This window comes from Cedecea sp. NFIX57 (genome assembly GCF_900177785.1).
GTDB lineage: Bacteria > Pseudomonadota > Gammaproteobacteria > Enterobacterales > Enterobacteriaceae > Cedecea > Cedecea neteri_C.
Map to the genome: position 1 here is coordinate 1 of NZ_FXAS01000020.1, position 93,515 is coordinate 93,515.

The window sequence follows — 93,515 nt, forward strand, 5'->3', positions numbered from 1 at the left end:
TCGCCGATTTCGATCATCCGGCAATATATTGAGCAACAGCAAACACCAGGTTAGGTGGAAAACCGTGCCTTATATCCCCGCCCTGAAGGACGGGGCTTTACGGCACACCGGGTAATTTGCCGTTGCCAGAACGTCTGGGTCAGCGTTTTTTCAACCGCTTCAAGGCCCTGTAACAGGGGAACACCAGAATGCTGAGACAGCGTTAGTACGGTAAATATCTGGCTGAGTAGCTGGCCTCGCCTCAAGGGAGCAATCACCGGTATTTTTAACAGCAGTAATTGTTCTTTTTCTCGAACAACGGGTCGTGTACGGCGAAGCCACCAGCCGATAACCGCTAAGAGCATAAAGGTTAAAAACCACCATCCCCCTTGAGACGTTGCCCACTCTGAAAGGCTCATTACTGCTTGGGTGATAGTGGGCAGCGGCGCGTTAAAAGAACGATAAATATTGGCAAACTCAGGCAGAACAAACCCAACCATACCTGCGGTTACCAACAGTGCAACAATCAAAATAAAGAGCGGATACCGCAGGGCTTTCACAACCTTTTTGGTCAGTTGGTATTGTTGTTCTTGTTGCTCGGCCAGTCGCTGGCAGCACTCAGCAAGCCTTCCCGTCAGCTCTCCGGTATGCAGCAAGGCAATAAACAGGGGCGGGAAGATATGGGGCCATTGCTTAAGCGTTTCCGAAAACGGTATCCCCTGCGCTACCTGTCGCTCTATGTGCTGTAATAATGCTGACCATGCAGGTTTTGGGTGCTGGCGGGCTATGAGCAACAGCGCGTCAGTTAAGGCGATACCTGCATGGAGCAGCGCTGCAAGTTGCCGGACAACGTCAATTTTGTGCTGAATATGCCAACAGGATTTTCCTGACAGAGAGGATTTTTTAACGGACAGGAGCTGAAGCTGCTGTTGAGCAAGTTCCTCCTCAAGCGAAGCGCGTTCGTCGGCAAGCGATTCACCGCTCTTGAGCTGGCCTTCGTTGTCTATGGCTTCCCAGCGCCAAAGCAGAGGCTTAGACATTTGGCACACCTAGCACACGGTAAACCTCCTCCAACGTTGTATGGCCTTGTTCTACGGCGACGCAGCCACTTTCGAAAAGCGTACTCATCCCTTGCTCTTTAGCGAGACTTTGAATGTTACTTGCGGGTTTGCTTTCTGTGATGGCTTGCCTTAAGTCGGTGGATAGCGGCAGGATTTCAAATAACGCTGTTCGCCCATAATATCCTCCGTAGCAACGTTCACATCCTGTCGCATGCCAATTGGGCAGTGCGGAAGGCCAAATGTGCGCAGGTAATGTTATGGCTGGCTCGTGGTGTGTTCTGCAGTGAGGGCAAAGTTTTCTGACTAGCCTTTGAGCCACGATGAGATTCACCGCAGACGCGATCATCCAGCGAGGAATGGCCATTTGCTCCAGGCGGACAAGCGTTTCAACGGTGGAGTTGGTGTGCAATGTCGATAAAACCAGGTGCCCGGTCTGGGCAGCTTTGATGGCAATTTCTGCTGTTTCTCCATCCCTGATTTCACCGACCATAATGACGTCTGGATCCTGCCTCAGCAACGCTCGCAGGACGTTCTGGAAGGTGAGGCCGGCCTTAGGGTTTATCTGCGTCTGATTCAGCCCTTCCTGTGGGATTTCTATTGGGTCTTCTACGCTGCAGACGTTGATGCCTGGTTGGTTAAGCGCCGTTAGGGCACTGTAGAGCGTAATGGTTTTTCCGCTGCCCGTTGGACCGGTTACCAGAATCATGCCCTGCGGGGCCTGGAGCGATTGCTCAAGTTGTTTTGTTCCATCTTCTGACATGCCCAGTGAGTGAATATCCATATGCTGTTTGCCCTGCTGAAGAAGCCGTAAAACGACCTTTTCTCCATAACGGCAGGGCAGCGTCGAGACGCGAAATGACGCTTTTACGTCCTCAGTCAGGTAGTCCATTTGCCCATCCTGCGGAAGTCGCTTTTCTGCGATATCCAGGTTAGCAAGAATTTTGAGCCTTGCAGTGACGGGCGTGGCCATTGCCTGAGGCAGTAGCGGCTGGCATTGCAGCACGCCGTCAATGCGAAGCCGGATTCGATAGGCATTCTCGAAAGGCTCAAAATGGATATCGGATGCACGTTGCTGTACGGCGGTGGCAAGGGCTGTATTTAAGAGTGCGACCACTGAAGTGCTGCGATCGTGTTCCGAAGGTTGAGAGGGCTCCCGCGTTTGCCATTTCTCAAGCCGCTCAATGGGCCAGATCTCTACATCAATGTGTTTATCACAAAGAAAACGGAGTGCTTCGTACATTTGCTCGTTTGGGGCTTCTATAGCAGCAATTCGCACTGTGTCGGGTGTTTCTTCTACGAATATGGCGTTGTAGTGCTGGCATAGGGCGTTAAGCTGTTCTTTTGTGCTCATTTGCTACCCCCCCGCTTGCGTTGCGTTAAAGCGAAATACATCTTCACAGGCTTGTTTTAGCGGCGATCCGTTTTCAGCATTACAAACCCTTGCCCAGCCAGTTACGCCGTTCGCATCGCTCCACTGAGGGGTGAACGTTACCGCCAGCCCGTTCAGGGACTCCTGGCCGTTGAGCGTCACAATGCCGCTGGCAACGCTCATTGAACTGATGTAGCGCGTCGTTTGGGTTTCAGCGATGCCGTTACTGCCGGCATTGCAACCGGAGAGTCCCCCACGTTCGATGGCACAAAGCTCGACGGCGGTACGATAGGGGAGGAAGGTTTGCAGCATATCGGTCAATGCTGCTTTACTAAGGTAGTTTTGATAGCCTGGAATACCGATGGCGCTAAGAATGGCGATGATGCCTATCACCACCATGAGCTCAATTAGCGTAAATCCTTTTTGCTTGTTCATCTGTCGCTCCTTTTGGTTAGAGAGCAACACTGTGCTGAACAGGCTAAGCAATAGCGAACAGGGAAGCGGGGATTCGGGAAATGCCTTCCGCGTTAGTTGACGCAGTTGTATGTATCGACAATCAAAATGGAAGTCAGTACGCAAAAAGCGGGCGCAACACAGGTTGGCCCGCTGTGGTGTTGCATTAGCGGAAGCGCATAGACAAGTCGAGGGCGCGTATGTGCTTAGTCAGAGCCCCCACAGAGATGTAGTCCACGCCCGTATCAGCGAAGGTTCTCAGCGTCTCTTTGGTCACATTGCCCGAGACCTCCAGGCGCGCTTTCCCTTGAGTAAGTGCCACAGCCTCACGCATTTTCTCAACGGTAAAGTTGTCCAGCATGATGATGTCAGCCCCGGCTTTTAGTGCCTGGTCCAGTTCATCGAGAGACTCAACTTCCACTTCTACCGGCACGTCCGGATGCATCCAGAATGCTTTCTCCACGGCCTGACGGATAGAGCCGGAAGCGATAATGTGGTTTTCTTTGATCAGGAAAGCATCGGAAAGGCCGAGGCGATGGTTGCTGCCCCCGCCGCATAGCACGGCATATTTCAGTGCGGTGCGCAGGCCAGGAAGCGTTTTACGGGTATCCAGCAACTGCGTTTTAGTGCCCTCAAGCAGCGCCACGTAACTGTGAACTTCGCTGGCTACGCCTGAGAGCGTTTGCACGAAGTTCAAGGCCGTTCTTTCTCCGGTCAGGAGAATGCGGGCTGGGCCATTGAGCTCAAAAAGTGGCTGATTGATGCTGACTTCAGCACCATCTTCAACATGCCAGGTCACCGTCACGTCGCCGCCAAGCTGAATAAAGACTTCTTCTACCCAGCGTTTACCGCAAAAAATGCCATTTTCACGGGTGATAACGACCGCATGAGACGTGCTTTCTGGGGGTAATAGTTGTGCCGTGATGTCGTTATTCGGGTCGACTTCACCCCCCAGATCTTCCCGCAGCGCCTGGGATACGGCGAGAGGGATATCAAGGGTAATTCGTTCGAGCAGCTCGTCACGTCGGCGGTCAGGATTATAACGGCGGGGCGGCATGATAAAACTCCGGAATGAATAAGTTAGTATCGTTTCATGCTACTCTGAAGCGACTTCAAGTACCACTCTAAGGAGAACCTCTCATGCAGCTTAAAGACGGCTGGCTGGTGGGGGTAAAACATCTGCCATCCCCGCATTGTGACGGCCGACCGGAAGAGGAAAATCCCTCGTTGCTGGTGGTGCACAATATCAGTTTACCGCCTGGGGAGTTCGGTGGCCCATGGATTGACGCGTTATTTGCCGGAACGCTAGATCCCGCCGCGCATCCTTACTTTGCCGGTATTTCGCATTTGCGCGTGTCAGCCCATTGTCTGATTCGCCGGGACGGCGAAATTGTTCAGTACGTGCCTTTCGATAAACGAGCCTGGCATGCGGGCGTCTCAAGCTACCGGGGCAGAGAGAAGTGCAACGACTTTTCTATCGGTATTGAGCTGGAAGGTACCGACACACTGGCTTATACCGACGCTCAGTATGAACAACTCACTGCTTTAGCTAACTTACTGATTCAACACTATCCTGATATAGCGAAACACATGACGGGCCACAGCGACATAGCGCCCGGTCGGAAGACCGACCCTGGCCCTTCGTTTGACTGGCCGCGCTTTTTGGGTGCGGTTGAAGAGGCAACTGACAAGGAGAGCACATGACCCTGTTTACCCTGCTGTTAGTCCTGATGGGCGAGCGATTGTTCAAAATGGGCGAGCACTGGCAGTTAGATCACCGTCTTGAAGTGCTGTTCGGGCGGGTTAAGCATTTTTCTTTGTTAAGAACGCTGCTAATGACTGCGGCCTTTATGGCCGTTGTTTTCCTGATCCTCCGTGCTTTGCATGGATTATTGTTCAACGTCCCGCTGCTGGTGTTCTGGATTGCGCTAGGTGTGTTGTGCATCGGGGCCGGTCAGGTCAGGCTGCATTACCATTCGTATCTTAAAGCTGCCAGCCATGATGATGAGCATGCCCGCGATGCGATGGCCGCCGAGCTGACATTGATTCATGGTGTTCCGCCTGAGTGCAGCGAGCGTGAATACCTGCGTGAGCTTCAAAACGCGCTGCTGTGGATTAACTTCCGCTTCTATCTTGCCCCGCTGTTTTGGTTCGTGGTGGGCGGAGTCTGGGGGCCGGTTACGCTCGCGGGATATGCTTTCTTGCGCGCATGGCAAACCTGGCTTGCTCGGCACCACACGGCGCATGAGCGCTTGCTCTCAGGGATTGATGGCATTCTTCACGTACTGGACTGGGTGCCTGTTCGCCTGGTTGGGGTCGCTTATGCCTTACTGGGGCACGGTGAACGAGCGCTTCCGGCCTGGTTTGCATCCCTTGCCGACAGACATACTTCTCAATACCAGGTTTTGACACAGTTAGCCCAGTACTCGCTGGCGAGAGAACCCCATCAGGATAAGATGAAAACGCCGAAAGCTGCGGTATCGCTGGCGAAGAAGATTTCATTGGTGATTGTGGCGGTTGTGGCGTTACTGACGATTTACGGGACTTTGGTCTAGGCAGGAAGGTTTGTAACAAAACGCCCCGCAAATGCGGGGCGTTTTGTTTATCAGGCTTTTACAGCCTTCAGGTTCTTCTGCTTCAGGAAATAACCGATTCCCAGAATCGCAATCCACACTGGGATCAGATAAACCGAGATAGCCATGCCCGGCGTAATCAGCATGATAACCAGCACGCCAACCATAAACAGCAGGCAGACCCAGTTGCCCAGTGGATAGAACAGGGCCGGGAAGCGGGTTTTTACCCCTTGCTGCTGCTTGGCGCGACGGAACTTCATGTGCGCCAGGCTGATCATTGCCCAGTTGATGACCAGGGCGGAGACCACCAGAGCCATCAGCAGGCCGAAAGCGGATTCCGGTGCCAGGTAGTTAATCAGCACGCAAAGGGCGGTAAAGCCTGCGGAAACCAGAATCGTGTTCACCGGCACACCGCGCTTATCGACGCTTTTCAGCATTTTCGGCGCGTTGCCCTGCTGCGCCAGTCCGAACAGCATACGGCTGTTGCAGTAAACGCAGCTGTTGTAAACCGACAGGGCAGCGGTGAGTACCACGATATTCAGGGCGTTAGCCACGAAAGTATCGCCCAGCTCATGGAAGATCAGCACGAATGGACTGGTGTCTGCGGTAACACGCGTCCACGGCAGCAGAGAAAGCAGAATCGCCAGCGATCCCACATAGAAAATCAGAATACGATAGATAACCTGGTTGGTCGCTTTTGGAATGCTCACTTCCGGGTTGTCTGCCTCGGCGGCAGTAATACCGACCAGCTCAAGCCCGCCGAAGGAGAACATAATGATAGCCATCATCATGACCAGCCCGGTAATACCGTGCGGCAGGAAGCCGCCCTGATCCCAGAGGTTGCTGACGGATGCCTGCGGGCCGCCGTTGCCGCTAAACAGCAGCCAGCCGCCGAACAGGATCATGGCGATAACCGCCACCACTTTAATAATGGCGAACCAGAACTCCATCTCACCAAAGACTTTAACGTTAGTTAAGTTGATGGCGTTGATAGCGACGAAGAACACCGCCGCCGTGGCCCAGGTTGGGATCTCCGGCCACCAGAATTGAATGTATTTGCCGACAGCCGTCAGTTCAGCCATGGCGACCAGAACGTAGAGTACCCAGTAGTTCCAGCCAGAAGCGAAGCCCGCGAAACCCCCCCAGTACTTATAAGCAAAATGGCTGAAGGACCCGGCTACCGGCTCCTCAACGACCATTTCACCCAACTGGCGCATAATTAAAAAAGCAATAAATCCGGCGATAGCATAGCCGAGAATAATTGCCGGACCTGCGGACTGGATGACGGATGCGCTGCCCAGAAACAGGCCCGTCCCGATAGCTCCACCCAGCGCGATCAGCTGAATATGGCGGTTTTTTAGACCGCGCTTCAGCGTGTCGCCGTGCTGTTGACCTTCCATCATGTAACCTCGTAGTGGTTAATGTCTGCGCTACATTGACGCGGATGTAATTGTTGTATTCCGTAATGTGTAGTCTTTTTTTTACGGCTATCAATTATGAATTTCGCGGATAGGGCTACCGCATCGCAAAGAATAGTGTTAAGCGCAGGCCTTTGCACCTGCTTTCTGCCACTGCTCTGACGAGTTGGGCAAAAAGAAACCATTTGTAAAAAAGGGGGGAGGGAAATGTGAGGTCGGAATAGTTCTTGAGCAGCCGTTTTACGTCACAAAAATGACATACATTTACTGCGTCTCTCGGTTGTTTTTGAAAAATATATCGTTTCATAAACGTTAACTTACCGCTTTGTGGGTAAACGTGAGTTAGTGCCCAGGTTATGGTTTTGAAAACCCCTTCTTTTGTTATTGTTAAAATGTGCCTGCTTTCATGATTTCAATCAAAACCAATATGGACAGAAGGTGAATACTTTGTTACTTTTAGCCTCACGAACGTGAAATTGGTCTTACCAATTGACTCCGGGCTAATGGCAGAGATAGGGAACGATGGCCTACAGCAAAATCCGCCAACCAAAATTATCCGATGTGATAGAGCAGCAGCTGGAGTTTCTCATCCTTGAGGGCACTCTACGCCCGGGCGAAAAACTTCCACCTGAACGCGAACTGGCGAAACAATTTGATGTTTCCCGACCTTCGCTGCGTGAGGCCATCCAGCGCCTCGAAGCTAAGGGTTTGCTGCTTCGTCGCCAGGGCGGCGGTACTTTTGTCCAGAACAGCCTTTGGCAGAGCCTCAGCGACCCGCTGGTCGAACTGCTCTCAGACCATCCCGAATCCCAGTTTGATCTGCTTGAAACCCGCCATGCGCTTGAAGGCATTGCCGCTTATTACGCGGCGCTGCGCGGAACCGAAGAAGATCTCTCGCGCATTGGTGATTGTCATATTGCCATCCAGCAGGCTCAGGAGTCCGGCGATTTAGACGCCGAAGCCGATGCCGTCATGCAGTATCAAATTGCCGTAACCGAAGCCGCGCATAATGTTGTGCTTCTTCATTTATTACGCTGCATGGAGCCTATGCTCGAACAGAACGTTCGCCAGAATTTTGAATTGCTCTACGCGCGCCGCGAGATGTTGGCGCAAGTGAGCAGCCATCGCGCCAGCATTTTTGCGGCGATTATGGCTCGCCAGCCGGAGCAGGCGCGAGAAGCGTCGCACCGTCACCTGGCGTTTATTGAGGAAATATTGCTGGATCGCAGCCGTGAGCAGAGCCGTCGTGAGCGCTCTCTCCGTCTTCTTCAGCAACGTAAGGATTAAGCGCCAAACTTTAGAGCGCGGCAACTAAACACAGAACCTGTCTTATTGTGTTTTCTCGCGAAAATACAATGGGACAGGTTCCAGATAATCAACGTATTAGACAGATAAGGAATACCCCCCATGTCAGAACGTTTCCCAAATGACGTGGATCCGATTGAAACTCGCGACTGGCTACAGGCGATCGAATCGGTTATCCGTGAAGAAGGTGTTGAGCGTGCACAGTATCTGATTGATCAGTTGCTGTCCGAAGCCAGCAAAGGCGGCGTGAAAGTCGCTGCTTCTGCAGGTGCTCGCAACTATGTGAACACCATTGCCGTTGAAGACGAACCGGAATATCCGGGCAATCTGGATCTGGAACGCCGTATCCGTTCTGCTATCCGCTGGAACGCCATCATGACCGTTCTGCGTGCATCCAAGAAAGATCTGGAACTGGGCGGCCACATGGCATCCTTCCAGTCTTCTGCGACCGTTTACGAAGTGTGCTTCAACCACTTCTTCCGTGCAGCTAACGAGAAAGACGGCGGCGATCTGGTGTACTTCCAGGGCCACATCTCTCCGGGCATCTACGCACGTGCTTTCCTTGAAGGCCGCCTGACCGAAGAGCAGATGAACAATTTCCGTCAGGAAGTTCACGGTAAAGGCCTGTCTTCTTATCCGCACCCTAAACTGATGCCAGAATTCTGGCAGTTCCCGACCGTTTCCATGGGTCTGGGCCCAATCGGTGCGATCTACCAGGCTAAATTCCTGAAATATCTGGAACACCGTGGCCTGAAAGACACCTCCGAGCAAACCGTTTATGCCTTCCTGGGCGACGGTGAAATGGATGAGCCAGAATCTAAAGGCGCGATCACCATCGCGACCCGTGAGAAGCTGGATAACCTGTGCTTCATCATCAACTGTAACCTGCAGCGTCTGGATGGTCCGGTCACCGGTAACGGCAAGATCATCAACGAACTGGAAGGCATCTTCAGCGGTGCTGGCTGGAACGTAATCAAAGTGATGTGGGGCGGTCGTTGGGATGAGCTGCTGCGTAAAGATACCAGCGGTAAACTGATCCAACTGATGAACGAAACCGTTGACGGTGACTATCAGACCTTCAAATCCAAAGACGGCGCTTACGTTCGTGAGCACTTCTTCGGCAAATACCCTGAAACCGCAGCGCTGGTTGCAGACTGGACTGATGAGCAGATCTGGGCCCTGAACCGCGGTGGTCACGATCCGAAGAAAGTCTACGCTGCACTGAAAAAAGCGCAGGAAACCAAAGGTAAAGCGACCGTTATCCTGGCCCACACCATCAAAGGTTACGGCATGGGCGATACCGCAGAAGGTAAAAACATCGCTCACCAGGTGAAGAAAATGAACATGGACGGCGTGCGTTATATCCGCGACCGTTTCAATGTGCCAGTGACCGATGAGCAGGTAGAAAACCTGTCTTACATCACCTTCCCTGAAGGCACCGAAGAGCACAAGTACCTGCACGAACGTCGCCAGGCACTGAAAGGCTACCTGCCTGCTCGTCAGCCTAACTTCTCCGAAAAACTGGAACTGCCTGCGCTGGAAGACTTCTCTCAGCTGCTGGAAGAGCAGAACAAAGAGATCTCCACCACCATCGCCTTCGTTCGTGCCCTGAACGTGATGCTGAAGAACCCGTCTATCAAAGACCGTCTGGTTCCAATTATCGCCGATGAAGCGCGTACCTTTGGTATGGAAGGTCTGTTCCGTCAGATCGGTATCTACAGCCCGAACGGCCAGCAGTACACCCCGCAGGACCGTGAGCAGGTTGCATACTACAAAGAAGACGAGAAAGGCCAGATTCTGCAGGAAGGGATCAACGAACTGGGTGCGGGCGCATCCTGGCTGGCGGCTGCGACCTCTTACAGCACCAACAACCTGCCGATGATTCCGTTCTACATCTACTACTCTATGTTCGGTTTCCAGCGTATCGGTGACCTGTGCTGGCAGGCTGGCGACCAACAGGCTCGCGGCTTCCTGGTCGGCGGGACTTCCGGTCGTACTACGCTGAACGGTGAAGGTCTGCAGCACGAAGATGGTCACAGCCACATTCAGTCTCTGACTATCCCTAACTGTATCTCTTACGACCCGTCTTACGCGTACGAAGTGGCTGTCATCATGCACGATGGTCTGACCCGTATGTACGGTGAAGCGCAAGAGAACATTTACTACTACATCACCACTCTGAACGAAAACTACCACATGCCGGCTATGCCAGCAGGTGCCGAGGAAGGTATCCGTAAAGGTATCTACAAACTCGAAACCGTTGCAGGTAGCAAAGGTAAAGTTCAGCTGCTGGGCTCCGGTTCTATCCTGCGTCACGTACGTGAAGCAGCACAGATCCTGGCGAACGACTACGGCGTGGGCTCTGACGTGTACAGCGTAACCTCCTTCACCGAACTGGCTCGTGATGGCCAGGATTGTGAGCGCTGGAACATGCTGCACCCAATGGAAACTCCGCGCGTACCTTACATCGCTCAGGTGATGAACGACGCTCCAGCGGTTGCTTCTACTGACTATATGAAACTGTTCGCTGAGCAGGTTCGTACTTACGTACCAGCGGATGATTATCGCGTACTGGGTACTGACGGCTTCGGTCGTTCTGACAGCCGCGAAAACCTGCGTCACCACTTCGAAGTTGATGCTTCTTACGTGGTCGTAGCAGCCCTGGGCGAACTGGCTAAACGTGGCGAAATCGATAAGAAAGTGGTTGCAGACGCAATTACCAAATTCAACATCGATGCAGAAAAAGTTAACCCGCGTCTGGCGTAAGAGGTAAAGAGACAATGGCTATCGAAATCAAAGTACCAGACATCGGCGCTGATGAAGTTGAAATCACCGAGATTCTGGTCAAAGTTGGCGACAAAGTTGAAGCTGAACAGTCGCTGATCACTGTAGAAGGCGATAAAGCCTCTATGGAAGTTCCGTCTCCACAGGCTGGCGTCGTGAAAGAGATCAAAGTCTCTGTCGGCGACAAAACCGAGACCGGTAAACTGATCATGATTTTCGATTCCGCCGAAGGTGCAGCAGCCGCTGCACCTGCTAAGGCAGAAGAGAAGAAAGAAGCCGCTCCGGCCGCAGCACCTGCTGCCGCGAGCGCAAAAGACGTTAATGTGCCAGACATCGGCGGTGACGAAGTTGAAGTTACCGAGATCATGGTGAAAGTGGGCGACACCGTTGCCGCTGAACAGTCTCTGATCACCGTAGAAGGCGACAAAGCTTCTATGGAAGTCCCTGCTCCGTTCGCGGGCGTGGTGAAAGAGATCAAAATCAGCACCGGCGACAAAGTGTCTACCGGCTCTCTGATCATGGTCTTCGAAGTGGCGGGTGCCGCACCTGCAGCCGCTCCAGCACAGGCTGCTGCTCCGGCTGCTGCCGCAGCACCTGCGGCTTCCGGCTCTAAAGAAGTTAACGTCCCGGACATCGGCGGTGATGAAGTTGAAGTCACTGAAGTGATGGTCAAAGTGGGCGACAAAGTTGCCGCTGAGCAGTCACTGATCACCGTTGAAGGCGACAAAGCTTCCATGGAAGTGCCTGCGCCATTCGCCGGTACCGTGAAAGAAATCAAAATCAGCACCGGCGACAAAGTGTCTACCGGCTCCCTGATCATGGTCTTCGAAGTAGAAGGCGCTGCGCCTGCTGCGGCTCCGACTGCTGCTGCACCAGCGCCAGCCGCTGCGGCACCAGCCCCGGCAGCCAAAGCCGCTGCACCTGCTGCTAAAGCAGAAGGCAAATCTGAATTTGCTGAAAACGACGCGTACGTTCACGCTACTCCGCTGATCCGTCGTCTGGCTCGCGAATTCGGCGTTAATCTGGCGAAAGTGAAAGGCACCGGCCGTAAAGGTCGTATCCTGCGCGAAGACGTTCAGGCTTACGTGAAAGACGCTGTTAAGCGCGCTGAAGCAGCTCCGGCTGCGACCGGCGGCGGTCTGCCAGGCATGCTGCCATGGCCGAAAGTGGACTTCAGCAAGTTCGGCGAAATCGAAGAAGTGGAAATGGGCCGCATCCAGAAAATCTCTGGTGCTAACCTGAGCCGTAACTGGGTGATGATCCCGCACGTTACCCACTTCGACAAAACCGATATCACCGATCTGGAAGCGTTCCGTAAGCAGCAGAACGACGAAGCCGCTAAGCGTAAGCTGGACGTGAAGTTCACCCCTGTGGTGTTCATCATGAAAGCCGTTGCTGCTGCGCTGGAGCAGATGCCTCGCTTCAACAGTTCCCTGTCCGAAGATGGCCAGAAGCTGACGCTGAAAAAATACATCAACATCGGTGTGGCGGTTGATACCCCGAATGGTCTGGTTGTTCCAGTCTTCAAAGACGTGAACAAGAAGAGCATCACCGAGCTGTCTCGCGAACTGATGGCTATCTCCAAGAAAGCTCGTGACGGCAAGCTGACCGCTGGCGAAATGCAGGGCGGCTGCTTCACCATCTCCAGCCTGGGCGGTATCGGGACAACTCACTTCGCGCCGATTGTTAACGCGCCAGAAGTGGCTATCCTGGGTGTCTCCAAGTCTGCGATGGAGCCGGTCTGGAACGGTAAAGAGTTCACGCCGCGTCTGATGATGCCAATGTCTCTTTCCTTCGATCACCGCGTAATCGACGGCGCTGATGGGGCTCGCTTCATCACCATCATCAACAACATGTTGTCTGATATTCGCCGCCTGGTGATGTAATTGAAAAGCCGGCCAATCGGCCGGCTTTTTTCTGGTAATCTCATGGTGTTTGTGAGGTTATTGGCGAAAGCGATAATTCGTGAGCCGTTTGTTGTTTCAAAATTGTTAACAATTTTGTAAACTGCGGGCGGATAGAACGACCCGGTGGACGACGGGTATAAATTAAGAGGTCATGATGAGCACAGAAATCAAAACTCAGGTCGTAGTACTTGGGGCAGGCCCGGCAGGTTACTCCGCAGCATTCCGCGCCGCGGATTTAGGTCTGGAAACCGTCATCGTAGAGCGTTACAGCACCCTTGGTGGTGTTTGTCTGAACGTCGGCTGTATCCCTTCTAAAGCGCTGCTGCACGTTGCTAAAGTTATCGAAGAAGCAAAAGCACTGGCCGAACACGGCATCGTTTTCGGTGAGCCGAAAACCGATATCGACAAAATTCGTACCTGGAAAGAGAAAGTTATCACTCAGCTGACCGGCGGCCTGGCGGGTATGGCCAAAGGCCGTAAAGTGAAAGTGGTAAACGGTCTGGGTAAATTCACCGGGGCTAACACCCTGGAAGTGGAAGGCGAAAACGGTAAAACCGTGATCAACTTCGACAACGCTATCATCGCGGCGGGTTCCCGTCCGATCGAGCTGCCGTTCATTCCTCATGAAGATCCACGCGTGTGGGATTCCACAGATGCGCTGGAGCTGAAATCCGTACCTAAACGCCTGCTGGTTATGGGCGGCGGTATCATCGGTCTGGAAATGGGCACCGTATACCATGCGCTGGGTTCAGACATTGACGTGGTTGAAATGTTCGACCAGGTTATCCCGGCTGCAGACAAAGACATCGTTAAAGTCTTCACCAAACGCATCAGCAAGAAATTCAACCTGATGCTGGAAACCAAAGTGACTGCCGTTGAAGCGAAAGAAGACGGCATCTACGTTTCCATGGAAGGCAAAAAAGCCCCTGCAGAACCACAGCGTTACGACGCGGTTCTGGTGGCTATCGGCCGCGTGCCGAACGGTAAAAACCTTGATGCAGGCAAAGCCGGTGTTGAAGTGGACGACCGTGGCTTTATCCGTGTTGACAAACAGCTGCGCACCAACGTGCCGCACATCTTTGCTATCGGCGATATCGTCGGTCAGCCAATGCTGGCACACAAAGGTGTTCACGAAGGCCACGTTGCCGCAGAAGTTATCGCCGGGATGAAGCACTACTTCGATCCGAAAGTGATCCCATCTATCGCTTACACTGAGCCAGAAGTTGCATGGGTTGGTCTGACTGAGAAAGAAGCGAAAGAGAAAGGCATCAGCTACGAAACCGCCACCTTCCCGTGGGCTGCTTCTGGCCGTGCTATCGCTTCCGACTGCGCAGACGGTATGACCAAGCTTATCTTCGACAAAGAAACTCACCGCGTTATCGGTGGGGCGATTGTCGGGACCAACGGCGGCGAGCTGTTGGGCGAAATCGGTCTGGCTATCGAGATGGGTTGTGACGCAGAAGACATCGCGCTCACCATCCACGCTCACCCGACGCTGCACGAATCCGTTGGCCTGGCGGCTGAAGTCTTCGAAGGTAGCATCACCGACCTGCCAAACGCCAAAGCGAAGAAAAAGTAACTTTCAGCGTTTGATAAAGCGGCCCTCAGGGGCCGTTTTTTTTGCTTGTAAAAGGCCGCCCTTGCGAGCGGCCAGTAGCTTAATTGCCCAGGTTCAAAACGAACTGAACGGTAATGTCTGAAATGTTCCAGCCACCCTGGCTCAGCGAAAGCAGCGAACCTAACAACAGAAGCAGCGCGTACAGCAAACGCATTTCCATTGCGTGTATACCCTTTTGGGCTACGGCGATTCCTTCTTCACCGGGAAAGGCAGAATCAGGCAAGTGTACAGGACTTACCACGTAGAGCGGTTAAACTGCTCCCGAACCCGATGACTGGCTGCTACACCAGCGAAGCAGGCCATCGTTGAATGTAGGGTAAAATAGTGGGATCGGATATGGAGATTTTAAGCTTGCAGTGGCTTACATCCTCTTTTAGAGCTTCGTTCGCAAAATGAGCAATATGCCTTGCAACCACACACTGATAAGGGCATTATCGTCCTCGTACTGGACTTGCCACAAAACATTTCCTTTCATTGTGTGCTACCACTTTGTCAGGGCAAACTAACCGCCGAAAGGCGGTTTTTTTGTGTCTGATGGTCATATCAAAAAGTAATCTATTCCCCCTTAACGATTCAGCAAAGTTTTAATGTTGCTTTTTTGTAAACAGATTAACACCCCCTGAAAATCCTGCTATGCTGCCCGACGCGGTACCGGGCATTTACCCTACAAACTGCTGTCTCACAGGAGCGTGAAGAGAGAGATCCGGTAGCGCCAAATGACAATGAGAGCGAGGAGAACCGTCGTGCTAGAAGAATACCGTAAGCACGTAGCTGAACGTGCCGCAGAAGGGATTGTTCCAAAACCCTTAGATGCCACCCAAATGGCTGCACTGGTTGAGCTGCTGAAAACCCCACCAGCAGGTGAAGAAGCATTCCTGTTAGATCTGATTACTAACCGTGTACCGCCGGGCGTTGATGAAGCCGCCTACGTGAAAGCCGGTTTCCTTGCTGCCATTGCCAAAGGCGATGCCACATCCCCGCTGATTTCCCCTGAAAAAGCCGTTGAACTGCTGGGCACCATGCAGGGTGGCTACAACATTCATCCGCTGATTGACGCACTGGATAACGAAAAGCTGGCACCGATTGCCGCCAAAGCGCTGTCCCACACGCTGCTGATGTTTGATAACTTCTACGACGTAGAAGAGAAGGCCAAAGCGGGCAACACCTACGCTCAGCAAGTGCTGAAGTCCTGGTCCGAAGCCGAATGGTTCCTGTCTCGCCCTAAACTGGCCGAGAAAATCACCGTTACCGTCTTTAAAGTCACCGGTGAAACTAACACCGATGACCTGTCTCCGGCGCCGGACGCATGGTCCCGCCCGGATATCCCTCTGCACGCCCTGGCGATGCTGAAAAACGCCCGCGAAGGTATTGAGCCCGATCAAGCTGGCGTGATCGGCCCGATCAAGCAGATCGAAGCGCTGCAGAAAAAAGGTTTCCCGCTGGCCTACGTGGGCGATGTTGTGGGCACCGGTTCTTCCCGTAAATCAGCTACCAACTCCGTGCTGTGGTTTATGGGCGATGACATTCCGAACGTGCCAAACAAGCGCGGCGGCGGCGTTGTGCTGGGCGGAAAAATCGCCCCAATCTTCTTCAACACCATGGAAGATGCTGGTGCACTGCCGATCGAAGTTGACGTTAACGATCTGAATATGGGCGATGTGATCGACATTTACCCGTATAAAGGCGAAGTGCGTAATCACGAAACCGACGCGGTGATCGCCAACTTTGAACTGAAAACTGACGTGCTGCTGGACGAAGTGCGCGCTGGCGGCCGTATTCCGCTGATCATCGGCCGTGGCCTGACGACCAAAGCGCGCGAAGCGCTGAGCCTGCCGCATAGCGACGTATTCGTTCAGGCGAAAGACGTTGCCGCCAGCACCCGCGGTTACTCGCTGGCGCAGAAAATGGTTGGCCGCGCCTGTGGCGTGGAAGGTATTCGCCCTGGCGCTTACTGCGAACCAAAAATGACTTCCGTAGGTTCCCAGGACACCACCGGGCCGATGACCCGTGATGAGCTGAAAGACCTTGCCTGCCTTGGTTTCTCTGCGGATCTGGTCATGCAGTCCTTCTGCCACACCGCGGCTTATCCGAAGCCGGTGGACGTGACAACGCACCACACGCTGCCTGACTTCATCATGAACCGTGGCGGCGTCTCTCTGCGTCCGGGCGATGGCGTTATTCACTCATGGCTGAACCGCATGCTGCTGCCGGATACTGTCGGCACCGGCGGTGATTCCCACACTCGTTTCCCAATCGGGATTTCCTTCCCGGCGGGTTCTGGTCTGGTAGCGTTTGCCGCAGCGACCGGCGTTATGCCGCTGGATATGCCTGAGTCCGTGCTGGTTCGCTTTAAAGGCGAAATGCAGCCGGGTATTACCCTGCGTGATTTGGTACATGCGATCCCGCTGTATGCGATCAAACAGGGCCTGCTGACCGTGGAGAAGAAGGGTAAGAAAAACATCTTCTCTGGCCGTATCCTGGAAATCGAAGGCCTGCCGACGCTGAAAGTTGAGCAGGCGTTTGAGCTGACCGATGCTTCCGCAGAGCGTTCGGCCGCAGGTTGCACCATTAAGCTGGATCGCGAACCGATCGAAGAGTACCTGAATTCCAACATCGTGCTGCTGAAGTGGATGATTGCCGAAGGTTACGGCGACCGTCGTACGCTTGAGCGCCGTATTCAGGGCATGGAAAAATGGCTGGCAGATCCGCAACTGATGGAAGCCGACGCGGACGCAGAATATGCGGCAGTGATCGACATCGATCTGAACGATATCAAAGAGCCAATCCTTTGCGCGCCAAACGACCCGGATGATGCTCGTCTGCTGTCCGACGTGGCCGGGGAGAAGATCGACGAAGTGTTTATCGGTTCCTGCATGACCAACATTGGTCATTTCCGTGCGGCAGGTAAACTGCTGGACAGCCACAAAGGCCAGCTGCCAACTCGCCTGTGGGTGGCACCGCCAACCCGTATGGACGCAGCTCAGCTGACGGAAGAAGGCTATTACAGCGTGTTCGGTAAGAGCGGAGCTCGTATCGAAATTCCAGGCTGCTCCCTGTGCATGGGTAACCAGGCTCGTGTGGCTGATGGCGCGACGGTCGTGTCGACTTCAACCCGTAACTTCCCGAACCGTTTGGGAACCGGCGCGAATGTCTTCCTGGCGTCTGCTGAGCTGGCGGCCGTGGCTTCCCTGTTGGGTAAACTGCCAACCCCTGACGAATATCAGACCTTCATGACTCAGGTTGATAAAACGGCTGTAGATACCTACCGCTACCTGAACTTTGACCAGCTGTCTCAGTACACCGAGAAAGCGGACGGCGTCATCTTCCAGACCACCGTTTAAAAGCCAAATACCCTCACTCTGTGTTCTCCCTCTCCCTGTTGGAGAGGGCCGGGGTGAGGGCATCAGATCGCAGGGTCTCGCTCTCACCTTTTTATTTCTTGTCCTTCTACTCGCCACGCTGTTTTCCCCTGACTTTGCTGCGATAATTAAGCCTATAGGCGTGGGTGAGGATTTCCCCCGCGATGTAGAGGAAACAGCGATGGACTATGAATTTCTGCGTGACATCACCGGCGTGGTGAAGGTGCGTATGTCAATGGGGCACGAGGTTGTCGGCCACTGGTTTAATGAGGAAGTAAAGGAGAACCTGGCGCTTCTGGATGAAGTCGAGCAGGCCGTGCTTTCCGTGAAAGGCAGCGAGCGTCAGTGGCAGCGTGCCGGGCATGAATATACCCTGTGGCTGGACGAGGAAGAGGTGATCGTCCGCGCTAACCAGCTGGAAATCTCCGGGGATGAGATGGAAGAGGGGATGAGCTACTACGACGAAGAAAGCCTTTCTTTTTGCGGCGTAGAGGACTTCCTGCAGGTGGTACACGCTTACCGGGAATTTCTGCAGCAGCGTTAACCTACGTGGAGCCGTTAGTGCTCCACGTCGTTTGCAGCCAATGACCGTGGTTGCACGGTCATTCGTTTAGCCTCGGTGGGGAAAGCGTTACTTAACGTAGGCCAGCAGGCTTAAGGAATCGCGCGCCAGAGATTTGCATTTTGTTGCCGTGGGGATGGCAATACCGCTCAAATCTTTGTAGCTGTCTTCACCCAATGCTTTCATGTTCCAGCTATCGTAGTTGCTGAGATCCCATTGATTTTGTTGGGCAAAAAATACCAGAGCGCGTCGGATCTGGCCGTTAGGGAGGTTTTGGTAGCCACAATCATTTTTTAAGAACACAAATACCGCAGTCAGATCGGCCATATCTTCTGCTTCAGACTCACTCAGCGCCAGGCTGCTGGTAGAAAAAGCCAGCAAAATGCCCAGTAATAACGCCCTAACTCCCATCTTCATCACGTCTACCACTTTTTCTCAGATACGAAACGTTAACACAGTTAAATGGGCGTCGACGATATTTATTATGAGCTTAAAACTTGACCTTACCGTTAGGGAAAGGTTTATGCTCGCCGACAAGTATGCCAACTAAAGGAACTGACTATGCATCGCCGTAATTTTTTAAAATATACCGCGGCGCTGGGGGCTTTCAGCGCGCTGCCACTCTGGAGCCGTGCCGCGCTGGCGGCAGATCGTCCGGCGTTGCCTATCCCACCTTTGCTTGCCCCGGATGCTAAAAATAGCATTCGCCTCACCGTAAACGCAGGAAAGAGCGTTTTTGCCGGGAAGTCTGCCACAACCTGGGGCTATAACGGCGCTTTGCTTGGCCCGGCGTTAAAGTTAACGCAAGGGGAAGCGGTCACGGTCGATATTCATAATAGCCTGGCGGAAGAAACCACGTTGCACTGGCATGGGCTTGAGGTCGGCGGGGAAGTTGATGGCGGCCCTCAGGGCGTTATTGCCGCTGGAGCAAAACGCAGCGTCACCTTTACGCCGCAGCAGCGAGCGGCGACCTGTTGGTTCCACCCGCATCAGCATGGCAAAACCGGGCATCAAGTAGCCATGGGGCTTGGTGGTCTGGTACTGATTGAAGACAACGAAAGCGCTCAATTGATGCTGCCGAAGCAGTGGGGCATCGATGATATTCCGCTGATTATTCAAGATAAGCGCTTCGGTAAGAACGGCGAGATTGACTACCAGCTGGACGTCATGAGTGCGGCCGTAGGCTGGTTTGGCGACACGCTGCTGTGTAACGGTGCCGTTTATCCCCAACACACCAATCCGCGCGGCTGGCTGCGCCTGCGTTTGCTTAACGGCTGTAATGCCCGTTCATTGAACATCGCTGCCAGCGACAATCGCCCGCTTTACGTCATCGCCAGCGACGGCGGATTGCTGGCAGAGCCAGTCAAAGTCACAGAGCTGGAAATTCTGATGGGGGAACGGTTTGAGGTGCTGGTTGATACCCGTGACGGCAAGCCATTTGATATCGTCACGCTGCCGGTGAAGCAAATGGGCATGACAGTGGCGCCTTTTGACAAGCCAGCCCCGGTGGTTCGCATCCAGCCGCTGATTATCGCGGCTTCCGGCACGCTGCCGGATAAACTTGTTGACGTACCCGCGCTCCCTTCGCTGGAAGCCGTGACCGAACGCTGGCTGCAACTGATGATGGATCCGATGCTCGACATGATGGGCATGCAGGCACTGATGGACAAATACGGCATGCAGGCCATGGCGGGCATGTCGATGGACGGCCACGGTGATATGGGCGCAATGGGCCATGGCAACATGAAGAACATGGACCACGGCAGCATGGGGAGTATGAATCACGGCGGCATGAGCCACGGATTTGATTTCCACAATGCCAACAAAATTAACGGGAAAGCTTTCGATATGGCGACCCCGGCGTTTGCTGCACAAAAGGGGAAATACGAGAAGTGGACGATATCCGGGGAAGGCGACATGATGCTGCACCCGTTCCATATTCACGGCACCCAGTTCCGTATCCTGTCCGAAAATGGTAAACCGGTGGCGGCGCATCGCCAGGGCTGGAAAGACACGGTGAAGGTAGAAGGTGCGCGCAGCGAAGTGCTGGTGAAGTTCGATCATGCTGCACCAAAGGAAGCGGCCTATATGGCGCACTGCCATCTGCTGGAACATGAAGATACCGGGATGATGCTCGGTTTTACCGTCGCATAAAAGAAAGAGCGGGTGGCCTGAGCCACCCGCAATGTTTTATTTTGCGTCGTCCGGCAGAGCGTACGCCACAATATAATCCCCCATCTTCGTACCGAAGGAACCGTGGCCACCTGCGGAAATCACCACATACTGCTTACCGTTAACTTCATACGTCATCGGCGTAGCCTGTCCACCGGCTGGCAGACGCGCTTCCCACAGCTGTTTCCCGTCACGCATATCAAACGCGCGCAGGTAGTTATCTGCGGTGGCACCAATAAACATTACGTTACCGGCGGTGGAGATTGGGCCACCCAGCATTGGCATCCCCATGCGGAATTTCATTGGAATACCGGTTGGGAACGGCATGCTGTCTTCCACGGTGCCAATACGTTTTTTCCACACGATTTCGTTGGTTTTCAGGTCAACACCAGAGATGTAGCCCCAGGCTGGCTGTTTGCACGGCAGGCCGAACGGCGACAGGAACGGGTTGAGCGTAACGCCATACGGCACGCCGTACTGCGGTTGAACGCCGGATTCTGTGCCTGAACCTTTCGCGTCTTTTGGTGGCTCCATTGGGTTACCAGGCCCGCGTGGAATCAATTTGGACACGAACGGCAGCGCCATCGGGTTGGTCATCGCGACCTGGTTATTCGGGTCAACGGAGATCCCGCCCCACTCGAACATGCCCAGGTTGCCCGGGAACACCAGCGTCCCTTTTTCGGAAGGCGGGGTAAAGATGCCTTCATAGCGCATGCTGTGGAACATCACGCGGCAGACCAACTGATCGAACATGGTCGCGCCCCACATATCCGCCCCGCTCAGATCTTTCTTCGGCCGGAAGGTCAGCTCGGAGAATGGCTGGGTAGGGGAAACATGGTCGCCTTTGGCGGCACCTTGCGGCACAGGCTGCTCCGGGGCTGGTACCACTAATTTACCGTCGCGACGGTCCAGCACAAAGATGTTGCCGGTTTTCGCCGGGGCGTAGACAACCGGTACCTTGTTGCCGTTTTTGTCGGTGATATCCGCCAGCGTTGGCTGGGCAGGCATGTCCATATCCCACAGATCGTGGTGGACGGTCTGATAGGACCAGGCCAGCTTACCGGTGGTGGCATTCAACGCCACGATGCTGCTGGCGTAGCGTTCCTGCTCTGGCGTGCGGTTGCCGCCCCAAATGTCTGGCGTGGTCACGCCCATCGGCAGGTAAACCAGGTCCAGTTTTGCGTCATATGCCGCTGGAGCCCACGAGTTCGGCGAGTTCAGCGTGTAATGATGCTCATCATCCGGGATAGCGTTTGGATCTTTCGCGCCAGGGTCAAACGCCCACAGCAGTTTACCGGTATTAACGTCAAAACCACGGATCACGCCGGAAGGCTCACGGGTAGAGAAGTTGTCGGTCACTGCGCCGGCAATCACAATCACCTTGTCGGTGACGATAGGCGGTGAGGTCGGCTCGTACATACCCGGCGTGGTCACCGGCTGGTTGGTCTGCAGGTTCAGAATACCTTTGTTCGCAAAGCTCTCACACAGCTTGCCGGTATCGGCGTTAAGCGCGAACAGGCGGCCATCGTTCACCGGCAGAATGATGCGGCGAGGGCAGTCGGCCACGACATCCGGAGAGGCGTTATCCGCGGTGGCTTCGTGGTAAGAAACGCCACGGCAGGTCACATGCTGGAATGAAGGGTCGGTATTTAACTGAGGGTCAAACTTCCACTTTTCTTTCCCGGTAGAGGCATCCAGCGCGAACAGCTGCTGGTGCGCGGTGCACAGGTAAAGCATGTCGCGGATTTTGATCGGGGTGACTTCGTTGGTGATTTCACCCGGGTCGGTAGCACGCTTAACGTCCCCAGTCTGGAAGCGCCAGGCTTCCTTCAACTGACCCACGTTTTGCGTGGTGATCTGCTTGAGCGGAGAGAAACGCTGCCCTTCCTGATTGCGGCCATAAGCTGGCCAGTCGGCATCAGGAATGGCAGAGTCAGCGGTAGCTGCGGCATTATCCAGATTCAGCGTACCGTTGATCTCCTGAGGGTCGTTAAAGCCCGCCCAGACCAGCACGACGGCGGTAATCAGCAGGGAAACCACCAGCGATGCCGCCGCGCCGCTTGCCGGTATCGCCAGGCGGCGATACACAAACGGCAACAGAAGCCAGACGCCGAAGAAGACAAGCACGTCGCAGCGTGGCGTCAGCGCCCAGAAGTCGAAGCCGACCTCCCAGACGCCCCAGGCCATCGTACACAGCAGCAGTGCCGCGTAGAGCCAAAGCGCAGAAGCTTTGCTCTTCCACAGCAGCCAGGCGACGCCGAGCATCACCAGGCCGGCGATCGGGTAGTACCACGACCCGCCGATAGCCACTAACCATATCCCGCCAAAGAGTAAATAGAGCCCGCAAATTACAGCGAAGAGGGCTGAGAGGGTCACAAATAGTTGCGATCCGGTTTTATTTATTTTCACAATTATCACACTCATAAAGGTTTGATAGCATTTAATTATAGTTATTAACAAGTGTGATGGTTGTCACATTTATGGCTTTTTTTTGAAGTGGGGATGTGAAGGCGATTTGCTGGTATACTCCACGCCTCAATATTTTGTGTTGGCTGCAGGTGAACCAGCATTAAATGATTTGTTTTTAAATCATATGGTTAGAGATATGAAACATACTGTTGAAGTGATGATCCCGGAAGCGGAGATCAAAGCCCGTGTCGCTGAGTTGGGTCGTCAAATCACCGAACACTATCGCGACAGCGGCAGTGATATGGTGCTGGTGGGTCTGCTGCGTGGTTCATTTATGTTTATGGCGGATCTGTGCCGTGAAGTTCAGGTTTCCCATGAAGTCGATTTTATGACCGCATCAAGCTACGGTAGCGGCATGTCCACCACTCGTGATGTGAAGATCCTGAAAGATCTGGACGAAGACATCCGCGGGAAAGATGTGCTGATCGTGGAAGATATTATCGACTCCGGCAACACCCTGAGCAAAGTGCGTGAGATCCTGAGCCTGCGCGAACCAAAATCTCTGGCCATTTGTACACTGCTGGATAAACCGACCCGCCGCGAAGTGAACGTCAACGTTGAATACGTTGGCTTCTCTATTCCGGACGAATTCGTCGTTGGTTACGGCATCGACTATGCCCAGCGTTATCGCCACCTGCCGTTCGTTGGCAAAGTTGTGATGCTCGACGAGTAATCAATCGTCGCACGCTAACATAAAAGGGCCTTAAAAGGCCCTTTTTGCTATCCACTTTTCACGGAATTACTGCGAAGCTGCGCGATTCCGATGGCTATGGTGGGTATTCTTCAGGTTGGCTATGCCGCTGCGGTAACCCTGCTCGAGTGACTCGCGGCTGGTGGCCGTTACCTCAAGGTCGCGCAGGCGGCCGTCGTGAATACCGTAAACCCAGCCGTGAACCGTGACTTTCTGGCCGCGTTTCCAGGCTGACTGCATGATGGTGGAATGGCCGATGTTGTACACCTGCTCCATGACGTTCAGTTCACAGAGCGTATCCATCCGCTGTTCCGGTGCCAGTTCCCCTAAGAGCGAACTATGCTTGAACCACAGGTCGCGGATATGCAGCAGCCAGTTGTTAATTAAGCCCAGCTCCGGGTTTTCGACCGCAGCCTGAACGCCGCCGCAGCCGTAGTGACCGCAGATAATAATGTGCTCAACTTCAAGGACGTCTACGGCGTACTGCACAACGGAAAGGCAATTCAGATCGGTATGAACAACCAGGTTCGCCACGTTACGGTGAACAAAGAGTTCGCCTGGCTCCAGGCCAGTAAGGCGTTCGGCGGGAACACGGCTGTCGGAGCAGCCAATCCAGAGAAAGCGGGGTTTTTGTGCCTGGGCAAGTCTTTCGAAGAAACCGGGGTCTTCCTCAACCAGCATTTTTGACCAAAGTTCATTATTGCTGATAAGGGAATCAATGTCTTTCATGTGAGGTTAACGCCTGTCACCCGAGAAGTGCGATGGGGTAATATAGGGTAACTCAGCAAATTTATAAACAAGTACCGAATAAGGTAAGCGAATACCCATGACAATTGCATTGGAACTGGAACAGTTAACGAAAACCTATCCCGGCGGCGTTCAGGCGCTGCGCGGGATAGATCTTCGTGTTGAGGCGGGCGACTTCTATGCGCTGCTCGGCCCTAACGGTGCGGGAAAATCCACCACCATCGGTATCATCAGCTCGTTGGTGAATAAAACCTCCGGCCGCGTGCGGGTGTTTGGATACGATCTGCAAAAAGACGTGGTCAACGCCAAACGCCAGCTTGGCTTGGTTCCCCAGGAATTCAACTTCAACCCGTTTGAGACGGTGCAGCAGATCGTCGTGCATCAGGCAGGCTACTACGGCGTTGAGCGTAGTGAAGCGATAGCCCGGAGCGAAAAGTATTTAAAACAGCTCGATCTGTGGGAAAAACGCAACGAACGTGCGCGTATGTTATCCGGGGGGATGAAGCGCCGCCTGATGATTGCCCGTGCGTTGATGCATGAACCTAAGTTGCTGATTCTGGATGAACCAACCGCTGGCGTAGACATTGAACTGCGCCGTTCTATGTGGGGCTTCCTGAAAGATCTCAACGACAAAGGCACTACTATTATTCTGACTACCCACTATCTGGAAGAAGCCGAAATGCTGTGCCGCAACATCGGTATTATCCAGCGCGGTGAATTGGTAGAGAACACGTCGATGAAATCGCTGCTTTCCAAGCTGAAATCAGAAACCTTCATCCTGGATCTGGCACCGAAGAGCCCACTACCTAAGCTGGATGGCTATCAGTATCGGTTGGTGGATACCTCCACGCTAGAAGTTGAAGTTCTGCGTGAGCAGGGGATTAACAGCGTGTTTAGCCAGCTAAGCGCGCAGGGAATTCAGGTGCAGAGTATGCGTAACAAAGCTAACCGTCTCGAAGAGTTGTTCGTGACGTTGGTAAACGGTAAACAAGGGGATCAGGCATGATGCAGCTGTACTGGGTGGCGCTGAAAAGCATCTGGACCAAAGAGGTTCACCGCTTCGCCCGTATCTGGATCCAGACGCTGGTTCCGCCGGTCATCACCATGACCCTGTATTTCATTATCTTCGGTAACCTGATTGGCTCGCGTATCGGCGAAATGCATGGCTTCACCTATATGCAGTTCATCGTGCCGGGCCTGATCATGATGGCGGTGATCACCAACGCCTATGCCAACGTCGCTTCCTCATTCTTCAGCGCGAAGTTCCAGCGTAACATTGAAGAGCTGCTGGTGGCGCCGGTACCTACGCATGTGATCATCGCAGGCTATGTTGGCGGCGGCGTCGCGCGTGGTCTGTGCGTGGGCATTCTGGTCACGGCGGTGTCGCTGTTCTTCGTCCCGTTCCAGGTGCATTCCTGGCTGTTCGTGGCGCTGACGCTGGTGCTGACGGCTATTCTGTTCTCGCTGGCCGGTCTGCTGAACGCCGTCTTTGCCAAAACGTTCGATGATATCAGCCTGATCCCGACCTTTGTGCTGACGCCGCTGACCTATCTCGGCGGGGTGTTTTATTCCCTGACCCTGCTGCCGCCGTTCTGGCAGGCGCTCTCGCACCTGAACCCGATCGTCTACATGATTAGCGGCTTCCGTTTTGGTTTCCTGGGCATTACCGATGTGCCATTGGTAACTACCGTCGGCGTACTAGTAATCTTTATTGCCGTGTTTTACCTGCTGTGCTGGTATCTCATCCAGCGCGGCCGTGGACTCCGAACCTAATCGTTTCTGATTAAATCCCCCCTTTTCAGGGGGATTTTTTTACGCCAAATTGATACGCATCAGGCTACTTATTCAGCGTTCTGGCACACTGTCGCTCCGTAAACAGGAGAGATTTTATGCTTGGCTGGGTCATTGCCGGACACGACGACTACGCACAAAAGATACTGGATGCTCTCGAACAGCGCTTTGGCCCACAGCCTCAGTGCTGCGCGGTGAATTTCTGGCGCGGGTTAAGCACCAATATGCTCAGCCGGATGATGTGTGATGCCCTTCACCACTGTGACTCGGGCGACGGCGTGATCTTTCTGACCGATATCAGCGGGGCGGAACCTTACCGGGCGGCGGCATTGATGAACCATAAGCATGAGCATTGCGAAGTTATCGCCGGGGTAACGCTGCCGCTGCTTTTAGCGATGCGTGAACAGCGGGAAAATATCTCCAGCGAAGCTTTTCGGCTGCTTATTGTGGAGCAGGGCGGGGATGCGGTGACCAGCCTTTGGCATCAGCAGCAAAAGAACCCGCCGTTTGTATTGCTGCACAAATATTAAGGGTATCTATTTGTTCGGGGTTGGTATTCACCCGTCTTTTGCTAAACTAATGACTTCCTTCTGTCTTTCCGACAAAAAACTGATTAATTCGCCATGTTAACTCGCCTTGTTTATTGCGTCATGCTGGTCATCAGCATCGGAACTGCCCAGGCAAGCCTGCTCAGTAGCCATGACACCCCCGCCCAGTATATGCAAACCACCGAAGATGCCGATATTTGGGCGCAGGTTGGTGATAATGTGATTTCCGTAGGCCGTATCGGCCAGGGGCAAATCCTGGCGGTGGTGCCGACGCCCGCAGACTACTACGAGTTTAATTTCGGCTTCGGTACCGGGTTTATCGACAAGGCGCATCTTGGCCCGGTAAAAGGCAAGCAGCGAGTGGAAGACCGGCTGGGCGATCTCAACAATCCGTTGAGTAACCAAAACTTGATCACCTTCCGCGACGTGGCTATTTATAGCGAGCCGGCAACGTCGTCAGCGGTGTTCGGCACGCTGGCAGATAACCTGCGTTACCCGATCATCGGCAAACTCAAAGATCGCCTGAACCAGACCTGGTACCAAATCCGCATCGGTAACCGCCTGGGCTACATCAGCAGTCTGGACGCGCAGCCGGATAACGGCATTCCGGTTCTGACCTATCACCATATTCTGCGTGATGAGGAAAATACGCGTTTCCGCCATACGTCGACGACAACCTCGGTGGTGGCGTTCAGCAACCAGATGACCTGGCTGCGTGATATGGGCTACACCACGCTGACGATGTATCAGCTGGAAGGTTACCTGCGTAACCGTATGAACCTCCCGGCTCGCTCGGTGGTGATCACCTTTGATGACGGGTTGAAATCAGTCTATCGCTACGCGTTCCCGATTCTGAAACAGTACGGCTTTAAAGCGACGGCTTACATTATCTCGTCGCGCATTAAGCGCCATCCACAGCCGTGGAATCCAAAGTCTCTGCAGTTTATGAGTATTTCTGAGCTGGAGGCGATTCAGAGCGTGTTCGATATTCAGTCACACACGCATTTTTTGCATCGCGTGGATAACTACCGCCGCCCGATTCTTCTGAGCCGCAGCTACCACAATATCCTGTTTGATTTTGAGCACTCGCGCCGCGCGCTGTCGCAGTTTAATCCGCACGTGCTTTACCTGTCTTATCCGTTTGGCGGCTATAACGATGTTGCGGTGAAAGCGGCCAACGACGCAGGGTTCCATATGGCGGTAACCACGGTACGTGGGAAGGTGAAACCGGGAGATAATCCGTTCCTGCTGAAGCGGCTTTATATTATGAGGACGGATTCGCTGGAGACGATGTCGAGGACAATTACTAATCAGCCTGAGTCGTAAGCTAACCAATTCCCTCTCCCGAGTGGGGAGAGGGGCGGTTGTTACGCGACCTGAACCGGCACGGCTTTTGCGAGACGTTTCATCTCATTCTCACCGTCAAAGTAGGCCACTTTTGGCTGCCAGCTGCGAGCTTGCTCATCTGGCATAGTGACGTAGCTGGCGATAATCAGGATGTCGCCGACGTCAGCGCAGTGTGCCGCCGCGCCGTTGACGGAGATGATTTTAGAGCCGCGTTCACCGGCGATAGCGTAGGTAGAAAAACGCTTCCCGTTGGTGACGTTGTAAATGTCGATGGCTTCATATTCCAGAATGCCTGCCGCCTCAAGGAAGTCCTGATCGATGGCGCAGGAGCCTTCGTAATGCAAGTCCGCCTGAGTCACTTTGACGCGGTGTAACTTGCCTTGCAGCATGGTGCGAATCATAAACTTGAACCTTTGTTACTGGGCTTAAAAAGCGCGGATATCACCCGCGCCGTGGATATTCGAGGCAGTATTGCCCTTTTTATTTGGGCTGTCTACTGCGCCAGATCGACGGTGACGTTATCAATCAGTCGGGCCTGACCGAGCCAGGCCGCCATCAGGATCACCGCACGTTTGCTTTCCGCTGACAGCTCCAACAATGTGTCGGCATCGCGGATTTGCAGGTCATCAGAACGGAAACCTTTTTCGTTCAGTTCTGTAGCCGCGAGAATCAGCATCTCTTCGGTATCCCGGTCGCCGCCGCGCAGTTTATCAGCCAGGCCGTTCATTACCTTGCTTAATCCCGGGGCGATTTTACGCTGATCTGCGGTCAGGTAACCATTACGCGAGCTGAGCGCCAGGCCGTCTTTAGCGCGCACGGTCGGCACGCCAATAATCTCAATATCGTAACCCATATCGGCGACCATTTTGCGGATCAGCGCTAGCTGCTGATAATCCTTCTGGCCAAAACAGGCGACGTCGGGCTGCACGAGGTTGAACAGTTTGCTGACGATGGTGGATACGCCACGGAAATGCCCTGGGCGGCTGGCGCCTTCCAGCATGGTGGAGATGCCTGGCACATCCACAAAGGTTTGCGTGTCGAGACCCTGAGGGTAAACGTCAACCGGCGCCGGGGCAAAGACCATATCCACCTTGCGGCGATTCAACTTTTCGCAATCTTCCTGCAGAGTGCGCGGGTAGCGGGCTAAGTCGTCCGGCCTGTCAAACTGCATCGGGTTAACGAAAATACTGACCACGACCACATCAGCAACGGCTTTGGCTTCTTCTACCAGCGTCATGTGCCCATCGTGCAGGTTGCCCATGGTCGGCACCAGAGCAATGCGCTTGCCTTCCTGGCGCCAGCGGCGAATCTGCTGACGCAGCAGCGGTAACGTTTCGATAATCAGCACAACCTGTCTCCTGTCAGTAAAAACTGTGTTCGTTGCCCGGGTAACTGCCGGATTCGACTTCACTAATGTACTGGCGCACCGCGGCGCGAATATCGCCGGTCTCAGCAAGGAAATTCTTCGCAAACTTAGGAATGTGGCCGCCGGTTATCCCGAAGGCATCATGCATGACCAGAATTTGCCCGTCCGTGACATTGCCCGCGCCGATGCCAATCACCGGGATAGAAAGCGCTTCGGTTACGCGCTTAGCCAGCTCAACGGGAACACATTCCAGCACCAGCAGTTGGGCACCTGCGGCCTCGAGCGCTAAAGCATCGTCCAGCAGCGTTTGCGCGGCCTGCTCGTCACGACCCTGAACTTTGTAGCCGCCAAAAATATTGACCGACTGCGGCGTTAACCCCAAATGCCCACAAACTGGAACGGCGCGCTCCGTCAGCATTTTCACCGTATCAGCCAGCCAGCGCCCGCCTTCGATTTTCACCATGTTAGCCCCGGCTCGCATCACCTCTGCGGAGTTGGCAAACGCCTGCTCCGGCGTGGCGTAGGCCATAAACGGCAGGTCGGCCAGCAGCAGGCAGTTTGGTGCGCCGCGGCGAACAGCGCGAGTGTGGTAGGCAATGTCTGCCACCGTGACCGGCAGCGTAGAGTCGTGGCCCTGCACCGTCATGCCCAGCGAATCGCCAACCAGCAAAACGCCGACGCCTTCGTCTGCAAACAGCTTAGCGAAGCTAAAGTCATAGGCGGTAAGGGTGGCGAATTTCTTGTTGTCCTGCTTGAGCTTACGCAGGGTGGAGGTGGTAGTGGGTTTCATCATCATCCCCGGAGAAAGGTTAGAACAGGATACGGGCGCGCTGTTTACCAGCGAGTAATGCCCTCCTGGGAGAGGCTAGCCAGTATCGCGGCAACAGACTGCCCGTCGGGAAAGCGGCATTCCGGTGCTATTTCCAGTAGAGGAACCAGCATAAACGCGCGGTTCTTCATGTCGTAATGAGGCACGGTCAGGCGTTCGGTGTGCATCACCTTATCGCCAAACAGCATAAGATCGAGATCTAACGTCCGCGGCCCCCAGCGCTCAGCTTTGCGCACGCGGCCATGCTCCAGTTCAATACGCTGAGTATGATCCAGAAGAGCTTCGGCAGACAGGTCGGTGTCCAGCACCACGGCAGCATTCAGATAATCTGGTTGATCCTGCGGGCCAAGCGGGGGAGTGCGGTAAAACGAAGAAGTGGCCACCATTCGGCTTTGTGGAATGGCGGCCAGGGCGTCAAGGGCAGATGAAACCTGCTCCAGCGGCGACGCCTGGTTACTGCCCAGCGCGATATACGCGAGGGTCATGAATTACCTTCACGGCGTGGCGCGCGTTTGCGCGGGCGACGCGTGCGGCGGCGTGCGGCAGGCTCATCGCCAAGGTCGTTCAGCATATCTTTTTGCATTGGCGGCGCAGCCACCTGGAACTCGCCCCACCATTTGGTCAGACGCAGCAGTTCCTGGTTGTTCTCGACTTCCGCGCGGAGCGCCAGCAGGTCGTAAGACGCCCGGAACTTAGGATGCTCCATCAGCTTCCAGGCGCGTTTACCCTGGCGGCGGGACAGGCGAAGCTGCAGACCCCAGATGTCACGCACCAGCGTAGTAATACGTTTTGGAATCGCCAGCGCGCGGCAGGCTTCATCCAGTACTTCATTCATCGCCAATGCAAAGGCGTCGTAGTAAGCGAGGCCGCTTTCCTGGGCGATTTTTTGCGCCATTTCCAACTGTGGATACCAGAACATTGCCGCAAACAGGAACGCCGGGTTCACGCGCATATCGTTGTGAATGCGGGTATCGGTGTTCTTCAGTACCAGCGCAATAATGCGCTCCATTGGGCTGTCGCCCTGCTCGGTGAAGTAGCGGGTGATGATCGGGAACAGCGGCTGGAAGAGCTGATATTCACGCAGCAGCTGGTAGGTTTCAAACCCGTATCCGGCCTGCAGAAGCTTGAGCGACTCTTCGAATAGACGCGCCGGGGGCACATCGTTAAGCAGCGTGGCGAGGCGGGGAATCGGTTCGCCAGTTTCCGGGCTGATGGTCATATCCAGCTTGGCGGCAAAGCGCACGGCGCGCAGCATTCGCACCGGATCTTCGCGGTAGCGCGTTTCCGGGTCGCCAATCAGACGAATAATGCCTTTGTTCAGATCGTTCAGGCCGCCGACGTAATCCCGCACGGAGAAATCGGCCACGCTGTAATAAAGACTGTTGATAGTGAAGTCACGACGCTGGGCATCTTCTTCGATAGAACCAAAGATGTTATCACGCAGCAGCATGCCGTTCTGGCCACGCTGCGAGGTCTGACGGTCGGCAGACTGCTGCTCTTCATGATGGCCGCGGAAGGTGGCCACTTCGATGATTTCAGGCCCGAACATGACGTGAGCCAGGCGGAAACGGCGGCCAACCAGGCGGCAGTTACGGAACAGTTTGCGAACTTGTTCCGGCGTCGCGCTGGTGGTGACGTCGAAATCTTTCGGTTTTTTGCCCAGCAGCAGGTCGCGGACGCCGCCGCCGACGAGGTAGGCCTCGTAGCCTGCTTTGTTTAAACGGTAGAGCACCTTGAGGGCATTTTCACTGATATCTTTGCGGGAAATAGCGTGCTGGTCACGCGGGATAACAGTAATGTGCGGGAGAGTTTCGGTCTCCTCGACCACGACGTCATCGCGGTTAAGCACCTTGCGGCAAAAATTAGCGACTCGGGTAAAAATAGTCCACCTCGGCAGTGTCAATCATAGGGACAAAAAAAACAGCGGCTAATCATAGCTCAGTGTGGGGCATTTGAGAATGATGTATTCACCGGCACACTATTAAGCGACCAGTTCATGACGGCTTGCTCAAGCAACCTTTCCAGCGTCAGATCCTGCCAGCCGTCCGCTACTTGTTGATTTAAAAAGCGCAATGCGTCCGCCAGCAGCGGGCGAGGATCGCCCTGCGGCAGCGCGGGCGCGTGATTCTGCTTCGAAAGCTTAGAACCCTGCTCGTTGAGCGCCAGCGGCAGATGAATATAGCCGGGGGCGGGCCAGCCAAGCTGCTGGTATAGCGAGATTTGCCGCACCGTCGGCTCAATCAAATCTGCACCCCGCACGATCTCCGTCACGCCCTGGAAATGGTCATCCACGACGACAGCAAGATTATAGGCGAACAGACCGTCACGACGGTGAATGATGAAATCTTCCCGCGCCAAAACTTCATCAGCATGCAATTGCCCGCGCAGGCCGTCCTGGAAACTCAGCACCGGGTTGTTCTGCACCAGACGCATCGCGGCGTTTTGCGGCCCGTTGCCAAGGGTTCTGCAATGCCCATCGTAGAAACCGCCGATCTGCTGAATACGGCTGCGGGTGCAGGTGCAGTAATAGCTCAGTCCCTGCTGCTGCAGCCAGGCCAGCGCGGCACGATAGGCTTCATGGCGGTGAGATTGCCATAGCACGTCGCCATCCCAGTGCAGGCCGTAATGCTCAAGCTGCTTGAGGATAGTGTCGGCGGCGCCGGGGACTTCGCGAGGAGGATCGATATCTTCGATGCGTACCAGCCAGCGGCCCTGTTGAGCGCGAGCCTGAAGGTAGCTGCCGAGAGCGGCAATCAGTGAGCCAAAATGCAGTTCCCCGGAAGGTGAGGGGGCAAAACGGCCAATGTAGAGTTGAGCTGACATTTTTTGGGGTGTAATAAAGTAATATGGCGGGAGAGTCTCCCGCCATAGAGGTTTGGCATTTCCGAGGGCCGTTAGCCGGCCATCTGTTTTTCGCGGATTTCTGCCAACGTTTTGCAGTCGATACACAAATCAGCGGTCGGACGTGCTTCAAGGCGACGAATGCCGATTTCTACACCGCAGGATTCGCAGTAGCCGAAATCTTCGTCTTCCACTTTCTTGAGCGTTTTTTCGATCTTTTTGATCAGTTTGCGTTCACGATCGCGGTTACGCAGTTCGAGGCTGAACTCTTCTTCCTGGGCAGCACGGTCTACCGGATCCGGGAAGTTAGCAGCTTCATCCTGCATGTGCGAAACGGTGCGATCTACCTCGTCCCTGAGCTGATTACGCCATGCTTCAAGAATAAGCTTGAAGTGCGACAGCTGGGCTTCGTTCATGTACTCTTCGCCCGTTTTCTCCTGGTATGGCTCCACCCCAGCGATGGCGAGAATACTCAGGGACGACGTTTTACGCTTTTGCCCTTCTTGCATGTTGCTTCTCCTTAACACGCACTTATCGGTCCCCTGTCGGGGTAAAATCAGGCCGCTATAAATAGCAGATGCTTTTCAGGTTGGCAATTATATAAAACTCCTCTCTTGACAACCGTGTGAAGAAAAGCTTATTTGCGAAACGACCCGACTATAAAAAAGACAATACGTTATCTGCCCTTAACCAGATGCTGATTATAAATAGACAGGCAACGGCGTAGTTAGAGTCATCCTCTCGGCAGAAAGTTCTGCTTTCCAGGCGATAATTTCAACCCCACACTGCTGTGCCTCGGTTAACAGCCGCGCATACTTCTCATCAATGTGGCGGGCTGGCGAGACGCTATTTATAGCAGAATGTAAAACCGCAAACAGTAGCACCGCGCGCTCTCCTTGCTGAACCACATTCATCAACTCTCTCAAATGCTTTTGGCCCCGCAGGCTAACGGCATCGGGAAAATAGCCTTTATCCTGCTCGAGCAACGTGACTGATTTCACTTCAATATAGCAGTTAACCTTGTTACTCGCTTGTAACATAAAGTCAATTCTGCTGCGTTCTTCACCGTATTTTACTTCGGCCTGAAGGCTGTCATAGCCTGACAGTTCTGCCGGCGGCGAAGCTGTCAGCATCTCTCTGACCAGAGTGTTCGCGCGTAACGTATTAACGCAAATTATCTCACCCTTTTGTGTTTGAGTAAGCTCCCAGGTATGGGGGTATTTGCGCGTTGGGCTGGCCGATGTGGAATACCAGACCGTGTCGCCCGGCGTGGCGCAGCCTGTCATTGCTCCGGTATTGGGGCAATGCAGCGTCATGGTTTCGCCCTCGGCGGTCACAACGTCCGCCAGAAAGCGTTTATAGCGTTTAATCAGCGTGGCGGACTGCAGCGCGGGTGAAAACTCCATCTACTCTTCCTTATTAGTCAGTGGCCAGTGTTCCAGTGCCTGATAGCGAGTTCTGCCCTGTTCAAAAACGGACTCGTACAGCGAAAATTCATTCACCTGAAATTGCCAGCTAAAGCCCGGCGCGGGGATTGCCACGGAACGTATGGCATTGCGATAAAGCGTCACGTGGGGGTGAAACGGCTGCGGAGACTGATAGCAGCCGCTGCGTGCGGCCTGGGAACGTAGCATATTGGCCAGTTGCAGCAAGCCGCGCGGAGCATGGCGTGGTCCCAACCAGACGACGCTTGAACGCAGCCATTGTCCGGCATCGTCCAGGCGCAGCGTGAAGCCAGGCTGGCTAATTCTTCCGGCAAGGCGGCACAAGGCCTGGCGTTTTTCGTCGGAGACCTCCCCTAAAAAAGCCAGCGTGAGGTGCAGATTGGCCGCGGCTACCGGCCGGCCAGCATCCGCCGGGAACTGGGCGGCTCGCCAGTGAATGATTTGCTGCTGAACCTCGGACGGTAACGTCAGGGCAAAAAACAGGCGTCGATTTTCGGCCATGGTTGTCTCTCGGTTATGGTTTGGCGGGATGCTACAATGCGCGACTGCCGATGTTAACCCTTTGGAGCCGTTTGTGTCCTCATTACCGGTTGCGGCCGTACTGTCGGAAGTGCTGAAAGCGCTTGAGTACGCCCCGCAAGTTTTGCTCAACGCCCCTACCGGCGCAGGTAAATCTACCTGGCTGCCGCTGCAAATCCTCCAGCAGAGTAAGCTGGAAGGTCGCATTTTGCTGCTTGAACCTCGTCGCCTTGCCGCCCGCAATGTTGCTCAGCGGCTGGCCGAGTTATTGGGTGAGAAACCGGGCGAAACTGTCGGCTACCGGATGCGGGCTGACAGCTGCGTGGGGCCAAACACCCGGCTTGAGGTGGTGACCGAAGGGATTTTAACGCGGCTGATCCAACAGGATCCCGAGCTTAACGGTATTGGGCTTGTGATCCTCGATGAATTTCATGAGCGCAGTATTCAGGCCGATCTCGCCCTGGCGCTGCTGCTGGACTTGCAGGCCGGGCTTCGCGATGACCTTAAAATTCTGATTATGTCAGCGACGCTGGACAACCAGCGCCTGCAGCAATGCTTGCCGGATGCGCCGGTGATTACCTCTGAAGGTCGTGCTTTCCCGGTTGAGCGCCGCTATATGGCTCTGCCAGCGCATCAGCGCTTTGATGAAGCCGTTGGCGCCGCCGTGGCCGGCCTGCTGCGTGAGGAGTCAGGATCGCTGCTGTTGTTTTTACCCGGCGTGGGTGAAATTCAGCGCGTGCAGGAACAACTCAAAGAGCGGGTGGCGAGCGATGTTCAGCTATGCCCGCTGTACGGCGCTTTACCCCTGAGCGAGCAGCGTAAAGCGATTCTGCCCGCCGCAGCGGGAACCCGGAAGGTGGTGCTGGCGACTAATATTGCCGAGACCAGTTTGACCATTGAAGGTATCCGCCTGGTGGTGGATGCAGCGCAGGAGCGCGTCGCTCGCTTTGATGCTCGTACCGGGCTGACCCGGCTGGTCACTCAGCGTGTGAGTCAGGCGTCAATGACCCAGCGGGCCGGGCGAGCCGGGCGTCTGGAACCGGGGATTTGCCTGCATCTGATCGCTGCCGATCAGGCCGAACGTGCGGCGGGCCAGAGCGAACCGGAAATCTTACAAAGCGATTTATCAGGCCTGCTGCTGGAGCTATTGCAATGGGGCTGCCAGGACGTGCGCCAGCTAACCTGGCTTGATGTGCCGCCGGAGGCAAACCTTGCGGCAGCTCAGCGTCTGTTACGCCAATTAGGCGCCGTTGACGAGCAGCAACGGCTGACGGCAGAAGGGCAAAAAATGGCGAAAATGGGTAACGAACCGCGTCTCGCCTCTATGCTGGTTTCGGCCAAAACGCCGGATGAACAGGCCACAGCCGCGTGGCTTGCAGCAATCCTGGAAGAACCGCCGCGTACTCAGGGTGGCGGCGATTTGCGGTCGCTTTTCGACAGCAGAAACGGTAACTGGCGGCAGCGCGCCGCGCAGTTGCTGAAAAGAATAAATGCCCGAAGCGGGGAGCCGGATATCTCTCTAGCTATGCCGCTGCTGGCAAGTGGGTTTGGCGACCGTATCGCCCGGCGGCGCGGGGCCGAGGGCCGCTATCAGTTAGCCAACGGCATGGGCGCGATGCTGGAGCAGGATGACGCCATGACGCGGCATGAATGGCTGATAGTGCCGCTTCTGTTGCAGGGCAGTCAGTCGCCGGATGCCCGTATTCTGCTGGCGCTGCCGCTGGATATTGAAGAGCTTGTCGCCCGCGCACCGCACCTGCTGACGGAAAGTGATTCGGTGGAGTGGGATGAAGAGCGGGGGGCGTTAAAAGCCTGGCGGCGGCGTCAAATCGGCAAATTAGCCGTGAAAACGCAGCTGCTGGCGAAGCCTTCCGAAGAGGAAATGCAGCAGGCGATTTTAAACGGCATTCGCGAACGCGGGCTTGGGCTGCTGGAGTGGTCCGTTCCGGCTCAGCAGCTGCGGTTGCGCCTGAGCTGCGCGGCCCGCTGGCTGCCGGAGCAGAAATGGCCTGCGGTGGATGATGATTCCCTGCTGGCGAAGCTCGAAGACTGGCTGCTGCCGGAAATGCGTGGCGTGCACTCGCTGCGTGCGTTGAAAAATATCGATCTTAGCCGGGCGCTGGGCAACTTGCTTGACTGGCCAATGCGTCAACGGCTGGATAGTGCCCTGCCAACTCATTACACTGTGCCGACCGGAAGCCAGATTGCGATTCGCTATGACAGCGAAAATCCGCCTGTACTGGCTGTGCGTATCCAGGAAATGTTTGGTGAAGCACAGACGCCTTGCATCGCCGAGGGGCGCGTTCCGCTGGTGCTTGAGCTATTATCTCCGGCGCAGCGGCCGTTGCAGATCACCCGTGACTTAACGGCGTTCTGGAACGGGGCCTGGCGCGAAGTGCAGAAAGAGATGAAGGGACGTTATCCGAAGCACGTCTGGCCGGACGATCCGGCGAATACGGCCCCGACGCGCCGGACGAAAAAGTATTCCTGAGAGCACTGTCTGGTGCCCTCACCCCAGCCCTCTCCCACAGGGAGAGGGGGAACACGAGAAGATTTTCTGAGTAAGAATGTCGGGCTGTTTTTTTGAGAGATTTCTTCTTTCGCATTGCGCGGAAGAACGGAGAATCGGGCCTTTGCGCCTGAACTTTTGTGGAGAAGATGCATGGCGGGGAATGACCGCGAGCCGATTGGACGTAAAGGAAAACCAACGCGTCCGGCGAAAGAGAAGGTGAGCCGTCGTCGACTCAAGGAAGAGGAGTATGACGACGAGTACGAAGACGAAGATTACGAGGACGAAGAACCTATGCCGCCGCGTAAAGGAAAAGGTAAGGGGAAAGGCTCGGGCCGCCCGTCGAAAAAACGCCGTTTCTTCTGGCTGTTGGTGAAGCTGGCGATCATCTTCTTTGTGGTGCTGGTTATTTACGGCGTGTACCTCGATCAGCAGATTCGCAGCCGCATTGACGGCAAAGTCTGGCAGCTTCCGGCGGCGGTCTATGGCCGCATGGTGAACCTTGAGCCGGATATGCCTTACAGCAAAGCGGAGATGGTGAAGCTGCTGGAAGCGACGCAGTATCGCCAGGTATCGAGCATGACGCGTCCGGGCGAGTTCACCGTGCAGGGGAACAACATCGAGCTGATTCGCCGTCCGTTTGACTTCCCGGACGGCAAAGAAGGGCAGATTCGTGCGCGACTGGTATTCGACGGTGGCCATCTGGAATCCATCCAGAACATGGATAATAACCGCAGCTTCGGTATCTTCCGCCTCGACCCGCGCCTGATTACCATGCTTTCTTCGCCAAACGGCGAGCAGCGCCTGTTCGTGCCGCGTTCCGGCTTCCCGGATCTGCTGGTGGACACGCTGATTGCGACCGAAGACCGCCATTTCTACGAGCACGATGGGATCAGCATTTACTCCATTGGCCGCGCCGTTGTCGCTAACCTGACGGCTGGTCGTGCGGTGCAGGGCGGCAGTACGCTGACTCAGCAGCTGGTGAAAAACCTCTTCCTGAGCAACCAGCGTACGCTGTGGCGTAAAGCCAACGAAGCCTACATGGCGCTGATCATGGACGCTCGCTACGACAAAGATCGCATTCTTGAGCTGTATCTGAACGAGGTGTACCTCGGCCAGAGCGGCGACGATCAGATTCGTGGCTTCCCGCTGGCCAGCCTTTATTACTTCGGCCGCCCGGTGGAAGAGCTGAGCCTCGACCAGCAGGCATTGCTGGTGGGGATGGTAAAAGGCGCCTCGCTGTATAACCCATGGCGTAATCCGAAGCTGGCGCTTGAACGTCGTAACCTGGTCCTGCGTCTGCTGCAGGAACAGAAAGTTATCGATCAGGAGCTGTACGACATGCTGAGCGCGCGTCCTCTGGGCGTGCAGCCTCGCGGCGGCGTGATTTCTCCGCAGCCTGCCTTTATGCAGATGGTGCGTCAGGAGCTACAGGACAAGCTGGGCGACAAGGTGAAAGACCTGTCCGGCGTGAAGATCTTTACCACCTTTGATTCCGTGTCTCAGGATGCCGCAGAAAAAGCGGTGACCGAAGGCGTGCCGGTGCTGCGTGCTTCCCGTAAGCTGAACGATCTGGAAGCGGCGATGGTCATTGTTGACCGCTTTACCGGTGAAGTTCGTGCGGTTGTCGGCGGCGCGGAACCTCAGTTTGCGGGCTTTAACCGTGCGCTGCAGGCTCGTCGCTCCATCGGTTCGCTGGCAAAACCGGCCACTTATCTGACGGCGCTGAGCCAACCGGACAAGTTCCGCCTGAACACCTGGCTTGCCGATGCCCCGATTGGCATCAAACTGTCGAATGGCCAGGTCTGGTCGCCGCAGAACGATAACCACCAGTACAGCGGGCAAGTGATGCTGGTGGATGCGCTGACGCGCTCGATGAACGTGCCAACCGTAAACCTGGGGATGACGCTGGGCTTGCCGGCCATTACCGATACCTGGACCAAGCTTGGGGTACCAAAAGACCAGCTTAATCCGGTGCCGGCGATGATTCTGGGGGCACTGAACCTGACGCCTATTCAGGTTGCGCAGGCCTTCCAGACGATTGCCAGCGGCGGGAACCGTGCGACGCTTTCCGCGCTGCGCTCGGTGATTGCTGAAGACGGCACCGTGTTATATCAGAGCTTCCCACAGGCGGAACAGGCGGTGCCTGCGCAGGCCGCCTATCTGACGCTGTTTGGTATGCAACAGGTGGTGGCTCGCGGCACAGGCCGTGCGCTGGGCGGGAAATACCCGAACCTGCATCTGGCCGGGAAAACCGGGACCACCAACAATAACGTGGATACCTGGTTTGCCGGCGTTGATGGCCGTGAAGTGACCATTACCTGGGTAGGGCGCGATAACAACCAGCCAACCAAGCTGTACGGTGCCAGCGGCGCAATGTCGCTGTACCAGCGTTATTTGTCAAACCAGTCTCCGATCCCGCTGGATCTGACCCAGCCGGAAGATATCGTGGATATGGGCGTCAACGGTGCTGGTTACTTCATGTGTAGCGGCGGTGGTGACCGTGTGCTGCCGGTCTGGACGACGAACCCGAGCGCGCTTTGCCAGCAAAGCCAGCAGGAAGAGCAGTCGGCTAACCCGTTCAGCCAGACGCCAGCAGGCCAGCAGCCGCAGCAACAACCGCAGCAGCAGCCTCAGCAGCAACAGCCCGCTCAGGAACAGAAGAGCGACGGCGTTGCCGGCTGGATTAAGGACATGTTCGGCAGCAATTAAGCCTCGCTTCACTTACAAACCTCTCCCTAACCGGGGGAGGTTTTTTTTCGCTTTTTTTACCCGCCATAACGCGTTTCTTATCTTAAATATCACGGCCAATTAACACCACATAAACCATCTGGTTATTTCTTATTCCCTTAATAAGACTGAGGGTGTGAGGCGCTTGCTATGCAGCCAGCGTTTCGTCTATTATCCTGCGGGCATAATAATAATTATCGTTTACGTTATCATTTACCATTTCACCAGAGAAAATATCATGGCGCGTTCACTCCCAGGTCTGCCAGCCAAAAACCCTGTGCGTAAGCTTGCTCTGTTTGTAGCGGCGGCGGTGGGCACCGTCAGCGTTAATAGCTTCGCGGCGGACACCAGCACGACCAAAAAAGAAGACACTATTACCGTTTCAGCCGCTGCAGTGCCTGCCGAAAGCGCATGGGGGCCATCGCCAACCATCGCCGCTAAACGCAGCGCCACCGCAACTAAAACCGATACCCCGATTGAAAAGACCCCGCAGTCTATTTCGGTGGTGACCAGCGAAGAGATGCAGATGCATCAATTCCAGTCCGTTAAAGAAGCGCTGGGCTATACGCCGGGTATCACTGTTTCGACTCGTGGCGCTTCAAATACCTATGATGCGGTAAAAATTCGCGGCTTTGGTTCGGTGAACCAGAACAACTATCTGGACGGTTTAAAGCTGCAGGGCGATTTCTATAACGAAGTTATCATCGACCCTTATATGCTGGAGCGCGTGGAGCTGATGCGCGGCCCAACGTCCGTGCTGTACGGCAAAAGCAGCCCTGGCGGTATTATCTCAATGGTTAGCAAGCGTCCAACCACTGAACCGCTGCGTGAAGTGCAGTTTAAAATGGGTACAGATAACCTGTACCAGACTGGTTTCGATTTCAGCGATGCGCTGGATGATGCCGGCGTTTACTCTTACCGTCTGACCGGCGTGGCGCGTTCTAACGATGACCAGCAGCGTGATGCGAAACAGAAGCGTTACGCGATTGCACCATCTTTCTCCTGGCGTCCGGACGACAAAACTAACTTTACCTTCCTGTCTGATTTCCAGAATCAGCCAGAAACGGGTTATTACGGTTGGTTGCCGAAGGAGGGGACAGTTCAGCCTCTGCCAAACGGCAAGCGCCTGAGCACCGATTTCAACGAAGGTGCTAATAACAATACCTATTCCCTGTCCCACAAAATGGTGGGGTATAGCTTTGAACATGGCTTTAACGACACCTTTACTGTGCGTCAGAACCTTCGCTATACCGAATCCAAAACCTCGCAGAAAAGCGTTTATGGCACAGGCGTCGACTCGACGGGCTATATGCTTAACCGCGGTACCGTTGTGGATAACGAAAAACTGCATAACTTTGCGGTTGATACCCAGCTAGAAAGTAAATTCTCTACCGCTGATGTTGAGCATACTCTGCTGACGGGTGTTGATTTCCAGCGCATGCGAAATGACATTAATGCGACCTTCGGTAGCGCGCCGCAGTTGGATCTTTATAATCCGGTTTACAGTGACTTTGATTTTGGCGATGCGGCCCCTTACCAGCAGAACAAGCAGAAGCAGACCGGTATTTATGTTCAGGATCAGGCCGAGTGGAACAAGTTTGTCCTGACAATGGGTGGACGTTATGACTGGCTGACTCAGTCGACCCGAGCTTACCAGGCCAACAATTACACCGAGCGCAGTGATAACCAGTTCACAGGTCGTGCAGGCTTAAACTACCTGTTTGATAACGGTATTACACCTTACGTCAGCTACAGCGAATCCTTCGAACCAAACTCCGGCGCAGATTTCTACGGCAATACTTTCAAACCTTCTAAAGGTCGCCAGTATGAAGCCGGCGTGAAGTATGTACCGAAGGATATGCCAGTTGTGATTACAGGGGCGGTCTACCAGCTGATCAAAACCAATAATCTGATGTCAGATCCTGATACCTCACACGGTTTTTCTTCCATTCAGGGCGGCGAGATTCGTTCACGCGGCGTAGAGCTGGAGGCGAAAGCGGCGCTGAATGCCAATATCAACGTTACTGCGTCCTACACCTATACGGATGCGAAATACACCAAAGACTCGACGCTTGAAAACAAAACTCCTGAGCAGGTTCCTGCGCACATGGCTTCCCTGTGGGGGGATTACACCTTCAACAGCGGCGTGCTGAGTGGCCTGACGTTGGGTACCGGCGGTCGTTTCCTTGGCTCCAGCTACGGCGACCCGGCTAACACCTTCAAAGTGGGCAGTGCAGCGGTGATGGATGCAGTCGTGAAGTATGACCTTGGTCGCTTCGGGCTGAACGGCTCCAGCATTGCGGTCAACGTGAACAACCTGCTTGATCGCGAATACGTTGCCAGCTGCTTCGCAACCTACGGTTGCTTCTGGGGCGCTGAGCGTCAGGTGGTTGCTACTGCGACCTTCCGCTTCTAACTTGTCTCCCGGGCACGGTTCGCCGTGCCCTTCACTAAGATGGCTACCATGCAGGATAAACAGCTTCATCCCGACACGACTTTTAGCCTCACTGATGTCACGTTTCGCGTGCCCGGCCGCACGCTACTCCATCCGCTGTCTATCACCTTTCCGGTGGGTAAAGTCACTGGCCTGATTGGCCATAACGGCTCCGGTAAATCGACGCTGCTGAAAATGCTGGGTCGCCACCAGAAACCTTCTGAAGGTGAAATTCTGCTGAACTCACAGCCGCTGGACAGCTGGGGCAGCAAAGCTTTTGCCCGGCAGGTGGCCTATCTTCCCCAGCAGCTTCCTGCCGCTGAGGGCATGACGGTGCGTGAGCTGGTTGCGATTGGTCGTTATCCGTGGCATGGGGCTTTAGGGCGTTTTGGGGTGGCTGACCGTGAGCTGGTGGATGAGGCAATCAGTCTGGTAGGACTAAAGCCGTTTGCGCATCGCCTGGTGGACAGCTTGTCCGGCGGCGAGCGCCAGCGGGCATGGATCGCCATGCTGGTGGCGCAGGATAGCCGCTGCCTGCTGCTGGATGAGCCAACGTCTGCGCTGGATATCGCTCATCAGGTTGACGTGCTGGCGCTGATCCATCGCCTTAGCCAGGAGCGCGGCCTGACGGTGGTTGCCGTTCTGCACGATATCAATATGGCTGCGAGATATTGCGACAATCTGGTGGCACTGCGCGGCGGCGAAATGATCGCGCAAGGGACGCCGGAAGCGTTAATGCAAAGCGAGACGCTGGAGCATATCTACGGTATTCCTATGGGCATCCTGCCGCACCCGGCGGGGGCTGCGCCGGTGAGTTTTGTTTATTGATGAGCCGTATGAATGACTTTCTTTTAACCCGTCGCCGCCTTCTGGCGGCGATGGCGCTTTCACCGCTGCTGCTAAAATTACCTGTCGCGCAGGCGGCGGTGCCGGATGCAAAACGCATCATCGCCCTGGAATGGCTGCCCGTTGAGCTGATGATGGCGCTCGGCGTCACGCCGATGGCCGTCGCTGATATCCCTAATTACCAAATCTGGGTGAACGAACCTAAGCTGCCGGCAGGCGTGATTGATGTGGGCCTGCGCACCGAACCCAACCTCGAGCTGATGGCGCAGCTAAAACCGTCTCTGATTCTCTATTCTGCAGGCTACGGCCCTTCGCCAGAAAAAATCACCCGTATCGCACCAGGGCTTGGGTTCAATTTTAACGATGGCTCCGGCAAACCGCTGGAGATTGCGCGTAAATCGCTCATTCAGCTGGGTGATACGCTGGGCATGCAGCAGGCTGCCAGTCGGCATTTGGCCGAATTTGATGCGTTTATTGCCAGTATGAAACCTCGCTTTGCCGCGCGCGGCAACCGCCCGGTGCTGCTGATGTCATTTTTGGATAATCGCCATGCACTGGTGGTGGGCAAACACAGTTTGTTCCAGCAGGTGATGGATTTGCTGGGGGTGACGAATGCCTGGCAAGAAGAAACGAACTTCTGGGGGACGGCGGTCGTTGGGATTGAACGCCTGGCGTCGATCAAAGACGCCGATGTGCTGTGCTTCGACCATAAAAACGAAGCGGTAGCCCGCCAGGTAACGGCCACGCCGCTGTGGAAAGCGATGCCGTTTATCCGCCAGAACCGTTTTCAGCAAGTTCCCGCCGTCTGGCTTTATGGCACGACGATGTCGGCTATGCACTTCGCCCGCGTGCTGGACGATGGCCTGAGGAGCCTGGCCTGATGAAACGTCACGCTATTTTCCCCGCCAGCCTGCTGCTGGTGCTGTTTGTTTGTGCACTGTGGCTGACGCTGCATAACATGCATGGTGTCTTACCCTCTTCGCAGTGGCGCAGCGCTTTTATCCAGCCGGATATCGACAGTGTTCAACAGATGTTATTTCACTTCAGCCTGCTGCCGCGTCTCGCAATATCGCTGTTGGTTGGGGCAGGGTTGGGCCTCGTCGGCGTGCTGTTCCAGCAGGTGCTGCGCAATCCGCTGGCGGAGCCGACAACGCTTGGCGTAGCCAGCGGGGCTCAGCTTGGCGTCACGGTTGCTACGCTTTGGGTGCTGCCGCTGGCTGCCCAGCCGTTTGCAGCGCTGATTGGTGCGGCGGTCGTAGGCCTGCTCGTGTTTGGCGTTGCCTGGGGCAAGCGGATGTCGCCGGTCACGCTGATTCTTGCGGGCCTGGTGCTGAGCCTTTATTGCGGCGCGGTCAACCAACTGCTGGCTATCTTCCACCATGACCAGCTTCAGAATATGTTCCTGTGGAGCACCGGGTCACTCAATCAGCAGGACTGGAGCAGCGTTGAAAGTCTGTGGCCACGCCTGCTGGGCGGCCTGCTGCTAACGCTGCTGTTGCTGCGTCCGTTGACGCTGATGGGACTGGATGACGGCGTGGCGCGTAATCTGGGCCTGGCGCTTTCTCTGGTACGGCTGGCGACGCTGGCGCTGGCGATTGTGATCAGCGCTCAGTTGGTTAATGCTGTCGGGATAGTCGGTTTTATCGGGCTGTTTGCGCCGCTGTTGGCCAAAATGCTGGGGGCTCGACGCCTGGCCGCTCGTTTGTTCCTTGCCCCGTTAATTGGGGCGCTGATTCTCTGGCTGTCTGACCAGGTTGTGGTCTGGCTTTCCAGCGTATGGGGCGAAGTCTCTACCGGGACGGTCACCGCGTTGATTGGCGCGCCTATCCTGCTGTGGCTGCTGCCGCGTCTGCGCACCAGCGGTGCGCCGTCCATGAGCGCCGGAGACCACGTTCAGGCTGAACGCCAGCGTGTACTGTTTTGGATCGCCGCTGGTCTTGGCATTCTGCTGCTGGTGATTGCCGCTGCGCTGGCGCTGGGACGTGATGCTGATGGCTGGCGCTGGCTAAGTGGCGCGCTCTTTGACGATGTGCTGCCGTGGCGCTGGCCGCGCGTTATGGCGGCTTTGACCGCGGGCGTGATGCTGGCGGTTGCAGGCTGCCTGATCCAGCGGTTAACCAGCAATGCGATGGCCAGCCCGGAAGTCTTGGGCATTAGCTCCGGCGCGGCCTTCGGCGTGGTGCTGATGCTGTTTATTGTGCCGGGGAATGCGTTTGTCTGGCTGCTGCCGGCGGGCAGTCTTGGTGCGGCTGTCACGCTGCTGATCATCATGATGGCTGCCGGACGAGGCGGGTTTTCACCTCAGCGTATGCTGTTGGCCGGGATGGCGCTCAGCACCGCCTTTACCATGCTGCTGATGATGCTGATGGCAAGCGGCGATCCGCGTATGGCAACGCTGCTGACCTGGATTTCAGGCTCGACGTATAACGTTACAGGCGAGCAGGCGGTCAGAACGCTGGTTGTCATGGTCGGGCTGTTAGCCATCACGCCGCTGCTGCGCCGCTGGCTGGTGATTTTACCGCTGGGTGGTGCTACTGCTCGGGCGGTGGGAATGGCGTTAACGCCATCGCGTTTTGCGCTGTTGTTGCTGGCGGCAACGCTTACCGCCACGGCGACGTTAATTGTCGGCCCGCTGAGCTTTGTCGGGCTGATGGCGCCGCACATTGCTCGCATGCTTGGGTTCCGCAGGGCAATGCCGCAGATAGCGATGGCCGGGATTTTTGGCGGGATGTTAATGATTCTGGCTGACTGGTGCGGCAGGATGATTCTGTTCCCGAATCAGGTGCCGGCGGGGCTGCTGGCGACGTTTATCGGTGCGCCTTATTTCGTTTATTTGCTGAGAAAGCAGGGGCGGTAGCCCCTCACCCTAACCCTCTCCCCAAAGGGGAGAGGGAACTGGACAGAGCATAAATCAGTTATTTTCCCCCTCTTACTAAAGGGGAGAGGGTACTGGAAAGAGCATAAATCTGCTTTTTCCCCCTCTCCCTTCCAGGGAGAGGGCCGGGGTGAGGGTAAAAATTACAGCTTCGCAAACACGCGGCGTGCCGCATCGATAGTCCGCTGAATATCTTCTTTGCTATGCGCCACGGACATAAAGCCTGCCTCAAACGCTGACGGCGCAAGGTAGACACCTTCTTCCAGCATCAGGTGGAAGAAGCGCTTAAAGCGCTCCACGTCGCACGCAACCACATCGTTATAGCTGGTGACAGTTTCGGCATCGGTAAAGAACAGGCCGAACATGCCGCCGACGTTGTTCACCACCAGCGGGATGTTTTCTGCTTTCGCCGCATTCAACAGGCCGTTAGCCAGCATTTCTGTCAACTCGGTCAGGGTTTGATGAACGCCGGGCTGAGACACTTCTGTCAGGCAGGCGTAGCCCGCTGCCATCGCGATAGGGTTACCGGAGAGCGTGCCTGCCTGGTAAACCGGGCCGGTTGGTGCCAGTGCGTCCATGATTTCACGACGGCCACCGAAGGCACCGACCGGCATCCCGCCGCCGATGATTTTGCCGAGGCAGGTCAGGTCTGGCTCGACATCGTAGTAAGACTGAGCGCCCGCCAGCGCCACACGGAAGCCGGTCATCACTTCGTCAATGATCAGCAGTGCGCCAAATTCGTCGCACAGCGCGCGCAGGCCCGGCAGGAAGTCTGCATGCGGAGGAATACAGTTCATGTTGCCCGCGACGGGTTCAACGATGATACAGGCCACATTCTGAGGATATTGCTCGAAGGCTTCGCGCACGGAAGCCAAATCGTTATAGGTGCAGGTCAGGGTGTGCTTAGCAAAGTCTGCCGGCACGCCCGGAGAGTTTGGCTGGCCGAGGGTCAGCGCGCCGGAACCGGCTTTCACCAGCAGGCAATCTGCGTGGCCGTGGTAGCAGCCTTCGAACTTGATGATTTTATCCCGGCCGGTGTAGCCGCGAGCCAGGCGGATAGCGCTCATGGTGGCTTCGGTGCCGGAGTTCACCATACGAACCATGTCCATGGTGGGCACCAGCTCACAAACCAGCTCCGCCATTTTCACTTCCATTTCGGTTGGCGCGCCAAAGCTCAGGCCGCGCTCAACGGCTTCGATAACCGCATTGCGGATCGCCGGATGGTTGTGGCCGAGCACCATTGGGCCCCATGAGCCAACGTAATCGATATAGGCTTTACCGTCTGCGTCATACAGGTAAGCCCCGTCCGCACGCTCGATAAACAGAGGCACTCCGCCTACGCCGGTAAAGGCGCGTACTGGAGAGTTAACGCCGCCGGGAATGACCTGGCGGGCTGCGGCGTACAGGTTTTCAGACTTACTCATGAATCGGCTCCTGATTCGTGGAAATGGTGACAGCGGGCTATTCTATGTGAAACCTGCCCTGCGTTGAAATATTTGCCCAAATCAAACGTTACGGTTTATTAGCTAATTTAATAAGACGAAGGTCTTTTCTGTGGGTAAAATGCCCGCCTTATTTGTATGACTAAATGGTTAGAGCCCATGAACTTAGCCCATAATTCTCTCGATCAGGCGCAAAGCGTCCAACAGCGTCGCGGGGCTATTCTGCGTCGCCTGATTGGCCAGGATAAAATGCCGCTAATGATTTTGCTGATGGCCGCAGTGGTTGGCACGCTTGCAGGCCTGGTCGGCGTGGCGTTTGAGAAGTCGGTTAACTGGGTGCTTCAGCACCGCATCGGTATGCTGGCGCAGGTCGCGGACAGTGCCTGGCTGGTGTGGCCGCTGGCGTTTATCAGCTCGGCGCTGCTGGCGATGGTGGGCTATTTTCTGGTACGCCGTTTTGCGCCTGAAGCCGGTGGGTCAGGCATTCCTGAAATCGAAGGGGCACTGGAAGACTTACGGCCAGTGCGCTGGTGGCGCGTGATCCCGGTGAAATTTATCGGCGGGATGGGCACGCTCGGCGCGGGAATGGTGCTGGGGCGCGAAGGGCCGACCGTGCAGCTTGGTGGTAACATCGGGCGAATGGTGACGGACATCTTCCGCATGAAAAGTGCGGAAGCCCGTCATTCGCTGCTGGCAACCGGCGCTGCTGCCGGGCTGTCTGCGGCATTTAATGCGCCGCTGGCCGGGATCCTGTTTATCATCGAAGAGATGCGCACCCAGTTCCGCTATAACCTGATTTCGATAAAAGCGGTGTTTATCGGCGTGATTATGTCGAGCATCGTGTTCCGGATCTTTAATACCGAAACCACGGTGATTCAGGTAGGCAAGCTGGCGGATGCGCCGGTCAACACGCTGTGGCTGTATCTGATCCTCGGCATGATTTTTGGCATTGTCGGCGTGGTGTTTAATCGACTGGTGATTGGCGCTCAGGATATGTTCCAGCGCATTCACGGCGGCAACATTAAGAAATGGGTGCTGATCGGCGGGGTGATTGGCGGGCTTTGCGGTGTGTTGGGGCTTATTCAGCAGGCGGCGTCCGGCGGCGGGTTTAGCCTGATCCCGATTGCGGCCATGGGGAATTACACCATCGGCATGCTGCTGTTCCTGTTCGTCGCTCGGGTCATCACCACTTTACTCTGTTTCTCCTCCGGCGCACCGGGCGGTATTTTTGCCCCGATGTTGGCGCTGGGCACGCTGCTTGGCACCGCGTTTGGCACGGCTTGTGCCTCTTGGTTCCCCGCGTATCATCTTGATATGGGCACTTTTGCGATTGCCGGAATGGGGGCGCTGCTGGCGGCCTCATTGCGTGCTCCGCTCACCGCTATCGTGCTGGTGCTTGAGATGACGGATAATTACCAGCTCATTTTGCCAATGATTATCACCTGCCTCGGGGCGACACTGTTGGCACAATTTTTGGGCGGAAAACCGCTATACTCGGTGATTCTGGCAAGAACTCTGGCAAAACAAGAAGCTGAGAAAGCGCGAGCGGGCGAGCAGGCTTCCGCCGGGCAGAATACTTGAACGAATTACTCGGGTATTAGATAATGCCGCAAAAGTGCGGGTTGTTTTCTGCCCGACTTGTTAATTGTTGGGAGCAAAAAATGAGTGATGACGTAGTAGCGCTGCCGCTGCAGTTTACCGAAGCCGCAGCCAATAAAGTGAAAAGTCTGATTGCAGACGAAGAGAACCCGAATCTGAAACTTCGCGTCTATATCACCGGTGGTGGTTGCAGCGGCTTCCAGTATGGCTTTACCTTTGACGACCAGATCAACGACGGCGACATGACCATCGAGAAACAGGGCGTTGCTCTGGTTGTGGATCCAATGAGCCTGCAATATCTGGTCGGTGGCGCGGTGGATTACAGCGAAGGCCTGGAAGGCTCCCGCTTCGTGGTGACTAACCCGAACGCGAAAAGCACCTGCGGGTGTGGTTCCTCCTTCAGCATCTGATAAGTTGCTGAAACAAAAAGCCGCGTATCAAACGCGGCTTTTTTTATCGCTATTGTCGGTCTGTTAGCGCAAAGGTCGGCAGTTTCAGGTGCCAGCGGATGGCCGCGAGGCGGATCGCCAGCGTAACCACCATGCCAATCATGCTGGCCTGCTCAAGCGGGACGTTAAAGGTGTGGTACGCCGTCGCGTGAACAATACCGCCGATAATGCAGGCTGTGGCGTAAATCTCGGTGCGCAGAATCATCGGCACTTCACGGGCCAGTACGTCACGAATAATCCCGCCGCCTACGCCGGTCACCACGCCCATGCAAATCGCCACTAGCGGGCTGGCATCGGCCAGAAACGCTTTATTGACGCCGATGCCAACAAACACCGCCAGGCCGACGGCATCCAGCACGGGAAGCACCCACTTAGGCAGACGTCGTGGCTGGCGCACCAGGACTATCGTCAACATACAGGTCACCATGGCGACCACAAGGTCCGTGGGATCTTTCACCCAGAATACCGGGCCGTTGGCTAAGGCCATATCGCGGATTGTTCCCCCGCCTACCGCGGTAACTACCCCGAGCACTAGCACGCCAAAGGGATCCATCCGCAGTTTCCCGGCCAACAAAACGCCGGAAATAGCGAACACGGCGGTACCGACAATATCCAGCCAATAGACCAGCATTTATGACCCTCAGAGCATGACGTTAAGCTTTCGCCAGCTCTTCGCAGAGCTGTTTTGCGGCGAGGATAATACGCGGGCCCGAGCGAGTAAACCAGTCATCATTCACGGCAATAACCGGAACTTTCAACTGATTACTCCAGAACTGCTGTACCGACGGAATATTGCTCGCATCGCCCGAAATAATAATAGCCTGTGGCTGGCGCGTCAGAACCTGTTCGCGACTGACCTGCGGCCAGGGAACCCGGCTGTCGGCAAAAATATTGCGCCCACCGCAAAGCTCAACGACTTCGTTCTGAATGGAATCTTTGCTGGTAGTAAACAGCGGCTGCTGGCTGAACTGCAGGAACACTTTTTTGCTTTGGCTATGGCCGTAGCGAGCTTTTAGCGCGGCGAACTCGCTGGAGAGTGTTTCAGCCGCTTTGATTGCCTTTTCGGGCGTGGGGCTTAGCGGCGCGAGCTGGCGCAGCGCGGCCTCAACGTCGGCAACGCTTTTAGGATCGAGCCAGATGACCTTAATGCCCAGCGAAACCAGTTGGTTCACCTGCCTGTCCGGGTTACCTCCGCGCCAGGCGAGGACTGCGTCCGGTTTGAGGGCAACGATGCGCTCGAAATTCACGCCCTGCCAGTTGGCTAACTGTTCAATCTGCTTTGCCTGAGGTGGGTAATCAGAGTAAGCACTCACCGCAATAGGGGTAATACCGGCTGCGAAGGCCAGTTCGGTATTAGCGGGAGAGAGGGAGATAACCCGAGGCGCCGCAAACAGCAGCGCCGGGAGGCAAAGGAGCAGGGCGGTCGCCCCGCGCCAAAAGGTGAACTTAGCCACGAGCCAGGTGCTGAACCAGTTTTTCCACCATCAGAGTGGATTGCTTGGCTGCGACGGCCAGGAACTCTTCGAAGCTCAGGTGGGACTGCTGATCGGCCACGTCGGAGATGGCGCGAACCACCACAAACGGCGTGTTGAAGTTATGGCAAACGTGGCCGATGGCCGTCGCTTCCATTTCTACCGCCACGGCTTGCGGGAAGTTGTGGCGAATTTTTGCCAGTGCCACGGAGCCGTTAATAAACGCATCGCCGCTGACGATCAGGCCGCGAACCGCGTGCAGATCCAGCTCTTTAATGCAGGTTTCTGCTGCCTCAATAAGCTTTTTATCGGCAATGAAAGCCGCCGGGCAGCCCGCCATCTGGCCATACTCGTAACCGAAAGCAGTGACGTCAGCATCGTGATAGCGCACTTCGTCGGATACCACGATATCGCCCACTTTCAGCGTCGGTGCCAGGCCGCCTGCGGAACCGGTATTGATGATCACGTCTGGCTTGCAGTGTTCCAGCAGCAGCGTAGCACCCATGGCCGCAGAAACTTTGCCGATGCCGGACTTCAGCAGTGCCACTTCAACGCCGTTTAGCGTCCCGGTATAAATTTCGCAACCGGCGATGCTCAGAGTGTGACGGTTTTCGATTTTGTCACGCAGCAGCGTAACTTCTTCTTCCATTGCACCAATAATGCCTGCTTTCATAGAGATACTCGCTAATGTGGTGGAACATGACTCAATTTTCGGGGCATAGTCTATCATGGCAAACAGTCTCCTTATCAACGGAACAGGAGTGGGCATGAGCGAAATAGACTTCCGCAAAAAAATTAACTGGCACCGACGCTTCCGCTCGCCCGAAGGAGAGAAGAGCGAACTTGAGATCCTGCGTATCTTCGAAAGCGATCGCGGCAGGATCATTAATTCTCCCGCAATCCGCCGCCTGCAGCAGAAAACGCAGGTCTTCCCGCTGGAGCGTAATGCTGCCGTGCGCACCCGTCTTACCCATTCGCTGGAAGTGCAGCAGGTCGGGCGCTACATTGCCAAGGAGATCCTCAGCCGCCTGAAAGAGCAGAAGGCGCTGGAGAAATATGGCCTTGATGAGCTAACGGGCCCGTTTGAAAGCATAGTGGAAATGGCCTGCCTGATGCACGACATCGGCAATCCGCCGTTCGGTCATTTTGGCGAGTCGGCGATTAACGACTGGTTCCGCCAGCGCCTGCAGCCGAAAGACAGCGGCGGACAGCCCCGGAGTGACGATCGCTGCAAGGTAGATGTGCTCCGGCTGCGCGAAGGCGAAGAGGGATTAAATACTCTACGTGGCAAAGTTCGCCAGGACTTGTGCCATTTTGAAGGCAATGCGCAAGGCATCCGGCTGGTGCACAGCCTGCTGCGCATGAACCTGACCTGGGCACAGGTCGGCTGCATTCTCAAATACACCCGCCCGGCCTGGTTTGCCCAAACGCCGCCGGCCAGTCACGCCTATTTGATGAAAAAACCGGGCTTTTATCTGTCGGAAGAGGGGTATATCGCGCGCCTGCGCAAAGAGTTAAATCTGGGCGAGTACAGCCGTTTTCCGCTGACCTGGATCATGGAGGCGGCGGACGATATTTCTTACTGCGTGGCGGATCTCGAAGATGCCGTCGAGAAGCGTATTTTCAGCGTCGAGCAGCTTTATCTGCATCTGAGCGAGTCCTGGGGTGAGCAGAAAAAGGGCGATCTCTTTGAGCTGGTGGTCAAAGATGCCTGGGAGAAATCCCGCACCAACCAAATGCGTCGTAGTGCGGAAGATCAGTTCTTTATGTACCTGCGCGTCAATACGCTAAACAAACTGGCGCCGTATGCCGCCCAGCGTTTTATCGATAATTTGCCTGAGATTTATTCCGGCGAGTTCAATCATGCATTGCTGGAGGACGACAGCCCGTTTGCCCGTCTGCTGGAACTGTACAAGCAGGTGGCCGTGCGCCAGGTCTTCAGCCACCCGGATATTGAGCAACTGGAGCTGCAGGGCTACCGGGTTATCAGCGGTTTACTGGATATTTACAGTCCCTTACTCGCACTTTCAACGGAGGACTTTACTGAGTTGGTGAGTAAGGAAAGCCTGCGTCGTCTGCCGATTGAATCAAGACTTTTCCACAAACTTTCAACTAAACATAGGCTTGCTTATGTGGAAGCCGTCAGCGCTTTGCATCCGGCAAGCCTTGATTTTTCCGTGTGGGAATACTATTTCCGTGCAAGGCTTATTCAGGATTACATCAGTGGAATGACCGATTTATATGCCTGGGATGAGTATCGACGCCTGATGGCAGTGGAGTGAGTTCTATTGGGAGTTTTGTAAAGATGAACAATAAATTTTTACTTTTTCCATGCACTTAAGCGCTGAACTTCGCGCGTAAACTTCACTCTGAATGGTGTACCAACACAGCAATTTTGCGTTATTTGAAAGTTGAGATGATTCCATGAAAAAAACCACGTTAGCAATGAGTGCGCTGGCTCTTAGTCTGGGTTTGGCGCTGAGTCCGATGTCTGCCTCCGCCGCTGAGACGGCCTCTTCCGCATCTGCTGCGCAGCCGCTGCCAAGCCTTGCGCCGATGTTGGAGCAGGTGATGCCTTCGGTGGTGAGTATCAACGTTGAAGGGAGCACAACGGTAAATACTCCGCGTATGGGGCGTAATTTCCAGCAATTCTTCGGCGATAACTCACCGTTTTGCCAGGACGGTTCGCCGTTCCAAAGTTCACCTTTCTGCCAGGGCGGTGGCGCTCAAGGCGGCGGTGACGGCAGCAGCCAGCAGCAGAAGTTTATGGCCCTGGGCTCTGGGGTAATTATTGATGCTGCGAAAGGCTATGTCGTCACGAATAACCACGTAGTGGATAACGCCACTGTGATTAAAGTTCAGCTGAGCGATGGCCGTAAGTTTGACGCCAAAGTGGTGGGTAAAGACCCACGCTCCGATATCGCGCTTATTCAGCTGCAGGATCCTAAAAACCTGACGGCGATTAAAATTGCCGACTCCGACGCGCTGCGCGTGGGGGATTACACCGTAGCCATTGGTAACCCGTATGGCCTGGGTGAAACCGTGACCTCCGGTATCGTTTCTGCACTGGGCCGTAGTGGCCTGAATGTTGAAAACTACGAGAACTTTATCCAGACCGATGCGGCGATCAACCGCGGTAACTCCGGTGGGGCGCTGGTTAACCTGAACGGCGAGCTTATCGGTATCAACACGGCGATTCTGGCCCCGGACGGCGGTAACATCGGTATCGGCTTTGCTATCCCGAGCAACATGGTGAAAAACCTGACCGCTCAGATGGTCCAGTACGGCCAGGTTCGCCGCGGCGAGCTGGGGATTATGGGTACTGAGCTGAACTCGGAGCTGGCGAAAGCGATGAAAGTCGATGCTCAGCGTGGCGCGTTTGTCAGCCAGGTCATGCCGAACTCTTCCGCAGCTAAAGCAGGGATCAAAGCAGGGGATGTGATCACCACGCTGAACGGCAAGGCGATCAGTAGCTTTGCCGCGCTGCGCGCAGAAGTTGGTTCCATGCCGGTGGGCAGCAAAATCTCGCTGGGCCTGCTGCGTGATGGCAAGCCAGTCACGGTGAACCTGGAGCTGCAGCAAAGCACTCAGAATCAGGTTGATGCCGCCACTATCTTCACCGGTATTGAAGGCGCGGAGATGAGCAACCGCGGCGGTAAAGACCAGAAAGGCGTGCAGGTCACCAGCGTGAAGCCAAATACCCCGGCCGCGCGTATTGGCCTGAAAAAAGGTGACATTATTGTCGGCGTGAACCAGCAGGCGGTGAACAATATCGCTGAGCTGCGTAAAGTGATGGACAGCAAGCCGTCGGTGATGGCGCTGAGCATTCAACGTGGTGATGCGCAGATTTATCTGCTGATGCAGTAATCTTCGTGTAGAACTGAAAAGGGCCGCTTTCGCGGCCCTTTTTTATGGATTTCTGAACTACTTATTGCGGGTCAGTTTTTCCAGATCGGACTCAATTTCGCTGATCTTGTTGGTTACCACGGATTCGAGGTGACGCAGATCGTCGAGGATCTTACGCTTTAGATCGACTTCGGTGCGATCGCGCTGGCAAAGCTGATCGAGTTCATCGATGACATAGCGCAGGTTGGGGCTGATCTCCTGCACTTCTTTGTAGCCCTGGCCTACACCATCGGCCACCACGGTTTTGCGCTGGCGTGGGTATTTAAACTTCACGCTTTTGGCAAAAAACTCGCCCTTATCCTTCTGGAAATAGACTTTCAGGATATCGTTGTTGGCTTCCTGCCGGAGGCTGTAACGATCGATTTCATCAGGATTGGTAATACCCAGACTTTTTAAATTATCGTACATAAGCGGTACCCTTCAATATCAATAACCATTAGAGAATTAACGGAAAATTCCTTTTCCGCTAGTGCCAGATGCAAAAAAGGCGGGATAACCCGCCTTTTGGTGCAAAAAACTTAGTCGATGGTACGCAGCAGTTCGTTGATGCCCACTTTACCGCGGGTTTTGGCGTCAACTTTCTTCACGATTACCGCGCAGTACAGGCTGTAAGAGCCGTCTTTAGAAGGCAGGTTGCCGGAAACGACAACGGAGCCTGCTGGCACGCGGCCATAGTGGACTTCACCGGTTTCACGGTCAAAGATACGGGTGCTTTGGCCGATGTAAACGCCCATGGAGATCACGGAACCTTCTTCAACGATAACGCCTTCAACCACTTCGGAACGTGCGCCGATGAAGCAGTTGTCTTCGATGATGGTTGGGTTGGCCTGCAGTGGTTCCAGTACGCCACCGATGCCAACGCCGCCGGACAGGTGAACGTTTTTACCGATCTGCGCGCAAGAACCTACGGTAGCCCAGGTGTCGACCATGGTACCTTCATCAACATAAGCACCGATATTGACGTAAGAAGGCATCAGCACGGTGTTACGTGCGATGAACGCGCCCTGGCGGACTGCCGCCGGCGGCACAACGCGGAAGCCTTCTTTCTGGAAACGCGCTTCGTCGTAGTCGGCGAATTTCATCGGAACTTTATCAAAATAGCGGCTTTCAGCGCCTTCGATTACTTTGTTGTCGTTAATGCGGAAAGAAAGCAGTACGGCCTTCTTCAGCCACTGGTGGGTGATCCACTGGCCATCAATTTTTTCAGCAACGCGCAGCGCACCGCTGTCGAGCAGGGCAATCACCTGATTTACCGCTTCGCGGGTCACGGTATCAACATTTGCCGGGGTGATCTCGGCGCGACGCTCGAAAGCGGTTTCGATTACATTTTGTAGCTGCTGCATGATGAACATTTCCTGATTGTGACTTACCTTTCAACTTTTGGGCGACAATCAACTTGACTGTCGCTCTCGGGCTAAAAAGGTAAAAAATAAAAGACCGTTATTTATCGTTTGGATTAAGGGCCGCTGTCAACCGTTGCTGCACTTCCTGCTGGAGCACATTATTAAGTGCACGCCGGTCTGCGGTGGCGATTATAAATAAATCTTCTACTCGCTCACCAATTGTCGTAATTCTCGCCCCGTAGAGCGAAATACCGAGGTCGGCGAACACTTCGCCCACCCTGGCCAAAAGACCTGGTTGATCGAGTGCAATCAGCTCAAGGAATGTTCGCCGGTCGGTGTGCGTTGGCAGGAAGTTGACTTCGGTATCGACGGTAAAGTGACGCAGTTTTGCCGACTGGCGACGCGGCTGCGGTGGCTGCCAGGTCGTCTGGGTGATTGCCTGCTCGAGACTGTGGCGAATAATATTGTGCCGATCAATGGACAGCGGGCTGCCGTCGGGCTCGAGCACGATAAAGGTGTCCATCGCCATGCCGTCACGGGTCGTGAAGATCTGTGCGTCGTGAACGCTGAGGTTACGGCGGTCGAGTTCGGCACAGACGGCGGCAAACAGATAAGGCCTGTCCGGGCTCCAGATAAAGATCTCAGTGCCACCGCGCGTTGCCTGCGGGCTAAGCAGGATCATCGGCTGACTAAGATCGTGCTTGAGCAAATGCCGGGCATGCCACGCAATCTGGTTTGGCGTATGGCGAACAAAGTAGTTCGCCCGGCAGCGCGCCCAGATGTGATGCAGGGCTTCCTCATTAATGTTGTCCATCCGCAGCAGCGCAAGCGCCTGAAGCTGGTGGTGGCGAACGCGTTCGCGCATATCCGGGCTGTTCTGCATCCCGCGGCGCAGCTGTTTCTCGGTGGCGAAGTACAGCTCACGCAGCAGGCTTTGCTTCCAGCTGTTCCAAAGCGTTTCGTTGGTCGCACAGATATCTGCCACCGTCAGGCAGACCAGATAGCGCAGGCGGTTTTCGGTCTGCACCTCTTCGGCAAATTGTTTAATGACTTCAGGATCCTGAATATCACGGCGCTGGGCGGTGACGGACATCAGCAGATGTTGGCGGACCAGCCACGCAACCAACTGAGTTTCCCGGGAGTTCAGGCCATGAAGCTCGGCAAATTTCAGTACATCCTGTGCGCCCAGCACGGAATGATCGCCACCTCGCCCTTTGGCGATATCGTGGAAGAGGGCGGCAATTAAAATCAGCTCAGGATGGGAAAGACGCGGCCAGAGATCGACGCACAGCGGATGCTTCGATCGAGTTTCTTCTTTCGCGAAGCTTTCCAGCTTTTGCAGGACGCGAATAGTGTGTTCATCCACGGTGTAGGCGTGGAACAGATCAAATTGCATCTGGCCGACAATATGTGACCACTGCGGCATATAGGCCCACAGCACGCTATGGCGATGCATTGGCACCAGCGCACGGCTGACTGCTCCAGGGTGACGCAGCATTACCAGAAACAGCTCGCGCGCTTCCGGAATGTAGCAGAGCGGCTGGGTCAGGTGACGGCGGGCGTGACGAAGGTGGCGCAGCGTTGTGGAGTAAATGCCGGTGATGTCGCGGTTACGCACCATCATGTAAAACATGCGCAGAATAGCCTGCGGCTCGCGCATAAACAGGGTTTCATCCCGCAGATCGATAAGCGTGCCGCGCAGCTGGAAGTCATCATCCAGCGGGCGCGGTTTTTCGCTGGCGTCCAGTGCCAGAATGGCTTCATCGAACAGCTGCAGAAGCATCTGGTTCAGCTCGCCCACGCGACGGGTGACACGATAGAAGTCCTTCATCATGTGTTCGACCGGCTCGTTGCCTTCGCCACTGTAGTGCAGGCGCTGGGCCACGCTAAGCTGGCGGTCAAACAGCAGCCGGTTGTCGTAGCGATTGACTTCCAGGTGCAGGGCGAAGCGAATACGCCACAGCAAATGCTGGCATTCATCAAGTTCTTTGCGCTCGGCTTCGGTCAGGAAGCCAAAATCCACCATTTCGCCCATGGAGGTGGCGCCGAAGTGACGGCGGGCAACCCACTGCAGCGTGTGAATGTCACGCAGGCCGCCGGGGCTGCTTTTGATGTCCGGCTCAAGGTTGTAGCTGGTGCCGTGGTAGCGCTGGTGGCGCTCGTTTTGCTCTTCGACTTTGGCGGCAAAGAACTTTGCCGACGGCCAGAAACCTTCGCTGAAAATGTGTTTCTGGAGCTCAAGGAACAGGGCGACATCGCCAATTAACAAGCGAGATTCGATGAGGTTAGTGGCCACCGTCAGGTCTGATAAACCTTCCAGCAGGCATTCTTCCAGCGTACGTACGCTGTGACCGACTTCCAGCTTCACGTCCCAAAGCAGAGTCAGTAGCTCGCCGATTTTTTGCGCCTGGGCGTCGGTCAGCCGCTTGCGGCTCAGGATCAGCAGGTCGATATCCGACAGCGGGTGAAGCTCGGCACGACCATAGCCGCCCACGGCAACCAGCGCGGCTTCTGGCACATCGGCAAAGCCGTAGGCAATCCACAGCCGCTGAAGCAGCTGATCGATAAACTCGGTACGGGCTTCAATCAGCCGTTCAGCGGAAACGCCGCTATCGAAAGCTTTACCCAGCCATTTCTGGAAAGTGTCTAAGTGCGACTTGATGTCTGCGCAGTTAAGTTCGGCTTCCTGCCAGCTGTTTGGATAGTCCGGCTGGCCGGCGATCTCGGGTTCGGTGGTGTTGGCAAACTGCTCTGGCAAAGCTGGACTCATTGTGCGCTACCCATAAAAAAAGCCGGCTCAGGGCCGGCTTAGATTGCTGACTGACGTCAGGGCATCATTCGTTATGCGAAATCACTGCCGGGATGGTGTCATCTTTACGCAGGGTCATAATCTCGCAGCCGTTCTCCGTCACCACAATAGTATGCTCGTATTGAGCAGACAAGCTGCGATCTTTGGTTTTCACCGTCCAGCCGTCTTTCATGGTGCGAATGCGGTAATCACCGGCGTTAACCATCGGTTCAATGGTGAAGGTCATACCCGGCTGAAGTACTACGCCGCCGTCGTCTGCGTCATAGTGAAGTACCTGAGGCTCTTCATGGAATACGCGACCAATGCCGTGACCACAGTACTCACGTACGACAGAGAAACCTTCGGCTTCAACGAACTTCTGAATTGCCGCGCCGAGGCTGCGCAGGCGGATGCCCGGTTTCACCATACGCAGCGCCAGATACAGGCTTTCCTGCGTAATGCGGCACAGGCGTTCGCCGAGAATCGTCGGTTTGCCCACGATGAACATTTTAGAGGTGTCGCCGTGGTATTCGTCTTTAATAACGGTCACGTCGATATTGACGATATCGCCGTCTTTCAGCACTTTTTCATCGTCCGGAATGCCGTGGCAAACCACTTCGTTGATAGAGATACAGACGGATTTTGGGAAGCCGTGATAGCCCAGACAAGCGGAAATAGCCTGCTGTTCGTTCACGATGTAATCATTACAGATGCGATCCAGCTCGCCGGTGGTAATGCCCGGTTTAACGTGGGATTCGATCATTTCCAGCACTTCGGCAGCCAGACGGCCAGCGACGCGCATTTTTTCGATTTCTTCAGGTGTCTTAATTGAGATAGCCATATCAGATCCGCAGATGTCGATCATGTCGACACAAATGAACAGGGAAGTTGCTGTAATGGTATCAGGGGGGGCGTCTCCCTGCAAAATTGAGAATCATCAAGTGCGTATCACGGCAACAACTATTGGAGTCTGGGCGCCATTTATGGTATAAAGCGCGCCGGACTTGTATTCCGATTTTTCGGGTACAGCCAAATACGCTCACTTTGTGTAAATAACACACACGTATCGACACATATTCCGGGGTGCCCTTTGGGGTCGGCAATATGGGATACGTGGAGGCATAACCCCATACTTTATATAGAGGTTTTAAAACATGGCTACTGTTTCCATGCGCGACATGCTCAAGGCTGGTGTTCACTTTGGTCACCAGACCCGTTACTGGAACCCGAAAATGAAGCCTTTCATCTTCGGCGCACGTAACAAAGTTCACATCATCAACCTTGAGAAAACTGTACCAATGTTCAATGAAGCTCTGGCTGAACTGAACAAGATTTCTTCTCGCAAAGGCAAAATCCTTTTCGTTGGTACTAAACGCGCTGCAAGCGAAGCGGTGAAAGACGCTGCTAACAGCTGCGATCAGTTCTTCGTGAACCATCGCTGGTTGGGCGGCATGCTGACTAACTGGAAAACCGTTCGTCAGTCCATCAAACGTCTGAAAGACCTGGAAACTCAGGCTCAAGACGGTACTTTCGACAAGCTGACTAAGAAAGAAGCGCTGATGCGCACTCGTGAGCTGGACAAGCTGGAAAACAGCCTGGGCGGTATCAAAGACATGGGCGGCCTGCCGGACGCACTGTTTGTTATCGATGCCGATCACGAGCACATCGCTATCAAAGAAGCAAACAACCTGGGTATCCCAGTATTTGCTATCGTTGATACCAACTCTGATCCGGACGGTGTTGATTTCGTTATCCCTGGTAACGACGATGCTATCCGTGCTGTTAGCCTGTACCTGGGCGCTGTAGCTGCAACCGTTCGTGAAGGCCGTTCTCAGGATCTGGCTTCCCAGGCGGAAGAAAGCTTCGTAGAAGCAGAATAATAAGGCACGCTCGTTAGAGCCCTTATTTAACCAGGTAGTATCTAGTTTGGTTAGGGGCCTTTTTATGGCCCCTTTTTCACTTTTAAGCCCGTCTGGCCAATGCGCCGGGCAGGCAACATCTCCGAGGATTTTAGAATGGCTGAAATTACCGCATCCCTGGTAAAAGAGCTGCGTGAGCGTACTGGCGCTGGCATGATGGATTGTAAAAAAGCGCTGACCGAAGCCAACGGCGACATCGAGCTGGCAATCGAGAACATGCGTAAATCCGGTGCGATCAAAGCAGCTAAGAAAGCAGGCAACGTTGCTGCTGACGGCGTGATCATCACTAAGATCGACGGCAACTACGGCGTGATTCTGGAAGTTAACTGCCAGACTGACTTCGTTGCTAAAGACGGCGGTTTCCAGGCATTTGCTAACAAAGTTCTGGATGCAGCAGTTGCTGGTAAAATCACCGACGTTGAAGTTCTGAAAGCGCAGTTCGAAGAAGAGCGCGTTGCACTGGTTGCTAAAATCGGTGAGAACATTAACATCCGTCGCGTTTCTTCCCTGGAAGGCGAAGTTCTGGGTTCTTACCAGCACGGCGCACGTATCGGTGTTCTGGTTGCCGCTAAAGGTGCTGATGAAGAGCTGGTTAAACAGCTGGCAATGCACATCGCTGCAAGCAAGCCTGAGTTCGTTAAGCCTGAAGACGTTTCTGCAGAAGTTGTAGAGAAAGAGTACCAGGTTCAGCTGGACATCGCGATGCAGTCCGGTAAACCAAAAGAAATCGCAGAGAAAATGGTTGAAGGCCGCATGAAGAAATTCACCGGTGAAGTTTCTCTGACTGGTCAGCCGTTCGTCATGGACCCAAGCAAAACTGTTGCTCAGCTGCTGAAAGAGCACAATGCTGACGTGACTAACTTCATCCGCTTCGAAGTGGGTGAAGGTATCGAGAAAGTTGAGACTGACTTTGCAGCAGAAGTTGCTGCCATGTCCAAGCAGTCTTAATGGTTTAAAAGGAACCGCCAACCGGCGGTTCCTTTTTATCCAGCCTTACAATTTCAGAGCGCTCCGTTAGGCGAGCGGGCTGAAATGCGACAGAATGTCGCCAGAATTAACCATCCCCCATTCGTTGACTGTTCTCAGGAAAGAAACATGGCTACCAATGCAAAACCCGTCTACAAACGTATTCTGCTCAAACTGAGCGGCGAAGCTCTGCAAGGCACAGAAGGCTTTGGTATCGACGCGAGTATTCTGGACCGTATGGCTCAGGAAATTAAAGAGCTGGTGGAACTTGGCATTCAGGTCGGGGTGGTAATCGGGGGTGGCAACTTATTCCGTGGTGCAGGTCTGGCTAAAGCCGGCATGAACCGCGTCGTGGGCGACCACATGGGCATGCTGGCGACCGTAATGAATGGCCTGGCAATGCGCGATGCGCTCCACCGCGCCTATGTGAACGCCCGCCTGATGTCCGCTATTCCATTGAATGGCGTTTGTGATAACTACAGCTGGGCAGAAGCTATCAGCCTGCTGCGTGCTAACCGCGTAGTTATCCTGTCTGCCGGTACCGGTAACCCGTTCTTTACCACTGACTCTGCGGCCTGCTTGCGAGGAATCGAAATCGAAGCAGACGTGGTACTGAAAGCTACTAAAGTGGATGGCGTGTTTACCGCCGATCCGGCAAAAGATCCTTCAGCTACCATGTACGATCAACTGACCTACAGTGAAGTGCTGGATAAAGAGCTGAAAGTGATGGATCTTGCCGCGTTCACCCTTGCTCGTGACCACAAATTGCCGATCCGTGTGTTTAACATGAACAAACCGGGTGCGCTGCGTCGTGTGGTAATGGGTGAGAAAGAAGGCACTTTAATTACTGAATAATTTCAGTTGCCCGGCAATCAGGGTAAGATTTGGCTTTATCTACAGCCAGGAATAAACAGGGCTATACTTAGCCTGCAGCTTCAAAGCTGCAGAGAATAAGCGTGGTCTGCCTTAAACCAGTTTTCAAGGATTCGTAACGTGATTAGCGATATCAGAAAAGATGCTGAAGTGCGTATGGATAAATGCGTCGAAGCGTTTAAAAACCAAATCAGCAAAATCCGTACCGGCCGCGCTTCTCCAAGCCTGCTGGACGGCATCGTCGTAGAATACTACGGCACACCAACGCCGCTGCGCCAGCTGGCCAGCGTCACCGTTGAAGATACCCGTACTCTGAAGATCAACGTGTTCGATCGTTCTATGGGCCCGGCGGTAGAGAAAGCGATCATGGCTTCTGACCTGGGTCTGAACCCAAGCTCTGCGGGCACCGATATTCGCGTTCCGCTGCCTCCGCTGACCGAAGAGCGTCGTAAAGACCTGATCAAAGTGGTTCGTGGTGAAGCCGAAGGCGCACGCGTGGCTGTTCGTAACGTTCGCCGCGACGCTAACGACAAAGTTAAAGCGCTGCTGAAAGACAAAGAGATCAGCGAAGATGACGATCGTCGTTCTCAGGACGACGTGCAGAAGCTGACTGACGCTGCTATCAAAAAAGTGGATGCGGCTCTGTCTGAAAAAGAAACCGAGCTGATGCAGTTCTAATCCACAATTTTTGTGGAAAATTCGCCGCCCAGTAAGCCCTCGCGTACCGCGAAGTGTTTACGAGCGGCGTTTTGCTTTATAAAAACGTCAAGTAAAGGCGTAGACAATGGGCCTCCCGCGCCGCAAACTATTGCGCCATTAACCCTTCATTTTACGACCCCGAGTACCTCATGAAGCAGCTCACTATTCTTGGTTCCACCGGCTCTATTGGCGTCAGCACGCTAAGCGTCGTTCGTCATAATCCTGAAAAATTTGCCGTTACGGCTCTGGTTGCGGGCAGTAATGTCGGGAAAATGGTTGAACAGTGCCTGGCGTTCTCGCCGAAGTATGCGGTCATGGCCAGTGAGTCTGCGGCGGCGGAAGTCCGTCGTGCCCTGAAAGAGCAGGGGAGTAAAACGGAGGTAATGGCCGGCGAGCAGGCGGCTTGCGAAGTCGCTACGCTTGGCGAAGTGGATCAGGTGATGGCTGCTATTGTGGGTGTGGCAGGGTTGTCTTCAACGCTTGCGGCTATCTCTGCGGGTAAACAGGTTCTGCTGGCAAACAAAGAGTCGCTGATCACCTGCGGCCGTTTGTTTATGGAAGCTGTTGCACGCAGCAAAGCGCAGTTGTTGCCCATCGACAGCGAACATAACGCCATTTTTCAGAGTATGCCGGAAACAATCCAGCGTAACCTGGGATACGCTAGCCTCGAAGATAATGGCGTATCGTCTATTATCCTCACCGGATCGGGTGGCCCGTTCCGGGAAACGGCTTATGCAGACCTGGCGGCGATGACGCCGGATCAGGCTTGCAGCCACCCGAACTGGTCGATGGGGCGTAAGATTTCCGTCGACTCGGCCACCATGATGAACAAAGGTCTCGAATACATTGAAGCTCGCTGGTTGTTCAATGCTTCAGCTGCACAAATGGAAGTGCTGATTCACCCTCAGTCTGTCATTCATTCCATGGTTCGTTACCGCGATGGCAGCGTGCTGGCTCAGCTTGGTGAGCCCGACATGCGCACGCCTATTGCTCATGCGATGGCTTACCCTGCACGCGTAGAATCTGGTGTTACATCGCTCGATTTCTGCAAAATCGGTTCGCTGACTTTCATGGAACCTGACTTTGAGCGCTATCCATGCCTGAAGTTAGCCATTGATGCCAGCGCGCAAGGGCAGGCGGCGACAACCGCGCTGAATGCCGCGAACGAAGTGGTCGTAGAGGCGTTCCTGAACCAGCAGGTCAGATTTACCGATATCGCGGTGCTAAACCGCAGCGTGCTGGAGCAAATGAACTTAGCTGAACCGCAAAGTGTGGATGAAGTGCTTAGTGTGGATGCTATTGCTCGTGAAATCGCCAGGAAACAAGTGATGCATCTCGCAAGCCGGTGATAATTCATCCGGCTGAAGTGCCGCCATTTGTTCGCTTTGTGCTTCAGTGATATAGTCTGCGCCACTTAATCGCCAGATGTGACTGAGCGTTAAGTGGAAAGCCGTGTCACAACACGGCTTTTTTATGCACCAGGCTTCAATATTCCTGAGTACCGCTTAATTTTTTTCAGGGAATCATTACGCGTTATGTTGTCTGCTAATCAACAATTAAGCGAATCCTTAACTACGCATGGCGCCCGCCATGTTGCCATCATTATGGATGGCAATGGCCGTTGGGCTAAGCGTCAGGGGAAAATGAGGGTTTTCGGTCATAAAGCCGGAGCAAAATCGGTACGCCGCGCTGTGACTTTTGCAGCCAACAACGGTATCGATGCGCTGACGCTTTACGCTTTTAGCAGCGAGAACTGGAACCGCCCCGCTCAGGAAGTGACCGCATTGATGGAGCTGTTCGTCTGGGCATTAGACAGTGAGGTGAAAAGCCTGCACCGTCATAATGTTCGCTTGCGTATTATCGGCGATACCAGCCGATTTAATCTCCGCCTGCAGGAAAGAATCAAAAAAGCGGAAGCATTAACCAGTGAGAATACTGGGCTGACGCTCAATATCGCTGCGAATTATGGCGGGCGTTGGGATATCATTCAGGGAGTGCGACAGCTTGCGTCGCAGGTGCAGGAAGGCTTATTGCGCCCGGATCAGATTGATGAAGACCTGCTCGGTCAGCAGATCTGCATGCATGAACTGGCTCCCGTAGATTTAGTAATTAGGACAGGAGGAGAGCATCGCATCAGTAACTTCCTCATCTGGCAAATTGCCTATGCGGAACTTTATTTTACCGATGTTCTTTGGCCTGATTTCGATGAACAAGACTTTGAAGGTGCGCTAAATGCTTTTGCAAACCGAGAGCGTCGTTTTGGTGGCACAGCACCTGGTGGTGAATAAGCCTGTTGGGGGTCACTTTTGCTGAAGTATCGCCTGATTTCCGCGTTTATTATGATTCCCGTTGTCATCGCGGCGCTGTTTTGGCTTCCGCCAGTAGGATTTGCGATTGCTACGCTGGTGATTTGTATGCTGGCCGCATGGGAATGGGGGCAACTCGCCGGTTTCGTTGCTCGTTCGCAGCGCGTCTGGCTGGCGGTGCTATGTGGTCTGTTGCTTGCCGTCATGCTGATTTCGTTGCCGGAGTATCGGCATTCGGTGCATTTGCCGATAATCGAATTCTCACTTTGGGCATCGCTAGTGTGGTGGGTCGCGGCGCTGCTGTTGGTTCTGTTTTATCCGGCCTCTGCTGCATTGTGGCGTAATTCCAAACCGCTTCGACTGGTCTTTGGCCTGCTAACCATTGTTCCCTTCTTCTGGGGCATGGTAGCGCTGCGCAGCTGGCATTATGATATCAACCACTACAGCGGCTCTGTTTGGTTGCTGTATGTGATGTTCCTGGTCTGGGGCGCAGACTCTGGCGCTTATGTTTTTGGGAAAATGTTTGGCAAGCATAAACTTGCGCCAAAGGTCTCGCCTGGCAAGACCTGGCAAGGGTTTATTGGTGGCCTTGCGACTTCCGCGGTCATCTCGTTGCTGTTCGGCATGTGGGCGAATTTGAACGTAGCTCCCGTTGTTCTGCTAACCTGTTCCATTGTTGCCGCGCTGGCTTCCGTTTTAGGTGATTTGACCGAAAGTATGTTCAAACGCGAAGCGGGAATTAAAGATAGTGGTCACCTTATCCCGGGACATGGTGGTATTCTTGACCGTATTGACAGTCTGACAGCGGCGGTGCCGGTGTTTGCCTGTCTGCTGCTTCTGGTATTCAGGACGATTTAACGGAAGGTTTTATGTTGAGCATACTCTGGAATTTGGCTGCGTTTATCGTTGCACTGGGTGTTTTGATTACCGTGCACGAGTTCGGCCATTTTTGGGTTGCTCGCCGCTGTGGCGTTCGTGTGGAACGCTTCTCTATCGGGTTTGGTAAGGCGCTTTGGCGTCGTACCGACCGTCAGGGAACCGAATTTGTTATCGCGCTGATCCCGCTGGGTGGCTACGTTAAAATGCTGGATGAACGCGTTGAACCGGTGCTGCCGGAAATGCGTCATGCTGCGTTTAACAACAAAACGGTTTCTCAGCGTGCGGCTATTATCGCCGCTGGCCCCATCGCTAACTTCATCTTCGCTATCTTTGCCTATTGGCTGGTGTTTATCATTGGCATTCCCAGCCTGCGTCCGGTGATCGGTGAAATAACCCCCAACTCTATCGCTGCGGAAGCACAAATTAGCCCCGGTATGGAACTAAAAGCGATAGATGGTATCGAAACGCCTGATTGGGATGCCGTTCGTTTAGCTTTAATCGGTAAAATTGGCGATGCGAGTGCGAGAGTTTCTTATGCACCGTTTGGGACGAATCAAACGCGCGATGTAACCCTTGATCTAAGTCATTGGCAGTTTGAACCTGATAAACAGGATCCGGTCGTATCACTTGGATTCAGGCCCCGTGGTCCGCAGATTGAAAACGTGCTGGACGAAGTTCAGCCGCAGTCTGCAGCCAATAAGGCTGGTTTGCAAGCAGGGGACAGGATCGTTAAAGTCAACGGTCAGCCGCTCCTTCAGTGGAGTGAATTTGTAAACCTGGTGCGTGACAATCCAGGGCAGCCGCTGGCCATAGAGATTGAAAGACAGGGGAGCCCCTTGTCTTTGACGCTGATACCGGATACAAAACCGGGTAAAGCGAAAGCAGAAGGGTTTGCAGGGGTGGTACCTAAAATTATCCCGCTGCCCGATGAGTACAAAACAGTGCGTCAGTATGGGCCGTTTACCGCTGTAGCAGAAGCCACGGATAAAACCTGGCAACTGATGAAGCTAACGGTCAACATGCTGGGGAAATTAATAACCGGTGATGTAAAACTGAACAACCTCAGTGGGCCAATCTCCATAGCTCAAGGGGCAGGTATGTCGGCGGAATATGGGTTGATTTACTTCCTGATGTTCCTGGCGCTTATCAGCGTCAACTTAGGGATTATTAACCTGTTTCCACTTCCCGTCCTTGACGGCGGGCACCTGCTCTTTTTGGCGGTTGAGAAACTGAAAGGCACTCCGGTTTCCGAGCGAGTTCAGGACTTCAGTTATCGCATTGGCTCTATTTTGCTGGTGCTATTAATGGGGCTTGCACTTTTCAATGATTTCTCTCGTTTATAGAGAGAATTAGGTTAGGAAGAACGCATAACAACGATGGCGATGAAAAAGCTCCTCATAGCGTCGCTGCTGTTTAGCAGCGCCACCGTATACGGTGCAGACGGGTTCGTGGTGAAAGATATTCATTTCGAAGGCCTGCAGCGAGTCGCCGTCGGTGCGGCCCTCCTCAGTATGCCGGTTCGCGTAGGCGATACCGTCTCTGACGAGGATATCAGTAATACAATCCGCTCACTGTTTGCCACCGGCAACTTTGAAGATGTGCGCGTTCTGCGTGATGGTAATACGCTGCTCGTGCAGGTCAAAGAGCGTCCAACCATTGCCAGCATCACCTTCTCCGGCAACAAGTCGGTGAAAGATGACATGCTCAAGCAGAATCTTGAAGCTTCCGGCGTACGCGTGGGGGAATCCCTCGACCGCACGACCCTTGGCGACATCGAGAAAGGGCTGGAAGATTTCTACTACAGCGTCGGGAAATACAGCGCCAGCGTTAAAGCTGTCGTCACCCCACTGCCGCGTAATCGCGTTGACCTGAAGCTGGTGTTCCAGGAAGGTGTTTCCGCGAAAATCCAGCAGATCAACATCGTTGGCAACCACGCGTTTAGCACGGATGAGCTGATCTCCCGCTTCCAACTGCGTGATGAAGTGCCGTGGTGGAACGTTGTTGGCGATCGTAAATACCAGAAGCAAAAGCTGGCGGGTGACCTTGAAACCCTGCGCAGCTACTATCTGGATCGCGGCTATGCGCGTTTCAATATTGATTCCACGCAGGTGAGCCTGACGCCGGACAAGAAAAGCATTTATGTGACCATCAATATCACCGAAGGCGAGCAGTACAAGATCGCCGGCGTGGATGTGAAAGGCAATCTGGCCGGGCATTCTGCTGAAATCGAAAGCCTGACCAAGATGCAGCCGGGTGAGCTGTATAACGGCACCAAAGTCACCAAAATGGAAGACGACATTAAGAAACTGCTGGGTCGCTATGGCTACGCCTATCCGCGCGTACAGACTCAGCCAGAAATTAATGACGCTGACAAAACTGTGAAGCTGCACGTTAACGTCGATTCCGGTAACCGTTACTACGTGCGTAAGATCCGCTTCGAAGGTAACGACACCAGTAAAGATGCCGTTCTGCGCCGCGAAATGCGCCAGATGGAAGGCGCGTGGCTGGGTAGCAACCTCGTTGATGCCGGTAAAGAGCGTCTGAACCGTCTGGGTTACTTCGAGACTGTCGATGTGGACACCCAGCGCGTATCTGGCAGCCCGGATCAGGTTGACGTTGTTTATAAAGTTAAAGAGCGTAACACCGGGAGCTTCAACTTCGGTGTTGGCTACGGTACCGAAAGCGGTGTGAGCTTCCAGGTCGGTGTTCAGCAGGATAACTGGTTGGGTACGGGTTACTCAGTGGGTATCAGCGGCACCAAAAACGACTACCAGACTTACGCGGAACTGTCAGCGACCGATCCGTACTTCACGGTTGATGGTGTTAGCCTTGGTGGTCGTCTCTTCTTCAACGACTTCAAAGCTGATGACGCGGACCTGTCTGACTACACCAACAAGAGCTACGGCCTGGATACGACACTGGGCTTCCCGGTGAACGAATACAACACGCTGCGTCTTGGTTTGGGTTACGTACATAACGATCTGTCGAATATGCAGCCACAGATAGCCATGTGGCGCTACCTGGATTCTGTGGGCCAGCACCCAACTCAGAATGCCAACGACAACAGTTTCTCGGCAGATGACTTCACTCTGAACTATGGTTGGACATACAACAATCTTGACCGCGGGTACTTCCCGACGGATGGTTCTCGCGTCAACCTGAATGGTAAAGTTACCATCCCGGGTTCCGATAACGAGTTCTATAAAGTGACGTTAGATACGGCGAGTTACTTCCCGATCAATGACGATCACACGTGGGTTGTGCTGGGTCGTACCCGTTGGGGCTACGGCGATGGTCTGGGCGGTAAAGAACTGCCGTTCTACGAGAACTTCTATGCCGGTGGTTCCAGTACCGTGCGTGGTTTCCAGTCAAACAACATTGGTCCAAAAGCCGCTTATTACGGCCCGAACCAGCGTAACTGTGGAACCGGCGCTGTGTGTAACTCTAACGATGCGGTGGGCGGTAACGCCATGGGCGTAGCCAGCCTTGAGCTGATTACTCCAACGCCGTTCCTGAGTGAGAAGTACTCAAACTCTGTTCGTACTTCCCTGTTTGTCGATGCAGGTACCGTTTGGGATACCAAATGGGAGAACACCGACGCGACCAGAGCGGCAGGTATACCTGATTACAGCACGCCAAGTAACATCCGTATGTCTGCAGGTATTGCGCTGCAGTGGATGTCGCCTCTGGGGCCGCTGGTCTTCTCTTATGCTCAGCCGTATAAGAAATATGATGGAGACAAGGCAGAACAGTTCCAGTTTAACATTGGTAAAACCTGGTAATTTGTTCTGCGCGATGGAACGCAACAGCAGTGAGGCGCTGCACCTGTTAACCGTTTAGACAGTTAGCGGGTGCTCGCAAAAAAACAGTGTCTTCGGACGCCTATGGGATGGTAAGGAGTTTATAGTGAAAAAGTGGTTAGTTGCCGCAGGTCTCGGGATTGCTATGGTTGCTTCAGCCGGCGCTCAGGCTGCCTCCAGCATCGCAGTAGTTAACATGGGTAACCTGTTCCAACAGGTCGCACAAAACACCGGTGTTTCTAAAACCCTGGAAAATGAGTTCAAAGGCCGCGCCAGCGAACTGCAGGGAATGGAAAACGATCTGCAATCCAAAATGCAGCGCCTGCAGCGCGATGGTTCAACCATGAAAGCTTCAGATCGCAGCAAAATGGAAAAAGACGTCATGGCTCAGCGCCAGTCGTTCTCCGAAAAAGCACAGGCTTTTGAGCAGGATCGTAATCGTCGTTCCAACGAAGAGCGCAGCAAACTGGTCACTCGTATCCAGGCCGCTGTGAAGAAAGTTGCAGATGACAAAGGTTATGATGTTGTTCTGGATGCAAACACCGTTGCTTACGCAGGCAACGACGTTAAAGACATCACTGCAGACGTACTGAAACAGGTTAAATAAGTAATGTCTTCAATTCGACTGGCTGAATTAGCCCAGCAGTTGGATGCAGAATTGCACGGTGATGGCGATATCGTCATCACCGGCGTCGCATCTATGCAAACTGCCCAGTCTGGCCACATTACGTTCATGGTTAATCCTCGCTATCGTGAACAGCTGGCTGCCTGCCAGGCTTCTGCCGTCGTGATGACCGAAGCCGACCTTCCATACGCTAAAAGCGCTGCACTGGTAGTGAAGAACCCCTACCTGACCTATGCTCGTATGGCTCAAATTCTTGATACCACGCCTCAGCCTGCAAGCGACATTGCGCCAAGCGCAGTTATCGATGCAACGGCGAGGCTTGGCCAAAATGTTTCTGTCGGCGCAAATGCCGTTATCGAGTCTGGCGTTGAACTGGGCGATAACGTAGTAATTGGCGCCGGCTGCTTCGTAGGCAAAAATACCAAAATCGGTGCAGGTAGCCGTTTATGGGCCAATGTCTCTATCTATCACAACATCGAAATCGGTGCTCAGTGCCTGATTCAGTCCAGCACGGTGATAGGTTCAGACGGTTTTGGTTATGCTAACGATCGCGGCAATTGGGTTAAGATTCCTCAGCTCGGCCGGGTGATTATTGGCGATCGCGTTGAAATTGGTGCTTGTACGACGATCGATCGCGGTGCGCTGGATGACACGATCATCGGCAATGGTGTTATCATTGATAACCAGTGCCAGATTGCACATAACGTTGTGATTGGCGACAATACTGCGGTTGCGGGTGGCGTTATCATGGCAGGCAGCCTGAAAATTGGCCGTTACTGCATGATTGGTGGTGCCAGCGTAATCAACGGCCATATGGAAATCTGTGACAAGGTGACCGTGACCGGAATGGGAATGGTGATGCGTCCGATCACTGAACCAGGAGTTTACTCCTCGGGTATCCCGCTCCAGCCGAACAAAGCGTGGCGTAAAACCGCTGCCCTGGTGATGAACATCGATGAGATGAGCAAACGCTTAAAAACCATCGAACGTAAGGTCAATCAACAAGACTGATCGTCACCTGCTCCCTGCGCTGCCGTGTTTCCGGCCATTAGGGCTGGAGCGTGAGCCGCGCTTTTTGATTTGCGGCCTGCTGGCATTCTTTGATTGCCGCAGGCCGTGTTATTATTGTCATTTAGAATATTTAGACAGGAAGAGTATTTTGACAACTGACACTCATACTCTGCACATTGAAGAGATTTTAGAGCTTCTGCCGCACCGTTATCCGTTCTTGCTGGTTGATCGTGTGCTGGATTTTGAAGAAGGTCGTTTTCTGCGCGCAGTTAAAAATGTCTCTGTAAATGAGCCGTTTTTCCAGGGCCACTTCCCTGGTAAGCCGATTTTCCCGGGTGTATTGATCCTGGAAGCGATGGCGCAGGCTACCGGTATTCTTGCGTTTAAAAGCGTGGGTAAACTTGAGCCGGGTGAGCTGTATTACTTTGCTGGCATTGATGAAGCGCGCTTTAAGCGTCCTGTTGTGCCTGGCGATCAAATGATTATGGAAGTGACCTTTGAGAAAACTCGTCGTGGTTTGACGCGTTTCAAAGGTGTTGCAATCGTTGACGGCAAGATTGTCTGCGAAGCAACCATGATGTGTGCACGCAGCCGGGAGGCATAATACGTGATTGATAAGTCCGCCTTTATTCATCCAACCGCTATTGTGGAAGAAGGTGCCATCATTGGTGCTAACGTTCATATTGGTCCGTTTTGTCTCGTAGGTCCAAACGTTGAAATCGGCGAAGGCACGGTTCTGAAATCTCATGTTGTCGTCAATGGTCATACTAAAATCGGCCGTGACAATGCGATCTACCAGTTCGCGTCTATCGGCGAGGTTAACCAGGATCTGAAATATGCGGGTGAGCCAACTCGCGTGGAAATTGGCGATCGCAACCGCATTCGCGAAAGCGTCACCATCCATCGCGGTACGGTGCAAGATGCTGGATTAACGAAGGTGGGAAGCGATAACCTGCTGATGATCAATGCGCACGTTGCGCATGATTGCCAGATTGGCGATCGCGTTATCCTTGCGAACAACGCAACGCTCGCGGGTCACGTTCAAATTGGGGATCACGCCATCATCGGTGGAATGACCGCGGTGCATCAGTTCTGCATCATCGGCGCTCACGTGATGGTTGGTGGCTGTTCCGGTGTTGCTCAGGACGTTCCACCTTACGTTATTGCGCAGGGCAACCATGCGACGCCGTTTGGTGTGAACATTGAAGGCCTGAAGCGTCGTGGTTTCAGCAAAGAAGCACTGCACGCTATTCGTAACGCCTACAAGATCCTCTATCGCAGCGGCAAAACGCTTGAAGAGGCGAAGCCGGAAATTGCTGAAATCGCAGCTCAGCATCCGGAAGTGAATGCATTCATTGAATTCTTTGCCCGCTCAACGCGCGGTTTGATTCGTTAAATGAAGCCTGGTCGTCCCCTCACGATTGCCCTGGTCGCCGGAGAAACTTCCGGCGATATTCTTGGTGCCGGACTTATTCGCGAACTGAAAGCTCGCGTGCCTGATGCCCGCTTTGTTGGCGTGGCAGGGCCGCTTATGCAGGCTGAAGGTTGTGAAGCCTGGTATGAAATGGAAGAGCTTGCGGTCATGGGCATCGTTGAAGTGCTTGGCCGTTTACGTCGCCTGCTGCAGATCCGCAGCGATCTCACGAAGCGTTTCACCGAGCTGCAGCCCGATGTGTTTGTCGGCATCGACGCCCCAGATTTTAATATCACGCTCGAAGGCAATCTAAAGAAACAAGGGATCCGCACGATCCACTACGTCAGCCCATCCGTTTGGGCATGGCGACAAAAACGCGTTTTCAAAATTGGCAGATCGACCGATCTGGTACTGGCTTTTCTGCCTTTCGAAAAGGCGTTTTACGACAGGTTTAATGTACCGTGTCGCTTCATCGGGCACACCATGGCGGATGCCATGCCGCTCGCTCCTGATAAAAACGCTGCTCGCGTGGCGTTAGGCATTGCGACAGATGCAAAATGCCTGGCACTATTGCCCGGTAGCCGTGGCGCCGAGGTTGAAATGCTTAGCGCGGACTTCCTCAGAACAGCGCAATTGCTTCGTAAGCGCTGGCCTGCACTGGAAGTCGTGGTGCCGCTGGTGAATGCAAAGCGTCGAGAACAGTTTGAGAAGATCAAAGCTGAGATTGCCCCTGAGTTGCATGTACATCTGCTGAATGGCAAAGCACGTGAAGCGATGATTGCCAGTGATGCAGCGCTCCTTGCCTCCGGCACGGCTGCGCTTGAATGTATGTTGGCCAAATGCCCAATGGTGGTTGGCTACCGCATGAAGCCGTTCACGTTCTGGCTGGCAAAACGTCTGGTGAAAACCGATTACGTTTCCCTGCCAAATTTGCTGGCGGGCCGAGAGCTGGTTAAAGAGCTGCTGCAAAACGAATGTGAGCCTATCGGGCTTGCCTGCGCGCTGGAACCGTTGCTCGAAGACGGGGCTGTCAGCCATCAGATGCACGATACCTTCCGGGATTTGCATCAGCAGATCCGTTGTAATGCGGACAAGCAGGCGGCGGACGCCGTGCTGGAGCTGGCTCAATGATCGAATTTGTTTACCCGCATACGCACCTTGTCGCGGGCGTGGATGAAGTAGGGCGCGGGCCTTTGGTTGGCGCCGTGGTCACTGCCGCAGTGATCCTCGATCCAGCAAAGCCGATTATTGGGCTGGCGGATTCGAAAAAATTATCTGAAAAACGCCGTCTGGCGCTGTATGACGAAATTGTTGAAAAGGCATTAAGCTGGAGTCTGGGCCGTGCCGAGCCGAGCGAAATCGACAACATCAACATTTTGCATGCCACGATGCTGGCCATGCAGCGTGCGGTTGCGGGCCTGAGTGTTGTGCCTGAATATGTGCTGATTGACGGCAACCGTTGCCCGGCATTGCCTATGCCGTCGCTGGCGGTTGTGAAAGGCGACAGTCGGGTGGCAGAAATCAGCGCGGCGTCAATACTTGCCAAAGTCACGCGCGATCGTGAAATGGCCGAGCTGGATCTCAGTTTCCCGCAATACGGTTTTGCTCAACACAAGGGCTACCCAACCGCTTTTCATCTTGAAAAGCTTGCCGAGCATGGCGCCACTGAGCATCATCGCCGCAGCTTTGGCCCCGTCAAACGTGCGCTTGGGCTCGTCTCCTGAGCGTTAGTAGCTGATACAGAGTAATTGGTGAGAGATGGCTGAACCACGTTTCATTCACCTTCGGGTGCACAGCGACTATTCCATGATTGATGGGCTGGCTAAGACCGGGCCGCTGGTAAAAAAAGCCGCGGCGCTGGGGATGCCTGCTCTCGCTATCACCGATTTCACCAACCTCTGTGGTTTGGTCAAATTCTACGGTTCTGGTCACGGAGCCGGTATCAAGCCAATCATAGGGGCGGACTTCAACGTTGCCAATGAACTGCTGGGCGATGAGCTTAGCCATTTGACGGTGCTGGCGGCGAATAATGAAGGCTATCAAAACCTCACTTTACTGATCTCTCGTGCCTACCAGCGTGGCTACGGCGCAGCGGGCCCGATTATTGACCGCGAATGGCTGGTCGAGCTAAACGAAGGGCTGATTCTGCTCTCCGGCGGGCGCATGGGAGATATTGGCAAAAGTCTGCTTCGTGGAAACCAGCCGCTGGTCGATCAGTGCCTGGAATTCTGGCAGCAGCATTTTGCCGATCGCTTCTATCTGGAACTGATTCGCACCGGCCGTGTGGACGAAGAGAACTATCTTCACGCCGCTGTGGCACTGGCTGACGAACGCGGCTTGCCAGTGGTTGCCACCAACGATGTCCGCTTTATTGATGCCGGTGACTTTGATGCCCACGAGATCCGCGTGGCGATCCACGACGGTTTCACGCTGGACGATCCCAAGCGCCCGCGCAACTACTCCGCCCAGCAATATATGCGTAGCGAAGAAGAGATGTGCGAGCTGTTTTCGGATATCCCGGAAGCGCTGGAAAACAGCGTTGAGATTGCCAAACGCTGCAACGTGACCGTGCGCCTGGGCGAGTACTTCCTGCCGCAGTTCCCGACGGGAGAGATGACCACCGAAGACTTCCTGGTCATGAAATCGAAAGAGGGGCTGGAGGAACGTCTTGAGTTCCTGTTCCCGGAACCGGAAGTGCGTGCGCAGAAGCGCCCTGAGTACGACGAGCGCCTGGATATCGAGCTGCAGGTTATCAACCAGATGGGCTTCCCCGGCTACTTCCTGATCGTGATGGAGTTTATCCAGTGGTCGAAGGATAACGGCGTGCCGGTCGGGCCGGGCCGCGGTTCCGGTGCGGGTTCGCTGGTGGCCTATGCGCTGAAAATCACCGATCTCGATCCGCTTGAGTTTGACCTGCTGTTCGAACGTTTCCTTAACCCTGAACGTGTTTCGATGCCTGACTTCGACGTCGATTTCTGCATGGAAAAACGCGACCAGGTGATCGACCACGTTTCCGAAATGTATGGGCGCGAAGCGGTTTCCCAGATTATTACCTTCGGTACGATGGCGGCGAAGGCGGTTATTCGCGACGTAGGTCGCGTACTCGGTCACCCTTACGGCTTTGTCGATCGTATTTCCAAACTGGTGCCACCGGATCCCGGCATGACGCTGGCAAAAGCCTTTGAGGCGGAGCCGCAGCTGCCTGAGATCTATGAGGCTGACGAAGAAGTTAAAGCGCTGATCGACATGGCGCGCAAGCTGGAGGGCGTCACGCGTAACGCCGGTAAGCATGCCGGGGGCGTGGTTATCGCCCCAACCAAAATTACCGATTTTGCGCCGCTTTATTGTGACGATCAGGGGCAGCACCCGGTTACCCAGTTCGACAAGAACGACGTTGAATATGCGGGCCTGGTGAAGTTTGACTTCCTGGGGCTGCGTACGCTGACGATCATCGACTGGGCGCTGAAAATGATCAACCCGCGTCGGGCAAAACAGGGGCTGGAGCCGATTGATATCGCCGCCATCCCGCTCGACGATAAGAAAAGCTTCGACATGCTGCAGCGCTCGGAAACCACCGCGGTCTTCCAGCTTGAATCCCGCGGTATGAAAGACCTGATTAAGCGCCTGCAGCCTGACTGTTTCGAAGACATGATCGCTCTGGTGGCGCTGTTCCGCCCAGGTCCGCTGCAGTCGGGCATGGTAGATAACTTCATCGACCGTAAGCACGGGCGTGAAGCGATTTCTTATCCGGACGTGGAATGGCAGCACGAAAGCCTGAAACCGGTACTGGAGCCCACCTACGGCATCATCCTGTATCAGGAACAGGTTATGCAGATTGCCCAGGTGCTTTCCGGTTATACCCTCGGTGGCGCGGATATGCTGCGTCGTGCGATGGGGAAAAAGAAACCGGAAGAGATGGCCAAGCAGCGCGGCACCTTTGAAGAGGGCGCGATCAAAAACGGCGTCGACGGCGAGCTGTCGATGAAAATCTTTGACCTGGTAGAGAAATTTGCCGGGTACGGCTTTAACAAATCTCACTCCGCTGCCTATGCTTTGGTTTCGTACCAGACGCTGTGGCTGAAAGCGCACTACCCGGCAGAGTTTATGGCGGCCGTGATGACCGCCGATATGGATAACACCGAGAAAGTGGTGGGCCTGGTGGATGAGTGTTGGCGCATGGGGCTGAAAGTCCTGTCGCCGGATATTAACTCTGGTCTTTACCATTTCCACGTTAACGATGACGGGGAAATTGTTTACGGCATCGGCGCGATAAAAGGCGTGGGTGAAGGCCCGATTGAAGCCATTCTCGAAGCGCGTAATCAGGGCGGGCATTTCCTCGATCTCTTTGATTTGTGCGCGCGCTCCGATATCAAAAAGCTTAACCGCCGGGTGCTGGAAAAACTCATTATGTCCGGGGCTTTTGACCGCCTTGGGCCTCACCGCGCGGCGCTGATGAATGCGCTGGGTGATGCGTTAAAAGCCGCTGACCAGCACGCGAAAGCGGAAGCTATTGGCCAGGCCGATATGTTCGGCGTTCTGGCGGAAGAGCCCGAGCAGGTCGAAAAATCCTACGCCAGCGTGATTCCCTGGCCTGAACAAGTGGTGCTGGAAGGGGAGCGTGAGACGCTTGGGCTGTATCTTACCGGCCACCCGATTAATCAGTACCTGAAAGAAATTGAGCGCTATGTCGGTGGCATGCGCCTGAAAGAGATGCACCCGACGGAACGTGGTAAAATGACCACGGCTGCGGGTCTGGTGATTGCTTCGCGGGTTATGGTCACCAAGCGAGGTAATCGCATCGGCATCTGTACGCTGGATGACCGCTCTGGTCGTCTGGAAGTGATGTTATTCACAGATGCGCTAGAAAAATACCAGCATCTGCTGGAAAAAGACCGTATCCTGATCGTTAGCGGACAGGTCAGCTTTGATGACTTCAGCGGAGGGCTTAAAATGACGGCCCGCGAGCTGATGGACATCGACGAAGCCCGTGAAAAGTACGCGCGTGGGCTTGCTATCTCGCTGACGGACAGGCAAATTGATGACCAGCTTTTAAACCGTCTCCGTCAGTCTCTGGAACCCCATCGTTCGGGGACAATTCCAGTACATCTCTACTATCAGAGGGTGGATGCACGAGCCCGGTTGCGCTTCGGTGCGACATGGCGTGTTTCCCCTAGCGATCGTTTACTTAACGATCTGCGAACGCTGATTGGTTCGGAGCAGGTGGAACTGGAGTTTGACTAAAACAGGAATATTATGAGTCTGAATTTCCTTGATTTCGAACAGCCGATTGCAGAGCTGGAAGCGAAAATCGATTCCCTGACGGCCGTTAGCCGCCAGGATGAAAAACTGGATATTAATCTGGACGAAGAAGTGCAGCGTCTGCGCGAGAAAAGCGTTGAGCTGACCCGCAAGATCTTCGCTGATTTAGGCGCATGGCAGATTGCGCAGCTGGCGCGCCATCCGCAGCGTCCGTACACCCTGGATTACGTTCGTCTGGCTTTTGATGAGTTCGACGAACTGGCCGGCGACCGTGCCTATGCCGACGATAAAGCTATCGTGGGCGGTATTGCGCGTCTGGAAGGTCGTCCGGTGATGATCATTGGTCATCAGAAAGGGCGCGAAACCAAAGAGAAAATCCGTCGTAACTTCGGTATGCCGGCCCCAGAAGGCTACCGTAAAGCGCTGCGTCTGATGGAAATGGCTGAACGCTTTAACATGCCGATCATTACCTTCATCGACACGCCGGGTGCTTATCCGGGCGTTGGCGCCGAAGAACGTGGTCAGTCCGAAGCGATCGCCCGCAACCTGCGTGAAATGTCCCGCCTGAAAGTGCCGGTCATTTGTACCGTCATCGGTGAAGGTGGTTCCGGTGGTGCGCTGGCCATTGGCGTGGGTGACAAAGTGAACATGCTGCAGTACAGCACCTACTCCGTTATCTCCCCGGAAGGCTGTGCGTCTATCCTTTGGAAGAGCGCGGATAAAGCCCCGCTGGCCGCAGAAGCGATGGGGATCATTGCTCCTCGTCTGAAAGAGCTGAAGCTGATCGATACCGTGATCCCTGAGCCGTTGGGCGGTGCGCATCGTAATCCAGAAGTGATGGCCGCTTCCCTGCGTGCACAGCTGCTGGCCGATCTGGCGGATCTCGACGTGCTGAATAAAGACGAGTTGTTGAATCGTCGTTACCAGCGCCTGATGAGCTACGGTTACGCCTGATTTCATGCTGTAAAATAGCGATAAGGGTCGGATTTTCCGGCCCTTTTTGCATTTATCGCTTCATGGAAAACCCCATTGCGCTATGCTTAGCCAGATGATTTCCAGGAGGTGAACATTGAATACCATTGCGATTATGGGGCCGCACGGCGTTTTCTACAAAGACGAGCCCATCAAGGAACTGCACCGCGCGCTTGAGCTGCAGGGTTTTCAGCTCATCTACCCAACCAACAGCACTGACCTGCTTAAGCTGATTGAGCACAACCCGCGTATCTGCGGCGTGATCTTTGACTGGGACGAATACAGTCTCGACCTGTGCAGCGAAATTAATCTGCTCAACGAAAACCTGCCGCTGTATGCGTTTATCAACACCCACTCCTCTTTGAACGTTAGCGTGAATGAAATGCGCATGGCGCTGTGGTTCTTCGAGTATGCGCTGAGCGCGGCCGACGACATCGCCCTGCGTATTCGCCAGTACACCGACGAGTATCTGGATACGATTACGCCGCCGCTGACCAAAGCACTATTCACCTATGTAAAAGAAGGGAAGTACACCTTTTGCACGCCGGGGCACATGGCCGGTACCGCCTACCAGAAAAGCCCGGTCGGCTGCCTGTTTTACGACTTCTTCGGCGGTAACACGCTGAAGGCGGATGTGTCGATTTCGGTCACGGAGCTGGGCTCGCTGCTAGACCATACCGGCCCTCATCTGGAGGCGGAGGAATACATTGCCCGCACCTTCGGTGCCGAGCAAAGCTATATGGTGACCAACGGTACTTCGACATCCAACAAGATAGTTGGGATGTATGCCGCGCCATCAGGCAGCACGATTCTGGTCGATCGTAACTGCCATAAATCGCTGACCCATCTGTTGATGATGACCAATCTGGTGCCGATCTGGCTGAAGCCTACGCGTAACGCGCTGGGGATCCTGGGCGGTATTCCGCAGCGTGAATTCACTCGTGAAAATATCGAGAAAAAGGTCGCTGAAACCCCGAATGCGCAGTGGCCAGTACACGCGGTTATCACCAACTCGACCTACGACGGGCTGCTGTATAACACCGATTTCATCAAAAAAACGCTGGATGTGCCGTCGATTCACTTTGACTCCGCCTGGGTGCCCTATACCAACTTCCACCCGATTTATCAGGGAAAAAGCGGCATGAGTGGTGACCGGGTGCCGGGGAAAATTATCTATGAAACCCAGTCGACCCATAAGCTGCTGGCGGCGTTCTCTCAGGCTTCGCTGATTCACATTAAAGGTGATTACGATGAAGAAACCTTTAACGAAGCCTACATGATGCATACCACCACTTCCCCGAGCTATCCGCTGGTGGCCTCGATTGAAACAGCCGCGGCGATGCTGCGTGGTAACACAGGGAAGCGACTGATTAACCGTTCCGTTGAGCGGGCGCTGCATTTCCGTCGTGAAGTGCAGCGCCTGCGCGAAGAATCAGAAGACTGGTTCTTCGATATCTGGCAGCCCGATCATGTTGATGAGGCGGAGTGCTGGCCCATTTCCCCCGGACAGGAAGACTGGCATGGTTTCAGGGATGCCGATGCGGATCACATGTATCTCGATCCGATCAAAGTGACTATTCTGACGCCGGGCATGAGTGAGCTGGGCGAGATGGCAGAAGAGGGGATCCCGGCGGCGCTCGTAGCCAAGTTTCTCGACGAGCGAGGCGTTGTTGTTGAGAAGACCGGCCCGTACAACCTGCTGTTCCTGTTCAGTATTGGGATCGATAAGACAAAAGCGCTGAGTCTGTTGCGCGGGCTGACGGAGTTTAAACGCTCCTACGATCTTAATCTGCGAGTGAAGAATATGCTGCCGGATCTGTATGCGGAAGATCCAGACTTCTATCGCAACATGCGCATTCAGACGCTGGCGCAGGGGATCCACAAGCTGATCAAGCAACATAACCTGCCCGATCTGATGCTGCGCGCTTTTGATGTCCTGCCTGAAATGCGTATGACGCCGCACGAGGCTTATCAGCAGCAGGTGAAAGGCAATGTTGAAACGGTAGAGATAGAGGAACTGTTGGGCAGAGTGTCGGCCAATATGATCCTGCCTTATCCGCCAGGCGTGCCGGTGGTGATGCCGGGAGAAGTCATTACCAAAGAGAGCCGGGCGGTGCTCGACTTCCTGCTGATGCTGTGTTCTGTTGGGGAGCATTATCCGGGCTTTGAAACGGATATTCACGGAGCAAAACTCGGTGAGGACGGCGTCTACAGAGTACGAGTCTTAAAAGAGGCTTGAGTGCTTGCTTTGCAGGGAAGTGATGATTACCTTGCCTGAATTGACTAAGGAGATTTTATGCTGGGTTTAAAGCAAATTCATCACGTCGCGATTATCGCGTCGGACTACGAACGCAGTAAGCAATTCTATTGCGATGTGCTGGAGTTTACGCTGGAAGCGGAAGTTTACCGCAAAGAGCGGGACTCCTGGAAAGGCGATCTGGCGCTGAATGGCCAGTACGTTATTGAGTTGTTCTCCTTCCCGTTTCCGCCCGTACGCCCAAGCCGCCCGGAGGCCTGCGGACTTCGTCACCTGGCATTCAGCGTGGAAAACATCGACCAGGCGATTACGCATCTGGAAAGCCACGGCGTGAAATGCGAACCCATTCGCGTCGATCCCTATACCAATAAACGTTTTACCTTCTTCAGCGATCCCGACGGCCTGCCGCTGGAGCTTTATCAGCAGTAAGCCTTGCCAGCACCGCGAATGCCCGGTAATTTGCCGGGCAAAACCTTCATAACGACAAACATATGACTAGCCTCGAACTTCAGTCTTTTCTGCATTCTCACCGCCAACTGTTGGTGGCGTTTAGCGGTGGGTTGGATTCGACGGTTCTGCTACATCAAGTCGTTACCCTGCGAGATACCCTGCAACCTGACCTGCATATCAGGGCGATGCATATCCACCATGGCCTCAGCCCTAAAGCCGACAGTTGGGTGGCGCATTGCCGGGCACTTTGTGAGAAATGGAACGTGCCTTTCGAAGTGGCTTATGTCCGGCTTCCTTCCGGCGGTCAGGGGATTGAAGGGGAGGCAAGAGCGGCTCGCTATCAGGCACTTTCAGGCTCGGTTCTGGCAGGTGAAGTGTTGCTCACGGCACAGCATTTGGACGACCAGTGCGAGACTTTCCTGTTGGCGCTTAAACGCGGCAGCGGCCCGGCAGGGCTGGCATCGATGCCTGCGATTTTGCCCTTCGGCGACACTTCATTGCTGCGTCCGCTGCTGACAACCTCACGTGCTCAGCTTGAGGAGTGGGCTGGCGTTCACCGGCTAAGCTGGATTGAAGACGAAAGTAATCAGGACGATAAGTATGACCGGAATTTTTTACGCTTGAGAATCGTTCCTCTGCTGCAGCAGAGATGGCCCCACTTTTCCCGCAGCGTAGCCCGTAGCGCGGAGTTATGCGGCGAGCAGGAGCAACTCCTTGATGAGCTGCTTGCCGAACAGTTGGATAACTTGATGTCGCCCCAGGGCGCGCTGCGCATTGAGCCGATGCTGACGATGAGCGAAGCCAGACGATTTGCTCTCGTGCGCCGCTGGCTGGCGTACCATCGCGCTGCGATGCCGTCTCGGGCTTCTCTTCACCGTTTATGGCAGGAAGTTGCCTTAAGCCGGGAAGACGCGAATCCTCGCTTTCGCCTCGGCGAACATGCAGTCAGGCGTTTTCAGGGGGAGCTGTATTGGGTTCCGTTGCTGAACATCGATCGTGAAAAAAGTTATCTATGGCCTGCACCTTATCGTCCCCTGAATCTCCCTGGTCTGGGAATGATTTCACTCAGCGAGAATGGAATGGCTGTGCGCGCGCCAGCAGAGGACGAAATTGTTAGCCTGCGTTTTAAAGCTTCTGGTTTGCTGCATATCGTCGGCCGTGATAAAGGGCGAACGCTGAAAAAAATCTGGCAGGAATTGCGCATTCCGCCATGGGAACGTGACGCCACGCCGCTGCTGTTTTATGGCGAGCAACTTATCGCTGCCCCAGGCATTTTTGTCACTCGTGAAGGGCAGGCTACGGAACATTCATGCTGGCATATAGACTGGCAAAAGGGAGTTGAGCAATGAAAAAAGTCGTACTGCTGCTTGGGCTGATGGCCTGCAGTTTACCCGCTCTGGCGAAAGGCGATGCTCAGGCCGGAGAGGCAAAGGCCATGACCTGCGTTGCCTGCCATGGCATGAGTGGAAAGGCTTCTGCGCCGCTGTACCCGAACATCGGTGGGCAGAGCGAAGCTTATCTCGAACACTCGCTTCAGGCTTATAAAAAAGGGGAGCGCAGCGGTGGGCAGGCAGAAATCATGAAGGCTTACGTCAGCGGTCTTTCAGACGAGGATATCTCTAACTTAGCGGCCTACTACGCCTCAATGAAGCCGTAAACAAAACGGGCAGCCTCGATAGCTGCCCGTTTTGTTTGAGATGGGGTGACCAGATTTATTCGACGCTCACCACGATAGTGCCGATTTCGGGGTGGCTAAAGCTGTTAATTTTATCGAGGCGTAACTCACGCGTAGCGCCGGCGTTATCGACAACCAGGTATTCGACGTTTTTACGAGAAACCAGATCGCTCGCTTTGGCTTTCAAAACCTCCCCGTCTTTTAACTCCAGCGTCAGTAACAAATGATGCTGGCAGGCGAGCTCGAGATTGTCATAATCATCACAGTTGATGGGTTGATACGCATCATTCATTGACATAATCGCTCACCAGTAAGTTCGCGGCAGCATAAGCCGCCTGTTCCCTGACCGACTCCGAGACGGCCTCGCTGGAGGCAACTTCGTTCAGAGCCTTCAATACGCATCCTAAGGCATCAGGAATATAGCCTAAATCACCGCTGGCAATTTCCGCGTAGCGTTGCCGAACTAATTCACAATACTTTTCCACATACCCTCCTCTCAGAGTCCCGACTTCAGACCTACTCGTGGGGTCAAGTCTAAGCCTACGAAGATAAACTCTGTTTAGCAAGGTGACTATACCACAGCAATGTAACCGATATCAGCCACGCAAATATACCCGTCATACTCAGAGCCGAAAGAGTGTTATTTCGCTACAATAGCGCGCAATTGTGTATGGAGAAGTGTGATGGCGTTAAAAGCGACAATTTATAAGGCGACGGTGAATGTGGCCGATCTCGATCGTAATCGGTTTCTGGACAGCAGCCTGACGCTGGCGCGTCATCCTTCGGAAACGCAGGAACGCATGATGCTGCGCCTGCTGGCATGGATTAAATATGCGGATGAGCGTCTGGAATTTACCCGTGGTCTCAGCGCAGAAGACGAGCCGGAAATTTGGCGTAAAAACGATCACCTTGGCATTGATTTGTGGGTAGAACTAGGGTTACCGGAAGAACGTCGGGTGAAAAAAGCCTGCAGCCAGTCGGCTGAGGTGGCATTGTTTACCTATAATAGTCGGGCGGCGGAAATTTGGTGGCAGCAAAACCAGACCCGGCTGAGCCAGTTTAAAAACCTGTCCATCTGGTATCTGGATGACGCACAGTTGGCGAAGCTAAGTGAGTTTGGCACACGCACAATGAACCTACAGGCGACGATTCAGGATGGCGCAATTTGGCTGTCCGACAGCGAGAATAATCTGGAAATTCACTTTACGGCCTGGCTGCAACAATGATTTCCGTGTCGCGAACGGTCGTTATCCCGGACAATGAAGTTACGATTACCGCAATTCGCGCTCAGGGGGCTGGCGGGCAGCATGTGAATAAAACCTCAACGGCGATTCATTTGCGCTTTGATATCCCTGCCTCTAGCCTGCCAGAGTCGTATAAGATACGTCTGCTGGCAGTAAGCCACCATTTGATCACGCCTGAGGGCGTGGTGGTGATTAAAGCCCAGGAATACCGAAGCCAGGAGATGAACCGCGAAGCGGCGGTGGCTCGCCTGGTTTCACTGATACAAGAACTCACCGTAGTGCAGAAGAGCCGTCGTGCCACAAAGCCGACGCGGGCTTCCAAAGAACGGCGTCTGGCCTCGAAGGCGCAGAAATCGACAACCAAAGCACTACGCGGCAAAGTTCGTCGCCATCCGGAGTAGCGGCGAACGTTAGGACAACGGCATAAGGAATAAAGCATGAAGAAGAGTCTTCTGGCTGCGCTGGCAGCGCTCAGCCTGTTCACGCTATTTGGCTGTAATAATCGTACGGAAACGCAAACTTTGATCCCGGCTCAGGCGGCAGAGCTGAAACCTATGCAGCAGAGCTATCGCGGCGTAGTGCCGTGTGCGGATTGTGAAGGGATTGAAACCTCGCTGTTCCTGGAAAAGGACGGCACCTGGGTGATGAATCAAACTTACCAGGGTAAAGGAGCCTCATTTGCCAGTTACGGTAAATGGGCGCGCACTGCCGATAAGCTGGTCTTAACCGACAGCGAAGGCGAAAAGCAATATTTCCACCCTAAGGGTGACAGCCTGGTGATGCTGGATCGTGAAGGTAATCCGATTGATTCGCAGTTCAACTACACGCTAAAAGCGGTGGATGCGAAGCTACCATCAACGCCAATGCCGATGAAAGGCAAGTATAAATACATGGCTGACGCGGCAACATTCCAGGACTGTGCGACCGGTAAAACCTTTACCGTTGCGGATAACGCCGAGCTGGAAAGAGCCTATGCGGCAGCGCGCGGCAAGAACAGCGCGCCAATCCTGCTGGTGGTCGAAGGGCACTTTACGTTGCAGGCTTCTCCAGACAGCGGAGAGCTGCAAAAAGCGCTGGTCGCCGATAAAGGCGCGAAGTTTAAGCCCGGCAAAGAGTGTAACGACTAAAATGAAAAAGCCCTGCAAATGCAGGGCTTTTTTTTATGCTCAGTGGCGAATTAGCCTTTGATCTGCTTCACCAGGAAATCAACGATCTCGGTGGTTTTGATCATCTGCTTCTCACCGGCACGGCGATGTTTGTATTCGATCTCTTCGTTGTCGAGATTGCGGTCGCCGATAACGATAGTGTGAGGAATACCAATCAGTTCCATGTCGGCAAACATCACGCCTGGACGCTCTTTACGGTCATCCAGCAACACGTCGATACCCTGCGCACGCAGCGTGGTATACAGCTCTTCAGCCAGCTGCTGCACGCGGAATGACTTGTGCATGTTCATTGGCAAAATCGCAACGTGGAACGGGGCGATAGCATCCGGCCACAGAATACCGCGATCGTCAAAGTTCTGTTCAATCGCAGCCGCGACCACGCGGGTAACACCGATACCGTAGCAACCCATGGTCAGGGTCTGGTTACGGCCATCTTCCCCCTGAACGGCGGCTTTCAGCGCTTCAGAGTACTTGGTACCCAACTGGAAGATGTGACCCACTTCGATGCCGCGCTTGATCATCAAGGTGCCTTTGCCATCCGGGCTTGGATCGCCGGCAACAACGTTACGGATATCTGCCACTTCCGGCAGCGCAACATCGCGTTCCCAGTTAATACCGATGAAGTGCTTCCCGTCGATGTTTGCGCCAGCGGCGAAATCGCTCATCGCGGCAACGCTGCGGTCAATCACAACCGGAACAGGCAGGTTGATTGGGCCCAGGGAGCCAGGACCAGCTTTCACGATGTCGCGAATTTCTTGTTCGGTGGCGAACGTCAGCGGGCTTGCTACCTGCGGCAGCTTCTCAGCTTTCACTTCGTTCAGCTCGTGATCGCCACGAACCAGCAAAGCAACCAGTGGATAAGCGCTGCCTTCAGTGGCTTTCACCAGCAGAGTCTTAACCGTTTTCTCGATTGGCAGGTTGAACTGCTCAACCAGCTCGGCGATGGTTTTTGCGTTCGGGGTGTCGATCTGGCTCATTTCAGCGGTTGGCGCTGCGCGGCCTGCTGCTGGTGCTAATGCTTCAGCGAATTCGATGTTTGCCGCATAGTCTGAGCTGTCAGAGAAGATCACATCATCTTCACCGCTTTGGGCCAGCACCTGGAACTCATGGGAGGCGCTGCCGCCAATAGAACCGGTATCTGCCTGAACGGCGCGGAAATCCAGACCCATGCGTGAGAAGATCTTGCTGTAGGCCTCATACATTTTGTCATAGGTTTCCTGCAGAGATTCCTGAGACGTATGGAACGAGTAGGAGTCTTTCATCAGGAATTCGCGGGAACGCATCACGCCAAAGCGTGGGCGAACTTCGTCACGGAATTTGGTCTGGATCTGGAACAGATTCAGCGGCAGCTGCTTGTAGGAGCTAAGCTCGTTGCGAATCAGGTCGGTGATCACTTCTTCGTGGGTTGGACCCAGGACGAAAGGACGTTCACCGCGATCAACAAAACGCAGCAGCTCCGGGCCGTATTGCTCCCAACGTCCACTCTCCTGCCACAGGTCTGCGGGCTGAACCACCGGCATGCACATTTCGATAGCACCGGCATTGTTCATTTCTTCACGCACGATGTTTTCGACTTTCTTCAGGACGCGCAAACCGGTCGGCAGCCAGGTGTATAAACCGGAGGCCAGCTTGCGGATCATCCCGGCGCGCAGCATCAGTTGGTGGCTGACTACTTCAGCGTCGGCAGGTGTCTCCTTCAGAGTGGAGAGCAGATATTGGCTAGTACGCATGTTGTTACGGTTCCATTTGAACGGCAGAGCGCAGGCCACCGGCGGCCTGCTTCAAAAAAAGTGGTTTAGTTTACCAGTGTGGCAGAGATGTCAAAAGAGAGAGGGCTAAATTAACTCGTTTCGAGGGCGAACACTTCAAAACCTTGTTCTGTGACACGCCAGCGAACGTTAAAGTCCAGCAGCAGAACGGCATAAGTTTTCCCGACATCCTCTCCTTTGCGATAGGCAGGACGAGGATCCTGGGCAAGCACCTGGCTGATAAAACGGACAAGATGCGGATAGCGTTTTTCGAGTCCGCTTAACTGGTGCTGCACTTCTGGTGTAAAAGTCACATGCATGTCTGCCTGCGGAGCCTGCTGTGCGTAGCCAGCACGAGCGCCCGGCACGGCTTCTGCAAATGGCAGGTACGGTTTGATATCCACAATGGGCGTACCATCCACCAAATCCAGACTACCGAGCTGCAAGATCACTTCGTCTTTCTGGCAACGAATACCTTTAAGCTCAACCAGCGACATGCCGACAGGATTAGGGCGAAACGTAGAGCGTGTAGCAAACACGCCCATTCGCGCGTTTCCGCCAAGGCGGGGAGGACGCACGGTTGGGCGCCAGCCGCCTTCCATCGTTTGATGGAACACAAACAGTAGCCACAGATGGCTAAACTCTTCCAGCCCACGAACGGCATCGGCCTGATTGTAAGGTGCAAGCAGATGCAGTTCACCGCCGCCGTCTTTGACCAGACCGGGCTGGCGTGGGACGGCGAACTTTTCTTTATAAGGGGAGCGAATAACGCCTATTTGTGCAAATTGAAATGGGGTCATTGCGCCGAAACTTGCAGTGCGGATCCAACGCAAACAGCCTGACGGTAGCACCCTGGCGTACCGGTCGTGATGTCGCAGCTGTGCTGCAGCACCGCATTAGCTTTCATTTTGGAGGCATTAATCTGCATGCGTTTACGCGCTGTCGGGATATTCGGAGGAGAATCCTGATTGCTTGCCTGGCAAGACTCGCCGCTGACTTCGCCTAAATCTCGGAACGGTTTACCCACTAAGTCTTCTGCGTTGGTGTAGATTCTGACCGGAACAGGACGAGGCGCTTTCGGTTTCTCTGTTTCTGTCTTCGGCGCAGCAGCCGTGCTTTGGACGGGTTCTACTGGGGATCTGCTTAGCATTGAACAGCCGCTCAGCGCGAAGGCTAATAAACAGATCGGTAAAGCACGCATAATATTTCCTCAATGAATGTAAAACGGGGAACATTGAAGCAAGCTCGAACCAAAATAACAAGGCGGGCTTGCGCCCGCCTTTAATTATTTACGTAAAACTGAAGAATGGAAACTTACCAGCCTTTAACCGCGCCGCCGTTAAAGACTTTGTTAGCCGCTTCGTTCACTTCGTCAGACTGGTATGCCTGAACGAACTTCTTCACGTTCTCTGCATCTTTGTTGTCTTCGCGAGAAACGATCAGGTTCACGTAAGGAGAGTTTTTGTCTTCAACGAAGATACCGTCTTTCGCTGGTGTCAGGCCAATCTGGCTGGCGTAAGTGGTGTTGATGATAGCCAAAGCAATCTGCGCATCGTCAAGAGAACGTGGCAGCTGTGGTGCTTCCAGCTCAACCAGCTTCAGGTTTTTCGGGTTCTCGGTGACATCCAGCACGGTTGGCAGCAGGCCAACGCCGTCTTTCAGTTTGATCAGCCCTTCTTTCTGCAGCAGCAGCAGAGAGCGGCCGAGGTTAGTTGGGTCGTTTGGCAGTGCTACCTGAGAACCCGGCTGCAGTTCAGCCAGTGATTTGATTTTTTTAGAGTAGCCGGCAATCGGATAAACAAAAGTATTGCCTACGGAAACCAGCTTATACCCACGATCTTTGATCTGCTGATCCAGGTAAGGTTTGTGCTGGAAGGCGTTAACGTCGATATCGCCTTTGCTGAGCGCTTCGTTTGGCAGAACATAGTCGGTAAAGGTCACCAGCTCAACATCCAGGCCATATTTCTCTTTGGCCACTTTCTGAGCCACTTCCGCAACCTGCTGCTCAGCCCCGGCAATCACACCGACTTTAATGTGGTTTGGATCTTTTTCTTCCTGACCGCAACCCACCAGGGCCAGAGAGCCAATCAGAGCGCCGACCGCGGCGAACGTTTTAAAGTTAAAAGCCATGTCCTTTTCCTTGTATGAATGCAGTTGTGTTTATTTGTGTGTAACAGCCCGGACGATGCGATCGCCAGAGAATTGAATTAAGTAAACCAGCACGACCAGCAGCACCAACACGGTATTCATGACGGTAGCGTTGTAACCGATATACCCGTACTGATACCCAATCTGCCCCAGACCACCGGCACCGACGGCACCGCCCATAGCAGAATAGCCCACTAAAGTGATAAGGGTAATCGTCGCGGCATTGACCAGGCCTGGAAGCGCTTCTGGAAGCAGTACTTTGCGAATGATTTGCAGCGGCGTGGCGCCCATCGCGCGTGAAGCTTCAATCAGGCCGGTTGGAATTTCCAGCAGGGCATTTTCAACCATACGCGCAATAAACGGCGCGGCGCCCACGGTCAGCGGAACGATCGCAGCCTGCAGGCCGATGGAGGTTCCCACAATCGCGCGAGTAAACGGAATCATCCATACCAGCAAGATAATGAATGGAATGGAGCGGAAAATGTTTACCAGGGCAGAAATGCTGCGATAGAGCTTCGCGTTGGCGCTAATTTGCCCGGGGCGAGTGATGTATAGCAGCACGCCCACCGGCAGGCCAATCACAAATCCGAAGAAACCGGAAACAAAGGTCATGGCCAGCGTTTCATACACGCCGCGTACCAGTAACCAAATCATTGCTTCAGACATAACCCAGCACCTCTACTTTCACGTGTTGCTCCTGCAGCCAGGCAATAGCCGCTTGCGTATCTTTTGGCTCGCCGTGCATTTCGCACAGCATGATGCCGAACTTCACGCCACCGGCATAATCCATCTGCGCGCTAATAATGTTGCTGTTCACGTTGAAAGTACGTGCTGTTTCTGAGAGAAGGGGGGCATCCACCGACTGACCAGTGAACTCCAGGCGTAATAAAGGTACCGCATTTTCTTTACGCTCTGCGCTCAAACGCTGCGCGTAATCTTCCGGCACATCAAGGTGCAGCGTGGACTGAATAAATTGCTGCGCCAGAGGCGTTTTCGGATGGGAGAACACTTCGCTCACAGTATCCTGCTCAATAAGCTCGCCGTTGCTGATCACGGCCACGCAGTCACAAATGCGTTTGACCACATCCATCTCGTGAGTGATGAGCAAAATAGTCAGGCCCAGGCGGCGGTTAATGTCTTTCAGTAATTCCAAAATGGAACGGGTCGTGGCTGGATCCAGCGCGCTGGTGGCTTCGTCGCACAGCAGGACCTTTGGGTTACTGGCAAGTGCTCGGGCAATCGCTACGCGCTGCTTCTGACCGCCGGAAAGGTTTGCAGGCCAGGCATCGTGTTTTTCACCTAAACCCACCAAGTCCAGCAGCTCGGTAACGCGACGCTTAATCTCTTCTTTTGGCGTGTTATCCAGCTCAAGCGGTAGAGCTACGTTGCCGAAAACAGTACGCGAAGAAAGCAGGTTAAAGTGCTGGAAGATCATGCCAATCTGGCGACGAGCTTTGGTTAGCTGGGTTTCAGAAAGCGTTGTCAGATCCTGGCCGCCAACCAGAACCGAACCCTGAGTCGGGCGCTCCAGCAGGTTTACACAGCGGATCAGGGTACTTTTACCCGCGCCGGACGCGCCAATCACGCCATAAATTTGCCCGGCAGGCACGTGCAGACTGACATTATTCAATGCCTGTATGCTGCGGTTGCCCTGCTGGAACACCTTGGTGATATTTGAAAGTTTAATCATTGAGTTATTTATTATCGTATAGGTATTAGCCGTGGAATTTTCTGCTACCAGTAACCAAAGTTACCGTAATCGATATGGATGTTAAGGCATCCAGACGTCTAAATCAATCAGCGAGTGAAGGACTGTTCTCTCCTTATTACTAAATCATGCGATACTAAGCGCAATTAACCCGTTTCAGGAGTTCTCAAGTGGCACAGTCCGTACCCGCTATTTTTCTCGACCGCGATGGCACCATTAATGTCGATCATGGCTATGTATATGAAGTTGACCGATTCGAATTTATTGATGGTGTTATAGAAGCAATGCGCGAATTAAAAGAGATGGGCTTTGCTCTGGTGCTGGTGACTAACCAGTCCGGCATTGCGCGCGGGATGTTCACCGAGGCTGACTTTGAAAACTTGACCGAATGGATGGACTGGTCGCTGGCCGACCGAGGTGTCGATCTCGACGGCATCTATTATTGTCCTCATCACCCGGAAGGGAGTGTGGAAGAGTTTCGTCAGGCCTGTGACTGCCGCAAGCCGCAGCCTGGAATGCTGATTTCTGCCCGCGACTTCCTGCACATTGATATGGCTTCTTCTTATATGGTCGGCGATAAAATTGAAGATATGCAGGCCGGTGCTGCCGCAATGGTAGGAACTAAAGTGTTGGTTCGTACGGGTAAACCTGTCACAGAAGAAGGTGAGGCGGCCGCAGATTTGGTCGTAAACAGCCTTGCTGACCTGCCAAAAGCCATCAAACAGCGCCAAAAATAAGCGTTTCGATTAAAAAACATGCGGTCAGAAAGTTTTTTCAAATTAGGGGTTGTCAGGCTCTGAGAACTCCCTATAATGCGCCTCCACTGACACGGCGAAGCGGCTTCGAAAGC

Annotated in this window: 81 protein-coding genes and 2 pseudogenes; 50 read left to right on the forward strand and 33 right to left on the reverse strand. The window is 54.3% G+C overall.

Features of this window, described 5'->3' with window-relative positions:
* Nucleotides 1-195: pseudogene (locus B9Y90_RS27345) on the forward strand (hypothetical protein); the annotation flags it as partial.
* Nucleotides 196-470: 275 nt separating this feature from the next.
* Here the strand turns inward: B9Y90_RS27345 and B9Y90_RS27350 are convergent.
* The 4 genes and pseudogenes from B9Y90_RS27350 to nadC form a co-directional block, all read right to left on the reverse strand.
* A pseudogene (locus B9Y90_RS27350) lies at nucleotides 471-1,019 on the reverse strand (type II secretion system F family protein); the annotation flags it as partial.
* Nucleotides 1,012-2,391 carry a type II secretion system protein GspE gene (gene gspE, locus B9Y90_RS17050; RefSeq protein ID WP_085541978.1) on the reverse strand — a complete coding sequence of 460 codons (1,380 nt, stop codon included), beginning with the start codon at nucleotides 2,389-2,391 and terminating at the stop codon, nucleotides 1,012-1,014. The gene gspE and the pseudogene B9Y90_RS27350, both read right to left, overlap by 8 nt.
* Nucleotides 2,392-2,394: 3 nt before the next feature.
* Nucleotides 2,395-2,844: a prepilin peptidase-dependent pilin gene (gene ppdD, locus B9Y90_RS17055; protein WP_085541979.1), complete on the reverse strand. Its 450-nt coding sequence runs from the start codon at nucleotides 2,842-2,844 to the stop codon at nucleotides 2,395-2,397.
* 184 nt (nucleotides 2,845-3,028) lie between these two features.
* Nucleotides 3,029-3,919: a carboxylating nicotinate-nucleotide diphosphorylase gene (gene nadC / locus B9Y90_RS17060; RefSeq protein ID WP_039290326.1), complete on the reverse strand. Its 891-nt coding sequence runs from the start codon at nucleotides 3,917-3,919 to the stop codon at nucleotides 3,029-3,031.
* Nucleotides 3,920-4,002: 83 nt separating this feature from the next.
* Here nadC and ampD point away from each other — a divergent pair, with 83 nt between their 5' ends.
* Nucleotides 4,003-4,566, forward strand: a complete 564-nt coding sequence (ampD, locus tag B9Y90_RS17065; RefSeq protein ID WP_085541980.1) for a 1,6-anhydro-N-acetylmuramyl-L-alanine amidase AmpD — start codon at nucleotides 4,003-4,005, stop codon at nucleotides 4,564-4,566.
* Nucleotides 4,563-5,417, forward strand: a complete 855-nt coding sequence (gene ampE / locus B9Y90_RS17070; RefSeq protein ID WP_039290331.1) for a beta-lactamase regulator AmpE — start codon at nucleotides 4,563-4,565, stop codon at nucleotides 5,415-5,417. The genes ampD and ampE overlap by 4 nt, the downstream gene beginning before the upstream one ends.
* A 50-nt stretch (nucleotides 5,418-5,467) precedes the next feature.
* Here ampE and aroP read toward each other — a convergent pair whose 3' ends face one another.
* Nucleotides 5,468-6,838, reverse strand: coding sequence for an aromatic amino acid transporter AroP (aroP, locus tag B9Y90_RS17075; RefSeq protein WP_172743936.1), 1,371 nt, complete (start codon nucleotides 6,836-6,838; stop codon nucleotides 5,468-5,470).
* A 537-nt stretch (nucleotides 6,839-7,375) separates the two neighbouring features.
* Here aroP and pdhR point away from each other — a divergent pair.
* The 6 genes from pdhR (at nucleotide 7,376) to yacL (ending at nucleotide 18,370) form a co-directional block, all read left to right on the forward strand.
* A complete protein-coding gene (gene pdhR, locus B9Y90_RS17080) occupies nucleotides 7,376-8,140 on the forward strand; it encodes a pyruvate dehydrogenase complex transcriptional repressor PdhR (protein WP_039290334.1) in 765 nt (254 codons plus the stop codon).
* Between the two features lie 120 nt (nucleotides 8,141-8,260).
* Nucleotides 8,261-10,924: a pyruvate dehydrogenase (acetyl-transferring), homodimeric type gene (gene aceE, locus B9Y90_RS17085; RefSeq protein ID WP_008461826.1), complete on the forward strand. Its 2,664-nt coding sequence runs from the start codon at nucleotides 8,261-8,263 to the stop codon at nucleotides 10,922-10,924.
* A gap of 14 nt (nucleotides 10,925-10,938) precedes the next feature.
* The gene (gene aceF, locus B9Y90_RS17090; protein WP_085541982.1) at nucleotides 10,939-12,828 is read left to right on the forward strand and encodes a pyruvate dehydrogenase complex dihydrolipoyllysine-residue acetyltransferase; all 1,890 of its coding nucleotides are present in this window, start codon (nucleotides 10,939-10,941) and stop codon (nucleotides 12,826-12,828) included.
* Between the two features lie 175 nt (nucleotides 12,829-13,003).
* Nucleotides 13,004-14,428 carry a dihydrolipoyl dehydrogenase gene (lpdA, locus tag B9Y90_RS17095; RefSeq protein ID WP_008461828.1) on the forward strand — a complete coding sequence of 475 codons (1,425 nt, stop codon included), beginning with the start codon at nucleotides 13,004-13,006 and terminating at the stop codon, nucleotides 14,426-14,428.
* Between the two features lie 782 nt (nucleotides 14,429-15,210).
* Nucleotides 15,211-17,808, forward strand: a complete 2,598-nt coding sequence (gene acnB, locus B9Y90_RS17105) for a bifunctional aconitate hydratase 2/2-methylisocitrate dehydratase (protein WP_139827410.1) — start codon at nucleotides 15,211-15,213, stop codon at nucleotides 17,806-17,808.
* Between the two features lie 199 nt (nucleotides 17,809-18,007).
* The gene (gene yacL / locus B9Y90_RS17110; protein ID WP_039290342.1) at nucleotides 18,008-18,370 is read left to right on the forward strand and encodes a protein YacL; all 363 of its coding nucleotides are present in this window, start codon (nucleotides 18,008-18,010) and stop codon (nucleotides 18,368-18,370) included.
* 87 nt (nucleotides 18,371-18,457) lie between these two features.
* Here yacL and B9Y90_RS17115 read toward each other — a convergent pair whose 3' ends face one another.
* Complete coding sequence (locus B9Y90_RS17115) at nucleotides 18,458-18,805, reverse strand: YacC family pilotin-like protein (protein ID WP_008461833.1); 348 nt, start codon at nucleotides 18,803-18,805, stop codon at nucleotides 18,458-18,460.
* A 144-nt stretch (nucleotides 18,806-18,949) separates the two neighbouring features.
* Between B9Y90_RS17115 and cueO the strand changes: the two genes are divergently transcribed.
* A complete protein-coding gene (cueO, locus tag B9Y90_RS17120) occupies nucleotides 18,950-20,542 on the forward strand; it encodes a multicopper oxidase CueO (RefSeq protein WP_085541984.1) in 1,593 nt (530 codons plus the stop codon).
* A 36-nt stretch (nucleotides 20,543-20,578) separates the two neighbouring features.
* On the opposite strand, the gene B9Y90_RS17125 is transcribed toward cueO, so the two are convergent.
* A complete protein-coding gene (locus B9Y90_RS17125) occupies nucleotides 20,579-22,984 on the reverse strand; it encodes a glucose/quinate/shikimate family membrane-bound PQQ-dependent dehydrogenase (RefSeq protein WP_085541985.1) in 2,406 nt (801 codons plus the stop codon).
* Between the two features lie 181 nt (nucleotides 22,985-23,165).
* Between B9Y90_RS17125 and hpt the strand changes: the two genes are divergently transcribed.
* Nucleotides 23,166-23,702: a hypoxanthine phosphoribosyltransferase gene (hpt, locus tag B9Y90_RS17130; RefSeq protein ID WP_008461837.1), complete on the forward strand. Its 537-nt coding sequence runs from the start codon at nucleotides 23,166-23,168 to the stop codon at nucleotides 23,700-23,702.
* Nucleotides 23,703-23,768: 66 nt separating this feature from the next.
* On the opposite strand, the gene can is transcribed toward hpt, so the two are convergent.
* Nucleotides 23,769-24,449 (reverse strand): carbonate dehydratase, encoded by a 681-nt coding sequence (gene can, locus B9Y90_RS17135; RefSeq protein ID WP_008461838.1) that lies wholly within the window; start codon nucleotides 24,447-24,449, stop codon nucleotides 23,769-23,771.
* A 97-nt stretch (nucleotides 24,450-24,546) separates the two neighbouring features.
* Between can and B9Y90_RS17140 the strand changes: the two genes are divergently transcribed.
* The 4 genes from B9Y90_RS17140 (at nucleotide 24,547) to B9Y90_RS17155 (ending at nucleotide 28,132) form a co-directional block, all read left to right on the forward strand.
* Complete coding sequence (locus B9Y90_RS17140) at nucleotides 24,547-25,473, forward strand: ABC transporter ATP-binding protein (protein WP_008461839.1); 927 nt, start codon at nucleotides 24,547-24,549, stop codon at nucleotides 25,471-25,473.
* Nucleotides 25,470-26,240, forward strand: coding sequence for an ABC transporter permease (locus B9Y90_RS17145; RefSeq protein WP_039290350.1), 771 nt, complete (start codon nucleotides 25,470-25,472; stop codon nucleotides 26,238-26,240). Before B9Y90_RS17140 ends, B9Y90_RS17145 begins: the two co-directional genes overlap by 4 nt.
* A gap of 116 nt (nucleotides 26,241-26,356) precedes the next feature.
* Entirely contained in the window at nucleotides 26,357-26,788 is a 432-nt protein-coding gene (locus B9Y90_RS17150; RefSeq protein ID WP_039290353.1) for a PTS sugar transporter subunit IIA, read from the forward strand.
* Between the two features lie 93 nt (nucleotides 26,789-26,881).
* A complete protein-coding gene (locus B9Y90_RS17155; protein WP_085541986.1) occupies nucleotides 26,882-28,132 on the forward strand; it encodes a polysaccharide deacetylase family protein in 1,251 nt (416 codons plus the stop codon).
* A 41-nt stretch (nucleotides 28,133-28,173) separates the two neighbouring features.
* Here the strand turns inward: B9Y90_RS17155 and panD are convergent, their stop codons facing one another.
* From panD to thpR, 9 genes are all read right to left on the reverse strand, one after another.
* Complete coding sequence (panD, locus tag B9Y90_RS17160; protein WP_008461846.1) at nucleotides 28,174-28,554, reverse strand: aspartate 1-decarboxylase; 381 nt, start codon at nucleotides 28,552-28,554, stop codon at nucleotides 28,174-28,176.
* 92 nt (nucleotides 28,555-28,646) lie between these two features.
* Entirely contained in the window at nucleotides 28,647-29,501 is an 855-nt protein-coding gene (gene panC, locus B9Y90_RS17165) for a pantoate--beta-alanine ligase (protein WP_085541987.1), read from the reverse strand.
* 13 nt (nucleotides 29,502-29,514) lie between these two features.
* Nucleotides 29,515-30,309, reverse strand: a complete 795-nt coding sequence (panB, locus tag B9Y90_RS17170) for a 3-methyl-2-oxobutanoate hydroxymethyltransferase (RefSeq protein WP_039290361.1) — start codon at nucleotides 30,307-30,309, stop codon at nucleotides 29,515-29,517.
* Between the two features lie 44 nt (nucleotides 30,310-30,353).
* On the reverse strand, nucleotides 30,354-30,833 hold the full coding sequence (folK, locus tag B9Y90_RS17175; protein WP_085541988.1) for a 2-amino-4-hydroxy-6-hydroxymethyldihydropteridine diphosphokinase: 480 nt from the start codon (nucleotides 30,831-30,833) through the stop codon (nucleotides 30,354-30,356).
* Nucleotides 30,830-32,230 (reverse strand): polynucleotide adenylyltransferase PcnB, encoded by a 1,401-nt coding sequence (pcnB, locus tag B9Y90_RS17180; protein ID WP_217808987.1) that lies wholly within the window; start codon nucleotides 32,228-32,230, stop codon nucleotides 30,830-30,832. The genes folK and pcnB overlap by 4 nt, the downstream gene beginning before the upstream one ends.
* Nucleotides 32,231-32,286: 56 nt before the next feature.
* On the reverse strand, nucleotides 32,287-33,171 hold the full coding sequence (gene gluQRS / locus B9Y90_RS17185) for a tRNA glutamyl-Q(34) synthetase GluQRS (RefSeq protein ID WP_085541989.1): 885 nt from the start codon (nucleotides 33,169-33,171) through the stop codon (nucleotides 32,287-32,289).
* 71 nt (nucleotides 33,172-33,242) lie between these two features.
* Nucleotides 33,243-33,698 carry an RNA polymerase-binding protein DksA gene (gene dksA / locus B9Y90_RS17190; protein ID WP_008460361.1) on the reverse strand — a complete coding sequence of 152 codons (456 nt, stop codon included), beginning with the start codon at nucleotides 33,696-33,698 and terminating at the stop codon, nucleotides 33,243-33,245.
* Between the two features lie 192 nt (nucleotides 33,699-33,890).
* Nucleotides 33,891-34,595 carry a DNA/RNA nuclease SfsA gene (sfsA, locus tag B9Y90_RS17195; protein ID WP_085541990.1) on the reverse strand — a complete coding sequence of 235 codons (705 nt, stop codon included), beginning with the start codon at nucleotides 34,593-34,595 and terminating at the stop codon, nucleotides 33,891-33,893.
* Complete coding sequence (gene thpR / locus B9Y90_RS17200) at nucleotides 34,596-35,135, reverse strand: RNA 2',3'-cyclic phosphodiesterase (protein ID WP_085541991.1); 540 nt, start codon at nucleotides 35,133-35,135, stop codon at nucleotides 34,596-34,598.
* Nucleotides 35,136-35,208: 73 nt separating this feature from the next.
* Here thpR and hrpB point away from each other — a divergent pair, with 73 nt between their 5' ends.
* The 6 genes from hrpB to fhuB all read left to right on the forward strand — a co-directional run bounded on the left by hrpB (nucleotide 35,209) and on the right by fhuB (nucleotide 46,529).
* Nucleotides 35,209-37,644 carry an ATP-dependent helicase HrpB gene (gene hrpB, locus B9Y90_RS17205; protein WP_085542009.1) on the forward strand — a complete coding sequence of 812 codons (2,436 nt, stop codon included), beginning with the start codon at nucleotides 35,209-35,211 and terminating at the stop codon, nucleotides 37,642-37,644.
* A 171-nt stretch (nucleotides 37,645-37,815) separates the two neighbouring features.
* Nucleotides 37,816-40,374, forward strand: a complete 2,559-nt coding sequence (gene mrcB / locus B9Y90_RS17210; protein WP_085541992.1) for a bifunctional glycosyl transferase/transpeptidase — start codon at nucleotides 37,816-37,818, stop codon at nucleotides 40,372-40,374.
* A gap of 256 nt (nucleotides 40,375-40,630) precedes the next feature.
* On the forward strand, nucleotides 40,631-42,808 hold the full coding sequence (fhuA, locus tag B9Y90_RS17215; RefSeq protein ID WP_085541993.1) for a ferrichrome porin FhuA: 2,178 nt from the start codon (nucleotides 40,631-40,633) through the stop codon (nucleotides 42,806-42,808).
* A 48-nt stretch (nucleotides 42,809-42,856) separates the two neighbouring features.
* On the forward strand, nucleotides 42,857-43,654 hold the full coding sequence (fhuC, locus tag B9Y90_RS17220; RefSeq protein ID WP_039290381.1) for a Fe3+-hydroxamate ABC transporter ATP-binding protein FhuC: 798 nt from the start codon (nucleotides 42,857-42,859) through the stop codon (nucleotides 43,652-43,654).
* Nucleotides 43,654-44,553 carry a Fe(3+)-hydroxamate ABC transporter substrate-binding protein FhuD gene (fhuD, locus tag B9Y90_RS17225; RefSeq protein ID WP_085541994.1) on the forward strand — a complete coding sequence of 300 codons (900 nt, stop codon included), beginning with the start codon at nucleotides 43,654-43,656 and terminating at the stop codon, nucleotides 44,551-44,553. Before fhuC ends, fhuD begins: the two co-directional genes overlap by 1 nt.
* Nucleotides 44,550-46,529: a Fe(3+)-hydroxamate ABC transporter permease FhuB gene (gene fhuB, locus B9Y90_RS17230; protein WP_085542010.1), complete on the forward strand. Its 1,980-nt coding sequence runs from the start codon at nucleotides 44,550-44,552 to the stop codon at nucleotides 46,527-46,529. Before fhuD ends, fhuB begins: the two co-directional genes overlap by 4 nt.
* Nucleotides 46,530-46,690: 161 nt before the next feature.
* Here the strand turns inward: fhuB and hemL are convergent, their stop codons facing one another.
* The gene (gene hemL / locus B9Y90_RS17235) at nucleotides 46,691-47,971 is read right to left on the reverse strand and encodes a glutamate-1-semialdehyde 2,1-aminomutase (RefSeq protein ID WP_085541995.1); all 1,281 of its coding nucleotides are present in this window, start codon (nucleotides 47,969-47,971) and stop codon (nucleotides 46,691-46,693) included.
* Nucleotides 47,972-48,148: 177 nt separating this feature from the next.
* Between hemL and clcA the strand changes: the two genes are divergently transcribed.
* Both clcA and erpA read left to right on the forward strand, forming a co-directional pair.
* Complete coding sequence (gene clcA, locus B9Y90_RS17240; RefSeq protein ID WP_085541996.1) at nucleotides 48,149-49,570, forward strand: H(+)/Cl(-) exchange transporter ClcA; 1,422 nt, start codon at nucleotides 48,149-48,151, stop codon at nucleotides 49,568-49,570.
* 80 nt (nucleotides 49,571-49,650) lie between these two features.
* Nucleotides 49,651-49,998: an iron-sulfur cluster insertion protein ErpA gene (erpA, locus tag B9Y90_RS17245; protein WP_008456903.1), complete on the forward strand. Its 348-nt coding sequence runs from the start codon at nucleotides 49,651-49,653 to the stop codon at nucleotides 49,996-49,998.
* A gap of 49 nt (nucleotides 49,999-50,047) precedes the next feature.
* Here erpA and B9Y90_RS17250 read toward each other — a convergent pair whose 3' ends face one another.
* The 3 genes from B9Y90_RS17250 to mtnN are packed head-to-tail and all read right to left on the reverse strand — an operon-like array spanning nucleotide 50,048 to nucleotide 52,182.
* Nucleotides 50,048-50,668, reverse strand: a complete 621-nt coding sequence (locus B9Y90_RS17250; protein WP_039290393.1) for a TRIC cation channel family protein — start codon at nucleotides 50,666-50,668, stop codon at nucleotides 50,048-50,050.
* A 22-nt stretch (nucleotides 50,669-50,690) separates the two neighbouring features.
* Nucleotides 50,691-51,491, reverse strand: a complete 801-nt coding sequence (gene btuF, locus B9Y90_RS17255) for a vitamin B12 ABC transporter substrate-binding protein BtuF (RefSeq protein WP_085541997.1) — start codon at nucleotides 51,489-51,491, stop codon at nucleotides 50,691-50,693.
* Entirely contained in the window at nucleotides 51,484-52,182 is a 699-nt protein-coding gene (gene mtnN / locus B9Y90_RS17260) for a 5'-methylthioadenosine/S-adenosylhomocysteine nucleosidase (RefSeq protein ID WP_039296490.1), read from the reverse strand. The genes btuF and mtnN overlap by 8 nt, the downstream gene beginning before the upstream one ends.
* Before the next feature lie 94 nt (nucleotides 52,183-52,276).
* Between mtnN and dgt the strand changes: the two genes are divergently transcribed.
* Both dgt and degP read left to right on the forward strand, forming a co-directional pair.
* On the forward strand, nucleotides 52,277-53,791 hold the full coding sequence (gene dgt / locus B9Y90_RS17265; RefSeq protein ID WP_085541998.1) for a dGTPase: 1,515 nt from the start codon (nucleotides 52,277-52,279) through the stop codon (nucleotides 53,789-53,791).
* Nucleotides 53,792-53,933: 142 nt separating this feature from the next.
* Nucleotides 53,934-55,376, forward strand: a complete 1,443-nt coding sequence (degP, locus tag B9Y90_RS17270) for a serine endoprotease DegP (RefSeq protein WP_039290401.1) — start codon at nucleotides 53,934-53,936, stop codon at nucleotides 55,374-55,376.
* A 57-nt stretch (nucleotides 55,377-55,433) separates the two neighbouring features.
* Here the strand turns inward: degP and B9Y90_RS17275 are convergent, their stop codons facing one another.
* From B9Y90_RS17275 to map, 4 genes are all read right to left on the reverse strand, one after another.
* The gene (locus B9Y90_RS17275) at nucleotides 55,434-55,823 is read right to left on the reverse strand and encodes a DUF3461 family protein (protein ID WP_008456913.1); all 390 of its coding nucleotides are present in this window, start codon (nucleotides 55,821-55,823) and stop codon (nucleotides 55,434-55,436) included.
* A gap of 110 nt (nucleotides 55,824-55,933) precedes the next feature.
* Nucleotides 55,934-56,758, reverse strand: a complete 825-nt coding sequence (gene dapD, locus B9Y90_RS17280) for a 2,3,4,5-tetrahydropyridine-2,6-dicarboxylate N-succinyltransferase (RefSeq protein ID WP_085541999.1) — start codon at nucleotides 56,756-56,758, stop codon at nucleotides 55,934-55,936.
* A gap of 97 nt (nucleotides 56,759-56,855) precedes the next feature.
* The gene (gene glnD, locus B9Y90_RS17285; RefSeq protein WP_039290405.1) at nucleotides 56,856-59,528 is read right to left on the reverse strand and encodes a bifunctional uridylyltransferase/uridylyl-removing protein GlnD; all 2,673 of its coding nucleotides are present in this window, start codon (nucleotides 59,526-59,528) and stop codon (nucleotides 56,856-56,858) included.
* A gap of 64 nt (nucleotides 59,529-59,592) precedes the next feature.
* Nucleotides 59,593-60,387 (reverse strand): type I methionyl aminopeptidase, encoded by a 795-nt coding sequence (gene map / locus B9Y90_RS17290; RefSeq protein ID WP_039296492.1) that lies wholly within the window; start codon nucleotides 60,385-60,387, stop codon nucleotides 59,593-59,595.
* Nucleotides 60,388-60,700: 313 nt separating this feature from the next.
* Here map and rpsB point away from each other — a divergent pair, with 313 nt between their 5' ends.
* The 21 genes from rpsB (at nucleotide 60,701) to B9Y90_RS17395 (ending at nucleotide 84,633) form a co-directional block, all read left to right on the forward strand.
* Nucleotides 60,701-61,426 carry a 30S ribosomal protein S2 gene (gene rpsB / locus B9Y90_RS17295; protein ID WP_008456923.1) on the forward strand — a complete coding sequence of 242 codons (726 nt, stop codon included), beginning with the start codon at nucleotides 60,701-60,703 and terminating at the stop codon, nucleotides 61,424-61,426.
* A gap of 135 nt (nucleotides 61,427-61,561) precedes the next feature.
* Complete coding sequence (gene tsf, locus B9Y90_RS17300; protein ID WP_008456925.1) at nucleotides 61,562-62,413, forward strand: translation elongation factor Ts; 852 nt, start codon at nucleotides 61,562-61,564, stop codon at nucleotides 62,411-62,413.
* A 147-nt stretch (nucleotides 62,414-62,560) separates the two neighbouring features.
* Nucleotides 62,561-63,286 (forward strand): UMP kinase, encoded by a 726-nt coding sequence (gene pyrH, locus B9Y90_RS17305; protein ID WP_039290408.1) that lies wholly within the window; start codon nucleotides 62,561-62,563, stop codon nucleotides 63,284-63,286.
* Between the two features lie 138 nt (nucleotides 63,287-63,424).
* Nucleotides 63,425-63,982, forward strand: coding sequence for a ribosome recycling factor (gene frr, locus B9Y90_RS17310; protein WP_008456929.1), 558 nt, complete (start codon nucleotides 63,425-63,427; stop codon nucleotides 63,980-63,982).
* Between the two features lie 170 nt (nucleotides 63,983-64,152).
* Nucleotides 64,153-65,352 carry a 1-deoxy-D-xylulose-5-phosphate reductoisomerase gene (gene ispC / locus B9Y90_RS17315; protein ID WP_039290411.1) on the forward strand — a complete coding sequence of 400 codons (1,200 nt, stop codon included), beginning with the start codon at nucleotides 64,153-64,155 and terminating at the stop codon, nucleotides 65,350-65,352.
* A gap of 186 nt (nucleotides 65,353-65,538) precedes the next feature.
* Nucleotides 65,539-66,291: a (2E,6E)-farnesyl-diphosphate-specific ditrans,polycis-undecaprenyl-diphosphate synthase gene (gene ispU, locus B9Y90_RS17320; RefSeq protein WP_039290414.1), complete on the forward strand. Its 753-nt coding sequence runs from the start codon at nucleotides 65,539-65,541 to the stop codon at nucleotides 66,289-66,291.
* Nucleotides 66,292-66,309: 18 nt separating this feature from the next.
* Nucleotides 66,310-67,167 (forward strand): phosphatidate cytidylyltransferase, encoded by an 858-nt coding sequence (gene cdsA, locus B9Y90_RS17325; RefSeq protein ID WP_008456935.1) that lies wholly within the window; start codon nucleotides 66,310-66,312, stop codon nucleotides 67,165-67,167.
* A gap of 11 nt (nucleotides 67,168-67,178) precedes the next feature.
* Nucleotides 67,179-68,531, forward strand: coding sequence for a sigma E protease regulator RseP (gene rseP / locus B9Y90_RS17330; RefSeq protein ID WP_039290420.1), 1,353 nt, complete (start codon nucleotides 67,179-67,181; stop codon nucleotides 68,529-68,531).
* Nucleotides 68,532-68,564: 33 nt separating this feature from the next.
* On the forward strand, nucleotides 68,565-70,970 hold the full coding sequence (bamA, locus tag B9Y90_RS17335) for an outer membrane protein assembly factor BamA (RefSeq protein WP_039290422.1): 2,406 nt from the start codon (nucleotides 68,565-68,567) through the stop codon (nucleotides 70,968-70,970).
* A 124-nt stretch (nucleotides 70,971-71,094) separates the two neighbouring features.
* Nucleotides 71,095-71,595: a molecular chaperone Skp gene (gene skp / locus B9Y90_RS17340; RefSeq protein WP_008456940.1), complete on the forward strand. Its 501-nt coding sequence runs from the start codon at nucleotides 71,095-71,097 to the stop codon at nucleotides 71,593-71,595.
* A 3-nt stretch (nucleotides 71,596-71,598) separates the two neighbouring features.
* Nucleotides 71,599-72,624, forward strand: a complete 1,026-nt coding sequence (lpxD, locus tag B9Y90_RS17345) for a UDP-3-O-(3-hydroxymyristoyl)glucosamine N-acyltransferase (protein WP_085542000.1) — start codon at nucleotides 71,599-71,601, stop codon at nucleotides 72,622-72,624.
* 148 nt (nucleotides 72,625-72,772) lie between these two features.
* The gene (fabZ, locus tag B9Y90_RS17350) at nucleotides 72,773-73,228 is read left to right on the forward strand and encodes a 3-hydroxyacyl-ACP dehydratase FabZ (RefSeq protein WP_039290428.1); all 456 of its coding nucleotides are present in this window, start codon (nucleotides 72,773-72,775) and stop codon (nucleotides 73,226-73,228) included.
* Between the two features lie 3 nt (nucleotides 73,229-73,231).
* Nucleotides 73,232-74,020 (forward strand): acyl-ACP--UDP-N-acetylglucosamine O-acyltransferase, encoded by a 789-nt coding sequence (gene lpxA, locus B9Y90_RS17355; protein WP_085542001.1) that lies wholly within the window; start codon nucleotides 73,232-73,234, stop codon nucleotides 74,018-74,020.
* Nucleotides 74,021-75,169 (forward strand): lipid-A-disaccharide synthase, encoded by a 1,149-nt coding sequence (lpxB, locus tag B9Y90_RS17360; RefSeq protein WP_085542002.1) that lies wholly within the window; start codon nucleotides 74,021-74,023, stop codon nucleotides 75,167-75,169.
* Nucleotides 75,166-75,762, forward strand: a complete 597-nt coding sequence (gene rnhB / locus B9Y90_RS17365; protein WP_039290436.1) for a ribonuclease HII — start codon at nucleotides 75,166-75,168, stop codon at nucleotides 75,760-75,762. The genes lpxB and rnhB overlap by 4 nt, the downstream gene beginning before the upstream one ends.
* A 34-nt stretch (nucleotides 75,763-75,796) precedes the next feature.
* A complete protein-coding gene (dnaE, locus tag B9Y90_RS17370) occupies nucleotides 75,797-79,279 on the forward strand; it encodes a DNA polymerase III subunit alpha (RefSeq protein WP_085542003.1) in 3,483 nt (1,160 codons plus the stop codon).
* 12 nt (nucleotides 79,280-79,291) lie between these two features.
* Nucleotides 79,292-80,251, forward strand: coding sequence for an acetyl-CoA carboxylase carboxyl transferase subunit alpha (gene accA / locus B9Y90_RS17375; protein ID WP_008456951.1), 960 nt, complete (start codon nucleotides 79,292-79,294; stop codon nucleotides 80,249-80,251).
* 115 nt (nucleotides 80,252-80,366) lie between these two features.
* Nucleotides 80,367-82,508, forward strand: a complete 2,142-nt coding sequence (locus B9Y90_RS17380; RefSeq protein ID WP_085542004.1) for a lysine decarboxylase LdcC — start codon at nucleotides 80,367-80,369, stop codon at nucleotides 82,506-82,508.
* 57 nt (nucleotides 82,509-82,565) lie between these two features.
* Nucleotides 82,566-82,955 (forward strand): VOC family protein, encoded by a 390-nt coding sequence (locus B9Y90_RS17385; RefSeq protein ID WP_039290444.1) that lies wholly within the window; start codon nucleotides 82,566-82,568, stop codon nucleotides 82,953-82,955.
* A 62-nt stretch (nucleotides 82,956-83,017) separates the two neighbouring features.
* Nucleotides 83,018-84,325: a tRNA lysidine(34) synthetase TilS gene (gene tilS, locus B9Y90_RS17390; protein WP_085542005.1), complete on the forward strand. Its 1,308-nt coding sequence runs from the start codon at nucleotides 83,018-83,020 to the stop codon at nucleotides 84,323-84,325.
* Nucleotides 84,322-84,633: a c-type cytochrome gene (locus tag B9Y90_RS17395; protein ID WP_039290447.1), complete on the forward strand. Its 312-nt coding sequence runs from the start codon at nucleotides 84,322-84,324 to the stop codon at nucleotides 84,631-84,633. The genes tilS and B9Y90_RS17395 overlap by 4 nt, the downstream gene beginning before the upstream one ends.
* Before the next feature lie 55 nt (nucleotides 84,634-84,688).
* On the opposite strand, the gene rof is transcribed toward B9Y90_RS17395, so the two are convergent.
* Together rof and B9Y90_RS17405 are read right to left on the reverse strand one after the other, a co-directional pair.
* Nucleotides 84,689-84,949 (reverse strand): Rho-binding antiterminator, encoded by a 261-nt coding sequence (gene rof / locus B9Y90_RS17400; protein WP_008456962.1) that lies wholly within the window; start codon nucleotides 84,947-84,949, stop codon nucleotides 84,689-84,691.
* Entirely contained in the window at nucleotides 84,936-85,136 is a 201-nt protein-coding gene (locus tag B9Y90_RS17405) for a YaeP family protein (RefSeq protein ID WP_008456963.1), read from the reverse strand. The genes rof and B9Y90_RS17405 overlap by 14 nt, the downstream gene beginning before the upstream one ends.
* Before the next feature lie 198 nt (nucleotides 85,137-85,334).
* Here B9Y90_RS17405 and B9Y90_RS17410 point away from each other — a divergent pair, with 198 nt between their 5' ends.
* From B9Y90_RS17410 to nlpE, 3 genes are read left to right on the forward strand one after another with little or no spacing between them, the layout of a single operon-like run.
* Nucleotides 85,335-85,877, forward strand: coding sequence for a YaeQ family protein (locus B9Y90_RS17410; RefSeq protein WP_008456965.1), 543 nt, complete (start codon nucleotides 85,335-85,337; stop codon nucleotides 85,875-85,877).
* Nucleotides 85,874-86,296: an alternative ribosome rescue aminoacyl-tRNA hydrolase ArfB gene (gene arfB, locus B9Y90_RS17415; protein ID WP_008456967.1), complete on the forward strand. Its 423-nt coding sequence runs from the start codon at nucleotides 85,874-85,876 to the stop codon at nucleotides 86,294-86,296. Before B9Y90_RS17410 ends, arfB begins: the two co-directional genes overlap by 4 nt.
* A 36-nt stretch (nucleotides 86,297-86,332) precedes the next feature.
* Nucleotides 86,333-87,022 (forward strand): envelope stress response activation lipoprotein NlpE, encoded by a 690-nt coding sequence (nlpE, locus tag B9Y90_RS17420; protein ID WP_039300564.1) that lies wholly within the window; start codon nucleotides 86,333-86,335, stop codon nucleotides 87,020-87,022.
* 50 nt (nucleotides 87,023-87,072) lie between these two features.
* Here nlpE and proS read toward each other — a convergent pair whose 3' ends face one another.
* The 6 genes from proS to metN all read right to left on the reverse strand — a co-directional run bounded on the left by proS (nucleotide 87,073) and on the right by metN (nucleotide 92,647).
* Complete coding sequence (gene proS, locus B9Y90_RS17425) at nucleotides 87,073-88,791, reverse strand: proline--tRNA ligase (protein WP_085542011.1); 1,719 nt, start codon at nucleotides 88,789-88,791, stop codon at nucleotides 87,073-87,075.
* Nucleotides 88,792-88,901: 110 nt separating this feature from the next.
* The gene (tsaA, locus tag B9Y90_RS17430) at nucleotides 88,902-89,609 is read right to left on the reverse strand and encodes a tRNA (N6-threonylcarbamoyladenosine(37)-N6)-methyltransferase TrmO (protein WP_085542006.1); all 708 of its coding nucleotides are present in this window, start codon (nucleotides 89,607-89,609) and stop codon (nucleotides 88,902-88,904) included.
* Nucleotides 89,606-90,010, reverse strand: a complete 405-nt coding sequence (rcsF, locus tag B9Y90_RS17435) for an Rcs stress response system protein RcsF (protein ID WP_008456976.1) — start codon at nucleotides 90,008-90,010, stop codon at nucleotides 89,606-89,608. Before rcsF ends, tsaA begins: the two co-directional genes overlap by 4 nt.
* Before the next feature lie 113 nt (nucleotides 90,011-90,123).
* On the reverse strand, nucleotides 90,124-90,939 hold the full coding sequence (locus B9Y90_RS17440; RefSeq protein ID WP_008456978.1) for a MetQ/NlpA family lipoprotein: 816 nt from the start codon (nucleotides 90,937-90,939) through the stop codon (nucleotides 90,124-90,126).
* Nucleotides 90,940-90,969: 30 nt separating this feature from the next.
* Complete coding sequence (locus B9Y90_RS17445; RefSeq protein ID WP_039290457.1) at nucleotides 90,970-91,623, reverse strand: methionine ABC transporter permease MetI; 654 nt, start codon at nucleotides 91,621-91,623, stop codon at nucleotides 90,970-90,972.
* Nucleotides 91,616-92,647 (reverse strand): methionine ABC transporter ATP-binding protein MetN, encoded by a 1,032-nt coding sequence (gene metN, locus B9Y90_RS17450; RefSeq protein WP_085542007.1) that lies wholly within the window; start codon nucleotides 92,645-92,647, stop codon nucleotides 91,616-91,618. Before metN ends, B9Y90_RS17445 begins: the two co-directional genes overlap by 8 nt.
* A 188-nt stretch (nucleotides 92,648-92,835) precedes the next feature.
* On the opposite strand from metN, the gene gmhB reads away from it, so the two are divergent.
* Nucleotides 92,836-93,402 (forward strand): D-glycero-beta-D-manno-heptose 1,7-bisphosphate 7-phosphatase, encoded by a 567-nt coding sequence (gmhB, locus tag B9Y90_RS17455; protein WP_085542008.1) that lies wholly within the window; start codon nucleotides 92,836-92,838, stop codon nucleotides 93,400-93,402.
* Nucleotides 93,403-93,515: the final 113 nt, after the last annotated feature.

Bases quoted from the DNA above. Each gene is read 5' to 3' on its own strand.
- ispC (WP_039290411.1), top strand. From the start codon at position 64,153: ATGAAGCAGCTCACTATTCTTGGTTCCACCGGCTCTATTGGCGTCAGC.
- B9Y90_RS17395 (WP_039290447.1), top strand. From the start codon at position 84,322: ATGAAAAAAGTCGTACTGCTGCTTGGGCTGATGGCCTGCAGTTTACCC.
- tsaA (WP_085542006.1), bottom strand. From the start codon at position 89,609: ATGACCCCATTTCAATTTGCACAAATAGGCGTTATTCGCTCCCCTTAT.
- B9Y90_RS17410 (WP_008456965.1), top strand. From the start codon at position 85,335: ATGGCGTTAAAAGCGACAATTTATAAGGCGACGGTGAATGTGGCCGAT.
- dgt (WP_085541998.1), top strand. From the start codon at position 52,277: ATGAGCGAAATAGACTTCCGCAAAAAAATTAACTGGCACCGACGCTTC.
- lpxD (WP_085542000.1), top strand. From the start codon at position 71,599: ATGTCTTCAATTCGACTGGCTGAATTAGCCCAGCAGTTGGATGCAGAA.
- B9Y90_RS17440 (WP_008456978.1), bottom strand. From the start codon at position 90,939: ATGGCTTTTAACTTTAAAACGTTCGCCGCGGTCGGCGCTCTGATTGGC.
- degP (WP_039290401.1), top strand. From the start codon at position 53,934: ATGAAAAAAACCACGTTAGCAATGAGTGCGCTGGCTCTTAGTCTGGGT.
- rseP (WP_039290420.1), top strand. From the start codon at position 67,179: ATGTTGAGCATACTCTGGAATTTGGCTGCGTTTATCGTTGCACTGGGT.
- hpt (WP_008461837.1), top strand. From the start codon at position 23,166: ATGAAACATACTGTTGAAGTGATGATCCCGGAAGCGGAGATCAAAGCC.
- fhuA (WP_085541993.1), top strand. From the start codon at position 40,631: ATGGCGCGTTCACTCCCAGGTCTGCCAGCCAAAAACCCTGTGCGTAAG.
- panD (WP_008461846.1), bottom strand. From the start codon at position 28,554: ATGATTCGCACCATGCTGCAAGGCAAGTTACACCGCGTCAAAGTGACT.
- pdhR (WP_039290334.1), top strand. From the start codon at position 7,376: ATGGCCTACAGCAAAATCCGCCAACCAAAATTATCCGATGTGATAGAG.
- B9Y90_RS17115 (WP_008461833.1), bottom strand. From the start codon at position 18,805: ATGAAGATGGGAGTTAGGGCGTTATTACTGGGCATTTTGCTGGCTTTT.
- mrcB (WP_085541992.1), top strand. From the start codon at position 37,816: ATGGCGGGGAATGACCGCGAGCCGATTGGACGTAAAGGAAAACCAACG.
- can (WP_008461838.1), bottom strand. From the start codon at position 24,449: ATGAAAGACATTGATTCCCTTATCAGCAATAATGAACTTTGGTCAAAA.
- gluQRS (WP_085541989.1), bottom strand. From the start codon at position 33,171: ATGTCAGCTCAACTCTACATTGGCCGTTTTGCCCCCTCACCTTCCGGG.
- rnhB (WP_039290436.1), top strand. From the start codon at position 75,166: ATGATCGAATTTGTTTACCCGCATACGCACCTTGTCGCGGGCGTGGAT.
- ispU (WP_039290414.1), top strand. From the start codon at position 65,539: ATGTTGTCTGCTAATCAACAATTAAGCGAATCCTTAACTACGCATGGC.
- erpA (WP_008456903.1), top strand. From the start codon at position 49,651: ATGAGTGATGACGTAGTAGCGCTGCCGCTGCAGTTTACCGAAGCCGCA.
- ampD (WP_085541980.1), top strand. From the start codon at position 4,003: ATGCAGCTTAAAGACGGCTGGCTGGTGGGGGTAAAACATCTGCCATCC.
- dksA (WP_008460361.1), bottom strand. From the start codon at position 33,698: ATGCAAGAAGGGCAAAAGCGTAAAACGTCGTCCCTGAGTATTCTCGCC.
- accA (WP_008456951.1), top strand. From the start codon at position 79,292: ATGAGTCTGAATTTCCTTGATTTCGAACAGCCGATTGCAGAGCTGGAA.
- cueO (WP_085541984.1), top strand. From the start codon at position 18,950: ATGCATCGCCGTAATTTTTTAAAATATACCGCGGCGCTGGGGGCTTTC.
- rof (WP_008456962.1), bottom strand. From the start codon at position 84,949: ATGTCAATGAATGATGCGTATCAACCCATCAACTGTGATGATTATGAC.
- glnD (WP_039290405.1), bottom strand. From the start codon at position 59,528: ATGAGTCCAGCTTTGCCAGAGCAGTTTGCCAACACCACCGAACCCGAG.
- arfB (WP_008456967.1), top strand. From the start codon at position 85,874: ATGATTTCCGTGTCGCGAACGGTCGTTATCCCGGACAATGAAGTTACG.
- aroP (WP_172743936.1), bottom strand. From the start codon at position 6,838: ATGATGGAAGGTCAACAGCACGGCGACACGCTGAAGCGCGGTCTAAAA.
- B9Y90_RS17250 (WP_039290393.1), bottom strand. From the start codon at position 50,668: ATGCTGGTCTATTGGCTGGATATTGTCGGTACCGCCGTGTTCGCTATT.
- dapD (WP_085541999.1), bottom strand. From the start codon at position 56,758: ATGCAGCAGCTACAAAATGTAATCGAAACCGCTTTCGAGCGTCGCGCC.
- panB (WP_039290361.1), bottom strand. From the start codon at position 30,309: ATGAAACCCACTACCACCTCCACCCTGCGTAAGCTCAAGCAGGACAAC.
- ppdD (WP_085541979.1), bottom strand. From the start codon at position 2,844: ATGAACAAGCAAAAAGGATTTACGCTAATTGAGCTCATGGTGGTGATA.
- hemL (WP_085541995.1), bottom strand. From the start codon at position 47,971: ATGAGTAAGTCTGAAAACCTGTACGCCGCAGCCCGCCAGGTCATTCCC.
- ampE (WP_039290331.1), top strand. From the start codon at position 4,563: ATGACCCTGTTTACCCTGCTGTTAGTCCTGATGGGCGAGCGATTGTTC.
- map (WP_039296492.1), bottom strand. From the start codon at position 60,387: ATGGCTATCTCAATTAAGACACCTGAAGAAATCGAAAAAATGCGCGTC.
- lpxB (WP_085542002.1), top strand. From the start codon at position 74,021: ATGAAGCCTGGTCGTCCCCTCACGATTGCCCTGGTCGCCGGAGAAACT.
- bamA (WP_039290422.1), top strand. From the start codon at position 68,565: ATGGCGATGAAAAAGCTCCTCATAGCGTCGCTGCTGTTTAGCAGCGCC.
- thpR (WP_085541991.1), bottom strand. From the start codon at position 35,135: ATGGCCGAAAATCGACGCCTGTTTTTTGCCCTGACGTTACCGTCCGAG.
- B9Y90_RS17125 (WP_085541985.1), bottom strand. From the start codon at position 22,984: ATGAGTGTGATAATTGTGAAAATAAATAAAACCGGATCGCAACTATTT.
- nadC (WP_039290326.1), bottom strand. From the start codon at position 3,919: ATGCCGCCCCGCCGTTATAATCCTGACCGCCGACGTGACGAGCTGCTC.
- fhuC (WP_039290381.1), top strand. From the start codon at position 42,857: ATGCAGGATAAACAGCTTCATCCCGACACGACTTTTAGCCTCACTGAT.
- tsf (WP_008456925.1), top strand. From the start codon at position 61,562: ATGGCTGAAATTACCGCATCCCTGGTAAAAGAGCTGCGTGAGCGTACT.
- yacL (WP_039290342.1), top strand. From the start codon at position 18,008: ATGGACTATGAATTTCTGCGTGACATCACCGGCGTGGTGAAGGTGCGT.
- B9Y90_RS17275 (WP_008456913.1), bottom strand. From the start codon at position 55,823: ATGTACGATAATTTAAAAAGTCTGGGTATTACCAATCCTGATGAAATC.
- rpsB (WP_008456923.1), top strand. From the start codon at position 60,701: ATGGCTACTGTTTCCATGCGCGACATGCTCAAGGCTGGTGTTCACTTT.
- fhuD (WP_085541994.1), top strand. From the start codon at position 43,654: ATGAGCCGTATGAATGACTTTCTTTTAACCCGTCGCCGCCTTCTGGCG.
- dnaE (WP_085542003.1), top strand. From the start codon at position 75,797: ATGGCTGAACCACGTTTCATTCACCTTCGGGTGCACAGCGACTATTCC.
- pyrH (WP_039290408.1), top strand. From the start codon at position 62,561: ATGGCTACCAATGCAAAACCCGTCTACAAACGTATTCTGCTCAAACTG.
- B9Y90_RS17445 (WP_039290457.1), bottom strand. From the start codon at position 91,623: ATGTCTGAAGCAATGATTTGGTTACTGGTACGCGGCGTGTATGAAACG.
- proS (WP_085542011.1), bottom strand. From the start codon at position 88,791: ATGCGTACTAGCCAATATCTGCTCTCCACTCTGAAGGAGACACCTGCC.
- aceF (WP_085541982.1), top strand. From the start codon at position 10,939: ATGGCTATCGAAATCAAAGTACCAGACATCGGCGCTGATGAAGTTGAA.
- mtnN (WP_039296490.1), bottom strand. From the start codon at position 52,182: ATGAAAGCAGGCATTATTGGTGCAATGGAAGAAGAAGTTACGCTGCTG.
- metN (WP_085542007.1), bottom strand. From the start codon at position 92,647: ATGATTAAACTTTCAAATATCACCAAGGTGTTCCAGCAGGGCAACCGC.
- gspE (WP_085541978.1), bottom strand. From the start codon at position 2,391: ATGAGCACAAAAGAACAGCTTAACGCCCTATGCCAGCACTACAACGCC.
- aceE (WP_008461826.1), top strand. From the start codon at position 8,261: ATGTCAGAACGTTTCCCAAATGACGTGGATCCGATTGAAACTCGCGAC.
- nlpE (WP_039300564.1), top strand. From the start codon at position 86,333: ATGAAGAAGAGTCTTCTGGCTGCGCTGGCAGCGCTCAGCCTGTTCACG.
- sfsA (WP_085541990.1), bottom strand. From the start codon at position 34,595: ATGGAGTTTTCACCCGCGCTGCAGTCCGCCACGCTGATTAAACGCTAT.
- rcsF (WP_008456976.1), bottom strand. From the start codon at position 90,010: ATGCGTGCTTTACCGATCTGTTTATTAGCCTTCGCGCTGAGCGGCTGT.
- folK (WP_085541988.1), bottom strand. From the start codon at position 30,833: ATGACCCTCGCGTATATCGCGCTGGGCAGTAACCAGGCGTCGCCGCTG.
- clcA (WP_085541996.1), top strand. From the start codon at position 48,149: ATGAACTTAGCCCATAATTCTCTCGATCAGGCGCAAAGCGTCCAACAG.
- B9Y90_RS17145 (WP_039290350.1), top strand. From the start codon at position 25,470: ATGATGCAGCTGTACTGGGTGGCGCTGAAAAGCATCTGGACCAAAGAG.
- B9Y90_RS17150 (WP_039290353.1), top strand. From the start codon at position 26,357: ATGCTTGGCTGGGTCATTGCCGGACACGACGACTACGCACAAAAGATA.
- B9Y90_RS17140 (WP_008461839.1), top strand. From the start codon at position 24,547: ATGACAATTGCATTGGAACTGGAACAGTTAACGAAAACCTATCCCGGC.
- lpdA (WP_008461828.1), top strand. From the start codon at position 13,004: ATGAGCACAGAAATCAAAACTCAGGTCGTAGTACTTGGGGCAGGCCCG.
- B9Y90_RS17155 (WP_085541986.1), top strand. From the start codon at position 26,882: ATGTTAACTCGCCTTGTTTATTGCGTCATGCTGGTCATCAGCATCGGA.
- tilS (WP_085542005.1), top strand. From the start codon at position 83,018: ATGACTAGCCTCGAACTTCAGTCTTTTCTGCATTCTCACCGCCAACTG.
- B9Y90_RS17385 (WP_039290444.1), top strand. From the start codon at position 82,566: ATGCTGGGTTTAAAGCAAATTCATCACGTCGCGATTATCGCGTCGGAC.